Genomic DNA, 115,343 nt, shown 5'->3' with positions numbered 1-115,343 from the left:
CAAATATTCCCTTTATCGGTGAAGTACCCTTTTACATTAACTTATCTAAATTAAAAAATAAACTGACAATAGGGTTAACAATAGATGTAAATATGCTAGTAGAAATACGCAAAAATAGGCTTACTTCAATTAATAACGAAGATAATAATATGTATGCTGATCCCAAGAAAGTAGAAAAGGAAATTAAAAAAGCAGAGGAACTCTTTAAAAAAAATAACTGGCCAATTATTGATGTAACACAAAAGTCGATCGAGGAAGTATCAGCAACAATTATACAATATTTTAATAGGATGTAGATAATTTATTAATTGACTCTCTTTTTATAGATGGCCATAATATAGATAATTTAATGCTGAAATACATATGAAAATCAAAGGGTCATTGAAGTCTCACCGCAACAGAGATAAAAATTGTAAAGTTGTGAAAAGGGGCGGTAAGATTTACATTATAAATAAAATAAAGCCGAGATGCAAAACTCGTCAGGGCTCTTAAGATTAATTGTCTTAAAAGTGTGGGGAAAAAGTACAACACTATATGTGAGTATTAGTGTGCTTTCTGGTGTAAGTACTTAATTTGGGAATATTGTTTACAAGAAAGTCCTGAAGGAGGCTTGATTTTTTGCTTACTTTTTCATGTTATACATTTCTTAATTTCGTATGTGTGGAAGTATGTCTCAAAAAAAAGGAAAGGTTACTGTATTCAAGTGTAGCTTTGCTCATTTCTTCTCTTAAGGCTATATTTTAGTATCAGTGCAATCACAGGTAGATGTGGCTTATTGGTATTAATAAATTTAAAGAAAGAAATAGAGTGCAATAAGGTTTTGCTGGAGAATATCTTTTGAAAAAGAGAAGTTAAGTAATAAAGCACTTGGTTTATAAAAAAAGCTTAGATTTAGCCTTGCTTGATGAATAGGCAAAAGATGCTTTAGATTATGTAGTCTTGTGAACTCATGGTTATTTTTGATGTGGAGTGGTAAACATCTTTTTAATGTTTTTGCTATAAGCTGTGCTCAATTTACCGTTGTTTGTAGCTGACCTGTTTTGCTCAACTGTATTAAAACTCCGAAAATATATGATTTTGATGTGTGGCTAAAAAGTTTTGACTCTAATTTCTCTGATATGGCACACGAATTCACGTGACGTAAGCCATTATAGTGGGGATATAAAAGGTAATCAACTTGATCCAAATTTTGCTAGATCAGGCAGATTTATAGTGAGTAACCTTCTGATAGCGCTATTTTCTTATAATAATCAGCCTATTAAAGGCTACACGTTTAACATTATCTAGATAGATATAATAAATTTTCCGGTAAAAAATAAAACTTGTATTTTTCGGCTATTCTGGTAAATATTACCCTTGTTAAGTATGGAGCTATGGATAATGAAAATAACAATTTCTAAAGTTTTACCTAATTTTAAAACACTAGTGATAGGTTTGTTTGAAGATGATGAGTCCATAAATAATAGCATGGCTCTGCAGGATAAGCAGATTATGAATAACATCAAGAAGTTTAGTAGCTTCAATGGCAGCTTTGGTGAATTTTTTTCCGTTACTTCATCAGATGGTAAGAATGTTATAGTTGTTGGGCTTGGTAAGAGAGATGAATTAGATGAAAATAAGGAATTAAGTATTGGTGGTAAAATATATTGTGAATTAGGTAGATTAAGGATTAAACAGGCAACAATTTCAATTGAAGGAAGTGCAGAAAATATTGCATACGGTGCATTTCTGCGTAGTTTTAAGTTTTATAAGTATAAAACTAAGAAAGATGAAAAAATTACAGAAGTAGAGGAGATTATTGTACTAGCAAAGGATGAACAGTTAAAAAATGTTGAGAAATTATTTGAGCATTTAAGACAAGAAGGTGAAGGTGTATTTCTTGCACGTACTTTCATTACTGAACCACCTAACGTTTTGTATCCAGAGTCCTATGCTGACCGTATAAAAAGTGAACTTGCTAAATTTGACCTTGAAGTTGAAGTACTTGGTAAAAAGCAAATGGAAAAGAAAAAAATGGGAGCTTTGCTTGGAGTAGCACAAGGAAGTAATAAAGAGCCGAAATTGGTAGTGATAAAATGGAATGGGGCTTCTAAGGAACAAAAGTCGATAGCTTTTGTGGGTAAAGGTATAACATTTGATACTGGTGGAGTATCGCTTAAACCTTCACGTGGTATGGAGTCAATGAAATATGATATGGCAGGCTCTGCTGCTGTGGTTGGAGTGATGCGCACTCTAGCTGGGCGAGAAGCAAAAGTAAATGCAATTGGCGTGGTTGCACTTGCAGAAAATGCAGTGGATGGTAATGCTCAAAGACCTAGTGATATAGTAACTTCAATGTCTGGACAGACAATAGAAGTGTTAAACACTGATGCAGAAGGAAGACTTATACTTGCAGACGCTTTGTGGTATACACAAGACAGATTTGCGCCTAAATTTATGATTGATCTTGCAACTTTAACTGGTGCTATAGTAGTTGCGCTTGGGAATAACGAATATGCTGGTCTTTTTTCCAATAACGATGAATTAGCAAATCGTCTCATTGAAGCAGGGAGCGAGGTAAATGAGAAGTTATGGCGTTTTCCTATGAATGAAACTTACGATAAAATTATCGATTCACCGATTGCTGATGTGCAAAACATAGCTCCTTCAGGTTTTGGTGGAGATAGCATAATGGCTGCGCAGTTTTTACAGCGTTTTGTAAATGATACTTGCTGGGCACATTTAGATATTGCAGGCACAGCTTGGCATGAAAAAGGTACTGATATTTCGCCCAAAGGGGCAGTGGGCTTCGGTGTAAGATTACTCAATAAATTAGTTAAGAAGTACTACGAAACAAGTAATTAAGGATTTTTATGTTAGATTTTAAATTTTTTGCTATATTTGGTAAAATAGAGAAACTTATATTTATTCTAGTATTAGCGAGTCAAATAAGTGATATTGTAGAGTTGTTTTATTGCTGAGTGATACTAGTTTCCACTATATTAAAGAACAGATAGACAATAATAGAAAAGGGACCATACTGAAGTATGGTAAAATAACGAAATTAAAGTGATATTGAAATTGAGATTATTGGATGAAAAAGTCATGAAATCAGCAAAAGAAATGCTGAAAGAAGTATAAAATAGCGTATATGCTACAAAAAAACTAAATGCTGTAATTGAAGAAAAAAACACTGTATAACAGCTGTAGCAAAAATATGTTTAAGAACAGCTTAACTGCATGGATAAAGCACCTAAACTTGAAAGAGAAGTAAAATTGTTTGTTCCTCTTCAATATTGTAAAAAATTAGATTAAACCAGAGTCAACTTGAATGAGTTGAAGTATAATTCAAAAGAATTCTAATATTGCTATAAAAGAAATGAGAATTTAAGAAAATTTGGCTTAAATATCAGCGAGTCTACAATATACTCATTAATGGGCAAAACATGAAGTTTTACGTATATTACGCTAAGTCCTATTCATAATGAACAGAATAAAAAGTGGGTAAGAGGAGTTTAAAAAATTAATAAAACTATTGATCAATACCCCAAATAAGAGTTATTCATTTTTAATGAATGCAGTTTGGTGCACATTTGAAAATTGGATACTGGTAGTTTTAAAAGGACGTTAGAACACAGGTTAAAGTGAAGTTAAGTAGATAAAATTTTTATCTCTACAGTGCAGTTAATTCTAGAAATGAAGACAGTTTTAGCTTATTTGCAGCAAATATTCAACACTGATTATATGAATATATTTCTTAAATAAATATCATAATATTTAAAAGCATGAGAAGCCTTTTTTGTTATGGATTGTGCTAATTTACATAAGTCAAAAAATTTAAAAGTGCTTTAAAATATCTAGGCTGTGTATCTACCACTATACTCATTCTGATCTCAATCAGTTGGGAGATTTTGATTGTATATAAAACAAAATATTTTACGCAGTAAAGTCTATAATATGATTACTTTGCTTGAGAGAGTTTTATGTAAAATTTCTTACCTCTCTCTTCGTAACTTTAACAATTCTTTAGATGTCACTTATTTAATTAAATTAACACTGGTAATTAATATTACTATTGCTATGTGCTAGAAATTGACGCTTGTTAATGGAAAAGTAACGTGGTTCACTGATTATGGTTAAGATCTTAATATCGATAGTATGCTCTATAAATCTTCAAATAGATTCACGATTAGTATTATATAGTAAAAGGCGACTTAAAAGACTATAACATGGAAACTGAGGAAATGTAAAATGTTGATGATATTAAAGAAGAAGGTGTTTTATTGAGAAATTGCAATAAGATTAGAGAATTCTCAGCAAAGCTTGAGAAGAATATAATAGAATTATATTTCCTTGCGTGCAAAGCGCAGTTTTGTGATTACAAATGTAAAGCTGATGTTAGAAGATTTAGTAGAGTAAGTTTAGTTACTAAAGTGATAGATAAAAAAGACTTAAAAACACTAAGTTTAACTGAGAGCAGTGGGTATTATAAGTGCGAAATAGTAATTTGGCTACCCAGCCCACAGCATTTGAAGGTACGGTGAAGAGTTATAGAAATAAAGTAGTTACTGTTTTTATTATTCTTCCATACCAAATTAAGGTTGTGATAAAACTTTTTCAGTGCAGAAACAAATTTTACAATACTGTAAATTTTTGCAATGAACCTTATATATTTGATTTCTATAGCTGAACTTGTTTAGCAGCATAATTTTCACTATTATAAGTAGTGTGGAAAGGTGGCTGAGTGGTCTAAAGCACACGTTTGGAAGGCGTGCACATATGAAAATATGTCGGGGGTTCGAATCCCCCCTTTTCCATTGGCTTTTGTCATATTCTTTTACATACATGTTATGTAAGAGAAGTATGGACTGGAAAAATTTGAGTTTTATACTAGTTTCTACTGTATAAGGAACGGATAGGCAATAATAGAAAAGAAGCCGTAATATTAGTAAGTCTACAGTACACCGTAATATGTAGAAAATGAAGTTTTCATATATTGCATCAAGACCAACTCACAATGAACAAGATAAAAATAAACAGGAAAAATAAAAAACTTAATGAGAATATTAAGAATTATCCTGAACAAGAGTTATTCATCTTTGATGAATCATGGTTGCATATATTCAAAAATTGGATGTGGGTTAATTTAAAAAGGGCTTTAGAGCACTGGTTAAGGTAAGATTAGGTAGACAAAATTTTTATTTTTTTACAGTATAAGTTAATCTTAGAAATGGAGAGAATTCTAGCTTATTTACACCGAGTGTCAATATTGATTATATAAATATGTTTCTTGAACAGATGCTACAATTGCGGGATTTAAGATTTGGAAAATATCAATACAGAAAATAGGTAATAACTATAGATGATTCTTTTTGTTAGTGATATTGAGAAATACCACGAATGGATTGCGGTATAATAAACTGCACCCAGCAATGTGAAGCTGAAGTCTAGACTTTCTGCGATCTGGTCAAAAACTTTATTTAAACATAAAATTAGCTTATGTTGTAAAAAAAGTATCTAATGCTTTAAGCGTGAACATTAGATAAAGATATAGTTGAAATTTGGAATAAGCTACTGTGAACTTTGCATGTTGAGGTGGAAAAAAAAAGAGATGGAGAAGAGTACCCTACTCCACCTCCTGATTCCATTTAACTTATGCGCCTGTTTTTGCTTGAAGCTTACTTTCAAATATTTCAATAACTTCAGGGTCTTGTAAGAGGGTGGGTAACACTTCTTTAACTTTTTTTTGAAGGTCACATGAATTAATTTTTGTATTCAATTCAGCGTCAACGTAATTCTTATCAACTTTTGTAGCTAGTACAGCTGCATCAGCCTTTTTACCTAGCTCAGTTTTAGTAGCTAAATCTCTAGTTTTTTCTTCAACTACTTTTTGAGCTGCTATTTCAGCTTGACTTGCTATATTAATTTTATTTACGGCCTGAGTGACTTGATTTGCTATATTAGCACTAGCTACAGCATTATTTATAGCTTGAGTAACTTGATCTGCTATTTTTGCATTAGCTACAGCTTGTTTAACTGCTTTTTCGGCTTCTTCATTTCTATACATTTGCTGATATGAAGAATAAGCTTTTGCAGCAAAATATATAGCTACAATGAATAGAACTGCAATTCCAACAGGGCTAGCAACAGACACTAAAAATGCAGGTCCAACAACTACACTAGTAGCAACTAATATTGTTGTTATTGTTGCCGCTAAAGATGTAAGTGCAACTGTACCTTCAATACTCATTTTTATTATAGGTGCTATGTTTTCCTTTTTCCATATGTTTAGTCCTGCAGTCATAGTAACTTCCTCCTATATTAAAGTTGATAAAAATTTAATTATATGTTAAAACACATACTGGTCAAGCTTTATTTTATAATAATTTAATATAATTATATCTCTAGTACTTTCTAAATTATTATGAATTGAATATATGTTGATGTATGATACATGGTTGGCTGAATCTTGATAAATCGATAAGAGTTAGTTCTGCGCAAGCTATAGCCCAGGTTAAAAAGACTTTTGAAGTTAAAAAAGCTGGTCATTTGGGAACACTTGATCCTTTAGCTTCTGGTATATTACTAATTGCTCTTTGTGAAGCGACGAAAACTATACCGTATCATTAAGGTTAGTAACATAAAACTAAAATTCAATCAAATAAATAGTGCAATCAAGAATTTTGTTGGTGAGGTAATACAGAGTTCTCCTCAATTTTAGCAATAAAGGTCAACGGAACAAGGGCATATAGACTAGCAAGAAGTGGACAAAAAGTGAATATAAAAAAACACGTTTAGTGCAAATATATGAACTAAAATTGATTTCTACTGACACTATAAATAATAGTGCTGATTTTTTTATGACGTGTAGTAGTGGTGTATATGTAAGATCAATTGCTTGTGATCTTGGAATTGCATTAAATTGTTTTGGACACATTAGGAAACTTAAGAGAATTATGGTAGGTCATTTTAGAGAAATGAAATCAGTAACAATTAAGTAACTTGTTGAAAAAGTTCGCTTTTCTGCGTCTATTGAGATGACAGAAGGTGAAGGAGTAATAGAGAATAATGCAAAAGGTTTTGTCATTTCCATTGAATTGGCTTTAAAAGCAATGTTTAAAATTGAAATTTCTGTAGAAGAGGCAAAGAAAATTAGAAAATGGGTTAGGAAATCATATTAAATAACTTGCGTAATTTAAAGAGTTATGATACTTGTTATACGATAGTGGGTAGCATACCCATTGCAATCTATAGTTTTATTTATGGTTGTGTAAAGCCTATTCGGGTTTTCATATTTTAAAATGAGGTCTAGATGTCAATAACGTCTGAAAAGAAAAAAAAATTAATAAGTACTTACGCAATTAAAGAAGGTGATACAGGTTCATCTTTTGTACAGTGCGCAATTTTAACTGAAAGGATCAGTAACTTAACTGAGCACTTTAAAGTGCATAAGCATGACTGTCACTCTAAGCGTGGTTTACTTATATTAATAGGTAGAAGACGCAAACACTTAAATTATATAAAACGTAAATTTGGTAATGAAGCTTACCAACAATTAGTAGAGAAGTTAGGCATCAGAAAATAATCGAGGAATTTTATATGTTTAAAATTATAAAAAAATCTATAGAATGGGGTGGACGTACTTTATCTTTAGAAACAGGAAAAATAGCACGTCAAGCTGATAGTTCAGTTGTTGTAAATTATGGTGACACTTCTATTTTAGTAACTGTTGTACGTAAAAAGAAGGAAGAAATTGTTGATTTTTTACCTTTAAATGTGCAGTTTATCGCGAAAAGCTATGCTATGGGTAGGATCCCTGGTGGCTTTTTCAAAAGGGAAGGTAAGCCATCTGATAGAGAAACCTTAATTTCAAGAGTAATAGATAGAAGTATAAGACCGCTGTTTCCAGAAGGTTTTCATGATGAAATCAGTGTAGTATGTAATTTATTAACTTATGATATGGTCAATCCTCCTGAGGTACCGGCATTAATTGGTGCTGTTGCGGCTCTTGCAACCTCTGGTGTTCCTTTTCATGTTATTATAGCTGGAGTTTTAGTTGGCTGCGATGAAAATGATAATTATATACTCAATCCTTCTGTTCAAGAGATGAAAATCAGCAATTTAGATCTGTTTTTATCTGGTGATGAGCATTCAATTTTAATGATTGAGTCAGAAGCAAAAGAGCTTTCTGAAGAAAATGTTCTGAGTGCGATGAAATTTGGCCATGAACACCTTCAGCCTGTTATTAAGCTCATAAAAGAGTTTGTTGACGCAATTGGCAATAAGCCAGAGAGTTTTGCTCCTATCGATGTATCAGATATAATGCAAGATCTTGAAAGGCATAGTAAAGATTTTGAAAAAGCATATTCACAAACAGTAAAACAAGAGCGAGATCAAACTTTAGAAACGATTAGAAATAACATATTGAATTCTCTTAAGGAAGCTGGGAAAGATGAGAAATTAATTATACAAGCAATAAAAAACTTTGAAAAGTCTTTGTTGCGTAAAATAATTAAAGAGAAAGGCATAAGAATAGATGGTCGCAAATATGATGAAATACGTCAAATAGAAATTGAAGTGGATATTCTATCTAGAACTCATGGTTCTGCACTCTTTACAAGAGGTGATACTCAGGCATTGGTTGTTACTGCTCTTGGTACTACGCAAGATGAGCAAATTGTAGATGACATTGAAGGGGATAGACGTGAGCATTTTATGTTGCATTATAATTTTCCTTCATTTGCCGTTGGAGAAGTTTCTGCTATACGTGCACCAGGAAGAAGAGAAATTGGTCATGGTAAACTTGCTTGGAAAGCAATTCATCCTGTTTTGCCTGATAAATCTAAATTTCCTTATACAATAAGAGTAGTATCTGAAATCATGGAATCAGACGGTTCTTCTTCTATGGCAACAGTTTGTGGAACTTCCCTTGCGTTAATGGATACAGGTGTACCAATAAAGGCTCCTGTCGCTGGAATTGCTATGGGCCTCATCAAAGATAAAAAAGAATATGTAATACTCTCTGATATATTAGGTAATGAAGATTATCTTGGTGATATGGATTTTAAAGTAGCAGGAACCAGTGAAGGAATTACGGCGCTACAAATGGATATGAAAATTTCCGGTATAAATTTTGAAATCGTTAAAGAATCTTTAGAACAAGCAAAAGCTGGGAGATTACATATCTTAGAAAAAATGAATTCAGTAATTTCAGAACATAGTGATGACGTGAAAGGTCATGCGCCAAGGATGGTGTCATTTTATATAGACAAAGATAAAATTTCTGCAGCTATAGGTGCTAAGGGAAAAAATATACGCAGTGTATGTGAAAGAAGTAATGCTAAAATTGAAATAGGAGACGATGGTAAAGTTTCTGTATTTGCCATGAGTAGTATTGATGCTGAAATTGCAAAAAATATGATGATTAACTCAATTACAGAATTAGAGCAAGGTGCTATAATTGATGTTAAGGTTGTAAAAATAGATAAGTCTATTGTAGAACTTGAGCTTCCTAATGGAAGAAAAGGAAAAATGCACATAAGTGAAGTGGCTAATCAGCATATAGAGTCTATTGAGAGTATACTTAAACAGGGTGATGCTTTTAAAGCATTGGTGATTGATTTTGAAAAAGGTGGATGCCCGAAATTGTCAAGACGCCGCGTTAATCAAGAAACAGGCGAGTTTTTTGAAGGAGAACTTTACAATGAAGAAAAGAAAGATGGTTTAAACGACAGGGATTATTATAATAGTCTGTTTAACAGAAAATCTGGACATCGTAAAAGGCCTGTTCGTCCTCGTTCTAGCTTCAGTAATAGGCATAATAGGCTAAAATTCGGTAATGATGATTCGTCATCAAGTTTTTATTAAGACTAGACTTTTTGCGCTATTTCCTATTTTACAGTGCTCTATCGTTAAGATCCCGGGGCATTAAAGAATGTTATTGCTTTTCGGTCAATCAATATGATTGCAAAAGAAGTAATAAATTTACAAAAATTGTAAGCTTTATTACGCAAAATATTCTATTTTATATACAACTAGAGTCTCTCAATAAGATTGAGTTTAGGTAAGTAGGTGATAGGTATATGATCTCAATATTTTTTTAGGGCCTTGAAATTAAGATTGTTTGGTAAAAAAGCTGTGAAATTAGCGAAAGAAATACTGAAAGAAGCGCGAAATAACATATATATTGTAAAGAACTAAATGCTGTGTATAATTGTAGCAAAAAAGTGCAGTGTAACAGCAGTGGCAAAGCTGCATTATCAACGTTGTAGAAAAACTAGATTTGAATCAGAGTTAATTTGAGTAAATTGAGGTATGGATGCAAGAAAACCCTAGTACACCGTAATATGCAGAAAATGAAGTTTTCGTATATTATATCAAGACTAATTCACAATGAACAAGATAAAAATAAAGTAGACAAAATTTTTATTTCTACAGTCTAATTAATCCTAGAAATGGAGAAAATTCTAGCTTATTTATACCGAGAGCGTCAATGCTGAATTTAAGCACACAAGAAGCCTTTCTTGTCATGGATTGTGCTAATTTACATAAGTTAAAAAATTTGAAGATGTCTGAAAATATCGAGATTATATATCTATTGAGAGGCTTTGATTGTATGTAAAATAGAGCATTTTACGTAATAAAATCTATAATACGATTGCCTTGCTTAAAAGAGTTTTATGCAAATTTATTACTTTTTTTTACTCTGCAATTAAATAACTCTATAATGTCACTTATTTTACTCATTAACAATGAGTATTGATATACCCTTTAGGAATAAGTAGTGTTTAAGAAATTTACTGCACAAAAAAGGCAAAAGATATTACGTGTTAGATAGTGTTCTCTAATCCTGGAAGTTAGCGTCTATGCTATCTTAAACGCTTTGTGCAAAAAATTTGAACGTAAGAAGCCAGCTATGTTAATACGCTTGTTGTTTAATCTACATGATTTGCAAGAGGTTTAATCTAAATTTAGTAAAAATGCTGTATTTACATACCAATTTCTTTACAGTGAGCTATATATTAAGATGTTATCTATAATAAACTGCTAGGTTTTAATTTTTTTTAATAATTGTGTACTACTAATTGTATATAAATTTCCATTTGTAAAGAGGGAAGAAGATGATTTCTAAGAATTTGGAGGCAAGTTTAAATAGAGCATTATTGATTGCCTCTAATTTAAATCTTAAATATGCAAGATTAGAGCATTTGTTGCTTGCGTTAATTAAAGATGTGGATGTGAATTACGTTTTATCAAGGTGTAATATTAAGACAGATGAAGTCATCAATGTGGATAGCCTTTTATCAAGGTGTAATGTTAAGGTTAACGATTATAGTGATGATATAAAAGGTTTTTTACAAGTCAATTCTAAATTGATTATCAATGGAGTTGAGCCTAATTCACTATTTCGGTGCCTAATACATAAAGCTATAATACATGCTCATAGCTTAGGAAAAAAGGAGATAAATGGAGCAAATGTCCTAGCGGAAATTTTATCTGAGCAAAATTTCTACATTGAAGGTTTATTGCAGAAACAAAATGTGAAAGATTCTAATTTAGTTTATCATATATCTAATATAAAATACTCAGGTGATATAGGTGAACACACTACTAATTGTATGGTAAAACTCAATAAAAATAATGCAGTTTCTACTGCAGTAAATAAAGGTGGGTTATTTAAAGATGAAGAAATTCTGCAAAGTTATTGCAAAAATTTAAATGATTATGCAAGGAGTAAAAGAATAGATTATGTTGTTGGTCGTGTTTATGAATTAAACCGCACTATGGAAATATTACTAAGGCGCAGAAAAAATAACCCTTTGTATGTTGGTGACCCAGGTGTTGGTAAAACAACAATAGTTGAAGGTTTAGTATTGAAAATTGTCGAAGGCAGTGTTCCAAATGCGCTTAAGTCAAGCATAATTTATGCTTTGGACTTAGGATCACTTCTTGCAGGAACACGTTATAGAGGTGATTTTGAAGAGAGAATAAAGTCTATAATAAAGGCAATTGAGGCAAAGCCTGGTGCTATTCTTTTTATTGATGAGATACACACTATTATTGGAGCTGGTTCAACAAGCGGTAGCTTTCTTGATGCTGGTAATCTGCTGAAGCCTGCACTTGCAAGAGGTACATTGCGTTGTATAGGTGCAACCACGTATAGAGAGTACAGCAGTAGTTTTGAAAAAGATAAGGCCTTGGCAAGGAGATTTCAAAAGATTAATGTGAAAGAGTCTTCTGTTAATGAAACAATAAAGATATTAAATGGCATAAAGTGCTACTATGAAGGATATCATGGGGTGTATTATACGAAACATGCTATTAAGTCTGCAGCTGAACTTTCACATAAGTATATTACTGGGCAAATATTACCTGATAAAGCAGTTGATGTTATAGATGAAGCAGGAGCATATTGTAAGTTACTGAAAAATAGACGTAAAATTGTGAACAGTAGAGATATTAAAAACACTATAGCTAAAATTACAAATATATCTTGTAGATCTGAGTTTGAAGATATTCAAAAGGTGAAGAATTTAAGAAAAAATCTTGAGAAAGTTATTTTTGGCCAGGAGCAAGCAATAGAATCCCTTGTCAATTCTATTAAAATAGCTAAATCTGGGTTAAGAAATTATAATAAACCTTTAGCAAATTATCTTTTTGCAGGACCAACAGGTGTTGGCAAAACTGAACTTGCAAAACAGTTAGCAAAGGGTATGGACATGAATTTCATACGTTTTGATATGTCTGAATATATGGAATCTCATTCTATATCTAGAATGATTGGTTCTCCTCCTGGGTATGTGGGTTACGACCAGGGTGGATTACTTACAGAATCTGTGTCTAATAATCAATATAGTGTTGTTCTTTTTGATGAAATTGAAAAAGCTCACGGTGATATTTACAATATATTGCTGCAAGTTATGGACTATGGTTGTATTACAGATACTTATGGACGTAAAATTAACTTTTCTAATATAGTTTTAATTATGACAACCAATGTAGGGACATTTGAACGCAGTAAGAACTCTATTGGCTTTGTACATAAAAATTTCGCTATTAGTGATAGCGAAAGAGCAATACAACAAGTTTTTAATCCTGAATTCCGTAATCGTCTTGATGCGGTTATTTCTTTTTCTAGCTTAAATATGGATGTGATTTTGCATGTTGTGGATAAATTTGTTCAAGAATTGAAAAAACAACTTGTACAAAAAGGCATAAGTTGCTTAATAGAGAAGGAAGTAAAGTTCTATCTTGCGCAAGTGGGTTACAGCAAGGAAATGGGGGCACGTCCAATAGAGAAATTGATTGAAAAGGAAATAAAGGGTTACTTAGCTGAAGAAATACTGAGCCGTCGGCTAATTAAAGGGAAAAATTTGAGAATTTATATGAATAAGCAGAGAGATAAAATTTCTTTTGATATAACTTAAAATTATTGTGTTAAGTTTCATCTTTGCTATAATTTATAACTTAAATTTAATTTAAATTATAGTGATAATAAGCAATGAAATAAGACAAATCCTAAGCTACTATGAGAGTGAAAATCCTGGAGTGAGAGCGAGCCTTGCTCGTATTCTTATGCATGGAAAACTTGGTGGTACTGGCAAATTAGTAATTCTCCCTGTAGATCAAGGGTTTGAGCATGGGCCAATAAAGAGTTTTGAAGTTAATCCACATGCTTATGATCCGCATTATCATTTTCAGCTTGCAGTTGACTCAGGAGTAAGTGCGTACGCTGCTCCGCTTGGTATGATTGAAGCTGGTGCTTCAACTTATGCTGGAATGCTCCCATACATTTTGAAACTTAATAGTTCTAACTCTTTGCATTTGAAAAGTTTGACTTCTGATCAAGCAGTCACTGCTTCTGTAAAAGATGCACTGCGTTTGGGCTGTACAGCTATTGGGTTTACTATATATCCTGGTTCTGCTAAGTGCTTTGATATGATAGAAGAAGCTCGTGAAATTATTGCTGAAGCTAAATCTTGTGGGCTTGCAGTTGTACTATGGTCTTACCCACGTGGTGAAGGCATTTCCAAAGAGAGTGAAACGGCAGTTGATATTATTGCTTATGCTGCACACATAGCAGCTTTGCTTGGTGCTAATATAATAAAAGTAAAACTTCCAACTGAACGCTTGGAAAAAGAAAAAATAGAAGCTGAAAGTATTAAGTCATTATCTAAAAGAATTGAATATGTTAGAAAGTCTTGCTTTGCAGGAAAAAGAATAGTAGTTTTTTCTGGTGGTGAATCGAAGTCAGTGAATGATATATGTAATGAGGCAAAAGAAATAAAAAGAGGTGGCGGTAATGGTTCAATTATTGGGCGTAACACTTTTCAACGAAAAAGAGAAGAGGCTTTATCTATGCTAAAAGATATAATGGGTATCTACACATAAAAACGGCTGGGTGGCAGAGTGGTTTATGCGAAGGACTGCAAATCCTTTTATACCGGTTCAATTCCGGTCCCGGCCTCTTCTATAGCTTGTAAAGACTGCTTAATTTGGCAGTAGCTTTACTAGAATTTAAGCTGAAATGTACTTATAGTAATTCTCAAAAAAAAGTCGTGGAATCAGCAAAAAAATGCTAAGGGAAGTTGAAATAATGCATATGTTGCAAAAAAACTAAATACTGTAATTGTAGCAAAAGAGAAAGTATAACAGCCTTAGCAAGGATGTTGTATTTCAAGAATAGCACTAACTGCGTGAATAAAGCGCTAAAATTTATAAGAGAAAAAAGATTATTTGCTCCCTCTCAACCTTATAGGAAAGCTAGATTGAATCATAGTCAGTTTGAATAAGTTGAAGTATGATACAAGAAAATCTTAATCTTATATTAAAAGAATGAGAAGAAGAATTCAGAAAAAGTTTGGCTTAGATGTCAATAGGTCTACAGTACACTTCAGTATGTAAAAAATGAAGTTTTCATATAGAGAGTTATTCATCTTTGATGAGTTGTGATTTAGAACACGCATTCGAAAGTTTTAGATATGGATGATTTTAAAAAGGAGTTGGAACACAGGTTAAAGTAAAATTAGGTAGACAAAATTTTTATACCTACAGAAAGGTCTACCTTATTAACTAAGTCAAGAAATTTAAAGGTATCTAAAGATATCAAGATTGTATACCTGTGTCATATTTACACCCAAGCTCAATCCTATTATGCAAATTTATTATCTCTCTTTTCGCTTCACAATTAAATAACTCTGCAATGTCATTTTGTTTGCTTATTAACAGTAAGGATTGGTGTTAATAATTAGCAGATACCATGTTTCACAAACTTGAAAGAATTAATAAAATAGAAATTATTTCAATTGCAAATATTTTGACTCACTTCATTTAAGGAGAAAAGGATACAGGTTTGGTCAGCAGAATGGATATTTTGTAATGCCAAAGGTTATTAATGATTTTAATGAGGTAGTTTTTCAAGGAAAGATTTAGATAATGAAATTGATATAAGTTTAGAATTTATACAAAAGAACAGGTCTATAAGAACGTAGGGTTGCTGCTTGTTATGGTTAAGACGCTTAGTGACTTTACCTGAGTATCTGATATAATAATTAAATTGTAAAGTATATTGAAGCCTTACATGAATGAAGTAGTGACATTTGGTTGCCGCCTAAATTTTTATGAAAGTGAGTTAATTAAAGAAGCGTTAAAGAAAGCAAAGAGAGAAAATGTTGTAGTGGTACATAGCTGTGCAGTGACAAATGAAGCGGAACGCCAGGTAAAACAAAAAATACGTCAGATTTATAAAAATGATCCAAGTAGAGAAATTATCGTGGTTGGCTGTGCCGTTCAATTAGACCCTGAATCTTATAGTAATATTCCTGGTGTAAGTAAAGTATTGGGCAATCAAGATAAATTAAGGACCGAAAATTACTTATTAAGTGACGATAAAATACTAATTAATGATAATCATCAGGTAAGTGAGTTAGAATTTGCTCTAATTGATAAATTTAAAAACAGATCAAGAGCCTTCATCAAGGTTCAAAATGGCTGTAATCATAGCTGCACATTTTGCTCGATTACTAAAGCAAGGGGAAATAACAAATCAGTACCAATAAATAATATTATTGAGCAAATCAAGATTTTTGTAGCAAATGGCTATCAAGAAGTAGTGTTTACAGGAGTGGATATTACTGATTTTGGTACTGATTTATTCAGCAAACCTTCACTTGGTTCAATGGTTAGAAGAGTTTTAAAAGATGTGCCAGAATTAAAGAGACTCAGACTTTCTTCTATTGATGTTGCTGAAGTTGATGATGAATTAATGGATTTAATAATTAATGAGTCAAGATTTATGCCATATTTGCATTTAAGTTTACAATCTGGTAATAATTTGATTCTAAAAAGGATGAAACGTCGTCACAGCAAGGAACAGGTAATAGAATTTTGTCATAAAGTGAAGAGTTTAAGGTATAATGTGGCATACGGTGCTGATATTATTGCTGGATTTCCTACAGAAACTGATGAAATGTTTCAGGATACAGTTAATCTACTTAAAGAGATAAATGCAGTTTATTTACATGCTTTTCCATATTCAAAGCGGAAGAGTACACCTGCTGCACGAATGCCGCAAGTGCCAGAAAATGTACGTAAAGAAAGAGTAAAAAGCTTAAGAGAAATAAATAAAACGATGATGAATAATTTTTATCAGTCTTTGATAGGCACTAAACAAAGTGTTTTAGTTGAGCAAAATAATATTGGTAGAGCAGAAAATTTTGCATTGGTAAAGCTTACATCAAAGACTCAAGCTAAAAGTATTGTAAAAGCTATCATTATGGGAATGGAAAATGATTACTTAATTGGAAATGTTCTTTCCTAATTTTTTGATATGAGAAAAGCACTATAAATTGTAAACTTGCTTATGATAAAAAAGTCTATTGTTTTTAATACTATGATTATAGTGAATGCATATACTATAAATCCAAGAAAATATGATGAAAGCGCTAATAGCGGTAAGTTATGCTCTGATAACTAAGAAACATTAATGAAAAATATAGTTACGAGACGAAATTGAAAGCATAAAAAAAATTTGATACAGCATATCTTTAAGTTAATATATTGGAAAATGGTAATTCTTCTTCAATTTTTGATAAATCAGCTAGCATATTTGTATTTTTAAAACTTTTACTATGATCTCAGTACTCAGGATATGCGATTTCCTTATATTTCTACCTGAGTATAGGATCAATGATTTTTAGATTAGGAAAGATCAATGAATCACCTCAAAATTCAATTCTACTGAACATTTCCTGGTTAGCTTAATGTTAAATTTTTATACTAATTCTCACTATGCAAGAAACGGATAGACAAGAATAGAAAAGAAGTCTTACTGAAGTAAGTAAAATAGTAAGATTTAGATGGCATTAAAATCAAAATTATTGGATGAAAAAGTTATGAAATTAGCAAAAGAAATGCTGAAGGAAGTGCAAAATAACGCATATATTACAAAAAAACTAAATGCTATAATTGCAGCAAGGAAGCACAATATAATAGCCGAGCAAAAGTATGTTTTATTTCAAGAATAGCATTAATTGTATGGATAAATCACCTAAATCTTGGAAGAGAAAAAATTGTCTATTGCCATCAACGTCGTAGAAAAACTAGATTAAATCAAAGTTAATTTGAATAAGCTGAGATATGAATACAAGAGAATTCTAATATTACCATTAAAGAAATGATAATAAAGAATCCAAGAAAGATTTGACTTAAATGTTAGCAAGACTACAGTCACCTTAAATATATAAAAATGAAATTTTTGCATATTATGCCAAAACCAATTCACAATGAACAAGATAAAAGTAGATAGAAAGAGTTAAAAAAAAACTTAATGAAACTATTGATAAGTATCCTAAAAAAAGGTTATTCATCTTTAATGAATTGCAGTTTGGCATACATTAGAAAATTGGATATGTATAATTAAAAAAAGGCGTTGGAATGCAAGTTAAAGTAAAATTAGATGACAAAATTTTTATCTCTACAGTACAGTTAATTCTAGAAATTAAGAGTATCTGTGCAAATCTATTACTTCTTTCTTTACTCACTCCGCAATTAAACAACTTTGCAACTTTAATTATTTAACTTATAAACAATGAGCATTAATATTACCATTGACATAATATACAAAAACTTCATTTTTTATATATTTAAGGTGACTGTAGTCTTGCTAACATTTAAGTCAAATCTTTCTTGGATTCTTTATTATCATTTCTTTAATGGTAATATTAGAATTTTCTTGTATTCATATCTCAGCTTATTCAAATTAACTTTGATTTAATCTAGTTTTTCTACGACGTTGATGGCAATAGACAATTTTTTCTCTTCCAAGATTTAGGTGATTTATCTATACAATTAATGCTGTTCTTGAAATAAAACATACTTTTGCTCGGCTATTATATTGTGCTTCCTTGCTGCAATTATAGCATTTAGTTTTTTTGTAATATATGCGTTATTTTGCACTTCCTTCAACATTTCTTTTGCTAATTCCATAACTTTTTCATCCAATAATTTTGATTTTAATGCCATTGCCAAATGGAAACAAAATTAAATGTATTTTTAATACTTTTATAGAAATCTATTAGAATGGTTTTGTATGCTTTTTCTAATGGCTATTTTAAAATGCTTGATGCTTCTTTTTATCATTTTTTGTGTATGCCTGCTTACTCAAGGGTATGATAAAAACCTTACTAAAATAGAGAGTGAAGATTGTTATAATATAAATGAACACAGTTATTTGTTACAGCGATGTAAAAATGGACTCTCCATTTTAGAAGGCAATGAGCCAGCAATACCAGAAATTGTGCCTTTGCCTGTAAAATTTCCTGATCTTACAGCCAGCAGTCAACTTATTTCCATTAATATTGGTGAAGAAGTGCAAGTAAAGGATTTACTGATTGAGATAGGAAAGCTTTCTGATATTAATTTAGATATAGACCCCAAAATATCAGGTAATATTATTTTAAAGCTAAAAGATAAAAATATAAACGAAGTAATCCAGAGTATAGCTGATAGTGCTAAACTGCGTTATTCAACAAATAATGGTGTGATTAGAATTGAGAAAGACTTGCCATACGCACAAAATTATTACGTAGATTTCATTAATGTTCAACATTTTGCTCAGAGTAGTTTTGTTATTAATAACACTATTACTAGTGGTGATGAAAGCAACGTTGATAAAGATTACAATAGCGTTATGAAGTCTCAATATAGCAGTGATTTATGGAATTCATTGGAAAAAGGTCTTAATGCAATAATGGACGTTAATGGGGTAGATGATGGAGAATTTCTTCTATTAAACAGAGAGACAGGTGTCATTGTTTTAAATGCTAGAAAAGACACCCATAAAGCTGTTAAAGAGTATATTAATAAGGTTAGACAATTGGCGTCCTCTCAAGTGATAATAGAGGCAAAAATAGTTGAAGTTATGTTAGACGACAAATACCTTTCTGGTATTAACTTAAGTGATGTACGTAGTGGAAATAAGCTTGTGGTGAATCAAGATAATTCTATTATTAATCTTACGGCAAATTTTGGTGTAAGTGATCTAGAGAATTTAGTGAAAAGTTTAGATAAATTTGGTACTTCAACTGTAATTTCAAGTCCCAGAGTACATGCCATAAATAATCAGCAGGCAATGATTTCATTCACTAAAAATCACGTTTATTTTACTTCTGACACACAAAAAAATATTAAAAATTCAAATCAGGTCTTAGTGACAAGAATGAATAGCGTGCCAATAGGTGTCGTGTTAGTAATTCATCCAAGTATCAATGTTGATACTAGTGAGATATTCATGAATATACATCCAACTTTATCAAGAATTAACGGTTACACTAAAGATCCGAACATAGAGTACATTGCGCAGCAGAGTAAAACGAAATTGAATAGCGATATTCCAATTATTGAAATTAGAGAAATGAACTCTATGTTAAAGGTTAAGAGTGGTGAAGTTATGGTGATTGGCGGGCTTATAGAGCATAGAGAAGGTAAGCAGAGCTTTAAAGCTACGTTAAATAAGAAGTCAAAAAGGCTAGTAAACAACATGAGAACAGTAGAAACTGTCATCTTTTTAAAAGCAACAATTGTACCAACATTTAGTTTGTTAGATAAAAAAGATAAGAATTTGTATATACACTAAGTCGTTACTTGTACTAATTCTTATTATTAGTGAGTTAATAAGCGATATTACAGAATTGTTTAATTGCGGAGTGAGAAAGAGAAAAGTAATAAATTTGCAGAAAGCGCTTTCAAGCAAAATAATTTTATTATAAATTTTATATTTTTAGTTACCTAAATTTCATGACTCGTTCCAATTAGCACAATTTATGATAAGAAAAGCTTCTCTTATTTTAAAATATTGCAACATTTGTTAAAAAATATATTTGTTTGTTCAATCAGTATGAACATTCAGTGCAAACAAACTAGAATTCTCTTGATTTTTATGATTAACAACTGTACTGTAGAGATAAAAATTTTGTCTACCTGATTTTACTTTGGCCTGTGTTCTAACGCTCTTTTTAAATTACTAATATCCAACTTTCTAATGAAAGAAAAATAACTCTTGTTCATGATACTTACTAATATTCTCATAAGTCTGTTTTAAACTTTTCTTACCTACTTTCATCTTGTTCAAATTAGTTCTGGTTCAATCTAGTTTTTCTATGGCATTGAAAATGCAACATATTTTTGCTAAGACTTGTTATACTGTACTTTTTAAAAGTGAAATGAGGTAGACAAAATTTTTATTTCTCTGATTGTATAAATGAATATATTTTTTGAATAAATGTTGCAATATTTAAGAGAAGCTTTGCTTGCCTAAGCTCCAATTCTATTGAGAAATTTTGGTTGTATATAAAACAGAGCATTTTGCGTAATAAAGTCTATAATAAAATTACTTTACTTGAAAGCGCTTTCTGCAAGTTTATTACTTTTCTCTTTCTCACTCCGCAATTAAATAATTCTGTGATATCGCTTATTGACTCATTAATAATAAGAATTGGTATAAGTTGCCTTTTCACTATTGTTAATCTTTTCTAACATTAATTCAGCAGCTTTTTGTTCAGCAACCTTTTTACTAGAAGCACATGCAAAAACTTCACCATAATTTTTTATGCAAATTGATATAGTAAATTCAGGACTGTGTGCTGGTCCAGTTTGTTTTATAAGCTCATACTCTGGTAAGGGTAATTTGTTTTTTTGAGTCCACTCTTGCAATGAGGTTTTAGGATCTTGAGGGGGATTGAGCATGCCTTTAGCTAGTTCTTCCCAATGTTTGATAACAAATTTTTCAACATTTGCAAATCCGCCATCAATATAAATTGCACCTATTAGTGCTTCAAGTGCATTTTCTGAATTTTTTAGGTTGCATCTTCCTCCATTGCAACGTTCACTATTATTCATGATGATAAAGTTGTCCAATCTTATTGCTTTAGCAACATTAGCAATGGTATTACCACAAACTAGATCCGTTTTTCTTCTTGCCAATGCCCCTTCTTTTTCTTCAGGAAATAGTCTGAATAGTATAGCAGATACAATCATATTCAAGATACTATCGCCCAAAAATTCTAGCCTTTCATAATTTTTAATTTGATTTTTGCTGTTTCTTTTATTTAAGCTTGGATGAGTTAATGCTTCCTCTAATATAGCGTCATTTTTAAATCTATAATTAATGATCTTAGATATATTGTTGTTTAAGTCTTCCATGCTTGTCATTTAAAAAGGAAATATCGCTATCATATCTTTATACCAAAAAAATTAGTTTTATTCTATTAAGACAAGCTTGTAAAAACTGCAATTACAACCCACTGCCTCAACAAATAATATTACTCTGTCCATCTTTTTTGTTAGCTTTGCAAGTTCCTGGTTGATTTTGTTTACAACTCGAGGCCACGTAATATGTGAGAGCATGTATAGTTGCGTTACACTAAAGATGCTCCTGCCTTTATTTTTTTTATATGCATCAATACCGCTTGAAATATCTCTACGTCTTATCAGCAATGTCTTGCTTTGAGTGAGTTTGTGCATGTTCTCAATCACTCTGTGAAAGCTTGAACAGATGGTCTATTGCTCTTAACTTACCATTTTTATTATGGTGAGAATGTAAGTTATCTCGACTGACTGTATGGATTTTAACAACTCTGATAATTCTTGCTTATTATGTAAATTAGAGGTGTTCAGAGATGGGATGTTTAACACTATATTTATGCCTAAAAGCTTGATTTTACTTATTTACAATAATCTATTCCCTTGTTATTAAATTCCAATCTGTTTATTACTCCTTGATTTTCGGTTAATTAAAAAATTCTAGATTTTACGTTTTCACATATTAAGGATACTTAATTAAGTAATGGCTTCATAAATTATGAAGCAAATGAAAGCATGGACGTGATAACTTTTACATTCTTGTTAAAGACCTGTAGCAGGGCTAACATGGCTCATAAATTTATTGCTAAAACAGTTCACACTTAAAGATTCTGATAGCTCTTGTAAAAAACACAGGACTTACCTTTAGCTTACTTTCTACCATGAAATGCAGAGTATGACCATAATTTAAAGAGGAGACGTTTTCAGTGATTATACTTACAAAATTTTACTCAATAAGTAGGCCATATTGAATTGTTCATGGCATGATCAAGAAAATAGAAAAGGAGTATGTCTGGCCAGTTAATCAAGAAACTCTTGTTAAAGATACAATAGAAGATATTTTAGATAAATTAATACCAATTTTTACTATTACAAAGAACAGATAGACAATAATAGGAAAGAAGCTATACTGAAGTAAGCAAAATAGTGAACTTTAAGTGGCATTGAAATCGAAGTTATTTAATGAAAAAGTCTTGAAATTAGCAAAAGAAATGCTGAAGAGAGTGTGAAATAACGCATATGTTATAAAAAACTAAATGCTGTAATTGTAATAAAAAAAGCACAGTATAACGGCCGTGGCAAAAACATGTTACATTGTGGATAAATCACTAATACCAATTCTTACTGTTGATAAGTCAAATAAGCAAGACTTACTGATATTCAAGCCAAATTTTTCCTTGATTCTTGCTTTCATTTCTTTAATGTTAATATTAGTATTTTCTTGTATCTATACTTCAACTTGTTTGAATTGACTCTGATTCTAGTTTTTCTATGACCTTGAGAGGGAGTATACAGTTTTTTTAAAATTTTAGGTACTTTATTCATACGGTTGTTGCTATTCTTAAAATGAAACATATTTTTGCTACGGCCGTTATGCTGTGCTTTTTTGTTATAATTACACAAAAGCTTACTATTTTATACTTACTTCAATGTAGCTTCTTTCTTATTATTATCTATCCGTTCCTTGTACAGTGGAAATTGGTATTGTTTGTACCAAATATTAACACTGATTGTATGAATATGTTTCTTGAAAAAATATCTTAATATTTAAGAACACAAGGAGCCTTTCTTGTCACGGATTGTACTATTCAGTATAAGTCGAGAAATTTAAAGACATCTAAAAATATCGAGATTGTACACCTACTACCATACTACCAGAGCTCAACTCTACTTGAAAAATCTTAGTTTTATATAAAACAGAACATTTTGTGCAGTAAAGTCTACAACACAATTGCTTTACTTAAGAGCGCTTCATGCAAATTTATTACCTCTTTTTCACTCTCTGCAATGTTGCTTATAAAGCTTGTACCACACTTTACTAGTAATAGTTCTGCAACTTTGATATTGCTCACCAAATTGTAGTATACAAAGGAATGTCCTCATCTTGGTTATGTTATATCAAGATTTACTTTTAAACTAACTAATTTCTTAGTTAATTCTTCAGTTACTCTAATTGTGTGATTTTATTTAGTTTTGCCTATTCTTTCTCTCTTCTTATAATATTAGAAAAAATCTGTCATATGATTATGATTTCTAAATTTCTCTGAACTTGGCTTTATTTCTTGTGTTCATATTTCGAGTCAGATATAATAAAGTGTTGTTTAAATTATATAAAACGACCTTGTAGTATTATATAATTGAGTTGATAAAAGCTGTATTGTCTCTTTGTAGAGTTAAGTGTATGTTTTGTGCTATTTTTTCTACTAAGGGAATGACATTATTAAAATTAGAAAATTTTGATAATACGTAATCTGATAGATTACTTTGATCATCGGGTCTGCCTACCCCAAATCTCAAACGCCAATAATCATTACCAATAGAGCTATCTATAGATTTAAGTCCATTATGTCCAGCAGAATTACCACCTTTCTTTATTTTTATTCTGCCAAGTTCTAGATCAACGTCATCATGTATAACAGTAATGTCACTTAGCGAAAACGTGTAAAAGTTTCGTATCCTTGCAACAGGAATGCCAGAATTATTCATAAACGAATAGGGCTTCACTAGCATAATTTTATTATCATTAATTACGCCAGAGGTTATCAGGCAATCTGCTCTCTTGGAGAATAACGGGAAATTCCAATATTTACAAATTGTATTAACAACGATAAAGCCAATGTTGTGATAAGTCAGCTCATATTGGCTACCTGGATTACCAAGCCCAACTATCAGATGCACTACTATTCCTCTATTGTTTCTACTTGAGACTTCTCAATGCCGCTATTGGCAGCAGAAATTGTGACAACGGTAAAGTTTTCTTCTTCGTGCGCTGCAAGTTTAACACCTTCTGGCAATTTTATATCACTTATGTGTACAGATTGACCAATCATTTTACCAGATAAATCTACTTCTATAGCCCGAGGTATTTTGCCAGGAGAGCATTTAATAGTGATAGAGCGGTATAAAATATTGAGCACTCCACCCAGTTTTATTCCTGGAGATTTGCTTTCATTCACAAACGATAGAGGTATGTCTATTTTAATTTCACTACCTTTATCAACGAATTGAAAATCAACATGTTGTATAGTATCTTTCACTACATGCCATTGAATATCACGAATAAGGGCATATTCTTTTTTGCCTGAGATATTAAGTTCTATCACATGTGCGGAAAGGGAACCTAATTTATATTGCTTGGTTAATTCCTTTGCAGATAATGTTAAATTTATATTATTATGTCCTTTACCATATATAACTGCAGGTATGTCACCTTTTTTTCTTAGAGAATGCATTGCTTTTGTTTTTGTTACATTACGTAATTCTGCATTAATTGTTATCATTTCTTGTTGTGTCATTGATTACTCCTATTTTAGTTAATCCTTTTTATAGTGTGGTTTAGTAATAACGTAACACAAAAATATCTATTTTAAAACTTCATTCTTCTGTATTGAGCAAGAGAACAAACTAGAATTCTTTTAAAATTTGTTTCTGTAAGCAAGTATGGAAGCATACAATACTGCATCCCAAAGGCTTATGTTTTATTATTTTTCTGAAATTCAATAATTATTAATAATCTTAATATATTATGGAAAGCAAAGATTTTACCTAATACCAATTACCACTGTATAAGGGATTGATAGACAATAATGGAAAAAAGCCATGCTAAAGTAATACAAATTCTCATTGTTAGTGGGTGAGATAAGTGACATTTGAGCTTAGGTGAGTATGGTAATAAGTATATAGTCTCGATATTTTTAGGTAACTTAAAATTTTTTTGACTTATGTCAATTAGCACAATCTATTCTAAAAAAAGCTTCTTATGTTTTTAATTGTGACATTTATTTTAAAAATATATTTATATAATTAGTACTAATACTCGGGGCAAAATAGATAAAAATTTTTATTGCTTAATTTTACTTTAATCTGTGTTCTAACGCCCTTTATTAAATTGTCAGTATCCAATTTTCTAATGAAAGAAAAGTAACTCTTGTTTATGATACTTACTAATATTCTCATTTGTTGTATTACAGCATTTAGTTTTTGCAACGTATGTGTTATTTTGCTATTTTACTTACTTCAGTATGGCTTCTTTCTCATTATTATTTATCTGTTATTAATTTAGTCATTACTGCTGTGCATATTTTCTCATTAATTTTTTAATATAAAATAAAAAGCATAATTAGTCAATAGACTAATAATAAATGTAGAGTAGTTCTTCGGATTATTGATGATATTTAAAATTTTACTATAATATAAAATTCAAGCTAGCGTTTCTAAAATGAATAAAGATTTACTAAACAAAATACCTTTAATTGAAGGTAAGGCTGTTTATGAAATTGAGAGTGCTTTTTCTTTGCAAGATTTGAAAAAAATTAGATTATCATATTTGGGAAAAAGTGGCGTAATTAAAGCTTGCTTTAATGACTTAAAAAAGGTGAAAGATGCAGAAAAGAAGCATGATTTAGGTGCAGCTATCAATATTTTGCGTAATAAGCTAGATCAGCTTATAATGAATAAAGAAAATATACTAAAGGCTGAAGAGATTAACTTTAAGTTGCAAAATGAAGCAGTTGATATTACGTTGCCTATTAGACCAGAAAAAATTGGTAAAGTTCATCCATTAAGTAAAGTTATAAATGAAGTGAAGCTTATTTTTGCACATATGGGTTTCAGAGCAGTCGATGGTCCTGACATTGAAGATGAGTTTTATGTATTTGATGCGCTAAATACTCCTAGTTATCATCCTGCGCGAGAGGAGCAAGATACTTTCTACTTAAAGAACAAAATAAACAACAAAAGGATGGTGCTGCGCACTCATACCTCATCTATGCAGATTAGAACCATGAAAAAAGCAAAAACTCTCCCAATTAAGATAATTGCTGCAGGCAGGGTATATAGAAAAGACTTTGATGCAACTCATACTCCTATGTTCCATCAGATGGAAGGATTATATGTTAATGAAAATGTTAATATGGGCCAGTTAAAATTTACTATTCATCGCTTCCTTAGTAAGTTTTTTGGAGATAAAGGACTAAAGATACGTTTTCGTAATAGTTTTTTTCCTTTTACTGAGCCTTCTGCAGAAGTGGACATAAGTTACAAAGGGAGTAAATGGATAGAAGTACTTGGATGTGGTATAGTACACCCAAATGTTTTTCAAAATGTTGGAATAGATCATACTAAATACAGTGGTTTTGCATTTGGTATTGGCATAGAAAGGATTGCAATGCTGAAATATCAAATTAGTGACTTAAGGAGCTTTTACGGTAATAAAATCAGCTGGCTTAATCATTATGGCTTTCATTTTTTATCTTTAAGATAAGTGATAAATAAAGCTTACACGTTCATTATACTCGCTGCTGGGCATGGCAAGCGAATGAATTCTGGTTTGCCTAAAGTTCTGCACAAAATAGGCAACTTTCCCATGCTTCAGCATATCATTTACAATGCGAGGCAATTAAATCCTGAAAATATAGCTGTTGTAGTAGATTTGCCTTTAATTGAAAGATTGGAGTGTCTTGAAGGTATACAATTAGTTATACAAGAATCAATACTTGGCACAGGAGATGCGGTTAAAACTGTGGTAAGAAGCCTGAAAGCATTGCCAGATTCAAATATAGTTATTGTACAATATGGAGATACTCCACTTATAAAAAGCAGCACGATAACCAAAATGGTTAATTGCTTAGAAAATAATGCTCTGGTTTGTCTTGGTTTTAAAACCAACAATAAAGAATATGGTAAATTAATTATTGAAAATGATTCCTTGAGAGAAATTGTAGAGGCACAAAATGGTGAAAATAGTGATGAAGAGTTTCTTGCTAACGCTGGAATAATGGTTACATATGCAAAGAATCTACATGAATTAGTGGGGAAAATAGAGTGTAATAGCTCAACTTATGAGTATTATTTAACTGATATAGTTTCCATTGCAGTAAAGAGTGACTTAAGTGTTGGCTACGTTACTACTGATGAAGAAGAGGCAATCGGCGTAAATAGTAGAGATGATCTTACAAAAGCTGAATTTTACTTTCAGAAAAATAAGAGAAAATTTTTTATTGATTCTGGAGTAACACTTGTCGCTCCAGAGACTGTTTTTTTTTCTTTTGATACACAAATTGATATAGATACGATTATTTACCCATATGTTTTCTTTGGCCCTGGGGTAAAGATAGGGCTTGGTGCTAGGATCGGTCCATTTACCAAATGTGAGGATACAACAATTGGTAATGGTGCAATTGTGGGAAATTTTGTCGAAGCAAAAGCAAGTGATATAGGTATAAATACTAAAATAAAGCACTTAAGTTACATAGGAAATACCAAAGTAGGGCCTGGGAGCAACATAGGTGCAGGTACTGTTGTTTGTAATTATGATGGGAAAAGGAAACATAGAACGAATATAGGAAGTAATTGCTTTGTTGGTGCTAATAGCTCATTGATTGCACCACTTAATGTTCATAATGAATCTGTCATTGCAGCTGGTAGTATTATAGCAAAGGATGTGCCAAAAAAAAGACTTGTAATCACAAGGAGAAAGCAAATGGTTAAGAAAATAAAGTAATTTAATTTTGCTTGGAAATGTTCAATAAAGTGTGCTTCACTGGGAAGTGAAAGGATGATAGAAACGAAAAATGAAGATTTGGCAAATTGAATTGAAAAATATATAAATTACAGTAAAAAAGCATAGTATAATAGCCTTAGGCAGAAATGTGTTGCATTTCAAGAATAGCACTACCTGTATGGATAAAGCACCTAAAATTTGGAAGATGAAGAAAAAAAATTGTTTCTTTCCTTCAATGTTGTAAAAGGACTCTCTTGAATAAGAGTCAATTTGAACAAATTGAAGTATGAGTATAAGAAAATCCTAACATCGTAATATGCAAAAAATGAAGTTTTCGTATATTATGCCAAGACTAATTCACAATAAGCAAGACAAAGTAGATAGGAAAAATTAAAAAAAACTTAACGGACTATGATAAGTCAAGATTGAGCATATAATTTAAAAGTTGGACAAGGATAATTTAAAAAGGGCATTTGAACATAGATTAAAGTAAAATTAAGCAACAAAGTTTTTATCTATTTTGTACTGAATATCAATACTGATTATATAAATATATTTCTTGAATGAATGTATACAATTAAGAATACAAGAAGCCTTTCTTGGCATGGATTGTACTAATTAATATAAGTCGAAAAATTTAAAGGTGCCTAGAAATATCAAGATTGTATGCTTAATACCATCAATATTCTATTGAGGTTATGTCTGAAACAGAAAATTTTGCATAATTGAAGTCTATACTATAATTAGTCTGAATTATAAACATTGGAGAACTTATTAAACAGAAAAGGGCAGAAGAAGCCTAGCTTCAGCTAGTTGTTCGCTAACATTTTATCAGGAGGCACCAAATAGGTTAAACCCTTTTACCATATTAATCTATATAGGGAAGATAAGTAATTAATTTTAGTATGAAGACGGAAAAGACACTAAAAATTTCCATATTTGTGGCAATTTTTTACCTGCGCTTAAATAATTTTTCTATGTCACTTAGTTTTACCTCTATATAAGTTGGTCTTCCGTGGTTACATTGCCCAGAATATGGCGTTTTCTCCATTTGCCTCAGCAACACATTCATCTCCTCCATTTTTATTCTTCTGCCTGCTCTAATTGATCCACAACAAGCAATAGTGGCCAGTATTTTATTTACTTTATCTTCTATTGGCAACGTATCTTCTATTTCTGTTAACCTATCAACTATATCAATTAGCATCTCTTTTACATCTATTGCTCCTAAAATTGCAGGAATTTCTTTTACTAGAATCTTGTTTTCTGATTTGATTTCAATGTCAAAACCCATTTCGAAAAGCTTACTCTTATAAACTTCAACCATCTCCATTCCAACCTGGTTTTTGATTTCAACTATCTCAGAAAGAAGTAATTTTTGTCTTTTTATACTTGCTTTTTGTTTTAAGCATTCATACACTAATCTTTCATGAGCTGCATGCTGATCAACTATAATCAATTTGCCTTTAGCCTCAGCAATAATATAAGTGTTGTAGATCTGACAGCGTGCAAACCCTAGAGGATGATTCTCTATCAAATCAACTTGCTCTCTCTTCAGAATCACAGTTTCTACTTGTAACGAGGACTTCTGTACACCTGTACAATCAAACAATATTGATCGTTCTGACAAGCTTTTCTCTCTTATATTTGGTAAATTGAATTCTTTCATTAATTGATTTTTAAAAGGACTTGGCCTCCTTTCATACAATTCTCTTTTACTTTTTGTTTCTCTGTTTTTTCTATTATTAATATGCTTATTCTCTTGACTTTTACTAACATCAAAAGGTAAATTACTCAGTTCTTCCCTAACACCTTGAGACCAAGGTCTATCAATATCATTTACTGTAGAGGTGCCTATTTTCATTGATAATGCGTTAATTAACCCTCTCTTCACTATTTTATATATCAACTTCTTATTTTGAAATCTCACTTCCGATTTATTTGGGTGCACATTCACATCTATTTGATCGTATGGTATTTTTAAGTGCAATGCTGCAAAAGGGTACCTACCTTTTGGAATAAAGTCGTGATATACGTAACGAATTGCACTAATAAGTAGATTATTTTTTATTGGCCTACCATTCACAAATGTATAGATCATATCAGGCTTACCTCGATTAATCGTTGGTTTACAGATGTATCCAGTTAGTTTTACGCCATCCTCTTCTTCATTAATTTCTAGGGAATTATCTTGAAATTCTTCTTCTATTTCACATAATCTACTAAATAACGAAGTCTGCTTAACATATTTTAGGAGTTTCTTACTGTTAGAAGTGAGAGTAAATCCAATACTATAATTGATCATAGCTAAGGTGTTCACAATGTCAACAATGCTTTGAGTTTCTGCCCTTTCAGTTTTTAGAAATTTAAGTCTATTGGGAGTGGCAAAAAACAAATCACGGACTTCAATATATGTGCCTTGTGATAAAGAGTAAGGAATAAGTTCACCTATTTTCTCTCCACCTTCATAGCAAATAGACCACGCTTCATTTGCTCTATTTGCCTTAGATGACAGCTTGATTCTACTCACTGCTGCAATTGAAGGAAGAGCTTCTCCTCTGAAGCCAAGATATTTGATTTCTATTAATTTACTATCGCTCAGTTTTGAAGTAGCATGGCGCATAAAAGCGAGCTCTAAATCGCTCTTTTCTATTCCATTTCCATTATCCGTAATAGTAATAAGGTTACGCCCACCACTTTCTATTTTTATTTCTATTTTCGAGCTTTCAGCATCTATTGCATTTTCTACTAGTTCCTTGATTACACTAGCTGGCCTTTCTATAACTTCTCCTACAGCTATACGATTTATGATTTTTGTATCTAAAAGAATTATCGCCATAAGTTTACTATGATGTTGGTTTTTCTTTTACTGCTTCAATCTGTTTTTCTCTCCATTTTTTTAACCTATCAGCAATTTCACTATTAAAAATTGACAGAACAGATGCAGCAGCAATTGCTGCATTATAAGCTCCGCTTTCTCCTATAGACATAGTTGCAACTGGTACACCCTTTGGCATTTGCACTATAGATAATAAACTATCCAGCCCATTTAACTGTTTACTGTGCACAGGAACACCAATAACAGGCAAATAAGTGAGTGATGCAACCATACCAGGTAAATGAGCTGCTCCTCCTGCACCAGCTATAATAACTCTAAAGCCTTTTTTTTGTGCAGACTTAGCAAAATTGAAAAGCCTTTCTGGTGTCCTATGTGCAGATATTATAAATACGTCATGTGAAATTCCTAATTCTATTAACATGTCAACAGCATGAATCATAGTGCTATAATCTGATTCACTTCCCATAATTACAGCAACATCTTTTTTCATTTCTGCTATATTCAATATAACTTTACTTACTAACTAAATAGTGTTTTAGCTAAAAAGCAACAAATATTTAAATCATACTGTAAATATAATATATTTATAAAACTCTCTCTTTAAAATAGATAAAAACTTCAAATAAGTATCCATATTAGAGCACATAATTGTACGAACATTAATCTGTGCAGATTGAACGAAAAAGTATATTATGTAGTGGGCTAAAGTGTGCTTATAAAGTGTTTAAGACAGTATAAAGTGTCCAATTTATAGGATTGTGAAATGATCAACTTCTACTAAGGTTTTCTTTTGCCTTTTTAAAATATTTATGACTAAAGATTAGTTGCATTTAAAAAGCAGCTAAGTTGCACTTATTAAGTATTTGAACGTAAAAGAATTCTAACATTTTTAAATAGGTATTAATTGTGGATTCTTCTGCTCTTTTTCCTATTTAGTAAGTTTCTTAATGTTTGTAGCTACTGTCATCCAGCTATTTATTAGCGTAATCTAGAGACACCTTAAGTAAGTTTGCGATTACGGCGATGGCGAACTGCTCATAGCGTCATGTACTGGATGATACTATATTAGTATATTAAGATTACAATGCTTGCGCAGATATATTAGAGCACGGAGATACAAAATGTTTTATGCAAAATCAATCTATAAATTTATATTTAAAACTTTGCAGTTATTTTTTCTTTTTTTGCTATGAATGATCTTTCTAAAGCCTTAATATATTAGTACCATATAATTATTTAGTACAACTTATATGATATTAATACTTTGAGATGTCAGATTTATGTTGTAATGTTTTACAAAGCTTTTGATAGGTGAGTGTATATGGAAATAATATCATTAAACAATAACTCGTGCAGTGTAGAGATAAAAAAGAAGTTGCTTGATATAATAACTAAAGTTATAGAGAAAAACACTTGGACTCAAGCTCATGCAGCTGAGAGACTTGGTGTTGATCAGCCAAAAATATCGCAAATTAAAAATGGTAAAACAGATGGTTTTTCTTTAGAACGATTGTTGGGGTTTCTCAAAAAATTCGATTATGAAATAACAATTACAATAACAGAGAGTCGAGCAGCAAAACCTGAAGCAGAAGAAGCAAAACGTGAAATTAGGTCTCCGTAAGAGGCATAAAGTTGACACTTCGTTTCTTTATGTTATAATGTAAAGTTTATTAATGTAGTATTTTATGGCTAAATCTATTATAGAAAAATGTACAGAGCAGGTAGATAATCGTTTTAAATTAGCCCTATTGGCAAGTCAGAGGACACATGATTTAAATACGGGAGCCAGTAATCCCATTCAAACAGCTAGATTTAAAGGCCATAAAAACGCCATCATTTCTCTATATGAAATAGCAGAAAGGCAGGTGGGTACTCATGAGCTATTTAGCCTTTTGGTAAATAGGTGCAAAGAGTATATGAAAGGAAATCTGAGTAATATCTACAGTAGCAATACAAGTAAGCTGGAAAAACTACTAAATTTTTCTAATGATCAGTTTAACGCAGATGCTGATGTAGATCAAGAAAGTACTGATATTCCGGATGATGAGGTGAAAAGTGAAATGGGCGACCAAAATAGTGAGAATATAGGTAATAAAATAGATGATGAAGAATAAGCTAAGTTGGCCTATTAAAGTTTTGTATAACTTATAAGTGATTTACGCTGCTGTTTGTATATTACTGCTTTGTATGAGTGCAATGTTGTATCGTATAGCAAAGTCAAATGGTATTTATAATAAGGTTCTAGCATTGAATAGTTTTTCAACACAAGTAGTTTTACTCATAACAGCAATGTCAATCATTTTGGATAGTTTTTTTTTGGTTGATATAGCATTATTATATTCTAGTGTTAGTTTTATATCAACTGTAGCACTAATGAGGTTAATGTTGCTTTGATAATTTATGATGGGGTCCATTTTCATATTTTTAGGCATTTGTTTAGTAGCTATTTCAACCATCGGAATAATCAGATTTACCGATTTCTACACCAAGTTACATGCGGCAGGTATTACAGACTCTAGTGGTGCAATGTTATTGTTAATTGGCCTCACTTTGCTGAATGAATTTTCAGTCAACACTGTTAAAATAATACTATTAATTTTTATAATATGGGTAGCTAACTCAACTAATAGTTATATTTTAGCGCATGCTCATTACAAAAGTAAGAAAAAAGCTATTAAAGGGAATTAAGATGTTAGAAATACTGAATGTAACATTAATTTTACTGCTGCTTATAGTTACTATTCTTATAGTTCTTTCAAAGCATTTAGTCACAAGTGGTGTTCTAATGTGTGCATTTAGCTCGCTCATTGCACTTATATACCTAATTATGAACGCACCTGATGTTGCAATTACTGAAGCTTCTGTTGGTGCAGGGCTCAGTACAGTTTTTACGTTTGCTGCACTATCTTTAATAAAGAATCATGAAGTAAATTTGTCTCATAACCCTATAATACTTTTTTTTATGTTATTTCTAGCTATATGTTTATCACACTTTATGATCCAATTACCAGAGTTTGGTAGCTATAATGCTCCCATTCACTCACATGTTGCTCCTTACTATATAGAAAATACTAAAAAAGATGTTGGCATTTCCAATATAGTAACGGCTGTTTTAGCAGCCTTCCGTGGCTATGACACATTTGGAGAAACTATAGTAATTTTCACAGCTGCACTTTGTATAACATTGATATTAAAAGAAGAAAAGGAAAATGATTAAAGATCCAGTATTAAATGCAGTAACGTTTTTGATGGTACCTTTTATCATCTTATTTGCTTTATATATACAATTTCATGGTGACTATACTCCAGGTGGAGGCTTTCAAGCAGGAATAATTATTGCCTCTAGTATAATATTGTACTCGATGCTATTTGGTGTATCTGCAACTCTAAGAGCAATACCTTACTTTGCAATTAAATTCACTAGCATGCTAGGCATTTTAATTTATGGAGGAACGGGTATTGCAACAATTTTACTTGGTCAAAATTTTTTATCTTATGATATATTATTAGCTAGCAACGTTGCAGGCCAAAAATTGGGTATTTTTTTTGTAGAATTAGGTGTAGTACTTACTGTTTATTCTTCCATGTTAACTATATATATAGATTTTGCTTGCAAAAAAAAATAATGACTTTGTACAACTATACAATTATTATTATATTAATGATGCTGGGTTTATATACCGTCATAAATGACAGAAATTTAATTAAGAAAATGATAGGGGTAAGCGTTTTTCAAGCATCAGTTCTGTTGTTTTATATATCTCTTGGGTATATAAAAAGCTCCTTACCTCCTATATTGGTTTCGAATTCTCATTCATATAGCAATCCTATACCGCACGTTCTAATGCTTACTGCCATAGTGGTAGGAATTGCAACATTTTCAGTTGGATTATCTATGGCAGTAAGAATAGAAGAAAAATATGGAGTGATTGATCAAGACGAGTGTATGTAAGTTAACAGTATATTAAACTATATGAAGTAACAAGTAGCTGCAAGCTAAAAGTAAAATTGTAGGCTTATTTACTGTAAGCCTATTTACTAATAAGGGGTATATTCTAAACTATATAAGGTAATGATGTCAACTATTAATAACTCAGAAGGTAAGAAAAAAATCATCAGGGATCTTGTAACCAAAAGTATTAAAAAGGGTGGCTTTATCACTTTTGATGACATAAATAATAAACTATCAGACGAAAATTTATCATCTGACTTTATAGATGATACTATATCTCTATTACAAGACTCAGGAATTAACATACTTGAAAGTAGCGAAGACGAAGAAGATGCTCCTTCTAATAGTGGTGATAGCAAACTTGATGATGATGATACACTGTCGAATACTACTACGACCTTAATACAAAATGACGATCCAGTAAGAATTTACTTACAAGATATGAGCTCCGTAAAGCTTTTATCGAGGACGGATGAAATCGAGATAGCAAAAAAAATTGAATCTGAAAAACATAACATGTTGCGTGCAATAGTTGAAACATCAGTAGCACTAAAAATGATAAAGGCATGGCGCGATGATTTAAGCAGTGGAGCTCTCTTACTGAGAGAAATTATAGATCTTGATGCAATTTATAACTCAGATTTTAATATGATATCCAAAGAAGAAAGTGATGAAAATTCTGAGAACTTTCCTGAATCTACTAAAGATGACGAATATTGTGAAGATGATGAGATGGATAGTAAGAAAGTTAATGATGAGAAAGAAAATAGCAATGAAGATATAAATTCAGCAAATTTAAATGTTTCTATTCTTGAAATGGAAACTGACTTATTGCCTAAGGTCATAGTTGTACTAGATGAGCTAATTACTTTAGCAGATGAAGCATTAACATTAAGAAAAGATCTCTCTAACGGATTGAAGTATCAAGATTTATATAATAAAATATGGTCTATAGTGTTGCAAATTAAGTTAAGTGACGCTGCTGTCGCTAAAATTACACAGAGGCTTTATAATATAAATAGGTCTATTATGTTTGAAGAAGCTAGTCTTATTTCCGAAGCTAAAAAATACAATATTGATAGAGAAAGTTTCCTTAAGGTTTATGTTGATGTACTTTTGAGATATAAGTTAGAAGAAATTTTTTCTTTAAAATCCAATGGAAATCAATTTTATTTTACAGGTGAACTAAAAGACAAGTTTGTAAAGTTTATAGATGACAATTTTGAACATATAGCTAATACCTTGAACAATATTAAGCAACATATACAAGAAGATAATGTGCAAAAATTTAAAGAGCTGGTAAAAAGAACGCAAAAACACGAACGAGAAGTCTCCGAAGCAAAGCAGGAGATGATTAAAGCAAATTTGAGGTTAGTAGTTTCTATAGCTAAAAAGTATTCAAACAGAGGTCTCGCTCTGCTTGATTTGATACAAGAAGGTAATATTGGCCTTATGAAGGCTGTGGATAAATTTGATTACAAACGTGGGTACAAATTTTCAACCTATGGTACTTGGTGGGTAAGGCAATCAATTACTAGAGCAATACCTGAGCAGTCTAAAGTAGTCAGAATACCAGTTCACATGGTAGAAATTATTGGTAAGCTTAACAGAACACTAAGGAAGTTAACTCACGAAATGGGAAGAGAACCTACATTAGAGGAGTTAAGTGTGGAACTTGGAATGCCGCTGGAAAGAATACGTAAAGTTATGAAAATAGCAAGGGATCCAGTAAGTCTTGACGCTCCAACAGGAAAAGACGATAGTAGTACTTTTGGTGACTGTATAGAAGATAAGCGAGTTTCAAAGCCAGAAGATGCTGCAATACTTACTGACTTGCGCTGTATTACAACTAATCTTCTTGCAACTTTAACACCAAAGGAAGAGAGAATTATCAGAATGCGCTTTGGCCTTGGTAAAGATTGCAAGGAGCATACCTTAGAAGAAATAGGATGTATTTTTAAAGTAACACGTGAGAGAATTAGGCAAGTTGAATCAAAAGCATTACGCAAACTAAAACATCCATGCCGCGCTAGAAAATTGAGAGGTTTTTTTTAGAAAGATGCTCGTATAATATAATGCGATCACTTTGACACAAGTAAAGAATAGATGTATGGACTAGAAAACAATAGATGGAAGATTTTAACCAGATATATTATTTATCTTATACCAATTCTCATTGGTAATGGGTTAGGTAATTAACATTGTAGAGTTGTTTAATTGTAAAATGAGAAAGAGAGGTAATAATTTGCACAAAAAGCACTCTCAAGCAAAACAATTATATTATAGACTTTATTACGCAAAATGTTCTGGTTTATATACAAACAAAGTCTTTCAATAGAATCTAGATTAAGTAAGCATGGTGGTAGGTATATAATCTCAATATTTTTAGATACCTTTAATTTAAAGACTTCTCATATTCTTAAATATTGTGATATTTATTCAAGAAATATATTAATATAATTAGTATTGATGTTCAGGTATAAAGATAAAAATTTTATCTATCTAATTTTACTTTAACTATGTTCTAAAGTCTTTTTTTAATCATGCGTATCCAACTTTTGAATGCATGCAAACTGCGATTCATTAAGGGAAAATAATTTTTTAAGTTCTTTAAAACTCTTCCTGTCTATCTTTATCTTATTCATTGTGAGTTGATCTTGGCGTAATATATGTGAGAAAACTTTATTTTTGCATATTACAGTATGCTGTAGCCTTGCTGGCATTCAAGACAAATTTTTCCTGCATTTCTCCGTTCTTATTTCTTTAGTGGTAATATTTTGGAAAAGTAAACAGTTTTTCTTCTCTTCTAAATTTTAGGTGCTTTCTTGAAATGAAACATATTTTTGCTATGTCTGTTACACTTTTTCCATATATTATCTATCTTCTCTTTATAAAGTAGAAATTGGTATCAGATAAGCTCTTGGTGTTGATCTTACTCTTTCTTCCAGAGTAGGGCCTTGCTGATTACAGATTGTAAAGATTTTACCCAAATTCTCTCGTGTGATAAGATTTAACCTGTAAGAAGGTGTTACATAATTTGTAACACCTTACTTAAAAAGAGTGTTGTTTGATTCACTGCATTAACATCCCATTCATGAATTTTGCAGTACTGCTAATATCTGCATAAAGTTTTGTACCTGGTACGTTTAGTTCATCAAATTTTGTGCTTGATCTATCTGACGGACTTTTTTGTTTTTCCTTTTCACTTTTAACTCCCTGGTAAATGCAAAATGCAATAAAACTAATCGTCGCTAATGTAACAACACTGACTACAATACAGCAAGTCAGCATTATTTTTTCTTTTTCTTCCACTGTCTCTGTAAGAGTTCCAACTTTTTCCTCCAAACTTATGCATTTTTTCTGTAAGCCATTTAAGTACTTCTGTATACTTTGCAACTGCTCAGTGTCAACCTTTTGAACTTCTTGCCATTCTTTTAATGCGCTAGATACCGCTTGAAACTGTTCAGCATCTATTTTTTGACTTTTCTGCAATTCTGTTATACCCAACCAGTTGCGTAAAATTCTTTTTACCATTTTTACCCCCTAGATAATTAATATATTATAATTTTACATTTAAAATGCTTAAGTTATTATTAAATCAACTATTTAAAAAATATAAAGATCTTTACGCTGAGAAACATCATAGAGACTTACCTCTATTTTAAATAAAATAGACATTACATGATTAAAACTATATCTTTTTATTCACGGTTGAAAATAAGTTAAGCTACGTTCTGTTTTTAAAATAAGATTTATCAGACTTATATTACCACTGTACAAAGAACTGATAGGTAGTAATAAAAAGGAACCCATGCTAAAGTAAGTAAAATAGCAAGATTTAAATGACGTTTAAGAATCAAAATCATTAGATGAAAAAGTCGTAGAATCAGCAAAAAAATGCTGAAGGAAGTGCGAAATATGGATAAAGCACCTAAAATTTAGGAGAGAAGAAAAACTATTTACTTTTCCAAAATATTACCATTAAAGAAATGAGAACGGAGAAATGCAGGAAAAATTTGTCTTGAATGCCAGTAAGTCTACTGTACGCTGTAATATGTAAAAATAAAGTTTCATATATTACGCCAAGATCAACTCTTAATGAATAAGATAAAGGTAAGCAGGAAGGGGTTTTTAAAAACTTAAAAAGTTATTTATCTTTGATGAATCGCAGTTTAGCACACATTCGAGAGTTGGATATGGATAGTTAAAAAAAGCGTTAGAACAACATAGGTTAAAGTAGAGTTCTAGCTTTTACTTGTACCGTATTTAAAAATACGATAGAACTATTTGCGTTAGAGTCTATAAATACAATTCCTTTACTTAGGAGAGCTTTCTTACTTCGTAATTAAACAACTCTACAATGTTGCTTATTTTAATCTATTAACAATGGTAATTGGTATTTTACTTGACGTTATGCAAGTAGTTGAGAAGTTAGAGGAAAATATCAATAGCTTATTGTTTTGGCATTTAAACAGAAACGGTTGATAATACCTAAATTTGATAAAAGAAATTTCACTACCATTCAGCTAAAATTCAATCATCTTATTTAGATAGCGTATCCTTCTCTTCTAGTGGAAATTATTCTCAAGTTTAATGCTCATAAGGGCCAGAGCTTTATTCCTGACCCTAATTGAGTAATTCTAGTAAAGAAATTAACCAAAGCTAATGTTTACATCACACCACACCAGCCCTTTGAAGCTTGCTTTTTGCGACTTTTTTGAACATCTTCAGTATATTTTCCCTTAGTAGGTGTTTCTTGTATCGACCATCTTTCTTTACAACGTCTGCCACCTCGATGTGTTTTATCATTAGGTCCAGGCATATCTGAAACATGTCTATTATCACTAAGTAAACCTGTAGAATATACAGGGGAAGGCAATGGTGAACGTCGATCATTATAGGTAACAAACTCACCACAAGCTCCTTTCATATTTTCATTCATATCTACCGCAGCAGCGTCTATAGTCTGCCTTGATCGACTAGATTGCTGTGGCTCAACATGACTAATTTTAGAAAGGTCCACTTGTGAGTGCGGCTGCTCATATTGCTGTTGAAGCGAATGCCCTATTAACTCTAGTCGTCTGCTCTGCTCAGGAGAAAGACCTAACCTCAATGATAAGCCTGACCTTTTTTCAGAAGAAGAAAGTATTGAGCATAGCTCCTCTATTCCCTCAGGCGAAAGAAAAAGTGATAATAATGGTTCCCACTTTTTCTTTTCTTCATTAGGTAAATTATTTAAAGAATGTGCTATCTTTTCTACCATTTTATCACTAATCATTACTTTATCAACATCATGACTTCCACGCATTACGATACTTAAATCTTCCGCACATCTTTTATCAGTCACTACCTTAGTGCTAACATGTTCTATAACTGAAGAAGCACTTCCAGGAGCAATAAGAGCAGATAGTTTTACTATATTAAGAAGCCCATCAAGAATTTCTTTTATACTTTCTCTAATATATGCCGGATCAGTTGGAAAATTCTTAGATTGTTGCGCTTTTACTTCTTTTTGAGGCAGAAATTCTTCTGAAATTTCAAAAATCGAATGCTGTTGTGGTTCATGAGATGGTGATGATAATAGTGATGGCGATCTTGGCGGTGATGGTGTGTATAACTGTCGAGGAAGATCTGGATTAATTTCTAGTTGACCATCTTTATTAAGTACAGAGTTTTCTACAATTAAAGGAATTAAAAGAGCAACTTGACCATCAGAAAAAGCATACACATTGCCAAACTTACCTAATTTTGTGGCTTCAGTTTGACCTCTAACATCAGTTAAAAGGCTGTAAGAAAATTTAGCATTAATCTTATCTGCATTCATATAAGTTAGATATCTTAAATTACTACCCTCTTTTGTCATAGGTATAAAGGCAAAATTATCTCCATTATTTATTCTTCCTTTGTCAATAAAATTATCGCGATAGTACCCACAAATTGGTATTCCAGTTAAGCGAAAAATTAGCTCACCTATAGCACCTTTATAGCACTCAGACTTCACTTTCAATTTACCAACTCCTTGAACGTTAAAATTATACGCTGTCTTCTTTTTAGAAACTTCTGTTACACTTTTTACAAAATCAACATTTTCAACATCTTTAAAATACATCTTATTATCGTCAATATGATAGAAATCTAAATAATTATAACCATATTCCTTCATTTGCGCTTTAAGTGTCTGTTTAAAATGCTCTTGTATATCTGGATCATCAAAAGATAGACATACTACGCAATGAGATGATGCATCCATTTTTGCTTGCTTTATATTTTCGTTTAAAGTACCTTCAATATGTTTTTTATCAAGATGAGGGAATTCTTTATTAATTTCCCTAATCATTTGTGCTTCTACAACACCTATAAACTCTTCAACAAAGTGCATTTTAAGATTAAAAATTGCTCCAGAATCTATAGGAACTGTAAGCTTGGTCATTTTTTCACTATATGTCCACTTTCCTCCATCGAAATTAAATGGCAAAGACCCAAGATCAAAAACGTGGCGAGCTAAATTTTCACTGGAAAAATATTCCCTTACCAAATCTCTTGCCATCTGTGATAAGCACTTCTCTGCAGAGCGCTGATCACAACTAAACTTAACTACGATATTGTCGCCTTCAACAACAAAATTAGTGTTGGTTCTAGAGCCATAATTATTAATGTTAAATGCATTAACCAACTCCTTAACAAAATTTAAATTATGTACAGCCATAACTTCCTCTTACCTAAAATATTATGAATCCTTTTGACAACTATTTTGAGCCTTCTCAGTTTTAGTGTCACTCATTCCTGTATAAGGATAGTTATAACACCTATCAAACTTACTAGGATCTTTATGCATGTCTAATCCTCCACCCTTACCGTAATTATCCCGCCTCCAGGCAGCAGCATCATATGTACCTATATGGAAACGAGAGTCCCCTTGTGAACTAGAACTTGCTTGTGATTTTTTATCCATAATCCCCTCCATTATAAATATATTATGTAATCTACATATTACAAATAAATCATAAGTGCAAGAACTTTTTTTATATTTCACAAATCTTTTTCATTATCGGCTTTTCCCTACATTGTCAAGCTTAACACTTATGAAATTAAGTTCTGATTCTGGTGAAATTTCCTGTCCGGCAAAAAATTTACTGTAAGCTTTACCTACATTAATTAATTTCACTGTTTCTACATCAGAATTGCTAACACTTCTTACATCTTGCTTATCAGTTGACTTTACCGCTCGCATCCCTTGTCTGTCGATATCATTATATTGACCTTTTTCATTAGAATAACCTGTTACTCCAACAAATATTCGTTCCTCCACTATAAGCTGCTCTGAAGTAGAAGAACATACTGCTCTCAATACCTCTGATGCTTGTATACTTTCTTTTTTGTTTATTTCTTTTACTTTTAATTTTTCTTCTACTTCACGATCTTCTTTATTAATATCATATTTAGTCTCAGAGAGCATCAGATTTTTTAGAGGCTCGCGTAAAAGATTTCTTTCTTCTGGTTCGAGTAAAGGAGTAATTAGTCCGTTTGACTGATCACGCACTGAGGTGATAAAAAGAGATATTGGCAAGATTCGCAATTTTCCATTTTCACCTACTTTTATTTCTATTTCTTTACAAACTTCTACTTCTTTTTTCGACGACTTTTTTTCTACTTTTTTGTCTTCTTTTTTAGTTGTCACTGTTCCTTCTTCTGCAGCTACTAGATCAGCTGTAAAAATCTTAGCAATCATTGCTACAATCCACCCAGCTACTGCCATTTGAAGTTTTAATTTAAGCTTACGCAGGGCCTCTAGCCTCTCTAGTATTGTTACTTCCCCTTCTTTAGATAAACTGCCACTTAGTAATTTTTCTTCTAATTCTTTTATTCCTTTATCAATTTTTTCACCGAAACTTAAATCGCGAGAAAAGACTTTCTTGACTAATTCCTTAAGTTTATCATGCATAAATTTTATTATTGAAAGAAGCAAGTTGTTTTCCCTCTTTTCTTTGATTATCTCGTAGGTTTTTGGATCCACCTCTATTTCAAATTCGCTGAATAAGGATTGAAAAAATTTCCCAAGTTCAGCTAATGTCTCTTTTACTATATCACTATCCGTTAGATCATCATTACAAAGCATTACTGGAGTTAACATTCCTTGTATTTCACTGCCTGCTTTTTCCCTTAACTCTTCATATTCCTGCTTTTGAAGCTCAATTTTCTTAAAAAGATCCTCCGTCGTTCCTTTGAATTTGTTTGCTTCCTGAGTTTTATTTAAATCTTCTGGACGAATTTTCCCCTGGAAGATTGAACTGTCGCTTGAATTACTGTTATTAGTGAAATCGCTCATAGTGTCAATCCCTTCTACTATCAAACCTAATAATTTAATTTTATAGTGCTGAATATTTAATATGTATTAACTTTAAATTAATCAATAAAATTACCTAATTTTTTTAAAAAACATATTATGTCACGGATTATTTATCTTTTCAATAATATTCTTGATTTTCTCTGCTTCCTCAAATTCTAAATTCTTGGCATGTGCTAACATCTGCTTTCTCAAACTGCTTACATCATCCTTGTTCATACCGATTGTTGTTACCTTCATCACCACTTTTTCTTTTAAAGAATTTGATATAGGTTTTATTATAGTCTTGGGTAAAACATTATGCAAGGCGCTATATTTCTCTTGTTTTTTTCTTCTTCTTTCAGTCTCTTTTAATGCACGATTCATGGAACCAGTGATTTTGTCTGCATATAGAATTGCCCTACCTTCAGCATTACGTGCAGCACGACCAATCGTTTGAACGAGTGAAGTCTCTGATCGCAAAAATCCTTCTTTATCAGCATCCAAAATTGCAACTAAACCACACTCTGGAATATCGAGACCCTCCCGCAGTAAGTTAACACCAACTAGAACATCAATTTCTTTTGATCTTAACTTGCATATAATGTCAATTCTCTCTAGTGCACCAATATCTGAATGTAAATAACTCACTTTCATATTTAACTCGTTCATATGTTCAGCTAGCTTTTCTGCCATTTTTTTGGTTAGCGTAGTAATTAGAACACAAAATCCTTTCTTTATTGTCATTTGCGCTTCGTGAATTACATCGTAAACTTGAATCTCTGTTGGCTTCACAATACAAATTGGATCTGCAAGTCCTGTTGGACGAATAACTTGCTCTACAAACAAGTTATTCGTCCTTGCTAACTCATATTTTCCTGGAGTGGCTGAGATATAAATAGTCTGTGGCCGTACTGCTTCCCACTCCTTAAATTTTAATGGACGATTATCGAAAGCAGAAGGAAGACGGAAGCCGTGGTCGATTAGTTTTTTTTTACGCGACTCATTACTGCTATACATTGCGCTAATCTGAGGAACGGTGACATGACTTTCGTCAACAAATAAAATTACATTTTCAGGTAAATATTCAAATAACGTAGGCGGAGCCTCTCCAGCTTTTGTTTCACAGAGATAACGCGTATAATTTTCAATACCTTTACACGTTCCTGTTGCTATCATCATTTCGATATCAAAGCTGGTACGCTGTTCAAGGCGTTGTGCTTCGGCAATTTTGTTTTGTGAGTAATAGTAATTTAAGCGTTCATTCAGCTCTTCTCTAATTAACTGAACTGTACGCGACAGAGTTTTACGTGACGTAATATGATAACTATTAGGAAAGATGGTGATTTTATCTATGTGTTTGATAATATTGCCCGTTATAGCATCAATTTCAGAAATTTCTTCTATTTCATTGCCAATCAGAGATAAACGCCAAGCTTTATCTTCGTAATGGGCAGGAAATATATTGATAACATCGCCGCACACTCTGAAATATCCTCTCTCAAATCTGATATCAGAGCGCTTATACTGGAGATTAGCTAAATTATTCAAGAGAGTATTAACACAAATTTTATCTCCAGCACTTAAAGTTATGGTCATACTGAGGTAGCTTTTGGGTGAACCAAGACCATATATGCAGGAAACACTAGCAATTACAATTGTGTCCTTGCGCTCCAAAAGGGAGCAAATGGCAGAATAACGTAGCATATTAATTCTTTCATTGATTACAGAATTTTTTTCAATATAAGTGTCAGTTTGTGGTAAATAAGCTTCAGGCTGATAGTAGTCATAATAGGAAATGAAGTACTCAACGGCATTATGGGGAAAAAAACCTTTCATTTCTTCATAAAGCTGCGCTGCTAAAGTTTTATTATGAGCAATAATGAGAGCAGGTCTATTAGTTCTTGCAATAACATTTGCCATAGTGAAAGTCTTTCCAGAACCAGTAACTCCAAGTAAAACTTGATCTCTTTTGTTGTCATTTAACCCTGTAATTAAGCTATCTATTGCCTGCGGTTGATCCCCAGCAGGTTGAAAATGTGTAACTAGTTGAAATTTCATAATTCCTATATTTTCATAATATATTTACTATCTTACTAGAGTAAATAAGATATGAAAGTGAACGTCAAAGGACATCAAAAGAACTCTATTTTTTCTTTTTATAGAGCTTGCTCCAAATCCTTTTGTTGGTTAATACAACAAATACTGTTAAGATTACAAAATACGCCACTACCTTAAACCCAAGCTTATGTCGGCGCTCTAGTTCTGGCTCTGCTGTCCACTGTAAAAAATTTACTATATCATACGCCATATTCTCAACTGTAGCTTGTTTTATATCATCATATTTCACTATTCCTTCAGATAGTGGTGGTGCCATAGCTAACTTACCTGTTGGGAAATATGGATTAAAATATAAACCACTCTCATCTTGTTCGCCGTTTCGATAGCCTGTTAAAAGAGAATAGACATAATTAGCACCATCGTGCCTTGCTTTAATAATGAGTGATAAGTCCGGTGGAACTACACCATTATTACTTGCTATAGCTGCCTCTTTTGTATCAAAAGGTGCAATAAAATAATCTGAAGGTATTCCAGGTCTATTAAACATTTTACCCAGATCATTTGGACCATCTTTAACTTGATAAGAAGCTGCAATTTGTTTTACATCCTCTTCAGAAAACCCAACATCTTGCAAATTACGAAACGCTACTCTATTCATTGAGTGACAAGTAGCACAGACTTCCTTATATACTTTATAACCGCGCTGGATTGACTCCCTATCAAAGGATCCAGTAACTCCATTGAAGCTCCAGTCTATTTTTTTATTTGATAAAGGTACAAATTCTTCTGCGTACACAGGATTAGCAAGAAAGAATACATAAAATACAGTTAATATATTCTTAATCAGCATTATTTCATCTCCGGTACAGAATCACTTATGGTTTTTGGAGGTTCCTCTGGCTTCTCATACTTGCTAAGCAGTGGTAAAACTATTACAAAATATACAAAGTAATAAAGAGTAGAAAGTCTACTTAGAGTAATGTAAGGTTCTTTAACTTCCTGCTTACCAAGCCAAGCAAGAAATACAAAATTTACTGCAAAGGCCCAAAAAAACTTTTTGAATAATGGGCGATAAGTACCACTTTTAACTTTTGCTTTATCAAGCCAAGGCAATAGAAACCATACTAAAATAGACAAAAACATAGTAAGTACACCAGTAAGTTTATCTGGAATTGAACGCAACATTGCATAAAAAGGCAAAAAGTACCACTCTGGCACTATATGAATAGGAGTGACCATAGAATCAGCCTCTATGTAATTATCTGGATGACCAAGATAATTGGGAGCATAGAAAACAAATGCAAATAAAACTATAAAAAATAGGCAAAAAGTTATGCAATCCTTTACTATATAATAAGGATATAGTGGGATGGTATCCTTACCTGATTTTATTTCTACTCCACTTGGATTGCCAGAACCAAACCTATGTAAAGCAATAATATGTAGCATAGCTAAGGCAATAATAATAAAAGGTAAAAAATAATGCAGAGCAAAAAAACGATTAAGTGTAGGGTTATCAACGGAAAAACCACCCCATAACCATACAACTATTTTTTTACCAACTAAAGGTATCGCTGAAAATAAGTTGGTTATAACTGTTGCACCCCAAAAACTCATTTGTCCCCAAGGAAGAACATATCCCATAAAGGCTGTTGCCATCATTGCAAAAAATATAAATATACCTATAAACCACACTATTTCTCGTGGGCCTCTATAAGACCCGTAATATAACCCGCGCATTATATGAACATAGACTACCAAAAAGAAGAGCGACGCTCCAACAGCATGAGTGTAACGTATTAGCCATCCATAATTCACATCACGCATTATGCGTTCCACGCTATTAAACGCATGATCAACATGTGGAGTGTAATGCATAGCAAGAAATATACCAGTTATTATTTGTAAAATTAGCGCTATACCGGCTAAAGAACCGAAGTTCCAAGCATAATTTAGATTTTTTGGCACTTGATAAGAAGCAGTATGTTTTAGAAAAGAAAATATAGGTAGCCTATACTCTATCCAATCTAATACGCCATTTTCTTTTTCTATTGTTGTTTTTTTATCATCTTGCATAACTTAAAGCTTTCTCTACTTTTAACTCATTTATTGTAGCAGCTTATCCTCTATAAACAATAGAAACTTTAAATTAAGAAATCAGATCTCCATTGAATCAAAAGATGTAACATAGAGAGTTATACTAATCACTATTAGCAGGTTAAATAAGTGATATTGCGGAGTTGTTTAATTATTAAGTAAGAATAAAGAGATAATGAATTTGTACAAACCGCTCTCAAGTAAAGTAATTGTATTATAGACTTTGTTATGCAAAATATTCTGTTTTATATATAATCAAAATATCTTAATAGGGCTGAGCCTTGGTGAGTACAGTGATAGGTATATAATCTCAATATTTTTAGGTACCTTTAAATTTTTTGACCTATGTCAATTAGCATGATCCATGACAAGGAAGGCTTCTCATGTTCTTAAATGTTGCAACATTTATTCAAGAAATACATTCATATAATCAGTGTTAACATTCGGTGCAAATAAGCTAGAACTTTCTCCATTTTTTAGATTAATTGCACTATAGAGGTAAAAATTTTGTTTACCTGATTTTACTTTAACCTGTGTTCTGATGCCTTTTAAAACATCAATGTCTAACTTTCAAATATGTGCCAAACTGCAATTCATCAAAAATGAATAACTCTTATTTTAGAGTGCTTACCAATAATTTAATTAAGTTTTTTTAAGCTCTTCCTGTCTATTTTTATCTTTTTCATTATGAATTAGTCTTGGCGTAATATATGAAAACTTCATCTTTTGTATACTTAAGATAAGATTTTCTTATATCTATGTTTCAACTTATTCAAATTGACTCTAATTTAAAGAGAATTTTTCTACTATGTTGATGAAGAGTAAACATTTTTTTTCTCTTCTAAATTTTAGGTGCTTTATCCATGCAGTTAGTGCTGTTCTTGAAATGCAACATATTTTTGCTATAGCAGTTATACTATGCTTTTTTGTTACAATTGCAGCATTTAGTTTTTTTAAACATATACATTATTTTGCGTTTTCTTCTGTATTTCTTTTCTGATTTCACAACTTTTTTATCCAATAATTTTGATTTTAATGCTACTAGAAAATGAACTGAGGTGTGTATGAAAGAGTTTTTTAGCTATTTAAAATTTCTGATCTATTTATATAGCTATGCAAATAAAGCTTCACCAATCAACTTTTTTATCTTCGATTTTAATTTGCAACACAGATATTAAGCTAATTAATGCGCACATGGTAAGGTAAAGACCTGCTGCAAATTCTGTTTTAGTTTTCTCTATAAGCCACATGCATATAGATGGAGAAATTCCACCAAAAATTCCTGCAGATATATTATGTGCTAGGCTAAAACCTGTGCACCTGACTTTCGTTGGAAGTAACTCGCAAACAAGGGAATTATATATTCCAAAGGATGCACCTATCGGTATACTTATTAATAGGAAAGTGAGCGTTACAATATAGTGATTATCATATGATAATAGCGAAAATGCTGATAAGCTTATACAGGCTAAAGCTATTAATATAGGAATCATCACATTTTTTCTTCCTGCTTTATCAGATAATATTGCGAACAGCACTGCAGACGTTCCAAATGTAATTTCAACTGTAATCCTTACTACATTTTTAGTATCAATGCCTGAAAGAATAAGTTCTTTTACAGATATATTGTAAAACATGATTATTGAGTAGACAATTGCATTTTGGGCAATACCAAGCCCAATTGCTATTATAAATGCCTTTTTATAGCTCCTAATTAATTCTAAAAATGGAGAATTAGATAAGCTTTTATTTTGATTGTGACTCTTGTATGCTAGGCTTTCTTCCATTATGTACCTTGTTAAAAAACCTATTACACCCATGATGGAGCAGAAATAGAAGAGCAACCTCCATCCCCAAATTTCATAATTTTCATCTGTAAATTTTTTAACAATGACTATCATTATAAAGCATGCGATAGAACCAAGAGCACCGCTGAAAGCTTTCATGCTACCTAAAAATCCTAAATTTTTTTTGTCACTTGAATGTTCTATCAAAAAAGTTGAGTTAATGCTTGTTTCTCCACCTGCTGCTATTCCTTGTATTATTCTACAAAGAAGATATAATATAGGGGAGAATATTCCTATTTCTTTAAAACCTGGTATGACTGCAATTGCAGTAGATGATATTGAAACTAATATTACAGAAGCTAGCAAAACTTTCCTTCTGCCATACTTATCTCCAATGCAACCAAAAATAAATGCGCCGAGTGGCCTAAATCCAAATCCAATTGTAAAACTACCAAGAAATTTGATTGTGCTTAAATAAGTACTTTCCGAAGGAAAGAAAATATTGCTTATTATGTGTGTTAAAACTCCGAATAGGGTTAATTCATACCATACAATCATGTTGCAGATTATACCTGATAATATTGCTTTTTGGATATTATTCATGACTTTTAATTTGTTATAATATGTTGTTGATTAGTATGCTTTGCCATAATATTTTATTATTCAATAACCTTTAAAGACAACTCGCGTAAGTATTTGTTATTCACCTTAGAAGGGGCCCCCATTAGAACATCTTCGCCCTGCTGATTCATAGGGAAACAGATTATCTCACGAATGTTTGATACATCAGCAAGCAACATAATTATTCTGTCAATTCCTGGTGCTATTCCACCGTGAGGTGGTACTCCAAATCTGAATGCACGCACGAGTGCACCAAATTTTGTATTTACTTCTTCTTTACTATAACCTGCAATGGCAAACGCTTTATACATGATATCTAGTTTGTTATTGCGAATTGCTCCGCTTGATAATTCTATTCCATTACAAATAAGATCATATTGGTAAGCAAGGATATCCAGTGGATTTTTTTTTTCTAGATCTTTCAAGCCGCCATGCGGCATGGAAAATGGATTATGAAAGAAGTCTATTTTTTTACTTTTATCGTTATATATAAAGTATGGAAAATCAACAACCCAACAGAACTTGAAGATATTGTTGTCTATAAGACCTAATTCTGACCCTAGAAGAGTGCGTACTTTTCCTGCAATTATTGCTGCTTCTTTTTCTTTGTCAGAAGTGAAAAATACGCTGTCTCCAGGCTTTATGTTTGTTATTTCTCTTATGTGATTTAGCCTATTCTTGTCAAGAAATTTAGCAATTGGTCCTTTTGCGGTGCCATCTTTATCAAACGTTATATATCCAAGACCTTTAGCACCAAATTCTTTTTGAGTATGTTCTATCTTTTTGTCAAAAAAACTACGAGATTCCTCTGCTGTTTTAGGAGCAGGGACAGCTTTCACTACCATGCCATGTTCAATATTTCTCTTAAAAATATTGAATTCTGACTCACGAAAAATTTCTGTAACATCGCTAATCAATAGTGGATTACGCAAATCTGGCTTGTCAGAGCCGTATTTAAGCATTGCCTCTTTATAGGTAATGCGTGGAAAATCTTTATCAACAGATTTGTGAGAAAATTTAGCAAACACTTTATATAAGGCAGATTCGGTAACTTGAAATATGTCCTCTTGTGTTACACAAGACATTTCAAGATCTAGCTGATAAAACTCTCCTGGAGAACGGTCAGCCCTTGCGTCTTCATCGCGAAAACATGGTGCAATTTGAAAGTATTTGTCAAATCCTGAAATCATTAATAACTGCTTAAAAATTTGCGGAGCTTGTGGCAATGCATAGAATTTACCAGGATTTAGTCTACTTGGCACTAAATAGTCACGTGCTCCTTCAGGAGACGAAGCAGTAAGTATTGGAGTTTGAATTTCCAAAAATCCTTGTTCTATCATGAATTTGCGGAGCTCTGCAATGATTTGTGAGCGTAGAACGATATTGTTACGGATTTTTTCACGCCTTAAATCAAGAAACCGGTATTTAAATCTCATGTTTTCTGGGTATTCTTGATTACCTGCAATACTTGCTAATATACTCCTTTCTTCTTTTGCTATTTCTTCATTGTGATGAAATTCAACTTCTGACTCGATGTGCAAGTTATTGACTATAACCTCAATCTCTCCTGTCGAAATAGAATTATTTATCGTGTCTTCAGTTCTAGCTTTGACTATTCCTGTAATAGTAATTACGCTCTCCAGTTTTAGATCTGATATCTTACAAAAAAAGTCTTTGTCATTATTGAATACTAGCTGAGTAATTCCATAGAAGTCTCTTAAGTCAACAAAGATTAGATTTCCATGATCACGTTTACGGAACATCCATCCAAAAAGGGTAACTTCCTTTTCTACGTCGTTCTTTTTTAATTCATTGCACGTGTGAGTTTTATAGTACTTCATGTTAGCGCATCCTCCGCTACAAATTCTTTAAAAAGTATAGAAATAAACCTTATTGTATACAAGTTTATTCATCTTACGTTTATACAATTTGCGAGAGAGAAACATTGCTTTGATTGTCTTTTGCTTACACAAGAATTTGCGTAATTTTATAATTACAGTATAATAATAAGGGTATTTCTAATAAATTTAGATACAGAAAATGTCGTTTATACAGACCATAGTATATAGTGTAACATTACTTGCTATAGCTGCAGTATTTCTCTTTTTTAGAAAAATATACAAGGATTTGATTAAGAAAATCATTTTTTTTAAAAAAGTCCTTGAAGAAGAGTGTAAAAAAGATAGAAAATTCGATAAATTATATCAAAAAGATAAGCAAAGAGAGCTAATAAAACGTCAGAGAATATTATGTGATAGTCGAAAAGATATACAGACTTACAAAGAAGATTCAGAAATAGTTGATATTGCAAAGCCAATAGGTAAGTGGACGCAAATGGTTATGTGTGGTGGTAGATTGATGATGCAGCGTTTTGCACAGTTAATGAAAAGAGAAGGTGGTAGAAAAGGATTTTGGGAACTATTTATAAAAGTCCAAGCTTCAACTCAGGGTAAGTATAAAGGGAAGGGTAGATAGTTTATGCTCGAATGTGAAAATTTATCTTGTGTTCGTAATAATAAGGTATTGTTTGAAAAACTTAGTTTTAAAGCTGAACCAAAATCAAAGATCTTAATCACAGGTCCAAATGGTAGTGGTAAAACCAGCTTAATTAGAAGTTTATCTGGACTGTTACCACCTGTATCAGGTAATATAAGACATTGTGAAAAAGATATATATGATGACCTAAAATCTTATATACCTTCTATGGTTTATATAGGACATAAAAACGCCTGTAGGGATAGTCTAACTGTTGCTCAAAACATAGAATTCTGGGCAAGAATACGAAATACTAAGGAATTGATTATAGCTGCTGTTTACTGTTTACAGTTACAGTCTGTACTTAATATTAGATATGGTGAACTTTCTACAGGGTGGAAGAAGAGAGTTGCGTTTGCTCGTCTCTTGATTTCTAACGCAGGTATTTGGCTAATAGATGAACCATTTTGTAATCTTGATAGCGCAACGTGTGAATTAGTGCTAAATTTAATCTCAATACGCTCTAAGCAAAATGGTATAATAATTATTACAGAACACTGTTCTACGGAGCGATTGTGTAGTTTTACAACAATAGATTTATGTAATTTTAATAGTCATAACTGATATTCTCTATTACTGGCAAGAGTCGAATAAAGAACATAAAGTTTTAAGTACCATAATGGGTGTTTGAGAAGGCTTTTCATGTTCTTAAATATTATGATATTTATTCGAGAAATATATTCATATAATCGATATTGACATTCTCAGTGTAAATAAGCTAGAACTTTCTCCATATCTAGGAATAACTACACTGAGAGATAAAAGTTCTCTGTATACTTAATTTTACTTTTTACGGTATACTGTAGACTTGATGATTAATTTTTCTATGACGTTACGGGAGAGTAAACAATTTTTCTTCTCTTCTAAGTTTTAGTGTTTTACCCATACAGTTAGTGCTGTTCTTGAAATGAAACATATTTTTTGCTATGGCTGTTATACTGTGCTTTTTCTCATTTGCACTTTCTTCAGGATTTCTTTTACTGATTCACGACTTTTTATTTAATAATTTTGATCTCAGCGTTGTTTAAACTTTGCTATTTTACTTGCTTCAGTAAGGCTTTTTCCTCGTTACTATCTACTCGTTCCTTGTACAGGGTTGGGATTAGTCAGAAAAAGAATTTATAGCTTGTGAGTAAGAGATAAAGGTATAAAAATTGGTGAGAAAAATTGTAGGAATAAGGAAAAATTTAAGGTAGCAAAGAATCTACTTAAAGCGGGTATCAATTGATATTACATCTCAAACTATGGGCCTTTCTATAGATGCAATCTTAAAACTTAGTTAAAGTCCTTTATAGAAGCTACAGAGCTGAGTAATAACCCTATACATATTAAGCTTGCAGCAGTTGTACTTCCTCCATAAGATAAGAATGGCAATGGGTCTCCTATTACAGGCAAAAGTCCTATTGTCATCCCGATGTTTATAAAGAAGTGAGCACCGAAAAAAGTAAAAATTCCAATAGATACTAACTTGGAAGAATAGTTTTTTGACCTATAGGCAATAGAGAATATTATAGCAAGTAATGTAGTATATAGTATAATCAAAGCCATACTACCTAAAAAACCCCATTCCTCGCTAAGCACTGCAAAAGCGAAATCTGTGTGTTTTTCTGGCAAAAATCCGAGTTGAGTTTGACTTCCGCTAACAAAGCTCTTACCAAATAGACCTCCTGAACCAATAGCTATTTGAGATTGCTGTGCATTATAACCTATTCCAAGCGGGTCTACTGATGAATCTAAAAATGATAATATCCTTTGCTTATGGTAAGAGCGCAAAGAAGGCCAAATAGCTGGTATTACAAGAATGCTAATTATTCCACAGATTATTAAATGAGCTCTTTTTATTATTGCTGTGAATATAATTGATGCCCCTATGAGTAATATTATTACAGCTGTGCCTAAGTTAGGTTGTTTTAATACCAAGAATACGGGTAAGAAAATAATTATCACTGCTTTAAGCAGTCTTTGGAATTCCATCATTTTATACACACTTTGCTTATCAAAGTAACGAGCAAGAGCAAGTATTAAACTTACTTTTGTAAATTCTGATGGTTGTAAACTAATTGGTCCAATTCTTATCCATCTTGTCACACCCATTGTGTGCAAGCCTGAAAAATTTACTACTAGTAGCGAAATCACTGCTGCAATAAAAAAAAAATAAGCGTGCTTCAAATAGAAATCTAACTCCATGAGTGACATAGCTATGGCTAGTAAGAAAAAGAAGAAAAATATGACTAGCTGATGAATTGCAAATGGCTCCCACTTTCCTCCAGCAGAGGAATATTGAATAACTATACCAATGCAAAACAGAGCTATTACGTTAATGACTAATAACCAGTAATTTTTTTTTAGTCTATTCACAACACAAATCTTATGACTTTGAAGTATAGTAAAATATAAAAAATGGAGATTTAAAAACTCAACTTTTCAATTAATAGACGAATTGGATTACTGTATACTCCAATTATTAACGTTAAAGCTGCCATAAATAGTGGGCAGAAAAGCATAGAGAATGGTACATCATTGATTTTGCCAGATGTCATCTCAGTGTGTGACACTGCATTGCTTTCAAAATACATTTTCTCAACTGCCTTCCACATATATATCAATGCAAGAAAAGAACTGACAGCAAAAACTATAAGAGAAATCTGTGCATGAGATTCAATAATTACATTTATTATATACCACTTGCTTATAAAACCGTTTGTTAAAGGTACACCTACTAGTGCTAAGCTGAGTAGAGTAAACGCAAACGCTGTATAAGGCATTGATTTCTTAAGTCCTGATAAGTTCTCTATTTTTGTCGTATCAAATTTATAAGAAATACATCCTGCAACCATGAATAAGGATGTTTTTATTATACTGTGGTTTATTATGTGGAGAATTGCTGCAGATAAACCTATTTTTGAGTTTAAGCTCAGCACTAAAATTATATAACCAATCTGGCTAACACTAGAGTGAGCAAATAGTCTTCTCATGTCTTTTGCAGTTATTGCAAAAATTGACCCAGATATAATAGCGCAAAGTGCAAGAATAATTATCACGTTGCTTAATGGTAATTTGAGCAAGAAGAAGTTTTGGTGAAAGACGGTGTAAAAGATTCTGATAAAAACATATATCATTACTTTAGTCACTGTACCTGAAAAGAATATGCTGATGAAACTTGGTGCCTCACTGCATGAATTAACTAACCATCTGCTTAATGGAAATAGTGCCATCTTGGTTGAGAGACCAACAAAAATAAACAATGTGCCAAGTTTTATGATGCCGTTATCATATAACGGCACTATTCTTTCAGCCATGTCAGACATATTGAGCGTTCCTGTCATAGAATATAAAAGTCCGATACCAAATAAGTAAAATGTTACACCTATTGTTCCACTAATCAGATATTCAAATGCTGCAACCAGGGCTTTTTTATCCTTTCCCGTTGAAACTAACACGTAAGACGAAAGAGATGAAATTTCCAGAAAAACATAGAGATTGAATATATCGTTTGTTACTAAAATCCCAAGTAATCCGCTTAAGCACAATAGAAATAAAGAATAAAAATTTGTGATTTTGTTTTTGCTAATCTCTTTTTCGTTAATGTAAAAGCTATAGAACACACTTATCAAAGCTACAAAGTTTACAAGGGTTAGAATTAAGGAATTTAATACATCAATTCTTAACTCTATTCCGTATGGAGGAGCCCAATTTCCAAGGTGATAAGTTATGGCTTCACCGTTGTATGTTTTTATGAGTAATACCGATGAAATAAAGAGGGTGATTATTGTTGTAGTAAAAGAAATAAACCAGGATACTTTGTGTTTTCTAGTAAGAAAACAAAGCATCGATGCAATTATTGGTATAATAACTTGTAAAATTGGTAATTGCATTGGGTTATTGTTAATAAGCTGTTAAAGTATTAGTATATATAATACTTTTTGTTTTAACACCCTTATGTTATTTAAAATTTGTAATGCAATAAAACGCCTGCTACGAAAGGAAGGTAAATTTGTAGGAAAAGATGAGAATGGGAATTCTTACTATGAATCAAGTGAAGGGAAAAGGTGGGTTATATATAGTAGTGTCTCTGAACCCACGACAGTGCCACCTGAATGGCATATATGGCTTCACTACACTGATGATGCAGTGCCAATTAATAGTAAAAAAAGAAAATTAAAGCATATTCCCAATTTAACTGGTACAAAGGATGCATATTACCCAAACCAAAAAGTCAAGAATTATTATGAAAGATGGAATCCTAATAACTAAGGATGTGAAGATCAAATATACTTGAAATAGTTACTGGATTATTTGTATTAATTTTCACTATTTTGCTGGCTTTCTTTGTTATCAATAAACTATCTAACATAAAAAAACTATAAGGATTATTATAAGATATACAGCTTTGCCCTGATCACTGGCAGTGGAGTTATCGTTAGTAAGTTTGTTAATATATTACCTAGGTCAGGCATCAAATTAATTTCAAATAGTGGTAAAATATAATATATTCAATCTGAAATAAATGTACGTGGAATAATAGATAAAATCCTTGGTATGTTTTCAAAATAAAATATGTCTATGTGCATTGCTTTAGTTAAATAGTCTGAATAACTGCCCGGTGTTGTTTAGTGTTTGGATTGCCAAGATTGCTGTACAATATAGTATTTTCATTGAAGAATGTGATGTAAAGCTTTATTATTAGATGAAAGGTCGTAAGCTTAGTAAAACAAGTGCTGAAGGAGTGTAAAATAACGCCATATGTTACAAAAAAACTAAATGCTGTAATTGCGAAAAAAAGTACAATGGATATAAGCACGTAGAATTTGTGAGAGAAGTAAAATTATTTACTCTACCTTAATGTCATAGAAAAACTAGATTGAATCAGAGTAAATCTGGACAAGTTAAAGCATGGATTAAGAGAGCCCCTGATATTGTTGTTATTAATGAGAATAAGAATTTAGGAAAAATTTAGTTAAATATCAGCAAGCCTATAGTACATTGTAAATATGTAAAAATGAAGTTCACGTGTATTACGTGAAGACTAATTCATAATGAGACTATATTAGGTGAGTATTCTGAATAAGAGTCATTTTTTTAATGAATTACAGGTTGGCATACATTGTATAAAAATATATTTCTGGAATAAATATCACAATATTTTAAGAACAAGAGAAGCCTTTTTGACTCACTAATAGTGAGAGTTGGTATAAGATATTAACTGCATTAACAGCTATGGTATTCTTAAGGCTAGCAAGCTAATTTTCGTTAAAATGTTTTCCCTTAATAGTCTATTTTGCTTGCATTTCGCTTTCCTGCATCTTGCATATCAGCTGCTTATTAAAGCTTTTTGCAATACAGATTGAGTTAAGGTCTGCTCCAGAGAAAAAAATCACAGTACATTATCCAGTATTCATTACTGAATCTATTATAGAGTTTGAGCAGTTGCAAAAACTACTTAATTTTAACTTTTTATAAGCAATGGGTAACCATTAGCCTATTCTTTGATTTATATTTTCTTTACTTCTTCCAAGACTTCATTAACATGCCCACTAACTTTTACGCCCTTCCAGATTCTCACTATTTTATTTTTTTTATCCATTAAAAAAGTAGTGCGTTCTATTCCCATATACTTTTTGCCAAAGATACTCTTTTCTACCAAAACACCATATTTCTCCGAAATTTCAGCATTTTCGTCAGAAACTAAGTAAAATGGTAGAGAATATTTTGCTTTAAAGTTAGTGTGGCACTTAATGCTGTCTCTTGATACACCAATTATTGCTGTATCAAGAGAAGAAAAATCGTTTATTTTATCTCTAAAGCCTTTTGCTTCCAGCGTACAACCTGGAGTATCGTCTTTAGGATAAAAATAAAGAACGACATTTTTTTTATCGAGAAAATCACTCAATGATAAATTTTCACCAGAATCTGTTAAAAAATTAAAGTTTGGTGCACTATTTCCTACTACCAATTCCATATTTTCCTCCGTTAATTATACTTATAATAAGTTGTAGTTAAAATTTTCAAGAATTCTAGTTAAAAATCAATCAGGTCTTCACATGTTTGCTCTTCATAAAAGAAGTTTAACGTTATCGTAGTACCAAGTTTTGCTTCGCTTTTGATATTGAAAGTGCCACCCATTAACTCTACTAATTTTTTGCTAAGTGGTAGTCCAATACCAGTACCTTCGTTTCTATATCCTGAATCTGCTTGGCCAAAAACAGACATAACTTTATATATGTCTTGTTGCATTATTCCTATTCCATTGTCATGAAATTCAACAGTTAATAAGTTTTTTTCTATATTTTCTTTAATCACCATTCTTATTAAACCATCCTTGGGGGTAAATTTGATCGAATTTGATAGTAAATTTATTATAACTTGTTTCATTCTCTTGGGATCTGCAATAATTAATAATTGTTTATTAGGTACCTCTTTCTCTAGACTAATCCCGGTTTCTTTTAATCTTGGTGACAGCATATTTAAGCACGAGTCTATAATCCTGTTCAGGTTGAATTTCACCTTTTCTACTGTTAAACTACTTGATTCAGCTTTTGAAAAATCTAACACGTCATTAATTAAAGTAAGTAAGTGTGTTCCTGCATTATATATATCGTTCACGTATTCCTTATATTGAGAGTTGTTCATCGATCCTAAGGTTTCATTTTTAATCAGTTCCGCAAATCCAATAATAGCGTTAAGAGGTGTGCGTAGCTCATGTGTGACACTTGCAAAAAACTTTAGCTTATTTGCATTCTCTTGCTCTAGTGCTTCTTTCATTTGCTGTAATTCAATATTAGTTTTGTGTTGCTTGACTAGCATTTGAGTATTAAAAAAATGTAAGTAAAACATTATTGATATTAAGATTACTAATAATAATCCTAAAAACGTTAAAAACAGGCTATACACCATAACGTAAAAATTGTCGTAATTTTGAATAATCTTCAAAAAAAAAGATGGCTTAGTATCATTTTCGTGAAGTATTGGGAAAATAGAAATTAGTGTATGTCCTATAGTGTAAAATATCTCTTGACTATTTAGTAATTTATCGATTTCATCGTTTGTAAGTAACTGTTCATAATTATGACTTTGAGTATTAAAGTTACTGAATATTATTCTGCTATTTTGATCATATAGTATTAAGCTTAGATCCTTCACTTCGCTAACTGACTGTAACAATTCAGCACGTAGTTTTACTAATTGGTTTATATAATCAAAGCTTTTGTGTTTTGTGTGGTGTTTTTCTATTAGTAAGTAATGGTACTTTTTTAGTATGCTATTTTCTAGTATGCTTTTTAAGCTTACACTTGAATCACGATAAGAAGAAAAAAAATTATCCTTTAGCAAATAATTACAATATATTACGCTGCATAAAATCACAAAGATTAATGAGAGTAATATAATAACTTTTGTATATTTATTTTTCCTTAGTGTAGAAAGTATTAATTTACTTATCTTATACATATCCTTCTCATTGTGGAATGACGGCTTTTATGCTATTAATTAAAATTTAGCATACCATACTTTTATGATAATTTCTCCTACCTTGCCAGTTTATTCTTGTATTAATATAAATTTTTCTTGTGGAAGAGGTATTTACTTATATGATAATGAGGGTAAGCGCTACGTAGATTTTCATTCTGGGATAGCTGTCAGTAGCTTAGGTCACACTAATTTGCAGTTAATTAGCGCTCTTAATTCGCAAGGAAAAAAGCTATGGCATATATCAAATACCTATAATATACCTGTTGCTGATAATTTTGCGAAAAAATTAATAGATAACAGTTTCGCTGATACTGTATTTTTTGTAAATTCTGGATCAGAAGCAGTGGAATGCGGGCTGAAGATTGCTAGGGTCTACCAGAATGGAAAAGGTAATAAAAACCGCTATAGAATTTTAACATTTCATGGCGCATTTCATGGGAGAACATTCTTAACTTGTGCTACAAACGATAAACGGAAATTTTCTGAATTGCTGAATCCATATATTGACTGGTGTGACAACATCGAGCCCAATATCGAAAGCGTAAAGAAAGCAATTTCTAATGATATAGGAGTAATGCTAATAGAACCAATACAAGGGCAAGGTGGTGTCAAAGTAATGAATGATGCCTTTATGAAAGGACTAAGAAAGCTGTGTGATGAAAATGACATATTGCTATTTTTTGATTGTATACAATGTGGTACTGGCAGAACAGGGAAATTATTTGCATACGAACATGTAGGAGTGGAACCTGATATATGTGCTCTTGCAAAAGGGATAGGAGGTGGTTTTCCGCTAGGAGTTTGTCTTGCAACTGAAAAGGCTGCGCGATATATGCCAATTGGCATTCATGGTTCCACTTTTGGTGGTAATCCACTTGCCACTTCAGTAGGCAATGCTGTGCTTGATAAAGTACTCAGCCCTGGTTTTCTAGAAAATGTTGATCTTAGTGGTAGGTATTTAAAAGATGAACTAGAAAACCTGGCAAATAGGTTTTCAATGATAGAAGAAGTAAGAGGGAAAGGGCTAATGCTTGGAATAAAAGTGAAAATGGATAATCAAAAGTTTGCAAGCGAGCTAAGCCATCGTGGCTTGCTTACTGTTGGAGTAACATCAGATAATGTTGTAAGGATTTTGCCTCCACTCATTATCACCAAAAAAGAAATTGATGAGGGCATTAAGATTCTGACTCAATATTTGTCTGAGCAATCTTCCAATCCATATTAATATGAACGAAGATTTAGTATGCATGGGAATTATTACTTCTCCTCATGGGATTAAAGGTGCTGTTAAAGTCAAAACTTTTACTGAAAAACCTGAAAATATTTCATTGTATGGTAAATTAATAATTGGTGGTGAGAATTATGACATGGACTCAGTCTCTGTCATAGGTAACAATTTAGTAATCGCTACAATAAGTGGAGTAAATTCTCGTAATAAAGCAGAGCTTTTAAGAAATAAGAAATTATACGTAGAAAGAAATAAACTACCAAAATTAAGTGATGAGAATGAGTTTTATCAAAGTGACCTTGTAAACATGGAAGTAAGGTTGAGAAATGATGAATTGTATGGCTACATAAAATCTGTATATAATTTCGGTTCAGGAGACATATTGGAAATTTTAGTTATCAATACAAAAGAGAATGTTATGCTCTCCTTTACTGAAGAGATATTTCCATATGTAAATATAAAAGAGAGGTATATTATGCTCAATATGCCGGAATTTATTGATTAATAAAGGCTTTTTATTTATATAAAAGTTACTTATAATCGTTAAATCAAATTAAAAATGTAATTATGGCAGAAAGAGCTAATGATATCAGGCCAGGTCAAGTATTGGAACATAATGGTGGATTATTTTTGGTTGTAAGTATCATGCATACTCAACCAGGTAAAGGTGGTGCATACATACAAGCTGAAATAAAAAACATCAAAACCGGAGCGAAACTTTATGAAAGATTCCGTTCTAATGCAATAATTAGAAGAGCAATTTTAAATGAGGAGGAATATATTTATCTCTTTACTGAAGGAAATATTGTAAATCTTATGCATCTAAGTAATTACGAGCAAATCACTGTAAATTTGGACTTATTGGGAGAAAAAAAAATTTATTTACAGGATAATATGAAAATTAAGGTAGTAACTTACCAAGATAAAATGATCTTTGCGCATGTGCCAGATTATGTAAGATTAACTGTAAAAGAAACAGAGTCTTTTATTAAAGGGCAAACTATTACTTCCTCTTATAAACCAGCAATTTTAGAAAATGGAATGCGTGTTAACGTTCCTCAATTTATAAAAGAAGAGGACAAAGTTGTAATATATACTCCTGATGATAGCTATTATGAAAGAGTGAAAGAGTGAGAGGAAAAATGTCTATCTCATCACCAAGGATTAATGTGATGCTTGATTCTGTACGCAGTGCTTCTAAGCAGCTTATGCGTGATTTCAATGAATTGCAAATTTCCAATGTTAAATCAGCAGACTTTGTCAATAAAACTTACTCAAGATCCAAGCAAACTATATACAACTGCTTGCACGATTATAAACAAGATTATAGGTTCCTCTTTGAGGATGATGCTGATCAAGAAATAAAGGAGAAGGATTGTACTTGGTTTATCATGCCTATAGAGGGTAGAGAGAATTTTTCTAGTTGTATGGTTTATTTTGCAATATCAGTTTGTCTTATTCACAAAAATAAAGTTGTAGCAGCTGTAATTGATACTCCTGCTCTTAGAGAAACTTTTTGGGCAGAAGAAAAGAAAGGAGCTTTTCTTGAAGACTTTAAATCTCGTCATATAAAAATGCGAATGAGGAATCGTGAAGGTGGTTTAATAGATGTAAGTGGTAATTTATTAAATAAATTACTACCAGGTAACAGTAATATACGCTCTGTCGGCTCGACAGTTTTAGGTTTTACATACCTTGCTGCAGGAAGATACAGTGGAATAGTTTACTCTGGAGTTAACAAATATAAGGCTTTGCTAGGTAAATTTCTTCTTCAAGAAAGCGCTGGCAGATTAACGGAAGACAATGGATTCATTATTGCTGGGGATATTAAGCTAACATGAACAAGCTATAGAAATAGACAATTTTACAAAAACTTTTACAAGCGATTCTGTTAAATGTTCTATCATTTCATCGGTATGATAAGGTGTAGGGGTAATGCGAAAACGCTCAGTTCCTTTTGGGACTGTCGGATAATTTATATGTTGAACATATATTCCATGCTCATCAAATAATAATTTTGATGCTCTTTTAGATAATTCTGGATCGCCAATTATTATTGGAATTATATGAGTTTCTGTTGGAATAAAATTAATTCCCATATTGCTCAGCGAGTTTTTTACTTTTTTAACAACTTGTTTTTGTTTTTCTCTTTCAAAGTTGCTTGACTTTAGATGCTCAACGCTTGCTTTTGCTGCTGCTGCTAAAACAGGCGACATAGCAGTGGTGAAGATGAATCCTGGAGCAGAACTTCTTATTACGTCAACTAAGCTCTTTGAAGACGCTATATACCCACCCATTACTCCAAACGCTTTTGATAATGTACCTTGAATAACAGTCACTCTGTCTATTAGGCCTTCTTTTTCCGCAATTCCACCACCGTGTAGACCATACATGCCAACTGCATGTACCTCATCCAAGTAGGTAATTGCATTATATTGATCTGCTAGATCACATATTTCTCTCAGCGGTGCTATATCGCCATCCATTGAATATATGGACTCAAACGCTATTATTTTTGGTATTTTTTTGTCTACAGACTTTAACAACTGTTTTAGATGGTCAACATTATTATGCTTAAATATATGTTTCGGTCTTTTTCCTGACTTTATGCCTTCTATCATAGAAGAGTGATTTTTCTCATCTGAAAAGATTACTACATCAGGAATAATAGACGATAAAGTGCTAAGTGTAGTTTGATTAGCAAGGTAGCCACAAGCAAAAGTTAGAGCAGCTTCCTTGTTATGCAAACAAGCTAGTGATTGCTCGAGTTCAACCACTTCTTTCGTTGTACCTGATATGTTTCTTGTTCCTCCTGCACCAATTGACGAATTTTGAATAGCGGCAACAACATTCTCATTTTGTGACATCCCCAAATAGTTATTACTGCACCAAACGATAACTTCCCTGCTTTTTTCACAGTCCATAATATATGGAAGCCTGCCAGGCAATGATGCGAAATGCGTAAATTCACGATAGCGCCCTTCTTCTTTTATATTCTTGATTTTGTTTAAGAATATTTCTTCGTAATCTACCAAGTTTTTATCTATTAATAACTAATACAATTATAATAAGTTATTCAATGATAGACTACTATATTTATTCTCTAGCTTACTGTTGTACAGTAACCTTCTCTTTAACAAGTTGATAAGCTACAACTAATATTCCACAGCCACACTCTTAGAACAATTTCAGCTGTTATTACCATTAAAGAAATGGAAATTGGCTTAAATATTAGAAATCTATAGCACACTTAATATGTAAAAATGAAGTTTTCGTATATTAATGATGTTGATGAATATCCTAAATAAAAGTCATTTTATCTTTGATAATCTAATTCAATCTAGTTCTTCCACGACTTTGAGAAAAGTAAATAATTTTACTTCTCTTCCAAATTTTAGATGCTTTGCCCATGCAGTTTTTGCTTTCACACTTTCTTCAGCATTTCTTTATACTAAATTACACAACTTTTTTATCTAATAATTTTGATTTCAATACCATTTAAACTTCGCTATTTTACTTACTTCAGTAAGGCTTCTTTTTCATTATTGTCTATCCATTCTTTGTAAAGTGAGAATAGGTATGAGCAAGTAATTGTAAATTCATATCTTGCTTGCAATTAGTAATTAATTCCTCCAATATACAGTCATTAGAACTTCTGCTTTAGTATATTTAAACATTCTTGTAAGAACTCTCTTGGCAAATAGACGTTAGTCTTTGCTTTCACTTAGAAGCAAGTAATTATTTTCACTGTACAACCTGAGAACATGCTCTTTATCTATTATTTGCCCAGCTAAACCTTGATTAGATTGATCGTTCATATATTAAGAAAATCTGTTTGATTAGCCATATTTATCATTCACTAAATTATAACTTTGCCAAGCAAGTTATTTAACTTTTTAGCAAATAGGCTTGCATCATCCATCTCTTCTCCTTCCATTATGCAAGCTTGATAGAATAATAGATGGACCATATCTTCTAATGTTTGGTTCTCACCACTCTCAGTGTAAGATTTTATTATGCTTTTTATTACAGGATGCTTAGTGTTAATCTCAAACACCTTTGGCGTGCGGTAATTTAGCTGCTTTTGTTCACGTAAAAGACGCTCCATTCTAAGATCCATAGCACCTTCATCAACTGCTAGACATACAGGACTATCAGTCAATTTTTTAGAAATTTTTACGCTTTTCACTGTATTGCCAAGAACTTTAGTGAAATATTGCACTATAGAATCCGTATTCTCCTCAGCCCTTTCTTCATCTGACTTATTCTCTTCATCCTTTTTCCCTGAAGAGAATTTTTCTAAGTCAACATCTGAGCGAGTCACAGACTTAAATTTTTGACCTTTATATTCATAAATTACACTAGTCCAAAAGTCGTCTACTGGATCGACGAACAGAAGAACCTCTAATCCTTTGGTAATAAATCCTTCAAGTTGTGGACTATTTTTTACTGAATCTAGGCTATTTCCAGTTAGATAATAGACATACTCTTGCTCAGGCTTCATTCTGCTTATGTAGTCGTCAATACTAACTAGTTTCTCATCATCAGTACTATAAAATCTGCAAATTGAGAGCAGCGCTTCTCTTTCGTCAGTTGGCATAGCTTCACAGAGACCTTCTTTTAGTACCGCGCCAAAATTAATCCAGAATTTCGTGTATTCCTCTAAATTCTCTTTTGCCTTTTTGCTAAGCTCTGATATTACCCGCTTAGTAAGGGATTTTCTAATTTGCTCAACAACACGGTTATTCTGCAGCGTTTCTCTACTGATATTAAGAGGCAAGTCTGGTGAATCAACAACACCTTTCAGAAAACGCAAGTACTGTGGTATGATTTGTACATTATCTTCAGTAATAAACACCTTGTTTACATATAATTTTACAGAGCAACGTCTATCTGGGTGAAACAAATCGAAGGGTTTAATAGAGGGAACATAGAGCAAATTTATATATTCTATTGCTCCTTCATTTTTATTATGCAATATCATCCAAGGTTCTCCGCCAACATGTGCAACGCCACGGAAAAAATTATTATGTTCTTCTTGAGTAATATCATTTTTCGGCTTAGTCCAAATTGCAGGCTTGTTGTTTAATTTTTCACATTTTCCTTCTTCATCTATAAATTCAACAGGAAAATTTATGTGATCTGAATAGGTAGTAACAATGTTTTCAATGCGAAACTTGTCTAGAAACTCATTTTCTTCAGGACGTATAACCAAGGTAATTTTCGTTCCGCAAGAAATTTGATGATCCAATTTACTGATCGAGTATTCTCCATTTCCTGTAGATCTCCAGACCCAAGATTCCTCTTCTCCTGCTTTTCGAGATTCAACTATCACCTCCGAGGCGACCATGAAGCTTGAGTAAAAACCGACACCAAATTTTCCGATCAGCTCTAAAGTTTGACTTGAATCTTTACTATTTTTAATTGCATCCAAGAATTTTTGTGTACCAGAGCTTGCAATTGTACCGAGATTATCTATTAAATCCTGTCTGTTCATTCCGATTCCATTGTCAATTATGTACAGCTCATTCTCGTCTTTATTAGAACTAATAGTGATTTTTAATTTACTACTTGAATCTAGTAAATTGGGGTTTAGTTGAGATTCATAGCGCAATTTGTCGCATGCATCTGATGCATTTGACACCAATTCACGTAGAAAAATATCTTTATTAGTATAGAGTGAGTGAATTACTATGTTCAGTACTTTTCCTACTTCAGCATCAAATTTTAAATTTTCAGTTCCTTTTATGTTATGCATTTCAAGCTCCATTATTTTTGCCTACTATCCTAATGATTTAAGTATTGGACTATGATCTTTCAAGGTCATGTACACCAAAATTAATGTAGATATAATTATTAGGGTACCAGATTTATAGGGTTTCTTGCATAACAAGCTTTTGGCAGCACGTTAAAAAAACTACTTGATAAACTTCTTAGATTACCTAAAAAGTATAAAAATGAAAGCATTTAATTACCTTCAGTTTGTGCAGGCAAATGACAAAGTATTAAGTAGTTAATGTCTTATGTTTTATTTTGTGCATTATGTATATCCTTATATGTTTGCAATATTTAAAACTCTGTAAAAGTCTAGATGGAGAATAGCAGAGTTATCTTAATGCTTATTTATATATAAGCAAAGTCTCTTACTTGTACAATCTATGGTAAAAAAGGCTTTTCTTGTTCTTAAATATTGTGATATTTGTTCAAGAAATATATTTACACAATTAATGTGTGCCAAATTGCGTTCATCAAAGATGAATAACTCCTGTATGAAGGATAGAGAGACAATAGATGAAAAGAAGCTCCATACTGAAGTAAGTAAAATAGCAAGGTTTAAGTGGCGTTGAAATCAAAATTAAGGAATTACAAAATAATATATGTGTTGCAAAAGAAAACTAAGGCTCTAATTGCATCAGAGAGTACAGTATAACACGGCTATAGTAAAAATATGTTCTATTTTAAGAATAGCCTAATTGCATGGATAAAATAGCCAGTTAATCCTGAAAATGGAGAGAGTTCTAGCTTAGAATAAATGTTACAACATTTAAGGACATGGGAAGCCTTTTTCTTAAGGGAGATTCGTACAAGTTTTATTACCTCCCTTTCTCAACTCCGCAATGTCACTTGTTTGACTCACTAATAATGAGAATTGGTATAAATAGAAAAAAGATGTAAAGAAACTACACAATAGCTAATTATTCATTACCACTTTATATTAGTTGGCGTTTTTAAAAATATTTTTAAGCGTCTAATATGGTGTGGTTTACAGCACTAGTTGGTAATGTAGACAATAATACAAAAAACATGAGGTATACGTAGTACAAGAATTAAACATGAGAAGCCAGATATATTATGAATTTTTTTGTCGTTTAATCTGTACAAAGAAGACAAATAATTAGCTCTAGTACCTCTCCTCTTAGTAAGAGGGATGACGAAATTTGTCAAGTGATTTTTGTATCTTTAGTGTTGTACTGCTAGGTAGCTTGTTCTAAAAAGAAAAAAGGTATCTGTGTGAATCAGTCTAAGCACATAAGTTTAGTATTACCGCCAAATGCTGCAGTGTTTATACTTACAACCTTTTCTGTAGAGAAACGTTGCAAATAATGAGGACCTCCAGCTTTTGGTCCAGTGCCGGATAGTCCTCTACCACCAAATGGTTGCACTCCAACTGTTGCACCTATTTGATTGCGATTGATGTATACATTTCCAACTGATATTTTTTTGCTTATTGAATCGATTTGATTTTGTATGCGACTCTGCAAAGAAAAAGTAAGCCCATACCCTGTGTTATTTATATCACTTACAACTTCATTTAATTGAAACTTATTAAAACGTATGATGTGCAAAATAGGGCCAAACGCCTCTTGTTTTAATTGCGAAATTTTTTGTATCTCATAAATATATGGAGAAAAGAAATGACCGTTATAAGAATTTGTATCCATAGGTACTTTGGATAAAAGGCTTGAATCTCTATCCTCTGACATTTTTTCCGTATATTTAGTCAGTGCATCAATAGATGTTTTGTCGATTATTGGACCAATATCAGTGCTAAGTTGTATTGGATCGCCAACCTTTAGTTCTTGAGCTGCATCACATATCATTTTTATCTGTTTTTCTGCTATCTCTTCTTGAATAAATAGCACTCTAAGCGCAGAACAACGTTGGCCAGCGCTGCGAAATGCAGAAAATAGAACATCTATAGTTACTTGCCCCAAGAGAGCAGAGCTGTCAATAATCATAGCATTTAATCCGCTAGTTTCAGCAATAAATGGCACAATAGGCCCATTCCTGCTAGCAAGCATTCTATTAATTATTTGAGCAGTTTGTGTTGAACCAGTAAAAGCTACACCAGAGATTCTATTATCTGGCACTAGTATTTTACCTAAGTATTGACCATCTCCTGGGATAAGATGCAGTATATCTTTTGGTATTCCAGCTTCGTGTAATACTTTAACAGCTTCATAAGCAATAATTGGCGTTTGCTCTGCTGGTTTTGCCAGTACTGCATTACCTGCTACAAGTGCAGCCGAAACTTGCCCAATGAAGATAGCAAGTGGAAAATTCCACGGTGATATGCATAAAAAAACCCCTCTACCCTCAAAAAAGATGAAGTTATCTTCGCCTGTTGTGCCAGGCAGCTTTTTCCAATTATTCAGTTCATTTTTTGCTATTATTGCATAATAACGCAAAAAATCTACCGCTTTTCTTACTTCTGCTATTGCGTCAGATAGAACTTTCCCTGCCTCCACGATCAGAATGTAAATCAATTCTTTCATCTTTTTTTCAAGTAAATCTGCAGCTTTTTCAAGATGCTCAGCACGCTTTTCTGCTGAAACATTCTGCCATTTAATAAAGGCACTATGAGCTACTTCAAGAGCATTTAAAGCCTGATCGCTCATTGTATTTGACACTTCCCCAATTACGTTTTCCAAGTGTGCTGGGTTAACCACTTCGGTAAACTTAGCACTATCAAATAGTGATTTTCCATTAATTATTGGTCCAACTTGCCATTTCTTTTCACTCAATTCTTTTATATCATTTGCAAATTGTGAAACTGTAACTGAATCGCCAATATCCATTCCTAAGGAATTCTTTCTTTCTTCTCCAAAAATATCTTGTGGCAATGGGATATTTGAGTGAGGTTCATACTCTAAGCTTTTAGCCTTTTCTAATGGATCTGAAACTAATTCCTCAATTTTAACATCAGAATCATTTGTTTGGTTAACAAGTGAGCTATTAGCTCCGTTTTCAAGAAGGCGTCTGATAAGGTATGGCAATAAATCACTATATTTACCAACCGGCGCGTATATACGACAATTGATACTTGTTACAAGTTCTGACATTGCATAACTATATAAATTCTTACCCATTCCGTGTAAGCGTTGGAACTCAAATCCAGGATGATTTTTATCAGCGAGCTCTACTATAGTAGCAAAAGTATAAGCATTATGAGTTCCAAAACATGGATAAAAGTGGCTTGCTTTGCTCAAAAGTTTCTGGGCACAGGCAAGGTAGCATACGTCAGTATAGCTTTTTCTAGTAAACACTGGGTAACTACTTAACCCTAATTCTTGTGTGCGTTTGATCTCTGAGTCCCAATATGCTCCTTTCACAAGTCTTACCATAATTTTATGCTTTGATCGAATAGCAATATCCTCAACAAAGTCAAGGACAGATAAAGCACGTTTTTGATATGCTTGAACAGCCAAGCCAAGTCCTTCCCACTGTGAAAGTGATTCATCAAGGCGCAATTGCTCAAATAAAACTAATGACATCTCAAGTCTTTCTGACTCTTCTGCATCTATACACAATGAAATATTGTACTTTTTTGCTTCATGACAAAGTTCTAATACTTTATTCCTCAGCTCTTCGGCTATATTACCGAATTGACAGAATTCATAACGCGGATGCAATGAAGACAACTTGATTGAAATTCCATGTGACTTAAAGCAATCACTTGTGTCAGTGGATTCACCTATAGCTTTTATTGCATGCATATATGAATTAAAATATTCTTCTGCATTCTCAGCTGTGTGGGTGGTTTCACCAAGTATACTGAAAGAGTATAAAAATTTGCTATGGCTATCCGAACTTATGCTTTCTAATGCTTCTTCTATAGTTTCTCCAACAATAAAATGCTTACCAAGCATTAGCATTGCTTGCTTCACTGCTTTGCGAATTATTGGCTCTCCCAAGTTTTTAAGTAATCTGGAAATTACGTGATAGAATTTTGGATCTTCTTCATTGGCTCTTAATATACTACTTCCTATCATTAAGCTCCATGTTGAAGCATTAACAAATAATGAAGAAGAACGCCCTAAGTATTTACCCCATTCTTGATTAGTAATTTTATCTTTGATTAGTTCATCTATTGTATAATCATCTGGTATTCTAAGTAGTGACTCAGCAAGGCACATTAACGCTATTCCTTCGTCATTAGAAAGCGAGTACTGCTGCATAAAAGAATCTACGACATCCAATTTGCTGCCTTTGATTTTTTCAACAACTTGTTTTGCAACATTGTAAATCCTGTTTTTCGAATCAGCAGAAAGCTCTATTTTTTCTACAAGATAACGTGCATAGCTTTTTTCATCAGTACGATAAAACCCCTGTAAACGTTTTCTTAATTCATTAGGTTCTTGTATAGAGCTGATCATATATAATTATCTACAAAACACCCTTTACTATGTGTAAGGTAAAATTATACCATAACTTCGTGTAGAATAAATTATTATTTATATTAAGAAGTAGTATATTAAGAGCCAATAAAGAGCCAGAACTTACTAAAAAAAGCCTAGTATTTATTGTGATAATTTAACTAAGTTAATATGGACTGTGCAAGTATGTAACTTAATACTCCACCGCTCATTAAATATTTTACCTCAGTTGTAGTTTGTACACAGCACTTTAATTGAATTGATTGACTTACATTATCTTTTCTTTTAATGATACACTCTAGATTTCCGTTTGGCACTATTTTACCCTTTATACTTATGATTTCACTGCTATTAAATATCTTTCTAGTTACTCCGCTTTGAAATATAAGCGGAAGAACACCCATGCCGATCAAATTTGATCTGTGTATGCGTTCGAAGCTCTCTGCAATCACAGCTTTAATTCCTAGTAATAAAGTGCCCTTTGCTGCCCAATCTCTGCTTGAGCCTGTGCCATATTCTTTTCCTGCAATAACAACTAATAGAACGGATTCTTCCTTGTAGCGTATTGCTGCGTCAAAAATTGACATAGTCTCTTGAGAAGGGATATGTTTTGTATATCCTCCTTCATTACTAATCATTTCGTTTTTTATTCTGATATTAGCAAAGGTTCCACGTATCATTACATTGTGATTGCCACGACGAGACCCATATGAGTTGAAATCTTGTGATTCAATTCCAAGATTTTTTAAATATATACCTGCAGGACTATTTGAGGCAATATTTCCAGCAGGGGAGATGTGGTCTGTGGTTATACCATCACCAAATATTGCTAATACTCGTGCATTTTTTATGTTAATTATATTATCTTCATTATTTTTAGTTAATAAATCATTAAAATAAGGAGGATTCTGTATGTAAGTACTTTTCGTATCCCAGTTGTAAGTTTCACTCTTCTCGCACTTTATCTTTTGCCAATGTTCGTTACCAGAAAAAACATCCTTATACTTTTGTATAAATATTTCACGGGTTACAGTACTTTTAACGTAATCCTCGATTTCATTGTTCGTTGGCCATATGTCTTTGAGATAAATGTTATTTCCATTTTTGTCTTTGCATATAGAATCTTTTGTTAGATCAATTCGTACAGTACCTGCAAGTGCATACACAACAACAAGTGGAGGAGATGCTAAGTAATTAGCTTTAACTAAAGGATGGATTCTTCCTTCAAAATTACGATTACCAGATAAAACCGCAGCAACAGTTAAATTTTTGCTTTTAATATCATCCTCTATATCTTTATTAAGTGGACCAGTATTTCCAATACAAGTTGTGCAACCATATCCTACCAAGTTAAAGCCTAGAGTATTTAGATCTTTCTGTAATCCTGATTTTTCTAAATATTCTGTTACAACTTGTGATCCAGGAGCAAGAGAGGTTTTAACCCAAGGTTTTGATTTTATTCCAAGTTTTGTTGCATTACGTGCTATAAGACCAGCAGCAATCATTAAACTTGGATTTGAAGTATTGGTACAGCTTGTTATCGCAGCGATAACTACGCTTTCATCTTGAAGCTTATCATTTTTTTCCTTCGATTCATTAACTGAAAATGATGTAGGTAAAGACTTTACTACTTGTGAGAGAGAAATCTTGTCTTGTGGTCTCTTGGGACCTGCTATTACTGGCTCCACACTTGATAAGTCAAGCTCCAATGTGTTAAAAAACGCTAATTCTTCGCTGCTGCGCCACAGTCCTTGCTCTTTTGCATAAGCTTCAACTAACCTGATTAACTCTTCTGGTCTTCCTGTTAAACTTAAATAATTTAGTGTTTCCTGATCGATGGGGAAAAATCCACAGGTTGCTCCATATTCTGGAGCCATGTTGGCTATAGTTGCTCTATCTGCCAAGGTTAAGCAATCTAAACCATCACCATAAAATTCTACAAACTTGCCAACAACGCCCTTTACTCTTAAGATATTTGTAATTGTTAGCACTAAGTCAGTTGCAGTTGTTCCCTCTGGGAGCTTTCCTATTAATTTAAACCCTATTACCTCTGGAATTACCATGCTAATCGCTTGTCCAAGCATTACGGACTCAGCTTCTATTCCACCAACACCCCAACCAAGAACCGATAAACCATTAACCATTGTAGTGTGGCTATCTGTACCTACCAAAGTATCAGGGTAAGCAACTCCACTTTCGTTACATACAACTTGCGCTAAATATTCTAGGTTCACTTGGTGACAAATTCCTGTACCTGGTGGCACTACTCTAAAATTTTTGAACGATAATTCTCCCCACTTTAAAAATTGATATCTCTCTAAATTTCTTTTTATTTCCAATTTAATGTTTTCACCAAATGCGGAAGTATTTCCATAACTATCTACTTGAACGGAATGATCTATTACAAGATCAACAGGTACAGATGGATTGATTTTACTTGGATCGCCCCCATTTTTCTTGACGTAACTGCGCATTGAAGCTAAATCAACAATGGCAGGAATTCCTGTGAAATCTTGCATCAATACTCTTGCTGGTTTATAGCTAATTTCGTAGTCCACGTGTTTCTTGACACAATTTGCTAGTGTTTTTATGTCATCTAACTTTACGTTCACTCCATCTTCATTACGCAATAAATTTTCAAGCAATACTTTAAGTGAACAAGGCAATTTGGTTAGGTCTATCCCTAAAAATTTACTAGCAGCGTTAAGACTAAAATAGCTATACGACTTTCCGCTGATGTTTAAAGTTGTTTTTGAATTTAAAGAATTGCTCATCTTACATAACCATTATTTAAGTAAAAAGTGTACATTCCATACAATAATATCATTCTGATATTATATGTATGATTGTATAAATCCTCTGTATTACAGTAAAATAGTGAGCCTGCAGTATTAACCACCTTACACTAGAATGACAAAAATAGTGTTGTATCAGCTGTAATTTTCATTACTAGCATTATTTTCTTGTCGTCGACTTTGCTGTTCATACATGGCTTCAAAATCTATAGGATCTAGCATAAGTGGGGGAAATCCACCGCTGCTTGTAACTCTTGCAATTATTTCTCGTGCAAAAGGGAAAAGAAAAGTAGGCCCGCCAATAAATAAGGCTCGATTTACCTCTTCTGCGCTCAACTCTGCAAAGTCTTCTATTGAAAAAATACCACAATATTTTGTTTCACAGATGAAAGCAATACCATCTTTTATGTTTTCATCTTTTACTATTGCTTTAGCTTCTATATGCAAAGTAATTTCATGAAAAGATTTTTCTTCACTTTCTCCTTTTTTGCCTTCAGATCCTTCTAGTTTTACTGAATTGATATTGACCATTACATTAATATTAGGAACTTCTTTTGGAGAAAGAAATGGTAAATTTGGGTTTTCTAGTGATAGATCCTTAATATATTGACTGTGAATTCTCATTTTTTGTTGTGACATTTCTTACATCTCCTTATAATTAAGTTGAAGCATTTAATGCTTTCTTGTACAATAGAACATTTGCAAGTTAATAGCAAACGTAATTATAGAGTCGTACAGGATAGGCACATCTTTAATTAACAATTAATAATGTTAAAGTATTTTATATACTAAGGAATTGAGTTACTATGATAGAACTCGTAATATATGCTTTACTAGCTGCATTCGTTTTTTCACGTTTATACAATTCTTTCGGGAGATCAACAAGCCTCAACCTAAAGAAACTGACTAATGTACTGGATATAAGCCAAATTAAGGAAGATGTAGTAGAGAATATTGAAGATTATATTGATAGCAACGATAAAGATCCGATAAAAGCTATTTATGAGCAAGTATTACAAAAAAACAAAGATTTCTCCATTTCCCATTTTATGGAAGGTTCAGGTTTAGCTTTTGAATTAATAATAAAGTATTTTAACCAAGGGAATTTATCTCAGTTAAAGCCTCTCTTAGATAAAGACTTGTATGCTAGCCTTGCAGGGAAGATTAAACAACGTAAAGAAGTATATGAGTCTATAATTGTTTCTATCATTTCACAAAAGATTTTAGAAATAAAACTAGTAAAAAACGTAGTATTTATTGCGGTATATTTCCTTTCGGAGCAAATTAATTTTGCTAAGAATGACAAGGGAGATATTATATCAGGTAGCACATCCATTATTAATAAAGTTGAAGATGTGTGGCAATTTAAAAAGAATGTTACTTCATCAAACCCAAGCTGGTTGCTTACTTCCATAAATTATAAAAAAGCAGATGATGATAAAATTAACGAAAAGTATGATTAACTTTGTTTAATGTGAAAAATAAATTACGTGAAATAGTACTTGATACTGAAACAACTGGCCTTGATATTGAATCAGGTCACCGCATTATTGAAATAGGATGTGTAGAATTAATTAATCGTATTCTGACAGGCAAAATATTTCATAAATATCTTAACCCAGAAAGAAATATACCTTATCACTCTTTTAAAATTCATGGCCTCAGTGAGGAATTTTTAAAAGATAAACCGTTATTTTCAGATGTTGCATTTGAATTTCTTGACTTCATATCTGGTGATATTTTGATAATTCACAACGCTGAATTTGATGTTAAGTTCCTTAACATGGAGTTAAGCAAGTTGAATGCTGGGTTAATTTCTTCGGATAGAGTGCTAGATACATTGCCGCTTGCAAGAAAAAAGTTTATAGGGTCACCTGCTTCTTTAAGTGCATTATGTAAGCGTTTTGACATATCGTTGGAGGATAGACAATTGCATGGAGCGCTCACTGATGCTAAATTGCTTGCAAAAGTGTATGTTGAGCTTACAGGGGGACTACAAACTTTTCTGTTTGACAATGAATGCAAGCAAGATCATAACTCTGCATTAATTCAGCATAAAGCATGTAACTTAACTCGCAGAGAACATTTGCCAAGTAATGAAGAAATTAATGAACATAGGAAATTGTTAGATAAAATTGACAATCCACTTTGGAAAGAATTTATTGAATAATTTAACTAATAAAAATATAATCTTATTTTATTCAGGATGTTCTAATGATAAAGTTTGTAAGGTTGCTATCTAGTATAATAGTAGCATTATCAGTAGTTTTTCTCGGTTATTGTTATTTCACTAAAAAAGGCATATTTGCTCCAGCAGTGATTCACAACGTGGGAGTTAAAGTAGGAGGAGATTTTTCTTTAGTTAATCAAGATGGACAAGTTATACACAGTAGTGATTTTAAAGATAAGTATATGATGATTTTCTTTGGATTTTCTTCATGTAAAAAGGTTTGTCCTATGAATCTTGGGATAATTTCAGAAATACTTTCAAAATTAGATAAGAAAATTAATAACAAGCTACAAACATTTTTCATAACAATTGACCCTGAACGCGATAGCATAGAAAGACTCAAGGAATTTCAGCAGCAATTTGACCATAGGATACAGATGTTAACTGGTGAAAGAAAAAAAATAGATGAGGTAATTGCAAATTATAAAGTATACACCAGCAAAGTTGGTGAAGAAGAAATTAATCATTCTTCAATAATATACCTAATTGGTCCTGGTGGAAAGTATGTTGCACACTTTGCAGCTGATCTAAATTCAGATGAAAGTCAATCTGATAAAATTGCAGCTGAGATTAAAAAATATATAAATGAATTATAGATTCCTTCTGCCTGGAATGTTGCTATCTACAAATCGTAGTATTTTTGTAGGTCAATTAGTGGATTTTTTTTTGAGTTATGCAATTTTAGCTTGAAGAAAACAAGTAGATTCAAGCTATTAATACCAATTCTCATTAATGAATATCTCAAATAAGTGATATTGGTGAGTGTGGTGGGTAGGTATATAATACTGATGTTTTAGGTACATCTAAATTTTTGAAATATACTAATTAGTAAAATCTATTCCAAAAAGTGCTTTTCGTGTTCTTAAATATTGCAACATTTATTCAAAAAAATATATTCATACAATCAGTGTTAACATTTGGTGTAAAAAAATTTTGCCTACCTAATTTTACTTTAATCTGTGTTCTAACGCCTTTTTTAAACCACCGGTATCTAGCTTTCGAATGTATAAAACTATAGTTCATCAAAGATGAATAACTCTTGTTATTGATCAAGATACTTATCAATAGTCCAATTAAGTTTTTTAAAACTCTTTTCCTGTATACATTTATCTTGTTCATCATACGTTGGTCTTGATGTAATATAAAGTGCACTGTAGACTTGCTAACATTTAAGTCAAATTTTTCCTATGTCTTATATTCTCATTTTTTTAATGGTAATATTATGGTTTTCTTGTATCTATACTAAACTTGTTTAAATTGACTCTGATTCAGTTTAATTTTTCTACAATGTTAAGGTAGCTAGTACTGTCTTTTTGAAATGCAACATATTTTTGCTACAGCTGTTATACTGTGTTTTTTTGCTGCATTACAGCATTTAGTTTTTTGTATATATAAGTTACTTCGCACTTTCTTTTGCTGATTCCAGGACTTTTTTATCTAACCAAACTTCGCTCGCATGTAGTGTTTTTTTCTACTACATTGTTGAATAGATACAACTTTAAGAAACTTGTTAAAATGGAAAAAAAAGCAAAAAAACTCCTTATTAATATCTATTTAAAAACATTAGCATTTTTTGTGTTTGAAACACTTGATAACTGCAGCTCATTTGCTTTTTAAAGTATATCGTAGTAAAAAAAGCTTAAGCTACTGCACTAATAGAACTTATTTCAGTGTGAAATTACTCGCGTAAGATTTTGGACGTCTCTTAACATCTTTTGGCATTTCAACTATATATTTAACACTGCACTTTTTTGCATATAGCACTGCTTTTTCAAGGGTATTAAACTTTATTACAATCTGTTTTTTTGGGTTTCTTGAGCCAACCCATCCCATCAGAGGTTCAATATAGTAAGACTCAGGCTCAATTTTTAGGTACCAAAAACGCATATTGCCCAAACCAGACTGTGTTACAGTTTTTGTTGGTTTATAAATTCTAAAAATTATTTTATCATCAACGTTCATAATTCTTAATTAAGTAAGCTCAAATATATCTCTAAATAAATCCTTGTACAAGCGATTAGTGTGATTTACCTTTCTCTTTAATAATTGCATCAATATAGTTTTTGCAAATTAAAAAATTAGTGTTAAATAGGAGTATGAATATAAAAAAAAAAGAAATGATTGAACTTAAAGGTCCAGAGATTTGCACAGATGAAAACAAGAAAAATTTGGTTATTTGCTTACACGGCTGGGGCTCAAGTGGAGATAACTTCATTCATCTTGCTAAAGTTATGAGCAAGTCTTTACCTAATTCATGTTTTGTAGCACCCAATGCTCCTTCTGAGAGAGAAATAGGTGGAGGTTATCAATGGTTTAGCTTAGAAGACCGCAGTGAGGAAGTGTTATATAATGGAGTAAAGAACGCTGCATCGATAGTAAATCATTTTATTGACAAGAAGTTAAAAGAGTTTAGCATGAAAGATGCACAACTTTCTTTAGTTGGATTTTCTCAAGGAGCAATGCTTGCAATACACGCAGCTCTTACCCGCTCTCAATGTTGTGCATCAGTTGTTGCATATTCTGGTAGGTTTCTTTCACCTTTAAGAGTTGCGCCTAAAATTAAATCAAGACCTAGCATGTGTATCATCCACGGTGACACTGATGACGTAGTACCTTTCTCTTCTCTTGACTTGGCGGTAAAAGCCCTAAAGGAAAATGGGGTAAGTGTTGAAGGACACCCAATTCGCGCACTGGGACATATTATTAATGAAGAAGGGCTAAAATTAGGTGTAGAATTCATTAAGAGAAATTTCAAAAAATAGTTTCTATTTTTTCAATTGCGATAAAGTAAATAAGGGTATATTTTAAAACGTAACGTACGTTTTAGTTTTTCATCACGCCAAATAGTGATGTGCTGGAGAGATATGATTATTACTCTCATTAGGCCCTATTTTGTCTGCGTTAATGTTTATGTGATTATACTGGTAATTGGTCTACAACAAAACCTATAAAAAACAAGAAGTTGCCTTAGAGCAGAAAAAAAAAGTGTCTGAATAGACCTTGTACACATTTTTTGCCTTTTATCTGAAAATATATAGCTCTCTAGTAGAACGTGCTAGTTGATTTATAGCTTAATAAAGCAAGAAATGTACAAAAAGAAAGACATCCTACGCAACCTGAAGTGATAGCATATGCAGATGAGCTTTTGAATGTTAGTCTCCAAAGATTCTTGGTATTTCTTTGTTCTTTAATCAATAAACTATCGTAAGAAGAGGAGAGTAAAGGCTTTCTTTCATCAACATCTTAACATTTTTATTGTCTTCTATAGTTAGTAGTGGGCAAATAGTACTAATTCTCAAATATACTATTAAAGAAATGAGTATAAGAATATTAGCAAGTCTAAAGTACACCTTAACATGCGAAAAATGAAGTTTTCGTATATTACGTCAAGACCAACTTACAATGAACAAGATAAAGGTAGATAGGAAGAGTTTTAAAAAATTAATGAAATTATTGGTAAGTATTAGGAATAAAAGTTGTTTATCTTTGATGAATTGTGGTTTGGCATACATTAGAACATAGGTTAAAGTAAAAATTAGGTAGATAAAAAAATATCTCTATCAGAACAGTTAATCATAGAAATAGGGAAAGCCCTAGCTTAACTGATTATACAAATATATTTCTTAAATAAATGTTATAATATTTAAAAGAGCAAGAAAAGCTCAATCCTATTAAGAGACTTTAGTTACATATATAAAATAAAATATTTTGTGTAATAAAAGTCTATAATACAATATTTTACCCTTTATGCTTATGATTTCACTACTATTAAATATCTTTCTAGTTATTCCACTTTAAAATGTAAGCGGAAGAACGGCCATGCCGATACTTATATTCTTATTCTCATTTCTTTAATAGTATATTGTGGTTTTCTTGTATCCATACTCAACTTGTTTAAATTGACTCTAATTTAATTTAGTTTTTCTACAATGTTGAGAGTAAGTAAGCAATTTTTCTTTTCTTCTAAGTTTGAGATTACTTCTTTAACTTTATTGAAGTAAAAAATTGATTTCCATTGCGGTAAATAAGCAACATTATTGAATCTTTATTGCTTTTCTTTATTGCTAAATCAACTTGTTTTTGAAAATCTTCAGTATTTTCTATATCCACTCCATCTAATTGAATAATGATATCTCCTTTTTTGATACCACGTAGTGTAGCGTTACTGTTACTATCTACATTGGTAACTATTACACCTTTTGTGGGCGTATCATTTTTGCTTTCTTTTGGTTCTTTTGGTAGATTGGAAACAGTTAAACCAGTTATATAGTCAGATGTTGACCTATTTTCTTCTATGTTACTACCTTGGCTATCATTTACAGATTCTTTGATAATAACTTTGACATTAACTTCTTTGCCTTTTCTCAATAACTTAATCTGCACTTTTTTTTCAGGTTCAGTCCTTGAAACCATTTGAGGTAGTTGTGTCATTCTATCAATTTTTTTGCCATCAAATTCTAATAATATGTCACCTACTTTAATACCACCTTTTTCTGCAGGACTATCCTTTACTATGTTTGCAACTAGTGCACCTTTTACGTCTTTTAAACCTAAGGACTCAGCAAATTCTCTTGTTATAGGCTGAACTTGTACACCGAGCCAACCATGTTTTATTTTTTTACCACTTTTTAATGTATCAATAATAGATATAGCTAGATTAGATGGTATAGCAAAACCTATACCTACATTGCCACCAGACTCAGATGGGGAATAAATAGCAGTGTTAATGCCTATAACTTTTCCATTTAAATCAAATAATGGCCCTCCAGAGTTGCCCCTATTGATTGCAGCGTCAGTTTGAATAAACTCACTTGTGGTGCCAATACTAATGTCTCTGGACCTTGCGGATATAATTCCTGTGCTCACAGAACCACCTAAACCAAATGGATTACCTATTGCCATAACCGTATCACCAACTCTTGCTTTGTCGGAATTACCAAACGTTACAAAAGAAAAGTCTTTGTCAGCTTTGATCTTAAGCACAGCTAAGTCAGTTCTTGCGTCGTAACCCAAAACTTCTGTCTTGAAATAAGTATTATCATTCATAGTAACTGTGATATCTTGAGCATTTTTAATAACGTGATAATTGGTTACTATAGTTCCACTTTTATCTATAATAAATCCTGATCCAAGCAACACCACCTCTCTGTTGATATTAGGGTTTCTATCTGTAAAAAATTGATCAAAATGCTCAAAAAATTCTCTAAAATCATCAAAGAAATTGTTTCTTGGTGTAAAAGGGGGCTTAGTTCTATTGTTATTTTCTTGCTTAATTATTTGCTCACTTGAGATATTTACGACTGCAGGAATAAGTTCTTCCACTAAATCAGCAAGTCCTTGATTGCAATTACATACATGAGTGTTAGTGTCTTGGATATTTTTTGCACCCCAATCAAACATATCAGCATACGAAGAAAACGAAATCAGGAAATATGTAAATATAGATAAAACCTTACTTTTCATAGACTATTTCCATCCTTTATTTAAAATACTTAAGAAATTATTATTTGGTGAAAGTACAAATTTAGTATTGTTTTTAGCAAATGATTTACTGTAAGCTTTCATAGAACGATAAAAGTTAAAAAACTCTTCATCAGCTTTAAATGCACTATTATAAATTCTGGTTGCCTCAGCATAACCACGACCTCTTATTTCATAGGATTCTCTTACTGCACTAGCAATAATTTCCCTTTTTAGTTTATCAGCTTTTGATCTAATTTCCTGTCCTGCTTGTTCTCCTTCTGCTCTGATTTCTTTTGCTTCTTTTTCTCTTTCAGTTTGCATGCGTCGAAATATTGCAGAGCTATTTTCTTCTGGTAAATCTGCTCTCTTAATCCTAACGTCTATTATTTCTATACCAAATTTTCCAGCTTCAGAATAAACTCCACGTTGAATTAGCTGCATGACTTCTGATCTTTTTTCGTTTAATAAACTAATTAATGAAAACCTCCCTATATTTTCTCTTATATGAGCTTCCATGATTGGATATAGTCTTCTGACCAACCCTGATTCATTTTTCACAGTTTGGTAAAAAATGACAGGATCTGCTATTCTATATTTTGCATAAGCATCTACTATAACACGTTTTTGATCTGCAGTTATCACTTCTCTTGGAGTTTTATCAGGGCTTAAATCTAAAACTCTCTTATCAAGAAATTCTACATTATTTATAAGTGGTAACTTAAAATATAAGCCACTTTTTCTAATGTCTCGTACAACTTTACCCAGTTGTATAACTATTGCTTGCTTTGTTTCTTGCACAACAAATATTGAATTGGACAAAATGATCAATAAGGTAGCAAATATAGAAATAAAAGCAATTTTAATATTACTACGCATGATTATTTTCCCAAATTTATAAGAGGTAAATAAGAAAACATACCTTTCAAATCGTCAGTGACAACAACTTTATCTACTTTATTAAAGATATTTTCCATAGTTTCAAGATAAATACGGCTCTTAACAAGAGAAGGATTTTTTTTATATTCCTCATAAAGAGATAGAAAGCGATTTGCATTACCTTTTGCTTCATTTATTATTTCATTTTCATATGCTTCTGCATCTAGTTTTATCTTTATTGCCTCACCCTTTGCTCGAGGTACAATATCATTGCTGTAAGCATATGCCTCGTTTATAGTGCGCTCTTTATCTGCACGAGCACTTTGTACATCTCTAAATGAACTAATTACTTTTTCTGGTGGATCGATTTTTTTCATTTGGACAGACAAAATTTCTATGCCCATTTGATATCCGTCAAGAATTTGTTGCAATAAAATTCTAGTATCTCTGGAAATTTCAGCTCTACCTTGACCTTCAAGTGCAAAAGAAATTGTATTTTTGCCTATTATCTCTCTCATAGCACTCTCAGCGGCATTTTTAACACTGAAACCAGGTTTATAGTCTCGCACTTTGAATAAATAATCCTTAGCATCTCTAACACGCCATTGAACCTCAAAATTAACGTTGACTATATTCTCATCTCCAGTGAGCATCACACCTTCGCCGCGATCTGCATCTCGCCCATAAGAGCTACTTATTCCAATTTCTTCATGATTTACTTCCTTAACATTCACTTTAAAAACCTTGCCGATAGGATATGGGAGGTGATAACGCAAGCCAGGTGTTTCTGTGTTAGAATATTTACCAAATATAAGTTCTATGCCTTCTTCACTTGGATGGACGATATAGAAACCAGTACAGGCGTAAAATAACAAAATAATAAAAATAATGAGATAAGGTTTTTTGCTGCTATTTCTTGTTAAGTTGATAAAAGAGTACCTTATTTTAGATATAGCTTTACTTAAAATATCTTCATTATTAGAAGTTTTATTTTCTACAGTTTTTTTTCCAAGGTTCCAAGGATTATGCTCATCAAACATAGTGATTAATTCTATAACTAATACGCTAGTATTACTTCTTTAATAAGAAAATGCAAACATAAATTACTTTTATTTACGAATTAATCATCAGAATGAAAGATGTAGTCATACACTCTCTTTTCTCCATGTAATATAATTGATTCTGTGGACCTTTCTGGCCTTATTTTAATCCTTATTAATTATTCTTTAAATGGACTGCGTTTTCATACAGGCAAGAATAATGATTAGATAATAAAACTGTTATTAAAACTGCAATGATTGAGAAAAAGAATGCCTTTTATTATATAAAATACTGCATAAGTACTTTAGTCTGAAGAGCATTTAACCTAATTTTTTATGCTATAGAAAACATTTCAAGCAAAACTATTTAAAGGTGAATAAGTACTAACGGTCTAGTTAATACTAACTTAAGAATCGAAAGTGTACAATAAATATGCTTAATTAATAGTGAGGTTCAAAGTGTTACTTAGTCAAGAAATAAATTCAAATTCTATTGAAGTACAGAAACTTCAGCAAGTAGATAGTATTACACCTTCAGAGGATTTGTTACAACAAGTGCAATTATTAGAAAAAAGGATAAAGTTATTAGAAGTAACGAACAGAGTAATCCTTGGTTTATTTATAGGCACGTTAACGTCAACCGTGACAATAGGAGCTGGTTTTGCAATTGCAGCAGCTCCAATAGTTGCAGGCAGCATAGTAGGTGGAATACTTGCAATTTTAGCATTTGCAGCGCTTGGTGCAACTGTGTATAAATACAGGGTACAAATAGAAAATGGCTTCAGATATGCTACGGAAAAAACAATTGAAGGAGCAAAATATATTGGAGGAAGAATTAAAGATAGTGCTGTGCGTACTAAAGACTCAATAAAAGAAGCTGCGGATTCTGTAGAACAAGCAGCAAGGGAGGGAATTAGTTCTGCATTGAAAACAATGGGGTACAAGCTAGATAACTTGGGTGCGAGTATATCTAATTTAGATAGCATCCCCTATTCAATAGGGCTGCAAAATTCAATGGTTATTTTGAAAACCAAAGAAAAAACGAAAAGTTTCAATAGTATAAAAGAAATGTTTGTTAAGGAGGTTTTTGAAGATAAAGCTATTGATAGCTCTGTTTTAGTTAAAAAAATATTCTCTGAATTAAAGGGAGAAATATTGAAGAAAGCTTACTCTCTTAATGATCAACAAGGTTTCAAAGAAAAACAATTAATTAGTCAATTAGGGCAGCAAGCAGATTTTATTAGTAAATTAAACTCTAGAAAATTGCAAAATCTGTTGACTCAAGGTAACAATAATCTTTATGAAATTTTCTCTGAACACCATAATGAGATTAAGAGAATTGTTGAAAAGAACAAAATAAAGTTCAAACTTTTAGAAAGTCTTAATGGAATGGCAAGAGGGTGTGGTGAAAGTAGAAAAGATTCAACGCAGTCTAATTTATCAAGAAGCAATTTATTTAGTTCTGTAGAAACTGACGATACTGTTAGCAGTACAGCAGAATTATTAAATTCTAAAAAGAATAAAAAAGTGCTATTTTCTAATAGATCTTTAAAATGGTTATGGAATAAAGGAAATAAGGCACCAGAAGAAGCTGCTAACGCTAAGTATCAAATACTTTCTGAAGATGATACTCCTGTTTCAGCTAAAAAAGGTGCTGATAAGACTGTAACAGTTAATCACAACCTTTTTAGAAGCAACTCATCTAATAGCTTAAATGGTTCTTTTGTACTTGCTCCAATAGCTCTACCACAAGTATCAAAAGGGCCTTGTCTGAGCCCATTAAGTTCTGATAGTGTAGTGGATTCTGGTCCTTTCATGCTGGAGAAACAAAGTCTTTTTCCAGAAAATTTAGCTAAGGCTCGTGCAAGCTTAAAAAGTACAGGATTTTTGGATAAATTGGTGAGACAGCAGCCTTCTAATTCTACCCTAGTAGGGTGGGGAAGTGCAGGTGAAGGCTTCAAAAAAGATAAACCTGCTACAAAGTTTAATCAACCTAAAGCTGAAAAACTAGATGTAGAAGTGTTATATCTCTAAAAAAATACTGCTTTCTGCAAAGGATGTTACTTGGTGAGTAACATCCTTATTTCTCTTGATAAATTAATCTAAGTGAAGTATATTAACAATGCATTTATGTAAATTCTGATGAATAGTTTGGTTTTAGTTTATATAACTTTTTCAAGTGTGAAGGAGGCTGAAACTATTTCTAAAGAATTATTAAGCAAGAAATTAATTGTATGTGCAAATATATTTCCTAAAGTGAATTCTTTTTATTTATGGAAAGGTAAAATTAACAGTAGTCGTGAAGTAATAACAATTATGAAAAGCAGAGGAGATCAAGTTGAGAAAATTATAGAAAAAATAGAGGCAATGAATTCTTATGATCAGCCAGCTATTGTGATAATACCTATAGAAAAAGTGAATAAATCTTTTGCTAATTGGATTAATAGTATTATTGATGTGAGTAGTATTGGGGTGTAGCCAAGTGGTAAGGCAGCGGTTTTTGATACCGCCATTCGAAGGTTCGAATCCTTCCATCCCAGCCATATTAAGGATGGTATAAAATGATATCACTTCTCTATAAATTAAGTTTATTAAATTATATATTAGGCAGCTTAAAGGGTATAGTTGTAAAGCTATTTTTCCTTATAGTGTATCTTTATGTATCCAGCATTATGCTTATGTTTCTCAGCAATGGCTTTTGGTATGCTGTAGAATTTAGCCCTCCAAAAAATGCATTTTACTATCTGTTTCAATATTGTAAGTGGTATTATGGTAGCAGAGAAAATCTGAGTTATGGAGTTTCTTTTAGAATGTTAGTAGCACTTCTTGCTCCGCATTTTTTCTATAAGTTATTTTTAAATACAGGCTGGAAGTCTTTTTTAAAGGAGATGATGATACGAATGCTTAAATTTATAATTACAGGCAAAAGTGGTAGTAGAGTAAGTCATAGTAATAAACCAAGTGCTAATAATTATGGTTGTAGTAGCAAGAGCAGTTACAGTAATAACAGTCATTATAGTTGTAATGATGAACATCATTCTCAAGATATAAAACTGAAAGTAAATATGATAAAGCAGCTGTTGGTTAAAGATATAGAGGAAGCTATAGATAAAAGACTGTATGATATTTTTTTTAGCGAAAAAGGCAAATCTCGTTAAGTGCATATGGGAGCTTTATCTGATTTTAGTAAGGCCTTTCAAGAACAGTATTGGTTACATGAATAAAGTACCTAGAACTTGAAAGGGAAGAAAAATTGCTTATAAAGAAATAAAGATGAAGTTTTTGCATATTATGCCAAGACTAATTCACAAACAAAAGTTATTTTTCTTCGGTGAATCATTAAGGTTTGTCACGCATTTGAAAGTTGTACACTGGTAATTTTAAAAGGATGCTAGAATATATAAAGTAAAATTAGGTAGACAGAATTTTTACCTCTGCAATATTAACAACGATTATATGAATATATTTTTTGAATATAAATCTTATAATGTTTAAGAATCAAGAAGCCTTTCCTGTTTGTACAAATTTATTACCTTTCTTTATAAGGTCACTTATTTGACTTACTGATATATAAAAATTTGCATTAATACAAACCTACGTATACCTTTGGTGACGTACTCTATTTTCAAAGAAATTCTTATGTTTAACACCATTTAGTATTCTACCAAGCTCAGTAAGGGCTATCATATATAGCCTTCCAGGCCTAATTGCGTTAATCTTCTATTCAACATCTCTTAAGCTAAAGGTAAGCTTTATGAACTCATTTTCAAGTTCAACGACAGTGTGACATGCAGAATATAGTTTCTCTTGGAAAAGCTTGCAAGCACCATGCATATTTCCGTTGATTTAAATATATTTGAATAATGCCTCATATAGCATATTTACCTCAGTATCTGCTTGAGTGAAGAACCTAAAAATCTGAATCAGTAAATTTTTTTCACACTAGAAAATTTGGCTTTCTAATTTATTACATCATCAGTAAAAGAAACTTCTTCTGGTATTCAATGTATTCTTTGGTGCTGTAATCAAGTATCGTATACTCAAGAGCAATTGAAAGGTTTATATATTAGATCTACTCTAGTAATAACATAGAGTATCTAATTATTTTCTGAAGTAAATATTATATTAAGCGATATAAAAAATCAGTCAATTTAACTTTTGCAAAATTTGACGGCAGATATTTTATTAGTATATTGTAGCTTTAAGTGATTTATCAACAGAGATGCGAGTACTAGTATTTTTTATTTTGTTGTTGTTTTTAGTAAGCTGTCACACTATTTACAATCATGGAGTTCCAGACGTTAATATTGAATTGCATAGTAAGATAAAAGTAGGTGATGATAAAGAAAAAGTGATTCACACTTTAGGATCACCAACATTGATATCTAAATTCGACGAAAATGTTTGGTACTATATCTCATATAAAGTTAAACAGATTAATTTCTTAGGAAAGAGAAAATATAGCAGCAAATCTCTGCAAATTTCATTTGATTATGGTGACAAAGTTATAAGTGTAGAAGAAATCGACGTTTTAGAGAGGTCTTTGGTTGCTGTTGATTGTAAACTTGCTGACCTGTAAAGGTTCTCTGTAAAAATAAAATTTTACTGTGCTGTTGTAAAGAAAACTAAATGCTGTAATTGCAGCAAAAACACAGTGTAACAGCAGTAACAAAAATGTATTTCATTTCAAGAACAGCATTCCTTAACGCAGTAGAAAAACTAGATTAAATCAGAGTTAATTTGACGAATTGAAGTATAGATACAAGAAGACCCTAATATTATTTCTATATAAGAATAGAGTTGTTTAGTTATGGAGTTAAAAGAAAAGGTAATAAATTTGCACAAAGCGCTTTAATATTTTGTTTTATATACAACCTAAGTCTCTCAATAAGATTTAGCTCTGGTGGTAGGTATACAATCTTGACATTTTTAGGTAATTTTAATTTTTTTAATTTATATTAACTAGCATAATCCGTAACAAGAAAAGCTTTTTGTATTCTTAAATATTGTGACATTTGTTTAAAAATATATTCATATGATCGTTGTTAACCTTGTAAAGGTAAAAATTCTATCTACCTAAATTTTACTTTAAAGCCGTGTCCTAACATTCTTTTAAATTACCATGTATAACTTTCATAAGATACGAAAACTTCATTTTTTGTATAGTAAGTAATATTAGGGTCTTCTTGTATCTATACTTCAATTCGTCAAATTAACTCTGATTTAATCTAGTTTTTCTACTGCGTTAAGGAATGCTGTTCCTGAAATGCAACACATTTTTGTTACTGCTGTTAACACTGTATTTTTGCTGCAATTACAGCATTTAGTTTTTCTTTACAACATATGCACTGTTTTACACCACCTTTAGCGTTTCTTTTGCTGATTATACGACTTTTTCATCCAATAATTTGATTTTAGTATTATTTAAATCTTGCTATTTTACTTACTTCAGTAAGGCTTCTTTTTCGTCATTGCCTATAACGTTTCTTATACAGTGAGAATTAGTATTAAAACAAAGAGAAAACGCATATGTTAAAGTCTGGTTTACTATTATAGCTGATTTGAGCTTTACAATAGCTAATATCTTGCTAATACAAACTATTCAACTTTAGAAACGTAAAAAGTTACTGTCAGAAAATAGGTTAAGCATAAAGCTTAATATATTTTCTTTTTGCTAGATAAAATAAATATGCTACTACAAATAAGCATAAGCACTTATCTGTAGAAAATTTTATATAATTGCCAAAATGCGCAAAGGTACTATCAATGACTGATACTATGACTAAAGCAATGAAATTTGTTATATAGAACCAGAGCTTAGATTCCAATTTTTCAAAAATGATTCTGCTTGAGAAGAAAGACACTAAAATTGCAGTTTAAGAATACAACATAATACTGTGCACGTTATAAAGCAGTGCATATTATTAATTTATTTGAATTGTTGAGCAAAGCAAGACTAATATTCTAAGTAAATATTCACATAGTGAAAGAAAATTATTTAGCATATAGAACTTTCTCTTCTGTCACTTTACCAATACAGAATAGATTATACCTAAAAGGTCTTTGAAACTCTTCTAGTTTTGTGGTGCAATCTGTATTTTCTGTTTTTTCTACTGGCATTAGTGAAAAATCAATTTCTGCATTAAGATTTCCTGCAATTAGCGCTTTTACTAAAACAATAGTCAGGCCATCCTAATACTTTCTCTTAATTTCCGCCTAGTTAAAACACTTATATCAAGTCTCCAGGCATTTTCAATATTTTCTATAATCTTAGCTATTTCCATTGTATCCTTGACAGATCTCTTTAAGTTGTCATAGCTACTTTTTTTGGAGTATAAGCATTACATTAGTCAGCATCACTAGATGACTATATTTCTTCTTACGGCTATATGATTACGTATGGTAGTATTAATTACATATGCTGCCATATGATAAGTTAAGACAATAGTTTCGCTGCACAATCCTCGCAGAAACTTAGTTTCGATATTCATTATTAGAAGGGTGGAAGAAATTCCGTCGACATACCTGTACTATTAAACTATCCGATTACGCTGACTTCCATATTATGTCTTTTTAGATTTACTCAAATATAGGCAGATTTTCTTCTGGCAAGTGCTAAGGTCATTCTCTAGTATATGCTCTTCATCTTTAAAAAGATATAATTAAAAAATTAAATGCACTATTCAGATTTTTTATGTAACTATATTTACTATTTTATTTGGGACAACATATACAGCGCAAACTTTGCTTTGATTGATCTTATCAGATACAGAATTTATTGCTATTTGCTTTAATTCTTCTTGAGGCAAGTTAATTTCCACCTCAATTGTTGCATGCAATTTTCCATTAATTTGCACTGCCACAGTTACCATATCATCAATCAATAGTGACTTGTCAACCTTTGGCCAAGGTTGCAGATATAGCATACCTTCACCCCCTATTTCCTGCCATAAATTCTCAGCCAGATGTGGTATAAATGGTTCAACTACTCTAATTAATATACATATACCTTCGTCAATGAGAGATTTTCCACTTTCTACATCTATTTCAGCTATTAAATTTGTCGTCTCACGAAATTTTGCCACTGCACAATTTAACCTGCAGTTTTCTAAGTCATCTGTAAGTCCGTGTAAGAGTTTATGTATTTTTTTTCTATATTCTAGAAGTTTACCTGTAACGTTTTTATTTGATGTTGTTCTAGCATGTAACAACATGTGTTCTTTCTGGATCTCAGTATCAGCTACTCGGTTAACAAGGGATTGATTTGGGATGACAATGGGTTTGAATTGCATTACCATGCGCCATAATTTATTTACATAGCGAGAACAACCTTCTACGCCGTCATCAGACCATTCCATATCTTTCTCTGGAGGGGTATTAGATAATACAAACAAGCGAGCAGTATCAGCACCGTACTTCTCTATGATAAAATTTGGGTCAACTGTATTCTTTTTTGATTTACTCATTTTCTCAACTTTCCCGATTTGAATCTTAGCACCTTGTGCTATCAATTTTTTTGCTTCTTCAGGAAACAGCCATTTATCATTCTCGTCTTTGTAAGTTACATGGCAGACCATTCCTTGAGTGATTAAAGTAGAGAAAGGTTCCTTAATATCAAAATATCCACATTTGGTCAAAGCTCGACAAAAAAATCGTGAGTAAAGCAGATGCAAGATTGCATGCTCTACCCCACCTATATAATAATCAACAGGCATAAAACGATTACATGCATTCTCATTGATAGATTTATTTTCACTACAAAATGCAGCAAAATACCACGAAGATTCAAAAAAGGTGTCAAATGTATCAGTTTCACGCTCTGCTTGCTCTTTGCATTTTGGACAATTAACAAACTTCCAAGTTGGATGTTTATCCAGCGGATTACCTCCACTTGTAAAGTCTATATCTGTTGGTAGAGTTACAGGAAGATCTTCTTCTGGTGCTGGAACAGTACCACAATTTTTACAATATATAATAGGTATAGGACATCCCCAATAACGCTGTCTTGAAATTCCCCAATCATGCAAGCGATAATTTGTTGTTTTTTTACCTATTCCTTTTTTTTCAAGCTTTTTAACTATTACTTCTTTCGCTTCACTAACTGTTAGTCCGTTTAAGAATTCAGAATTAAACATTATCCCATTATTAGAAGTAGCTTGACATTGGAATCCAGTATTATGAGAACCATAATTACCCACTGAAATGGGACTAAAATGGGCTGAAAAAATGACCGGAATAATTGGCAAATCATATTCCTGTGCAAATTCAAAATCACGCTGATCATGTGCAGGGCATCCGAAAATTGCTCCTTCTCCATATTCCATCAATACAAAATTCGCTACGTAAAGAGGTAATTCCTTACCAAGAAAAGGATGTTTGACGTTCAATCCTGTGTAAATTCCTATTTTTTTATTATTTTTCTTCTGTGTTCTTATGCTACTGATAGTGTTCTGTATTTCTTTGCTCTTAAGATCTTGCACAATGGAATGCTCTGCCGCCACTGCGCAAAAAGAAGCTCCAAATAAAGTATGGGGGTAAGTTGTAAAAATCTTTAATTTCTTGTTCAGGCCAACTATTTCTAACTCTATAGTTACTCCTTCAGATTTTCCTATCCAGCGCTCTTGCATTATTTTAACCTTTTCTGGCCAATTCTTTAAGCCTTGTAAGCACTCAAGTAAATCTTTGGCAAAATCAGTAATCTTTAAAAACCATTGTGACAACTTACGCTTTTCAATAATTGCACCTGATCTCCACCCTCTTCCATCAATTACTTGTTCATTTGCAAGCACTGTCTGGTCTACTGGATCCCAATTAACCCAAGACTCTTTTCGATAGACAAGTCCTTGCTTTAAAAAATCTAGGAAAAATTTCTGTTCATGTTTGTAATAGTCAGGTTCGCATGTAGAGAGTTCACGTTCCCAATTATAAGAAAGACCTATAGATCTCAATTGTTTACGCATGTTATCTATATTCTCTTTTGTCCACACTGCAGGGTTAATATTATTATCTCTTGCTGCATTTTCAGCTGGTAATCCAAATGCGTCCCAACCAATTGGGTGTAAAACCTCAAATCCATGAGCTCTCTTGTAACGCGCTATCACATCTCCTATTACGTAGTTGCGCAGATGTCCCATATGAATTTTACCAGATGGATATGGAAACATTTCCAACACGTAACATTTCCCTTGTTTATTATTTTTGCTAACAGAAAAATCCCACCTGTCTTGATAAAATTTTTCTACGTTTTTAAAGTTGTATTTCATACAAATCCAAACCTAATTATAGTTCATATACATCAAAGGATCTACTACCTGGCCATTATGGCGTATTGTAAAGCACATCTGTAAGTCTTTATCTTGTGCACTTGACTTACCTGCAGACCCAATCACTTGACCTTGCTTTACTTTATCACCAATTTTAATTTGTATATTCTTTAAGTAGGAGTATGCAGTTGTGTAATTATCTTTGTGTTCCACTATAATTAAATTTCCATATCGTCTCAGTCCTTTGCCTACGTATATCACTTCGCCAGGGGCAGATGCAACCACATTTGTTCCACCTTGAGCAGCGATTTTCACTCCATCTTTGCACTCTTCATCAGAAGAGGCAGCTGAAATGATAGTACCTTTTACTGGCATTACAAATTTATAACTTGCCTTGTTAATCGCTATATCTTGCGGGTTGTTGTTATATGCTTCACTTATGGCAACTTTTCTACTTTCTTTTTGCATTGAAAAATCGATATCTTCTCTAATTAAATGGTATTCTCTTGTACGTTCTAGGTGTCTCTTTCCATAAAATTCCTCACCTTTAAGTAACACAAGTACAGGTTTTTGTATGCCACAGCTTACTAGTATTGCTGATAACACAAAGAACGAGGCTATATGCCACATAGATTTATTTAGATAGCTCAGACTATATTAAATAGCATACTTTTTGGGTAATGAAATTTTTTTTTATTCACTGATTTTGGGCTAAATTTTCATAAATTGGGCTACAAAGTAAGCTTGGTGCTTTTTTGTAGATAAAACACAAATAATGCTGCTTGAGCTTTTTCTTACCTGTTTTAATTCACTTTTTAAGAAAATCACTTTGTTTTGGGTATTGCTAATCACTAAACGATCTATTGCCCTTATACGAACAAAGAAATTTTTAATATCTTTCTATTAATGTTCATAGATCAAGGGTAAATATTTAATTTCAGCTATAACAAAGAGGCTATACATTAAATTGATAGATAATGATGTGAAAAAGGAAGACTTGCTGAAATAAGTAAAATAACAAGGTTTAAATGGTGTTAAAATCAAGATTATTGAATGAAAGAGTCGTGAAACTAGCAAGAAAAATGCCTGAAGAAAGTGCTTACTAATACGAATTACTCCAGCTTTCAAAACGTGAAATCACCGTCAAAAAACAGATTAGGCATAAAGCTTAGTGCCCTATATTGATGTGTAGGAAAGTTTAAGAGCTAAGTCTCTGACATGTATTAATAAATAAGCACTTTCTTACAGAAAACTTATATAATAGCCAAAGTACTTAACGGTACTATCAATTACTGATGCTGTGACAAAAGTAATGAAATTTGTTATATGGAACTGGAGCTTGGATTTTAATTTTTCAAAAATGATTACACATGAGAAAATTGGCACTAAAATTGCAGTGTATGAAGTCAATATTATCAAGCTTAAATCTTATCATTTAAAGACATAATATAACACTGTGTGCGTTATTAGACTATATAGCTTTTCTCCTTTATCATAAAATTTAACTATTAAATTTGTAACTAAAAGCAGCTTCTGTAACTAAGGCAGCGCACGTTATTAATTTATTAAAATAATTGAATAAAGCAAGTCTAATAGATAAAAGAATTGGTAAAATAAACATAATTACCTACCTAGATTTAGCTAATTATAGTACGCAATCCTATTAAAAGACTTTAAGTTATATGTAAAATGGAACGTTTCACGTGATAAAGGTCTATAATAATTATAACCCATACAGATTAAAGATAACTTAATCCTTTATTACTCATAATTAAGTGAGGGTAGAGTTTGTCAAGTAATTTTTTAATCGTGTTTTCTCCCTCTTTTTAAATCACACTGCTAGTGTAGTTATACACTAAGTACTAGGTAATTAAAGGATAATTTAGAAGAACTCAATAATAATTAGCTACTTTTAATATCATTTAGCAAATTTCTTATTTTTTTTTTACTTTACTAAAGAATCCTTCAGATTGCTGATGTATACTTGCATTTTCCTCTTCTTCAAGTGCTTTTAATAGCTCAATTTGCTTTTTAGTTAAATTATTCGGATTTAAAGTCTCAACTATTACTTGTACATACAAATCACCACGAGTATGTGAGTTCATATAAGGCATACCCTTTTCCTTACAGCGTAGTTTAGTACTAGTCTGAGTACCTTCTGGAACTTTTACTTTTATTTTAGTTCCATCAATAGACTGAACATCAATTTCACCACCAAGTACTGCTAGTGTCATTTTTATAGGAACTTTACAATGTAAATCTGCTTTATTTCTGGTAAAGATTTTATGTGGAGTAATTTTAACATATACATATAAATCTCCGTTTTTTCCATCTCTTACTCCAGCTTCTCCTTTACCGCTTACCCTTACCTTAGCACCTTCCTCTATGCCCTTTGGAATTGAAACTGATATATTTACTCCATCTCTTCTACGTCCACTTCCACCGCATTTCTTACATTTATTCTGTACTATTTCTCCTTCTCCATAACATGTAGTACATGTTCTTTCAATTGTAAAAAAGCCTTGCTGTGTTCTAATTCTACCACTTCCTTGGCATGTATGGCACTGAACTGGTTTAATTGCCCCTTCACTACCCGTACCTTGACACGTGTCACATTTTACGTTCGTGACGTAATGTATAGGTGCTTGTATTCCTTTAAATGCATCTTCTAAGGTAATTTCAAGATCATAGCGCAAATCTGCTCCAGGTGCTCCTGTTGTGCTTCTTTTTGCTTTTGATTTACTTGAGCTACCAAATCCTCCACCAAAAAAATCATTGAATATGTCACTAAAATCTCCTGCAGAGCCAAAACTTTGGCTGAAGTCAAATCCACTGGAAGCACCTTCGCGACCATAACGATCATAGCCTGCTCTTTTCTCAGAATCAGACAGGACTTCATATGCAGCTGTTATTTCTTTGAATTTTTCCTCTGCTTCTTTATTGCCAGGATTCCTATCTGGATGATACTTTAACGCTAATTTCTTATATGCTTTTTTTATTTCATCAATACTAGCATTTCTACCTACTCCCAGCAGCTCATAGTAGTCTTTTTTACTCATATGTAACAGTTCAGTATTTAACTTTTAAAGATAGGTATTGTATACATCAATTTCAAGTGTGGCCTCTATTTCCTATGTAGACAAGAACATAATGTGCTAATAATGCCAAAGCTTGTCAAAGCTGATGGGGTGTGGGTACAGCATAATATTAATATGATAACAAATAAAAATACGGTATTATGCATAATATAGCCAAAATTTTGTTTATAAAAAAAGAAGATATTGGGTAATTCACTTAACAAGGCTAACGCATTTTAGCTTGTAGCTAAGTTCTTTGGGTACTCTTATATTACTTGCATCTATAATATTTGCTACATTTTCTAATGTGCCTATACCTCTAGCTTTAAAGTAAAACAATTTTAGAGAACGCAGATAATATTAATATCATTGTTAGCGAGTCAAATAAGTAAAATTGCAGAATTGTTTAATTGTGTAGTAAGGAAGTAATAAATTGTATAAAGCACTCTTAAGCAAAGTAACTGTATTATAGCCTTTATTATGCAAAATCCTCTGTTAAATTTTTTAATTTACACCAACTAGTGCCATTCCATGCCAAGAAAGGCTTCTCATATTCTTAAGTATTAGAACATTTATTCAAGAAATATATTCATACAGTCAGTGTTGATATTTAGTGCAAATAAGCTAGAACTCTCTCCATTTCTAGCATCTACTGCACTGTAACGCCATTTTAAAAATCACTCGTGCTCAACTTTCAAATGTGTGACAAACTGCAATTCATCAAAGATGAATAACTCTTGTACGGGATATTTACTAATAGTCTCATTAAGTTTTTTAAAACTCTTCCTGTCTATCTTTATCTTGTTCATTATGGATTGGTCTTGACGTAATATGTGAAACTTCATTTTTGAGGTATATTATAGACTTGCTGACATTCAAGCCAAATTTTCCTAGATTCTTATTCTCATTTCTCTAATGTTAATATTAGAATTTTCTTATATCCATACTTCAACTTATTTAAATTGGCTCTGATTTAATCTAGTTCTTCTATGGCGTTGAAACTGTGCTTTTTGCTGATTATAGCAGCTAGTTTTTTTTGTAACATATGCGTTACTTCATACTTTTTTAGCATTTCTTTTGCTGATTTCGCGAGACTTTTTTTATTTAAAAATTTTGATTCTAGTGATTTCTTTATTTTTTTTTAATTACTGCTTTGCAAGCTTCTCTAGTATTTGTCTCTTGAAAGAGAGTGTGTAGCGTCTCAATGGACTTTATGATATGCTCAGGGGGAGGTGCAGTAATAGTGATTTTTTTACCATTTGGTAGTTTTAAAGATAAAGAATATGAGTGAAGGTGGATTTTACTTGCTATGCCATCGACAAAAGCTTTTTTGCCACCATATTTGCCGTCACCAAGAACAGGACAGTTTATATAAGCTAAATGTGCACGCAACTGATGTGTTCTGCCAGTGATTGGTTGTAATTTTAAATAAGCAACAGATCTAGTTTCATTCCAGCGTTTAGCACTAGAATCTGACTTTTTGATTGAGAATGTTGTGTAATGCGCTTGTTTACAATCAATTTTGCCAGGTCTCAATGTCATGGCGCTGAGATGACAAAAAAAGGTACTTGGATAACAAAAGGGAGCACTGAAATCACAGGAAGAAAGGCCGCTTAAGTGATGCACTTTTGGTAAACTTGAATTACAATGTTCGTATAACTGTGCATTAGCTACTTGAATGATAGGACGTTGCATGAAAGGTTTATTAAATTTGAATTTTGCTATAATCGAGAAACGTGTAGTAGCATTCTTGGATGAATTTTCGTCAATGACCACTTTTTCTTGACCTGAAACATATTTCTTCACCAATGGATAGTCTATTACTCCTCTATTCTTGCTTGGTATGCCAGAGGTTAATGCTAAGTAAGTTTTTTTTACTCTCCTTCCTTTAAATTCCTCTATAAGATATCTGGCAACATTAACATTGCGTGCGAATATTATTACTCCGCTTGTGTCTTTATCTAGTCTATGGACAATTTTAAATATTTTCCCCTCTCTAATTTGATCAAGCAAGTCACTAATACTAATCTTTACTTTTATTCCACCTTGAACAATTACTCCTGCAGGTTTGTTAATGGCTAATATATATTCGTCCTCGTATAATATGTTACTTCTTAATAGCTCTATCAATTTTTCATTATATTTGAAATCAGAATTAGTATTTTTAATACAATCTAAGTATTTTATCATTATAATTTGTCCGTAATTTACTCTGTCATTAGACTGGGCTTTGCAGTCATTAACTTTGATTAATCCTCTCCTTAAAGACCTCTCAATTGTAGATTGCTTTAAATTGGGAAAGATCCTTCTAATGTATCTGTCTAGCCTAACATTGTTATCTTCTACTGATATGGTTTTTATATTTTCCATCTACTTTATCTGAATAAATACCAGTGTCAGTTATTTGTATGGCATAGATTAAAGTGTAGCACAAAATATACTCTGCAAAATCGTTTATTATACCAATTTTCACTGTTTAAATGGCATTAGAATCAAAATTTTTAAATAAAAAAAATCTCGCGAAATCAGCAAAAGAAATGCTAAAAAAGTGTGAAGCAACGCATATGTTACAAAAAAACTAGCTGCTATAATCAGCAAAAAGCACAGTTTCAACGCTATAGAAGAACTAGATTAAATCAGAGCCAATTTAAATAAGTTGAAGTATGGATATAAGAAAATTCTAATATTAACATTAGAGAAATGAAAATAAGAATCTAGGAAAATTTGGCTTGAATGTCAGCAAGTCTATAATATACCTCAAAAATGAAGTTTTACATATTACATCAAGACCAATTCATAATGAACAAGATAAAGATAGACAGGAAGATTTTAAAAAACTTAATGAGACTATTAGTAAATATTTCGTACAAGAGTTATTCATCTTTGATGAATTGCAGTTTGTCACACATTTGAAAGTTGAGCACGAGTGATTTTAAAATGGCGTTACAGTGCAGTAGATGCTGGAAATGGAGAGAGTTCTAGCTTATTTGCACTAAATATCAACACTGATTGTATGAATATATTTCTTGATAAATGTTCTAATACTTAAGAATATGAGAAGCCTTTCTTGGCATGGATTGGCACTAGTTGGTGTAAATTAAAAAATTTAACAAGAAGATTTTGCATAATAAAGGTTATAATACAGTTACTTTGCTTAAGAGTGCTTTGTACAACTTATTACCTCCTTATTACATAATTAAACAATTCTGCAATTTTACTTATTTGACTCGCTAACAATGAGAATTGGTATCAGCAAATGTGATTTATAGTATTGGTTGATAATGTGGACATATAAAAGACGTGAGGTACGCACAGTGCAAAAAATTAAACATAAGGCGTTAGATACATTAAGTTTTTTTATTGTTCAATCTGTACAGGGAAGATAAATAATTAAGCTTCAGTGTTATGAGCTAGCAAGGTTTGTAAGGGAATTATTTTTATCTTTAATTTACAAATAACGTCTAGTAGACTTATAAACGTCAGTATATAGCTCATTAATGTTTGGCTCTTCACTGTTTTTAGAAAAATCTTCTGACTTTTTCACTAAATCTCGTACTTCCTTGTCAATTGCTTTACATTCTTCCTCTGAAGCGATTTTATTATCTATTATGCACTTCTTTAAAGTGCTTATAGGATCATGATTTTGCTTCATGTCTTCAACTTCTTCTTTCGAACGATAAGTAGCAGGGTCTGACATCGAATGGCCGCGATATCGATATGTCTTCATTTCAAGTAAAATAGGTCCTTTTCCGCTACGTGCGTGCTCAGCTGCTTCACTTGTGGCCACATAAACAGGGAAGAAATTCATTCCATCAACTTGCTTTCCAAGAATACCAAAGCTTTCCCCTCTTTTATATAGCTCAGTTACTAAAGTTGATCTTTGTACGGAGGTTCCCATCGCATACTTGTTATTTTCTATGATATAAACCACAGGTAACTTCCACAAGGAAGCCATATTAAATGACTCATATACTTGCCCTTGACTTGCTGCACCGTCACCAAAATACGTGAACACTACGTTATCTTTTTTCTTATATCTATTAGCAAATGCTATTCCCGTGCCAATTGGAACTTGTGCACCAACTATTCCATGTCCACCAAAGAATTGCTTTTCGACATCAAATATATGCATTGAGCCACCTTTACCTTTTGAGCACCCCGTTTCTTTGCCAGTCAGCTCTGCCATCACAATCTCTGGATTGGAATTACATGCAAGCATTAAACCATGGTCCCTATAACTTGTGACGAAAGCATCACCAGGTCTTGATGCAGCATAAGTCCCAACTGCAACTGCCTCCTGTCCTATTGATAGATGACAAAATCCACCTATTAGTCCTATTCCATATAATTGCCCTGCCTTTTCCTCAAATCTGCGTATAAGCAACATTTTCCTGTAAAATTCAATCATACGCTCTTTAGTGAAATTTTCTGCTTTCATCTTGTTTTTTTTTTATTAAACTAAAATAATATCAGAAATTTTAACATCTTGTAACAATATCTACATGGATTATTACCGCTGGTTCAAGGCTTTTCATATTATTTTCATCATTGTATGGATGGCAGGTATGCTTTATTTACCTAGGCTATACGTTTACCACGTAACTGTAAAGCCAAGATCGGAAAGTGATAGCTTACTTCAAACAATGGAAAGGAGGCTTTTAAGGTATATTATAAATCCTGCAATGCTTTTGTCGCTCAGCTTTGGAGTTATATTAATGATTATTAAGGAAACATATCGCGAAGGGTGGTTTCATATAAAAGCACTGGCATTATTCTTTATGTTTAGTATTCATAAGCTACTTGCAATGCACAGGAAGAAGTTTGTAATGGGTTCAAATAAGAAAACTCACATTTATTTTCGCGTTTTAAATGAGGCGGTCACGGTATTGATAATAATCATAGTTATTATGGTTGTTATGAAACCTTTTTAGTAGATACTGTTTTTATAAAATATGTTTATCAAGAAAAAGCAAGAAATGATAAAAGAAAAGTTAATATACTACTTTAGTCAGAACAAGTGTGAAGGCAATGCAAAAATGAAAAATTTGCTTGGAGGAAAGGGAGCAAATTTAGCAGAAATGTGCAACATTGGCATTCCAGTTCCACCTGGCTTTACAATCTCTACTTCTGCTTATAAAAATTATTACCAAGGTAATGGACTACCTGCTAACTTATGTAGCACAATTAAAGAATATATGACAATGCTTGAAAATGATACAGGTTGTAAATTCGGAGATTTAAATAATCCTTTGTTGATTTCAATCCGTTCTGGTAGTGTTAGTTCAATGCCTGGTATGCTCGATACAATTTTAAATGTTGGCTTAAATGATACAACTGTCATTGGTCTTGCAAGAAGAAGTGGAGAACGTTTTGCTTACGATAGCTACTGCCGTTTTATTATGATGTATTCCAATATTGTATTACAACTCGACCACCATTTGTTCCAAAGCGTTATTGATAAAGAACAACAAAAAAATGGAGCAAAAAGTTTAGCTGATCTTAATGTTGATGTTTTAAAGAAGATTGTTCTCTCTTTCAAAAATATAGTGCATAAAAAAGCAGAGAAATATTTTCCGCAGAACGTTGAAGAGCAGTTGCTAAGCTCAGTAAATGCGGTATTTGCTTCTTGGCAAAATGATAGAGCTGTTTCCTATAGAAAAATTCATAATATCCCTGAAGATCTTGGAACTGCAGTTAATGTACAAGCAATGGTTTTTGGTAATCTGAATAATAATTCAGCAACTGGCGTGATATTTACACGCAATCCTTCAACTGGGGAAAAAAAATGTTTTGGCGAATTTTTGGTCAATGCTCAAGGTGAAGATGTGGTTTCTGGCTCTTATACTCCTATACCGATTAATGGAGAACAAGAAAACACTATGGAAAAGCTGATGTCAAACGTTTATCAAGAATTATGTGAGATATGTAAAAAACTTGAGACGCACCATAAAGACATGCAAGATATTGAATTTACTGTACAGAATGGCAAGTTATGGATTTTACAAACTAGGTCTGGTAAGCGTACAGCTGAAGCTACTATTCACATAATAGTTGATATGGTGAAAGAAGGAACGATTACAAAAGAGGAGGGAATACTAAAAATTGATCCAAAAATTTTTGATAATTTATTGCATCCAGTTCTTGAAGCTAAAGGCGATCAAAAAGTAATAGGTAAGGGACTGCCAGCTTCTCCAGGCGTTGCTTCAGGATATGTAGCTTTCAGTGCAAATGATGCAGAAAAAACTGCAGAACAGGGCAAAAAAGTAATTTTAGTAAGATCAGAAACGAGCCCAGAAGATATCAATGGAATAAATGCTGCAAGTGGTATGATAACAGCACGAGGAGGGATGACTTCACATGCTGCAGTTATAACTCGCGGGATGGGTAAGCCATGCATTTGTAGTGTAAGTGGACTTTATATCGATAAAAACGGAAGTTTCTTTTCTGTAGGAGATACAATAGTAGATAAAGGTGATCCGATAACCATCAATGGAGGAACAGGTGAGATTATGCTTGGCATCCTTCCTACAATTTTACCTGAGTTATCGCAAGAATTTAAGACGATAATTAACTGGATAGATGAAACTAAAACAATTAAAGTAAGAGCAAATGCTGATACTCCAAAAGATGCAAAAATTGCTAAAGAATTCGGTGCTGAAGGTATAGGTTTATGCCGTACAGAGCATATGTTTTTTGCTAATGACAGGATTGAGTTTATTCGAAGATTGATAATAGCTGATGACAAAGCTGAAAGAGCAAGTGCATTAAGCAAGTTAGAGGAGATGCAAAAGTCTGATTTCAAAGAGATATTTTCCATCATGCTAGGTATGAAGGTTACTATACGTTTACTTGATCCGCCTCTACATGAATTTCTACCTAGTAATCAATCGACTATAGAAAAAATGGCTAAATCACTAAATAAGTCAGTTGAATCAGTAAAAAATAAAATAGCACAGTTATCAGAAAAAAACCCAATGCTTGGCCACCGAGGCTGCAGGCTGGCTATTTCTTATCCTGAAATATATAGTATGCAAGCTAGGGCAATATTCAGTGGCGTAGATGAGTTAAAGAAGGAAAAAAAGGTAGAAATTAAGCCAGAAATTATGATTCCTTTTATCATGAATGAGAAAGAGTTTATTTTAATATGTAAGTTGTTAAAGAAAGAGGCCGAAAATTTCGATGTGAACTATTCAATTGGAACGATGATAGAGCTACCGCGTGCAGCAATGATTGCTGGTAATTTAGCAAAACACGCAGAGTTTTTTAGTTTTGGCACTAATGATTTAACGCAAACAACTATGGGGCTCTCAAGGGATGATTCAGTCAATTTTCTCAATTCTTATAAAGGAAACAATATATTTGAAAACGATCCGTTTGAAGTACTAGATATTGAAGGGGTAGGGGAGTTAATTAAAATAGCTATCGAAAAAGGCAAAAAAACCAGAAAAGAACTTAAACTTGGCATATGTGGAGAGCACGGAGCAGATCCAGAATCAATAGAGTTTTTCATTAAGTTAGGGGTGGATTATATCTCATGTTCACCTTATAGAATACCAATTGCAAAGCTAGTAGCAGCGCAGAGATCTAAGTGTGCTAAGCAAAGCAGAAAACAGTAACAAGTGGTACTTTCCAGCATATATCTAAAATAATTTTCTCTCTTAGGTGTTTTCTAAGCTACTTTAATAAGAAATTAGATTTTAAAGTAAAATATTTAATAAATTTATTGAATAATAGGTCTGTATAAGAACTTGACTTATATACTTTGTGCTCCTAGAATTTTTATTTTCAATTCTACTTATTATGTCAATAACGATATTAAGCGTGTTCCAAATAGTATTGGTTGTTATGTTAGTAATTTTGGTACTCTTGCGGCCACCAGGAAGTAGCTCACTAAGTGGCTTTAGTAGTTCGCAGCAAGGACTTAATTCGATAATGCCGATAAAGGCTTCTGCAGATCCGCTTAGCGGAATAACAGCCATAGTTGTTGGGTTGTTTATTATGAACACATTACTATTGTCAGGGTTATGTTCAAAAGATGTACATAAAAAATCGATAGCAGAGAAAATTATATTGGAAAAACAACAAAAAAATGAATCTACTTCTGTTCCCTTTGAAAATTAATGAAAGACGCTAAATTTATTTTTGTAACAGGTGGAGTTGTTTCATCACTCGGTAAAGGTTTGGTTGCTTCCAGTATAGGTGCACTTCTTCAATCTCACAACTTTAAAGTTCGCATCAGAAAACTTGATCCATATCTAAATATTGATCCTGGAATGATGAGCCCAACCCAGCATGGAGAAGTATTTGTTACTGAAGACGGTGCTGAAACTGATTTGGATCTTGGGCACTATGAGCGTTTTACTGGAATTAGAGCAACTAAAGATGACAACATAACAACTGGTAAGATATATTATGAATTATTGAAAAAAGAAAGGTGTGGGGATTATCTTGGCAAAACTGTGCAAGTCATTCCTCATGTAACGGATCTGATCAAGTCATTTATTTTTAATGGTACAGAAGGCTTAGATTTTGTAATATGTGAAATTGGTGGGACTGTAGGTGATATTGAAAGCCAACCTTTTTTAGAAGCCATACGTCAAATTGACTATAAGCTAGGAAAACAAAGAGTTATTCTTGTTCACTTAACTTTAGTACCATATCTTGCTGCAGCACAAGAACTAAAGACAAAGCCAACACAGCATTCAGTCCGAGAGCTAAATTTTGCAGGGCTGCAACCAGATATTATATTATGCCGTAGTGAAAAAGAAATTTCTTGTAATCAGAGAGGGAAAATAGCCAACCTTTGTAATGTTTCTTTATCTAATGTAATACCAGCTCCTGATGTAAGCCATATATATGAACTGCCTGTATTATATAGTCAATATGGACTTGGTACACAAATTTTGGAACATTTTTATTTAACTAAACCAAAACCAAATCTGACTGAGTGGAATCAAATAGTGCATTCTATGATGCATCCAATACAGGAAGTTACTGTGTCTATAGTGGGAAAATATACTGAATTTCCTGATACATATAAGTCACTAATTGAGGCATTAAGTCATGGTGCAATTAGTAATGGAGTGGGAGTGAAGATAAATTGGGTTAATTCAAGAGAGGAGAGCGAAAGTTCTGTAAATAAAGAGCTTATAGAGGATAAATTAAAAAATTCTCATGCAGTTCTTGTTCCAGGTGGTTTTGGTGATAATGGAATAGAAGGTAAAATGTTAGCGATAAATTACGCTCGCATAAATAATATCCCGTTTTTTGGAATATGCCTTGGTATGCAGCTTGCAGTTATTGAATTTGCTCGCAATGTTATTAAGTTTGAAGATGTACACTCTGAAGAGTTTTATACTTGTAGACACCCAATCGTTAAGCTAGTTGGTAATAAAAATGCTAATCTTGGTGGAATTATGAGACTTGGGGCATACAAATGTAATATAAGACCAAACTCCAAAATGGCAGGTGCATATAGCAGTGCTATTGTTTCGGAAAGACACAGACATAGATACATAATTAATTTAGATTATAAAGATGATTTAGAAAAAAATGGACTAATATGTAGTAGCATGTCAGAAGATGAAACATGTATAGAAGCAGTAGAGTTAGAAAATCACCCATGGTTTATCGGTGTTCAATTTCATCCAGAATTCCAATCGAAGCCGTTTTCTCCTCATCCTCTTTTTATATCCTTTGTTAAGGCAGCGGTTAATAGAATTTAAGAAGAGGATAAACAAAGAAAAGTGTTTAAATGCCAATATATGAAGCTTGCCATAGAGCAAGCTGAGCTTGCCAAAAAAAAGTATGAAGTTCCTATAGGAGCTGTGATAGTTAATGGAGATGACATTATTTCCTTTGCACATAATATGTCCAGTGATCCAACTGCACATGCAGAGATATTAGTGATCAGGCAAGCATGTAAATTACTTTCGACACCAGTACTTTGTGATGCTGACATGTACGTAACATTAGAACCATGTCCGATGTGTGCTCAAGCTGTCTCCTTTGCAAAAATTAAGAGGTTGTATTTTGGAGCTTATAATTCAAAAGGTGGAGGAATTGAAAATGGTGCTAAAATATTTCAATTTTGCAGCTACGTACCTGAAATTTATGGTGGAATATTAGAGACAGAGTGCTCTTTTTTGTTAAAAGATTTTTTTGAGAAACTGAGAGGCCCTAACAATTGTCATTAGATTCTTATATAACCATGCACATAGTAGTATTTTACCCGCTTATTAGTAAGTTACATAAGTGATGTTATAAAGTTGTTTAACTGCCACAGAGTGGAAAGGAGGAGAGGTAATAAATTTACATAAGCGCTCTCAAGCAAAGTGATTATGTTACTGATTTTATTGATCTTCGGTAAGTTTTGACTTATGTCAACTAATACATAATCTATGTAAGCTTCACTTAACGTATGTAATTTATATAGAATTTTTACCAATCAAAATTTTTATCTTGTGATTTTATTTGTAGTATTGCTATCAGACTGATTAATAAGCAGAAAATTATATAAAGTCCAGCAACAAAATTTATTCGAGGGAACGTTATGGTAAACCAAGTGCATATCATTGGGGTAAATCCACCATGCAAGGCAAAAGAGATATTGCGTGATAAACTCACTCCACTAAACCTAACGTTGGTAGGGAAGAGTTCAGATGCAACTATTCCTATGGGATTGATACCCCTTTCTATTATAGAGAGGGCCATTACACTCAACATAATTATAAGGTAACTTTTATAGTAATATGCAATAGATAACATAGGACAACATAGTATCATCGTAATTACTATAAATAAAATTGCAGTGCGCTCTTTTCCTACTCTATCCACTAACATTCCTAGTGCTATTGAAGATATTGGTATTAATACACTGGTTATAATCAATACAATTTCGTTAACATATGTTGTTACATAAGTCTCAACTGGTACTATTTCTTTTGCAATTGTTCGAAGAAATATAGTAAATCCAACAGCAACATTAACAGGTACAGATATTAAAACGGCAAGTATCATGGCTCTCTTATAGCGCTTTATAAGCTCTATTATTGGTAAATTAGGCAAATTTCTTTGTTCTCTATTTTTTTTATATGCTGGGGTTTCTCCTAATGTGTATATACTATATGCACTCATTAATCCCAAAATTGCTGAAAAAGTAAACGGCATTCTCCAGCCCCAGGCGTTAAAATCAGTAGTTTTTTTGCATATAATCACTATCACGACAGAAAGCAGGACAGCAATGGAGCGACCAAAACTTATTATTCCAAAAAACATTCCTAGTTTTTTTTTGTTGGATAAATGCTCTATGAGATAAACAGAACTGCCTCCTTGTTCAGCGCCTAGCGCAATCCCTTGTGTTACATGGATTGCAAGAAGTAATATAGTAGAGGTTATACCTATTCGATTATAACCTGGAATAAACGCGACAAGACTAGATGAGATCGATATTAGCAAGATAGCAATCGTTAGTGCCATCCTTCTTCCATGCCTATCACCAATGTGACCAAATGCAGATGCACCAAGTGGCCTGACCATAGCACCCAGCCCTGCAATTCCAAATAATTGCAGTATATTGTAGTAGACGTCTTTTGCAGAACAAAACTCTCTACTGATTATATTGACCAAATCAATAAAGAGCATGTGATCATACCATATTGCAATTCTACAGAGTATTGTTGATATCAACGCTCTTGTTTGCTGATTGCACACTAAATTTAACTTGTAAATATTTGCTTACTTCATTGTGACTGCTTTTTGGGGTTTAGTAAAGCTACAACCTGATATGGATTTGACTTTTAAGTTTAGTGATAAAGCTACTATGAATATAGCCTAAAGCAGTATCTTGTTGCTATAAATGTAAAAGATGATTGGTTACAGGTGAAACTCACTAGAAAGACAACTCTTTTAATGTCACTCCAGTACTTCTTCCTTCGCGTAGCGCGCTGAGAGCACAATTTGTCATATTGCAATTCTCACATTTAAGGTGTCTCTAGATCCACGCTCATAATATGATTCTCACTATTATATAGAACAAATAAATGATATTATAGAGTTGTTTTATTGCGTAGTGAGAATAAAGAGAAGTTGTAAATTTACACACAGACTTTGCTACGCAAAATGTTCTGTTTATATACAGCAAAAGTCTCTTGGTATGATTGAACTCAATGGCTTCTTGTATTTTAAAAATTGCACATTTATTCAAGAGATACGTTCATACAATTAGTGTTAATACACGGTATAAAAGAGATAAAATTTTTGTCTATCTAATTTTACTTGTGTTTTAATGCCATTTTAAACCACCCTTATCCAACTTTCGAATGCGTACCAACCGCGATTCGTCAAAGGCTTCTTTTTTTTCATTATTGTCTATCTGTTTCTTGCACAGTGGAAATTGGTCTGGTGTAATCCAGATATGTGCTTGACACTTAGATTCAGGAAATTTAGTTATACATAGGGAAACCGCTTATGTTAGGCTATTGATTTGAAATTAAGGAATACTTTAAGTGATCATGTTAGAAAAAAAATACAGCTTCAAAGAAGTTGAAAATAAGTATAATATGTTATGGGAAGGTAGAGGGATTTATAAATGGAATGGTAAAAAGGAGAATACTTTTACTATAGATACACCTCCGCCAACGATATCAGGTAAATTGCATATTGGTCACATATTCAGCTATTGTCACACAGACTTTATTGCAAGATTTCAACGCATGCTTGGAAAAGATGTCTTTTATCCAATTGGATTTGATAACAATGGCCTTCCTACTGAAAGATTGGTAGAACAAACTTATAAAACCCGTGCAAGAGAAGTTGGCAGAGAAAAATTTATAGAGATGTGCTATAACGTTATCGAAAAATCAAAGCAAGAATTTAAGGAACTATTCAGATCAGTTGGTATTAGTTATGACTGGGGTTTGGTATACCATACAATCAGCAAAGAAACTGTAACGCTTTCTCAAATGTCGTTCATTGATCTATATAATAAGGGATATGCATATAAAAAGATGCAGCCTATTCTTTGGGATCCGATTGATAAAACAGCAATTGCACAAGCAGAAATAGAAGAAAAAGTCTGTGAGTCATCTTTAAACACAATAACTTTTTCCACTGAAGAAAATGAGCAAATCGATATTGCAACGACGCGGCCTGAGTTACTTCCAGCATGTGTTGCAGTTTTTTGCCACCCAGAGGATGCACGTTATGCTCATCTGATCGGAAAAACATCTGTAGTACCAATAATAGGAGCAAAAGTTCCAATAATAGCTGATGATAAGGTTAAGGTAGATAAAGGTACTGGGCTTGTTATGTGTTGTACATTCGGTGATGAACTTGACATATATTGGCAACAAAAACATAATTTGCCGATAAAGATTATTATAGATCAGGATGGAAGAATAAACCTAAATTATTCAGTGTACGATAGTAATAGATCCCATTGTCAAGGTAATGGAATGACAGAAGAAAGAAGTACTAAGATTATAAAGGAAGGTGCAATTTCACTACATCATAGCGTCATTCCAGTGTGTAATACTGAAGTCTACAATGAAATCAATGGACTAAGGATTAGAGAAGCAAGAAAGAGGATAATTGAAATTTTAACTAAAAGAGGACTTCTAACAGAAAGCATCAACATTTCTCATTCTGTCAAATATGCAGAGAGGTCTGGTGCGCCACTTGAAATATTGCCTACTTATCAATGGTTTATTAAGACTTTAGATCAAAAAGCTCAGATATTAGATAAAGTAAAAGAATGTAACTGGCACCCAAGCACCATGCGCAAGCGTATAGAAGTGTGGATAGAAGGACTAAATTGGAACTGGTGTATCTCAAGGCAACGTTATTTTGGTGTACCATTTCCAGTGTGGTATTCAAAACGTAAAGGGGAAGAAGGTAAAATCATCATAGCTGAAGTAAATAACTTGCCTATAGATCCATTGAAGGATTTGCCTAAGGGGTATAGTAAGAATGAGGTGATTCCAGATCAAGATGTAATGGATACCTGGGCTACAAGTGCAATTACTCCTCAACTGAATGCATTAGCAATAAATAGTGAGTTTAGCTTGCTAAATCACCGTTATAACAAGATATTTCCTGCGGATCTACGTAGCCAAAGCCATGAAATAATAAGAACTTGGGCTTTTTATACGATTTTGAAAGCGTACTACCATGCAAATTCTTTACCATGGAAAAATATCATGATCAGTGGCTGGTGCTTAGCTGATGATAAGAAAAAGATGAGTAAATCAAAAGGTAACATAATAACTCCAAAGTCGATACTTGATATATACGGTGCAGATGTAGTGCGTTATTGGGCAGCAAACTCAAATCTTGGGGTTGATACAGTATATTCTGAAAATACATTAAAAATTGGCAAGCGCCTTGTTACAAAACTTTGGAATGCCAGCAAGTTTGTTTCTATGTTCATAGAAAAGCATCAAGCTATAAATATAAATTCTGTCAGTGAGACAATGGATCAGTGGATATTGTCTAAATTATACAAGGTTATAGAAAAAGCAACGGATAACTTATTACAATTTGAATACTGTGTAGCTTTGAGTACAGTAGAAGAATTTTTTTGGAAAGATTTTTGTAACAATTATTTGGAATTAGCAAAGAAACGTGCATACGGAAATAAAGTAAGCAGTAAGGAAAATTTAAGTGCGAAACAAAGCTTGACGTGTGTATTAAATATTATTTTGCGGTTATTTGCACCTTTTCTACCATATATTACGGAAGAAATATACCATCAACTATATAGCTATAATTCTGTGCATAATAGAGGTAATTGGCCGAATAAGGAAGAGCTTATCTATGATAAGCATTCTGAAGAAATGGGAGATAATTTCATGCAGATATTAAATATCGTGAGAAAAATAAAAGCGGACAATAATGTCTCAGTTAAGCATTTGATAAAAAAATTAATAATAAAAGCAAATGTACAAGAGGATAAGTTGAATCAGTCTGCGCAAAATGATTTACAGACGATCTGCAATGCTGAAATGATAGAATGGAGTGATGAAAATACACAAGAAGGACTTACAACTAAAAGTAGAAAGTTTATTGTAAGCATAGATTCATATTAATTACTATATGAAACTAACTTGATCCATTTAGCATTCATGCTACTTTGGCAGTTATTTTACTTGCGGAGAGTAGTAATAGGGAATTTACACAATAAACTAGCACTCGCACTTTCATACAAAATGATTAGTAGTAATACCATAATTCTCATTATTATACTAATTATCACTATACAAGAAATAGCATTATAGATAAAGTACTTAAAATTTGGAAGAAATGAGAATCAAGGAAAAATTTGGCTTAAATGTCAGTAAGTTTACAGTAATAAGCAGAATTCTGTTTTTTTATTCAACCAAATTAATTGAATTAAGCTATAAATCTGTTAAAGTTCATTTTATGAATGCACCCTTAGCTCAGTTGGATTAGAGCATTTGACTACGGATCAAAAGGTCGGGCGTTCAAGTCGCTCAGGGTGCACAAGGTATAGAAAACATGAGTAAGATCTAATCCATCTGCAATTTTTCAGCATGTAAACTGCAAAGACTTTAGGTTCCTTTGCTAAAGTTCAATCTTTCGTTTTTTACATATGTATACATAGCGCTCTTTAAACTCCTACGCAAATTATCGGTAATGGGATCAAAGTGATTGATGTTTTACAATAATCAATTTTTTTACTCTAATCTCTATCAAAATTGATTTTAATATTCCAGACCATTATGTGCTTTATTTTTTTAGGTAGTATTTTAATTGTTAAATTAGGACGCAGTGAATTGCCCCCTTATTTTTATCAATTTTCCTTAGCTATACTTTATCAAATTTCTTTATAATATGAGCTTTCCCTAAAGCATCAGCGAAAAGCTAGAAGTTTAGTTTATTAATGGCTCCAATTTGCTCTATGCCAAATTCAAAAAATTATTGTTAAGAGAACGAGAATGAGAATCCAAGAAAAATTTAGCTTTAATGTCAGCAAATTTGCAGTACACCTAACAAGATAAAGGAAGGTAGGGAAAAGTTTGAAAAAGCTTAATAAAACTATTGGTAAGTATCCTGACAAGAGTTATTCATCTTTGATGAATCATGATTTATTACATACTAGAAAGTTATATACATGAGTGGTTAAAAAGGGGCGTTAGAACATAGATTAAAGTAAAAGTAGGTAGACAAAATTTTTATTTCTACAGTACAATTAATCATAGAAGTGAAGAAAGTTTTAGCTTATTTGTATTGAATGCCACAATATTTAAGAACGCGAGAAGCCTTATGTACCTAAAAATATTGTGAAATTATATACTTACGACTATACTCACCAATCTTAAATACAAATGCCACTTATTTTTTACCCATTAACAACAAGAATTGGTATTACAGAAAATAAAAGATAGACATGACGACGTAAAACTTAAACAATTTGTTAATTAATTTTCTCAAAGCTACTTAATATATGTTAATCAGAATGGGTACCAGAGGAAGCAGTCTTGCAATTGCTCAAGTTTTGGAAGCAAAACAAAAGTTGTTGGATTTTTTTCCTAATTTATCTATTGAGATCATTAAAATAAAAACTTCCGGTGATAAATATGCAAATGCTAACCTTGCCGAAATAGGAGGTAAAGGACTGTTCATTAAAGAAATTGAGACTGAATTGATTGAGAGCAACATAGATATGGCAGTTCATTCACTAAAAGATGTTCCTGCATTTTTTTCAAAAGACTTAATAATTCCTTGTATTCTAGAGAGGTTAAGCCCATACGATACATTTATTTCTAATAAGTATGATAGTCTTAAATCTTTGCCACAACGAGCTATAATTGCAACTTCCTCAATAAGAAGAAGAGTTCAGTTGCTAAATTTTAGACCAGATTTAAATATAGTGCCACTGCGTGGAAATGTGACAACTAGACTGCAGAATCAAAATTTTGATGGAATAATTCTAGCTGAAGCAGGATTAATAAGGTTAAAAAAGGACTACTTGATTACGGAGGTATTGTCACCGAAAACTATGTTAAGTGCAGTAGGACAGGGGGCAATTTGCATTCAATGTAGAAAAAATGACGTAAAAATTATAGATCTTTTAGAGAAAATCAATAACAATAAGTCTTTTATAAGAGTGAGATCAGAACGCAGCTTTATGAAAACAGTAAATGGGTCATGCTTTACACCACTTGCAGCTTTGGCAAAATATGTGGGTAAAAATGTGCTACATCTTTATTGTATGTTGGCAGATAAAAAAAATATATACTTTACTGAGCGCACTTCATTTATAGAAGATGCAGAAAAAATTGGTATGGATGCAGGACTGGAATTAAAATCAAAATGCCTATAAGCTTACCTGAAGTATGTGGAATCTATCGTTATAGTGTCCTAATGTCTAAAATAACATGGTTAAATGTTGGTGGACAAGCTGATGTATTGTTTAAACCACGTGACATTGAAGATTTAATATTTTTAATCAAGAATACTGAATTACCAATTAGTGTTATTGGTGCAACATCCAATATAATAGTGCGTGATAGTGGCATTCGAGGAATAACAATAAAATTAGGTAAGGAGTTTTCATATATTAAATGCAAAAGTAACAACTCTATCGTTGCAGGTGGTGCTGTTTCACTCAGCAATCTTGCTTACTTTGCAGGAGAGCAACAAATTAGTGGGCTTGAGTTTCTAGTTGGAATTCCAGGAACAATTGGTGGTGGAATAGAAATGAATGCAGGTGCATATTGTAGTGATATTGCAAGCGTTGTTCAATCTATAAAGGCGGTGAATCTAAGTGATGGAAATCTATATGAATTCTCCAGCAAAGAAATGGGTTATATTTATCGTGGGCACAGCTTAAAAGGGCAGTGGATTTTTATCGAAGCTGAGTTTAAAGGGGTAAGTTCAAGGCATGAGGTTATATTATATAAATTAAAAGAAATTATTGATAAAAAAAACAAGAGCCAGCTAGTGAGAGGAAAAACTGCCGGGTGTATATTCAAAAATCCCAGAGCTTACCAAGCATGGAAACTGATTGATGGATCTGGTTGTCGAGGATTAAATAATGGTGGAGCTAAAATTTCTAAGAAGCACTGCAATTTCTTACTTAATTACAATAATGCAACTGCATCTGATTTGGAAAACCTTGGCAACAAGGTAAGAGATGCAGTAAAAAACAAATTTAACATTGAACTTGAATGGGAAATAAGGGTCTTGGGTGCCCATTAAGCAGTTTTATAGCCTACGTAAATTTATTAGCCCCTGGTATTTATTGTGTTCAATCTTTTCCATAGGAAACTGATAGGTAATGTATAATAGTTTTAGCACAAAAAATATGTTGCATTTCAAGATACATACACTAACTGTATAGATAAAGCTCCATACAACTATTGTCTATCTATTCTTTATGCCCAGTTGGGAATGATATTAGATTAGATGATGTATATAGAAGGTTATGAAATCTAAGATTATATGAATCTTTAAAATATAATGTTTAACCAGAAATAATGTCCATTGCCTTTGAAATTACCATAGCTATTCGCTATTTGCAGGCAAAGAGTGGCAAATTTTGCTCCGTAATGACTTTGTTCTCTATTATTGGTATTGCTCTTGGAGTTGCAACGTTAATAGTGGTAATGTCTGTAATGAACGGATTTAGAATAAAGTTACTTGACTCAATACTTGGCATTGATGGCCATATCAATGTTTATTTTGATAGAAACATAAATTCAGATTACCATGCAGTATTAGAATCTATTGGGAAAATTCCAGGTGTATTAAAAGCGACTCCAATGACCAATGATCAGGTTATTATTACAGCAAATGGCGGAATTGTTGGTGCTGTAGTGCGAGGTATATCAGCTAAAGACTTACTTGATAATACTACTGTTAAAAATAGTGTAATTATAGGTGATGTAAAAAAATTCGATAAAGGAGTAATAATAGGGGCACGCTTAGCGGAAGTATTGAACGTTGATTATGGAGGCAAAATTGTTCTTATATCACCTGATGGGTTTGATGCATTGCTTGGTGAAATGCTGAGAATGAAAGAATATGAAGTCGTAGCCATATTTGACATGGGTATGTTTGAGTATGATAATACTTTGATATACATGCCCATAAAACCAGCGCAGGCTTTTTTTAACTACAGAGATAGTATAAGAAACATAGAGATATTTGTGGACGACGTTACTAAAGCT

The 115,343-nt window shown here is 32.3% G+C and carries 85 protein-coding genes, 4 tRNA genes and 3 pseudogenes (2 of these 92 only partly in view); 54 read left to right on the top strand and 38 right to left on the bottom strand.

What is annotated here, in order from left to right; genetic code table 11:
* From GOY07_RS02615 to GOY07_RS02600, 5 genes are all read left to right on the top strand, one after another.
* On the top strand, positions 1–296 hold the final stretch of the coding sequence (locus GOY07_RS02615; RefSeq protein WP_175838013.1) for a pyruvate, water dikinase regulatory protein. The gene continues 523 nt to the left of window position 1, outside the view; 296 of the gene's 819 nt are visible here — the last part of the coding sequence; its start codon lies off the left edge, out of view; the stop codon is at positions 294–296.
* A gap of 67 nt (positions 297–363) precedes the next feature.
* Positions 364–492, top strand: a complete 129-nt coding sequence (gene ykgO, locus GOY07_RS02610) for a type B 50S ribosomal protein L36 (RefSeq protein WP_175838011.1) — start codon at positions 364–366, stop codon at positions 490–492.
* A gap of 606 nt (positions 493–1,098) precedes the next feature.
* Entirely contained in the window at positions 1,099–1,287 is a 189-nt protein-coding gene (locus GOY07_RS04365) for a peptidase associated/transthyretin-like domain-containing protein (protein ID WP_246224354.1), read from the top strand.
* 93 nt (positions 1,288–1,380) lie between these two features.
* The gene (locus GOY07_RS02605; RefSeq protein ID WP_246224353.1) at positions 1,381–2,844 is read left to right on the top strand and encodes a leucyl aminopeptidase; all 1,464 of its coding nucleotides are present in this window, start codon (positions 1,381–1,383) and stop codon (positions 2,842–2,844) included.
* 1,865 nt (positions 2,845–4,709) lie between these two features.
* Positions 4,710–4,796 (top strand) — tRNA-Ser (locus GOY07_RS02600).
* A gap of 836 nt (positions 4,797–5,632) precedes the next feature.
* On the opposite strand, the gene GOY07_RS04360 is transcribed toward GOY07_RS02600, so the two are convergent.
* Entirely contained in the window at positions 5,633–6,283 is a 651-nt protein-coding gene (locus GOY07_RS04360; RefSeq protein ID WP_246224352.1) for a hypothetical protein, read from the bottom strand.
* 143 nt (positions 6,284–6,426) lie between these two features.
* Here GOY07_RS04360 and GOY07_RS04355 point away from each other — a divergent pair, with 143 nt between their 5' ends.
* The 10 genes from GOY07_RS04355 to GOY07_RS02550 all read left to right on the top strand — a co-directional run bounded on the left by GOY07_RS04355 (position 6,427) and on the right by GOY07_RS02550 (position 17,504).
* Positions 6,427–6,609 (top strand): pseudouridine synthase family protein, encoded by a 183-nt coding sequence (locus GOY07_RS04355; RefSeq protein ID WP_246224348.1) that lies wholly within the window; start codon positions 6,427–6,429, stop codon positions 6,607–6,609.
* 230 nt (positions 6,610–6,839) lie between these two features.
* On the top strand, positions 6,840–6,980 hold the full coding sequence (locus GOY07_RS04350; RefSeq protein WP_246224346.1) for a pseudouridine synthase family protein: 141 nt from the start codon (positions 6,840–6,842) through the stop codon (positions 6,978–6,980).
* A gap of 36 nt (positions 6,981–7,016) precedes the next feature.
* On the top strand, positions 7,017–7,160 hold the full coding sequence (locus tag GOY07_RS04345) for a hypothetical protein (protein WP_246224344.1): 144 nt from the start codon (positions 7,017–7,019) through the stop codon (positions 7,158–7,160).
* A 131-nt stretch (positions 7,161–7,291) separates the two neighbouring features.
* On the top strand, positions 7,292–7,564 hold the full coding sequence (rpsO, locus tag GOY07_RS02585) for a 30S ribosomal protein S15 (protein WP_175838007.1): 273 nt from the start codon (positions 7,292–7,294) through the stop codon (positions 7,562–7,564).
* A 14-nt stretch (positions 7,565–7,578) separates the two neighbouring features.
* Positions 7,579–9,846, top strand: a complete 2,268-nt coding sequence (pnp, locus tag GOY07_RS02580; RefSeq protein WP_175838005.1) for a polyribonucleotide nucleotidyltransferase — start codon at positions 7,579–7,581, stop codon at positions 9,844–9,846.
* 1,253 nt (positions 9,847–11,099) lie between these two features.
* Positions 11,100–13,406, top strand: coding sequence for an AAA family ATPase (locus GOY07_RS02570; RefSeq protein ID WP_175838003.1), 2,307 nt, complete (start codon positions 11,100–11,102; stop codon positions 13,404–13,406).
* Positions 13,407–13,473: 67 nt separating this feature from the next.
* Positions 13,474–14,370 (top strand): class I fructose-bisphosphate aldolase, encoded by an 897-nt coding sequence (locus GOY07_RS02565; RefSeq protein ID WP_175838527.1) that lies wholly within the window; start codon positions 13,474–13,476, stop codon positions 14,368–14,370.
* Positions 14,371–14,374: 4 nt separating this feature from the next.
* A tRNA-Cys gene (locus tag GOY07_RS02560) sits at positions 14,375–14,446 on the top strand.
* 1,113 nt (positions 14,447–15,559) lie between these two features.
* Positions 15,560–16,798: a tRNA (N(6)-L-threonylcarbamoyladenosine(37)-C(2))-methylthiotransferase MtaB gene (mtaB, locus tag GOY07_RS02555; RefSeq protein WP_175838001.1), complete on the top strand. Its 1,239-nt coding sequence runs from the start codon at positions 15,560–15,562 to the stop codon at positions 16,796–16,798.
* A 538-nt stretch (positions 16,799–17,336) separates the two neighbouring features.
* Entirely contained in the window at positions 17,337–17,504 is a 168-nt protein-coding gene (locus GOY07_RS02550; RefSeq protein WP_175838000.1) for a hypothetical protein, read from the top strand.
* An 823-nt stretch (positions 17,505–18,327) separates the two neighbouring features.
* Here GOY07_RS02550 and GOY07_RS02545 read toward each other — a convergent pair.
* The gene (locus tag GOY07_RS02545) at positions 18,328–18,501 is read right to left on the bottom strand and encodes a hypothetical protein (RefSeq protein WP_175837998.1); all 174 of its coding nucleotides are present in this window, start codon (positions 18,499–18,501) and stop codon (positions 18,328–18,330) included.
* Positions 18,502–18,580: 79 nt separating this feature from the next.
* Between GOY07_RS02545 and GOY07_RS02540 the strand changes: the two genes are divergently transcribed.
* Positions 18,581–20,113, top strand: a complete 1,533-nt coding sequence (locus GOY07_RS02540; RefSeq protein WP_175837996.1) for a secretion system protein — start codon at positions 18,581–18,583, stop codon at positions 20,111–20,113.
* Between the two features lie 845 nt (positions 20,114–20,958).
* Here GOY07_RS02540 and rnc read toward each other — a convergent pair.
* Positions 20,959–21,678, bottom strand: a complete 720-nt coding sequence (gene rnc / locus GOY07_RS02535; RefSeq protein WP_175838525.1) for a ribonuclease III — start codon at positions 21,676–21,678, stop codon at positions 20,959–20,961.
* Positions 21,679–21,735: 57 nt separating this feature from the next.
* Positions 21,736–21,999: a hypothetical protein gene (locus GOY07_RS04200; RefSeq protein WP_218938960.1), complete on the bottom strand. Its 264-nt coding sequence runs from the start codon at positions 21,997–21,999 to the stop codon at positions 21,736–21,738.
* Between the two features lie 602 nt (positions 22,000–22,601).
* Between GOY07_RS04200 and GOY07_RS04530 the strand changes: the two genes are divergently transcribed.
* Entirely contained in the window at positions 22,602–22,724 is a 123-nt protein-coding gene (locus tag GOY07_RS04530) for a hypothetical protein (RefSeq protein WP_256359448.1), read from the top strand.
* 51 nt (positions 22,725–22,775) lie between these two features.
* Positions 22,776–22,934: pseudogene (locus GOY07_RS04675) on the top strand (IS630-like element ISWpi10 family transposase); the annotation flags it as partial.
* 1,033 nt (positions 22,935–23,967) lie between these two features.
* Here GOY07_RS04675 and pth read toward each other — a convergent pair.
* Positions 23,968–24,516: an aminoacyl-tRNA hydrolase gene (gene pth, locus GOY07_RS02530; protein ID WP_175837994.1), complete on the bottom strand. Its 549-nt coding sequence runs from the start codon at positions 24,514–24,516 to the stop codon at positions 23,968–23,970.
* A 2-nt stretch (positions 24,517–24,518) separates the two neighbouring features.
* Positions 24,519–25,133: a 50S ribosomal protein L25/general stress protein Ctc gene (locus tag GOY07_RS02525; RefSeq protein WP_175837993.1), complete on the bottom strand. Its 615-nt coding sequence runs from the start codon at positions 25,131–25,133 to the stop codon at positions 24,519–24,521.
* Positions 25,134–26,056: 923 nt separating this feature from the next.
* On the opposite strand from GOY07_RS02525, the gene pheS reads away from it, so the two are divergent.
* Both pheS and GOY07_RS02515 read left to right on the top strand, forming a co-directional pair.
* A complete protein-coding gene (gene pheS / locus GOY07_RS02520) occupies positions 26,057–27,100 on the top strand; it encodes a phenylalanine--tRNA ligase subunit alpha (protein WP_175837991.1) in 1,044 nt (347 codons plus the stop codon).
* On the top strand, positions 27,101–28,339 hold the full coding sequence (locus tag GOY07_RS02515; RefSeq protein ID WP_175837989.1) for an NTP transferase domain-containing protein: 1,239 nt from the start codon (positions 27,101–27,103) through the stop codon (positions 28,337–28,339).
* A gap of 952 nt (positions 28,340–29,291) precedes the next feature.
* Here GOY07_RS02515 and mutL read toward each other — a convergent pair.
* A complete protein-coding gene (mutL, locus tag GOY07_RS02510) occupies positions 29,292–31,178 on the bottom strand; it encodes a DNA mismatch repair endonuclease MutL (RefSeq protein ID WP_175837987.1) in 1,887 nt (628 codons plus the stop codon).
* Positions 31,179–31,185: 7 nt separating this feature from the next.
* The gene (gene purE / locus GOY07_RS02505) at positions 31,186–31,668 is read right to left on the bottom strand and encodes a 5-(carboxyamino)imidazole ribonucleotide mutase (RefSeq protein ID WP_369800439.1); all 483 of its coding nucleotides are present in this window, start codon (positions 31,666–31,668) and stop codon (positions 31,186–31,188) included.
* A gap of 831 nt (positions 31,669–32,499) precedes the next feature.
* Here purE and GOY07_RS02500 point away from each other — a divergent pair.
* From GOY07_RS02500 to rpoD, 8 genes are all read left to right on the top strand, one after another.
* On the top strand, positions 32,500–32,799 hold the full coding sequence (locus GOY07_RS02500; RefSeq protein WP_175837985.1) for a helix-turn-helix domain-containing protein: 300 nt from the start codon (positions 32,500–32,502) through the stop codon (positions 32,797–32,799).
* A 64-nt stretch (positions 32,800–32,863) separates the two neighbouring features.
* Complete coding sequence (gene rpoZ, locus GOY07_RS02495; protein ID WP_175837983.1) at positions 32,864–33,292, top strand: DNA-directed RNA polymerase subunit omega; 429 nt, start codon at positions 32,864–32,866, stop codon at positions 33,290–33,292.
* 73 nt (positions 33,293–33,365) lie between these two features.
* Complete coding sequence (locus GOY07_RS04670) at positions 33,366–33,572, top strand: monovalent cation/H+ antiporter complex subunit F (protein ID WP_367618198.1); 207 nt, start codon at positions 33,366–33,368, stop codon at positions 33,570–33,572.
* Positions 33,573–33,578: 6 nt separating this feature from the next.
* Positions 33,579–33,866 carry a monovalent cation/H(+) antiporter subunit G gene (locus GOY07_RS02485; protein ID WP_175837980.1) on the top strand — a complete coding sequence of 96 codons (288 nt, stop codon included), beginning with the start codon at positions 33,579–33,581 and terminating at the stop codon, positions 33,864–33,866.
* Position 33,867: 1 nt separating this feature from the next.
* Entirely contained in the window at positions 33,868–34,395 is a 528-nt protein-coding gene (locus tag GOY07_RS02480; RefSeq protein ID WP_175837978.1) for a DUF4040 domain-containing protein, read from the top strand.
* Positions 34,388–34,804, top strand: a complete 417-nt coding sequence (locus GOY07_RS02475; protein WP_175837976.1) for a Na(+)/H(+) antiporter subunit B — start codon at positions 34,388–34,390, stop codon at positions 34,802–34,804. The genes GOY07_RS02480 and GOY07_RS02475 overlap by 8 nt, the downstream gene beginning before the upstream one ends.
* Positions 34,804–35,130, top strand: coding sequence for a cation:proton antiporter subunit C (locus GOY07_RS02470; protein WP_175837975.1), 327 nt, complete (start codon positions 34,804–34,806; stop codon positions 35,128–35,130). Before GOY07_RS02475 ends, GOY07_RS02470 begins: the two co-directional genes overlap by 1 nt.
* Positions 35,131–35,253: 123 nt before the next feature.
* Positions 35,254–37,185: an RNA polymerase sigma factor RpoD gene (gene rpoD, locus GOY07_RS02465; protein WP_175838521.1), complete on the top strand. Its 1,932-nt coding sequence runs from the start codon at positions 35,254–35,256 to the stop codon at positions 37,183–37,185.
* A 1,017-nt stretch (positions 37,186–38,202) separates the two neighbouring features.
* Here the strand turns inward: rpoD and GOY07_RS02460 are convergent.
* The 10 genes and pseudogenes from GOY07_RS02460 to aspS form a co-directional block, all read right to left on the bottom strand.
* Entirely contained in the window at positions 38,203–38,664 is a 462-nt protein-coding gene (locus tag GOY07_RS02460; RefSeq protein WP_175837973.1) for a hypothetical protein, read from the bottom strand.
* Between the two features lie 1,135 nt (positions 38,665–39,799).
* Positions 39,800–41,836, bottom strand: coding sequence for a hypothetical protein (locus tag GOY07_RS02455; protein WP_175837971.1), 2,037 nt, complete (start codon positions 41,834–41,836; stop codon positions 39,800–39,802).
* Between the two features lie 21 nt (positions 41,837–41,857).
* Positions 41,858–42,082, bottom strand: a complete 225-nt coding sequence (locus GOY07_RS02450) for a hypothetical protein (RefSeq protein ID WP_175837970.1) — start codon at positions 42,080–42,082, stop codon at positions 41,858–41,860.
* 93 nt (positions 42,083–42,175) lie between these two features.
* Complete coding sequence (locus tag GOY07_RS02445; protein WP_175837968.1) at positions 42,176–43,456, bottom strand: hypothetical protein; 1,281 nt, start codon at positions 43,454–43,456, stop codon at positions 42,176–42,178.
* Positions 43,457–43,576: 120 nt separating this feature from the next.
* Positions 43,577–45,514, bottom strand: coding sequence for an excinuclease ABC subunit UvrB (gene uvrB, locus GOY07_RS02440; protein ID WP_175837966.1), 1,938 nt, complete (start codon positions 45,512–45,514; stop codon positions 43,577–43,579).
* A gap of 85 nt (positions 45,515–45,599) precedes the next feature.
* Positions 45,600–46,364 (bottom strand): cytochrome c1, encoded by a 765-nt coding sequence (locus GOY07_RS02435; RefSeq protein WP_175837964.1) that lies wholly within the window; start codon positions 46,362–46,364, stop codon positions 45,600–45,602.
* Complete coding sequence (locus GOY07_RS02430; protein ID WP_175837962.1) at positions 46,364–47,590, bottom strand: cytochrome b; 1,227 nt, start codon at positions 47,588–47,590, stop codon at positions 46,364–46,366. Before GOY07_RS02430 ends, GOY07_RS02435 begins: the two co-directional genes overlap by 1 nt.
* 134 nt (positions 47,591–47,724) lie before the next feature.
* Positions 47,725–48,677, bottom strand: a pseudogene (locus GOY07_RS02425) (IS630 family transposase).
* A gap of 61 nt (positions 48,678–48,738) precedes the next feature.
* Positions 48,739–50,001, bottom strand: coding sequence for an MFS transporter (locus GOY07_RS02420; protein ID WP_175837960.1), 1,263 nt, complete (start codon positions 49,999–50,001; stop codon positions 48,739–48,741).
* Between the two features lie 56 nt (positions 50,002–50,057).
* A complete protein-coding gene (gene aspS / locus GOY07_RS02415) occupies positions 50,058–51,860 on the bottom strand; it encodes an aspartate--tRNA ligase (RefSeq protein WP_175837958.1) in 1,803 nt (600 codons plus the stop codon).
* A 199-nt stretch (positions 51,861–52,059) separates the two neighbouring features.
* Here aspS and GOY07_RS02410 point away from each other — a divergent pair, with 199 nt between their 5' ends.
* Together GOY07_RS02410 and ccmA are read left to right on the top strand one after the other, a co-directional pair.
* Positions 52,060–52,494: a hypothetical protein gene (locus GOY07_RS02410; RefSeq protein ID WP_175837957.1), complete on the top strand. Its 435-nt coding sequence runs from the start codon at positions 52,060–52,062 to the stop codon at positions 52,492–52,494.
* A 3-nt stretch (positions 52,495–52,497) separates the two neighbouring features.
* Positions 52,498–53,118, top strand: coding sequence for a heme ABC exporter ATP-binding protein CcmA (gene ccmA, locus GOY07_RS02405; protein WP_175837955.1), 621 nt, complete (start codon positions 52,498–52,500; stop codon positions 53,116–53,118).
* Positions 53,119–53,829: 711 nt separating this feature from the next.
* On the opposite strand, the gene rodA is transcribed toward ccmA, so the two are convergent.
* Positions 53,830–54,912 (bottom strand): rod shape-determining protein RodA, encoded by a 1,083-nt coding sequence (gene rodA, locus GOY07_RS02400; protein WP_175837953.1) that lies wholly within the window; start codon positions 54,910–54,912, stop codon positions 53,830–53,832.
* Positions 54,913–54,962: 50 nt separating this feature from the next.
* On the bottom strand, positions 54,963–56,429 hold the full coding sequence (locus tag GOY07_RS02395; protein WP_175837951.1) for a proton-conducting transporter transmembrane domain-containing protein: 1,467 nt from the start codon (positions 56,427–56,429) through the stop codon (positions 54,963–54,965).
* A gap of 64 nt (positions 56,430–56,493) precedes the next feature.
* Here GOY07_RS02395 and GOY07_RS02390 point away from each other — a divergent pair, with 64 nt between their 5' ends.
* Positions 56,494–56,808: an NADH-ubiquinone oxidoreductase subunit NDUFA12 family protein gene (locus GOY07_RS02390; RefSeq protein ID WP_175837949.1), complete on the top strand. Its 315-nt coding sequence runs from the start codon at positions 56,494–56,496 to the stop codon at positions 56,806–56,808.
* 1,237 nt (positions 56,809–58,045) lie between these two features.
* Here the strand turns inward: GOY07_RS02390 and bcp are convergent.
* Together bcp and GOY07_RS02380 are read right to left on the bottom strand one after the other, a co-directional pair.
* Entirely contained in the window at positions 58,046–58,513 is a 468-nt protein-coding gene (bcp, locus tag GOY07_RS02385; RefSeq protein WP_175837948.1) for a thioredoxin-dependent thiol peroxidase, read from the bottom strand.
* A gap of 59 nt (positions 58,514–58,572) precedes the next feature.
* Complete coding sequence (locus GOY07_RS02380) at positions 58,573–60,000, bottom strand: sensor histidine kinase (RefSeq protein WP_175837946.1); 1,428 nt, start codon at positions 59,998–60,000, stop codon at positions 58,573–58,575.
* Between the two features lie 64 nt (positions 60,001–60,064).
* On the opposite strand from GOY07_RS02380, the gene GOY07_RS02375 reads away from it, so the two are divergent.
* The 4 genes from GOY07_RS02375 (at position 60,065) to GOY07_RS02360 (ending at position 63,090) form a co-directional block, all read left to right on the top strand.
* On the top strand, positions 60,065–61,246 hold the full coding sequence (locus GOY07_RS02375) for an aspartate aminotransferase family protein (RefSeq protein WP_175837944.1): 1,182 nt from the start codon (positions 60,065–60,067) through the stop codon (positions 61,244–61,246).
* Between the two features lies 1 nt (position 61,247).
* Complete coding sequence (gene rimM, locus GOY07_RS02370) at positions 61,248–61,754, top strand: ribosome maturation factor RimM (RefSeq protein ID WP_175837942.1); 507 nt, start codon at positions 61,248–61,250, stop codon at positions 61,752–61,754.
* 62 nt (positions 61,755–61,816) lie between these two features.
* Positions 61,817–62,383, top strand: a complete 567-nt coding sequence (gene efp, locus GOY07_RS02365) for an elongation factor P (RefSeq protein WP_175837940.1) — start codon at positions 61,817–61,819, stop codon at positions 62,381–62,383.
* Positions 62,384–62,391: 8 nt separating this feature from the next.
* On the top strand, positions 62,392–63,090 hold the full coding sequence (locus GOY07_RS02360) for an inositol monophosphatase family protein (RefSeq protein WP_175837939.1): 699 nt from the start codon (positions 62,392–62,394) through the stop codon (positions 63,088–63,090).
* On the opposite strand, the gene hemA is transcribed toward GOY07_RS02360, so the two are convergent.
* The 5 genes from hemA to secB all read right to left on the bottom strand — a co-directional run bounded on the left by hemA (position 63,082) and on the right by secB (position 74,840).
* Complete coding sequence (gene hemA / locus GOY07_RS02355) at positions 63,082–64,284, bottom strand: 5-aminolevulinate synthase (RefSeq protein ID WP_175837938.1); 1,203 nt, start codon at positions 64,282–64,284, stop codon at positions 63,082–63,084. The two genes, GOY07_RS02360 and hemA, sit on opposite strands and share 9 nt — an antisense overlap.
* Positions 64,285–65,108: 824 nt before the next feature.
* Positions 65,109–67,007, bottom strand: a complete 1,899-nt coding sequence (gene htpG, locus GOY07_RS02350) for a molecular chaperone HtpG (protein ID WP_175837936.1) — start codon at positions 67,005–67,007, stop codon at positions 65,109–65,111.
* Positions 67,008–68,265: 1,258 nt separating this feature from the next.
* Positions 68,266–71,406, bottom strand: coding sequence for a bifunctional proline dehydrogenase/L-glutamate gamma-semialdehyde dehydrogenase PutA (gene putA, locus GOY07_RS02345; RefSeq protein ID WP_175837934.1), 3,141 nt, complete (start codon positions 71,404–71,406; stop codon positions 68,266–68,268).
* A 161-nt stretch (positions 71,407–71,567) separates the two neighbouring features.
* On the bottom strand, positions 71,568–74,180 hold the full coding sequence (gene acnA, locus GOY07_RS02340) for an aconitate hydratase AcnA (protein WP_175837933.1): 2,613 nt from the start codon (positions 74,178–74,180) through the stop codon (positions 71,568–71,570).
* A 156-nt stretch (positions 74,181–74,336) separates the two neighbouring features.
* Positions 74,337–74,840, bottom strand: a complete 504-nt coding sequence (secB, locus tag GOY07_RS02335) for a protein-export chaperone SecB (RefSeq protein ID WP_175837931.1) — start codon at positions 74,838–74,840, stop codon at positions 74,337–74,339.
* A gap of 167 nt (positions 74,841–75,007) precedes the next feature.
* Between secB and GOY07_RS02330 the strand changes: the two genes are divergently transcribed.
* Genes GOY07_RS02330 through GOY07_RS02320 form a run of 3 tightly spaced genes read left to right on the top strand, consistent with a single transcriptional unit; the run spans position 75,008 to position 77,027 of the window.
* Positions 75,008–75,664, top strand: coding sequence for a Tim44/TimA family putative adaptor protein (locus GOY07_RS02330; protein ID WP_175837929.1), 657 nt, complete (start codon positions 75,008–75,010; stop codon positions 75,662–75,664).
* A gap of 11 nt (positions 75,665–75,675) precedes the next feature.
* Complete coding sequence (gene dnaQ, locus GOY07_RS02325; RefSeq protein WP_175837927.1) at positions 75,676–76,371, top strand: DNA polymerase III subunit epsilon; 696 nt, start codon at positions 75,676–75,678, stop codon at positions 76,369–76,371.
* A gap of 44 nt (positions 76,372–76,415) precedes the next feature.
* Positions 76,416–77,027, top strand: a complete 612-nt coding sequence (locus tag GOY07_RS02320) for an SCO family protein (protein WP_175837926.1) — start codon at positions 76,416–76,418, stop codon at positions 77,025–77,027.
* A gap of 1,066 nt (positions 77,028–78,093) precedes the next feature.
* Here GOY07_RS02320 and GOY07_RS02315 read toward each other — a convergent pair.
* Positions 78,094–78,393 carry an NADH dehydrogenase ubiquinone Fe-S protein 4 gene (locus tag GOY07_RS02315; protein ID WP_175837924.1) on the bottom strand — a complete coding sequence of 100 codons (300 nt, stop codon included), beginning with the start codon at positions 78,391–78,393 and terminating at the stop codon, positions 78,094–78,096.
* A gap of 155 nt (positions 78,394–78,548) precedes the next feature.
* Here GOY07_RS02315 and GOY07_RS02310 point away from each other — a divergent pair, with 155 nt between their 5' ends.
* Positions 78,549–79,193: an alpha/beta hydrolase gene (locus GOY07_RS02310; protein WP_175838520.1), complete on the top strand. Its 645-nt coding sequence runs from the start codon at positions 78,549–78,551 to the stop codon at positions 79,191–79,193.
* A gap of 1,213 nt (positions 79,194–80,406) precedes the next feature.
* Here GOY07_RS02310 and GOY07_RS02305 read toward each other — a convergent pair.
* Genes GOY07_RS02305 through hflK form a run of 3 tightly spaced genes read right to left on the bottom strand, consistent with a single transcriptional unit; the run spans position 80,407 to position 83,810 of the window.
* Positions 80,407–81,894 carry a DegQ family serine endoprotease gene (locus tag GOY07_RS02305; protein WP_175837922.1) on the bottom strand — a complete coding sequence of 496 codons (1,488 nt, stop codon included), beginning with the start codon at positions 81,892–81,894 and terminating at the stop codon, positions 80,407–80,409.
* Positions 81,895–81,897: 3 nt separating this feature from the next.
* On the bottom strand, positions 81,898–82,770 hold the full coding sequence (gene hflC / locus GOY07_RS02300; protein ID WP_175837920.1) for a protease modulator HflC: 873 nt from the start codon (positions 82,768–82,770) through the stop codon (positions 81,898–81,900).
* A gap of 2 nt (positions 82,771–82,772) precedes the next feature.
* Entirely contained in the window at positions 82,773–83,810 is a 1,038-nt protein-coding gene (hflK, locus tag GOY07_RS02295; RefSeq protein ID WP_175837918.1) for an FtsH protease activity modulator HflK, read from the bottom strand.
* Between the two features lie 459 nt (positions 83,811–84,269).
* Here hflK and GOY07_RS02290 point away from each other — a divergent pair, with 459 nt between their 5' ends.
* The 4 genes from GOY07_RS02290 to GOY07_RS02275 all read left to right on the top strand — a co-directional run bounded on the left by GOY07_RS02290 (position 84,270) and on the right by GOY07_RS02275 (position 86,968).
* Complete coding sequence (locus GOY07_RS02290; RefSeq protein ID WP_175837917.1) at positions 84,270–85,844, top strand: actin-bundling T4SS effector WalE1 family protein; 1,575 nt, start codon at positions 84,270–84,272, stop codon at positions 85,842–85,844.
* Positions 85,845–85,952: 108 nt separating this feature from the next.
* A complete protein-coding gene (cutA, locus tag GOY07_RS02285; RefSeq protein WP_175837915.1) occupies positions 85,953–86,288 on the top strand; it encodes a divalent-cation tolerance protein CutA in 336 nt (111 codons plus the stop codon).
* Positions 86,279–86,353 (top strand) — tRNA-Gln (locus tag GOY07_RS02280). The genes cutA and GOY07_RS02280 overlap by 10 nt, the downstream gene beginning before the upstream one ends.
* Before the next feature lie 18 nt (positions 86,354–86,371).
* Positions 86,372–86,968, top strand: coding sequence for a hypothetical protein (locus GOY07_RS02275; protein WP_175837914.1), 597 nt, complete (start codon positions 86,372–86,374; stop codon positions 86,966–86,968).
* A gap of 636 nt (positions 86,969–87,604) precedes the next feature.
* Here the strand turns inward: GOY07_RS02275 and GOY07_RS04665 are convergent.
* Positions 87,605–87,895, bottom strand: a pseudogene (locus GOY07_RS04665) (ribonucleotide-diphosphate reductase subunit beta); the annotation flags it as partial.
* A gap of 137 nt (positions 87,896–88,032) precedes the next feature.
* On the opposite strand from GOY07_RS04665, the gene GOY07_RS02270 reads away from it, so the two are divergent.
* A complete protein-coding gene (locus GOY07_RS02270; protein ID WP_175837912.1) occupies positions 88,033–88,389 on the top strand; it encodes an outer membrane protein assembly factor BamE in 357 nt (118 codons plus the stop codon).
* Between the two features lie 2,113 nt (positions 88,390–90,502).
* Here GOY07_RS02270 and leuS read toward each other — a convergent pair.
* From leuS to pdhA, 5 genes are all read right to left on the bottom strand, one after another.
* Positions 90,503–93,073 carry a leucine--tRNA ligase gene (gene leuS / locus GOY07_RS02265; protein WP_175837910.1) on the bottom strand — a complete coding sequence of 857 codons (2,571 nt, stop codon included), beginning with the start codon at positions 93,071–93,073 and terminating at the stop codon, positions 90,503–90,505.
* A gap of 12 nt (positions 93,074–93,085) precedes the next feature.
* Complete coding sequence (locus GOY07_RS02260) at positions 93,086–93,703, bottom strand: murein hydrolase activator EnvC family protein (protein WP_175837909.1); 618 nt, start codon at positions 93,701–93,703, stop codon at positions 93,086–93,088.
* Between the two features lie 1,304 nt (positions 93,704–95,007).
* Entirely contained in the window at positions 95,008–96,132 is a 1,125-nt protein-coding gene (dnaJ, locus tag GOY07_RS02255; protein WP_175837907.1) for a molecular chaperone DnaJ, read from the bottom strand.
* A gap of 1,149 nt (positions 96,133–97,281) precedes the next feature.
* On the bottom strand, positions 97,282–98,520 hold the full coding sequence (locus tag GOY07_RS02250; protein ID WP_175837905.1) for an RluA family pseudouridine synthase: 1,239 nt from the start codon (positions 98,518–98,520) through the stop codon (positions 97,282–97,284).
* Positions 98,521–99,598: 1,078 nt separating this feature from the next.
* Positions 99,599–100,588, bottom strand: a complete 990-nt coding sequence (gene pdhA / locus GOY07_RS02245; protein ID WP_175837903.1) for a pyruvate dehydrogenase (acetyl-transferring) E1 component subunit alpha — start codon at positions 100,586–100,588, stop codon at positions 99,599–99,601.
* 64 nt (positions 100,589–100,652) lie between these two features.
* Between pdhA and hemJ the strand changes: the two genes are divergently transcribed.
* From hemJ to GOY07_RS02220, 5 genes are all read left to right on the top strand, one after another.
* Positions 100,653–101,081: a protoporphyrinogen oxidase HemJ gene (gene hemJ, locus GOY07_RS02240; RefSeq protein WP_175837901.1), complete on the top strand. Its 429-nt coding sequence runs from the start codon at positions 100,653–100,655 to the stop codon at positions 101,079–101,081.
* A 21-nt stretch (positions 101,082–101,102) separates the two neighbouring features.
* The gene (gene ppdK / locus GOY07_RS02235) at positions 101,103–103,766 is read left to right on the top strand and encodes a pyruvate, phosphate dikinase (protein WP_175837899.1); all 2,664 of its coding nucleotides are present in this window, start codon (positions 101,103–101,105) and stop codon (positions 103,764–103,766) included.
* Positions 103,767–103,995: 229 nt separating this feature from the next.
* Positions 103,996–104,271 carry a preprotein translocase subunit SecG gene (secG, locus tag GOY07_RS02230; RefSeq protein WP_246224337.1) on the top strand — a complete coding sequence of 92 codons (276 nt, stop codon included), beginning with the start codon at positions 103,996–103,998 and terminating at the stop codon, positions 104,269–104,271.
* Positions 104,271–105,875 (top strand): CTP synthase, encoded by a 1,605-nt coding sequence (locus GOY07_RS02225; RefSeq protein ID WP_175837897.1) that lies wholly within the window; start codon positions 104,271–104,273, stop codon positions 105,873–105,875. Before secG ends, GOY07_RS02225 begins: the two co-directional genes overlap by 1 nt.
* Positions 105,876–105,914: 39 nt before the next feature.
* Positions 105,915–106,346 carry a nucleoside deaminase gene (locus GOY07_RS02220; RefSeq protein WP_175837896.1) on the top strand — a complete coding sequence of 144 codons (432 nt, stop codon included), beginning with the start codon at positions 105,915–105,917 and terminating at the stop codon, positions 106,344–106,346.
* 244 nt (positions 106,347–106,590) lie between these two features.
* Here GOY07_RS02220 and GOY07_RS02215 read toward each other — a convergent pair whose 3' ends face one another.
* Positions 106,591–107,793, bottom strand: coding sequence for an MFS transporter (locus tag GOY07_RS02215; protein ID WP_246224334.1), 1,203 nt, complete (start codon positions 107,791–107,793; stop codon positions 106,591–106,593).
* A gap of 869 nt (positions 107,794–108,662) precedes the next feature.
* Here GOY07_RS02215 and GOY07_RS02210 point away from each other — a divergent pair.
* The 5 genes from GOY07_RS02210 to GOY07_RS02190 form a co-directional block, all read left to right on the top strand.
* The gene (locus GOY07_RS02210) at positions 108,663–111,236 is read left to right on the top strand and encodes a valine--tRNA ligase (protein WP_175837892.1); all 2,574 of its coding nucleotides are present in this window, start codon (positions 108,663–108,665) and stop codon (positions 111,234–111,236) included.
* A gap of 340 nt (positions 111,237–111,576) precedes the next feature.
* A tRNA-Arg gene (locus GOY07_RS02205) sits at positions 111,577–111,651 on the top strand.
* A 964-nt stretch (positions 111,652–112,615) separates the two neighbouring features.
* Complete coding sequence (gene hemC, locus GOY07_RS02200) at positions 112,616–113,494, top strand: hydroxymethylbilane synthase (protein ID WP_175837891.1); 879 nt, start codon at positions 112,616–112,618, stop codon at positions 113,492–113,494.
* Complete coding sequence (gene murB, locus GOY07_RS02195; RefSeq protein WP_175837889.1) at positions 113,485–114,372, top strand: UDP-N-acetylmuramate dehydrogenase; 888 nt, start codon at positions 113,485–113,487, stop codon at positions 114,370–114,372. Before hemC ends, murB begins: the two co-directional genes overlap by 10 nt.
* A gap of 278 nt (positions 114,373–114,650) precedes the next feature.
* A protein-coding gene (locus tag GOY07_RS02190; RefSeq protein WP_175837887.1) for a lipoprotein-releasing ABC transporter permease subunit crosses the window boundary here: on the top strand, positions 114,651–115,343 show its 5' portion. The gene runs 537 nt beyond the window's last position; only the first 693 of its 1,230 coding nucleotides appear in the window; its start codon is at positions 114,651–114,653; its stop codon lies beyond the right edge, outside the window.

The sequence above is a fragment of the Wolbachia endosymbiont of Litomosoides sigmodontis genome (assembly GCF_013365435.1).
Classification (GTDB): Bacteria; Pseudomonadota; Alphaproteobacteria; order Rickettsiales; family Anaplasmataceae; genus Wolbachia.
Note: the sequence above shows the minus strand (reverse complement) of the source record. Positions and strands in the feature narration are given on the sequence as shown.

Bases quoted from the DNA above. Each gene is read 5' to 3' on its own strand.
- ykgO (WP_175838011.1), top strand. From the start codon at position 364: ATGAAAATCAAAGGGTCATTGAAGTCTCACCGCAACAGAGATAAAAAT.
- GOY07_RS02605 (WP_246224353.1), top strand. From the start codon at position 1,381: ATGAAAATAACAATTTCTAAAGTTTTACCTAATTTTAAAACACTAGTG.
- GOY07_RS04360 (WP_246224352.1), bottom strand. From the start codon at position 6,283: ATGACTGCAGGACTAAACATATGGAAAAAGGAAAACATAGCACCTATA.
- GOY07_RS04355 (WP_246224348.1), top strand. From the start codon at position 6,427: ATGATACATGGTTGGCTGAATCTTGATAAATCGATAAGAGTTAGTTCT.
- GOY07_RS04350 (WP_246224346.1), top strand. From the start codon at position 6,840: ATGACGTGTAGTAGTGGTGTATATGTAAGATCAATTGCTTGTGATCTT.
- GOY07_RS04345 (WP_246224344.1), top strand. From the start codon at position 7,017: ATGACAGAAGGTGAAGGAGTAATAGAGAATAATGCAAAAGGTTTTGTC.
- rpsO (WP_175838007.1), top strand. From the start codon at position 7,292: ATGTCAATAACGTCTGAAAAGAAAAAAAAATTAATAAGTACTTACGCA.
- pnp (WP_175838005.1), top strand. From the start codon at position 7,579: ATGTTTAAAATTATAAAAAAATCTATAGAATGGGGTGGACGTACTTTA.
- GOY07_RS02570 (WP_175838003.1), top strand. From the start codon at position 11,100: ATGATTTCTAAGAATTTGGAGGCAAGTTTAAATAGAGCATTATTGATT.
- mtaB (WP_175838001.1), top strand. From the start codon at position 15,560: ATGAATGAAGTAGTGACATTTGGTTGCCGCCTAAATTTTTATGAAAGT.
- GOY07_RS02550 (WP_175838000.1), top strand. From the start codon at position 17,337: ATGGCATTAAAATCAAAATTATTGGATGAAAAAGTTATGAAATTAGCA.
- GOY07_RS02545 (WP_175837998.1), bottom strand. From the start codon at position 18,501: ATGGCATTAAAATCAAAATTATTGGATGAAAAAGTTATGGAATTAGCA.
- GOY07_RS02540 (WP_175837996.1), top strand. From the start codon at position 18,581: ATGGCTATTTTAAAATGCTTGATGCTTCTTTTTATCATTTTTTGTGTA.
- rnc (WP_175838525.1), bottom strand. From the start codon at position 21,678: ATGGAAGACTTAAACAACAATATATCTAAGATCATTAATTATAGATTT.
- GOY07_RS04200 (WP_218938960.1), bottom strand. From the start codon at position 21,999: ATGCACAAACTCACTCAAAGCAAGACATTGCTGATAAGACGTAGAGAT.
- GOY07_RS04530 (WP_256359448.1), top strand. From the start codon at position 22,602: ATGATCAAGAAAATAGAAAAGGAGTATGTCTGGCCAGTTAATCAAGAA.
- GOY07_RS02525 (WP_175837993.1), bottom strand. From the start codon at position 25,133: ATGACACAACAAGAAATGATAACAATTAATGCAGAATTACGTAATGTA.
- pheS (WP_175837991.1), top strand. From the start codon at position 26,057: ATGAATAAAGATTTACTAAACAAAATACCTTTAATTGAAGGTAAGGCT.
- mutL (WP_175837987.1), bottom strand. From the start codon at position 31,178: ATGGCGATAATTCTTTTAGATACAAAAATCATAAATCGTATAGCTGTA.
- purE (WP_369800439.1), bottom strand. From the start codon at position 31,668: ATGAAAAAAGATGTTGCTGTAATTATGGGAAGTGAATCAGATTATAGC.
- GOY07_RS02500 (WP_175837985.1), top strand. From the start codon at position 32,500: ATGGAAATAATATCATTAAACAATAACTCGTGCAGTGTAGAGATAAAA.
- rpoZ (WP_175837983.1), top strand. From the start codon at position 32,864: ATGGCTAAATCTATTATAGAAAAATGTACAGAGCAGGTAGATAATCGT.
- GOY07_RS04670 (WP_367618198.1), top strand. From the start codon at position 33,366: ATGAGTGCAATGTTGTATCGTATAGCAAAGTCAAATGGTATTTATAAT.
- GOY07_RS02485 (WP_175837980.1), top strand. From the start codon at position 33,579: ATGATGGGGTCCATTTTCATATTTTTAGGCATTTGTTTAGTAGCTATT.
- GOY07_RS02480 (WP_175837978.1), top strand. From the start codon at position 33,868: ATGTTAGAAATACTGAATGTAACATTAATTTTACTGCTGCTTATAGTT.
- GOY07_RS02475 (WP_175837976.1), top strand. From the start codon at position 34,388: ATGATTAAAGATCCAGTATTAAATGCAGTAACGTTTTTGATGGTACCT.
- GOY07_RS02470 (WP_175837975.1), top strand. From the start codon at position 34,804: ATGACTTTGTACAACTATACAATTATTATTATATTAATGATGCTGGGT.
- rpoD (WP_175838521.1), top strand. From the start codon at position 35,254: ATGTCAACTATTAATAACTCAGAAGGTAAGAAAAAAATCATCAGGGAT.
- GOY07_RS02460 (WP_175837973.1), bottom strand. From the start codon at position 38,664: ATGGTAAAAAGAATTTTACGCAACTGGTTGGGTATAACAGAATTGCAG.
- GOY07_RS02455 (WP_175837971.1), bottom strand. From the start codon at position 41,836: ATGGCTGTACATAATTTAAATTTTGTTAAGGAGTTGGTTAATGCATTT.
- GOY07_RS02450 (WP_175837970.1), bottom strand. From the start codon at position 42,082: ATGGATAAAAAATCACAAGCAAGTTCTAGTTCACAAGGGGACTCTCGT.
- GOY07_RS02445 (WP_175837968.1), bottom strand. From the start codon at position 43,456: ATGAGCGATTTCACTAATAACAGTAATTCAAGCGACAGTTCAATCTTC.
- uvrB (WP_175837966.1), bottom strand. From the start codon at position 45,514: ATGAAATTTCAACTAGTTACACATTTTCAACCTGCTGGGGATCAACCG.
- GOY07_RS02435 (WP_175837964.1), bottom strand. From the start codon at position 46,364: ATGCTGATTAAGAATATATTAACTGTATTTTATGTATTCTTTCTTGCT.
- GOY07_RS02430 (WP_175837962.1), bottom strand. From the start codon at position 47,590: ATGCAAGATGATAAAAAAACAACAATAGAAAAAGAAAATGGCGTATTA.
- GOY07_RS02420 (WP_175837960.1), bottom strand. From the start codon at position 50,001: ATGAATAATATCCAAAAAGCAATATTATCAGGTATAATCTGCAACATG.
- aspS (WP_175837958.1), bottom strand. From the start codon at position 51,860: ATGAAGTACTATAAAACTCACACGTGCAATGAATTAAAAAAGAACGAC.
- GOY07_RS02410 (WP_175837957.1), top strand. From the start codon at position 52,060: ATGTCGTTTATACAGACCATAGTATATAGTGTAACATTACTTGCTATA.
- ccmA (WP_175837955.1), top strand. From the start codon at position 52,498: ATGCTCGAATGTGAAAATTTATCTTGTGTTCGTAATAATAAGGTATTG.
- GOY07_RS02395 (WP_175837951.1), bottom strand. From the start codon at position 56,429: ATGCAATTACCAATTTTACAAGTTATTATACCAATAATTGCATCGATG.
- GOY07_RS02390 (WP_175837949.1), top strand. From the start codon at position 56,494: ATGTTATTTAAAATTTGTAATGCAATAAAACGCCTGCTACGAAAGGAA.
- bcp (WP_175837948.1), bottom strand. From the start codon at position 58,513: ATGGAATTGGTAGTAGGAAATAGTGCACCAAACTTTAATTTTTTAACA.
- GOY07_RS02380 (WP_175837946.1), bottom strand. From the start codon at position 60,000: ATGTATAAGATAAGTAAATTAATACTTTCTACACTAAGGAAAAATAAA.
- GOY07_RS02375 (WP_175837944.1), top strand. From the start codon at position 60,065: ATGATAATTTCTCCTACCTTGCCAGTTTATTCTTGTATTAATATAAAT.
- rimM (WP_175837942.1), top strand. From the start codon at position 61,248: ATGAACGAAGATTTAGTATGCATGGGAATTATTACTTCTCCTCATGGG.
- efp (WP_175837940.1), top strand. From the start codon at position 61,817: ATGGCAGAAAGAGCTAATGATATCAGGCCAGGTCAAGTATTGGAACAT.
- GOY07_RS02360 (WP_175837939.1), top strand. From the start codon at position 62,392: ATGTCTATCTCATCACCAAGGATTAATGTGATGCTTGATTCTGTACGC.
- htpG (WP_175837936.1), bottom strand. From the start codon at position 67,007: ATGCATAACATAAAAGGAACTGAAAATTTAAAATTTGATGCTGAAGTA.
- putA (WP_175837934.1), bottom strand. From the start codon at position 71,406: ATGATCAGCTCTATACAAGAACCTAATGAATTAAGAAAACGTTTACAG.
- acnA (WP_175837933.1), bottom strand. From the start codon at position 74,180: ATGAGCAATTCTTTAAATTCAAAAACAACTTTAAACATCAGCGGAAAG.
- secB (WP_175837931.1), bottom strand. From the start codon at position 74,840: ATGTCACAACAAAAAATGAGAATTCACAGTCAATATATTAAGGATCTA.
- GOY07_RS02330 (WP_175837929.1), top strand. From the start codon at position 75,008: ATGATAGAACTCGTAATATATGCTTTACTAGCTGCATTCGTTTTTTCA.
- GOY07_RS02320 (WP_175837926.1), top strand. From the start codon at position 76,416: ATGATAAAGTTTGTAAGGTTGCTATCTAGTATAATAGTAGCATTATCA.
- GOY07_RS02315 (WP_175837924.1), bottom strand. From the start codon at position 78,393: ATGAACGTTGATGATAAAATAATTTTTAGAATTTATAAACCAACAAAA.
- GOY07_RS02310 (WP_175838520.1), top strand. From the start codon at position 78,549: ATGATTGAACTTAAAGGTCCAGAGATTTGCACAGATGAAAACAAGAAA.
- GOY07_RS02305 (WP_175837922.1), bottom strand. From the start codon at position 81,894: ATGAAAAGTAAGGTTTTATCTATATTTACATATTTCCTGATTTCGTTT.
- hflC (WP_175837920.1), bottom strand. From the start codon at position 82,770: ATGCGTAGTAATATTAAAATTGCTTTTATTTCTATATTTGCTACCTTA.
- hflK (WP_175837918.1), bottom strand. From the start codon at position 83,810: ATGTTTGATGAGCATAATCCTTGGAACCTTGGAAAAAAAACTGTAGAA.
- cutA (WP_175837915.1), top strand. From the start codon at position 85,953: ATGAATAGTTTGGTTTTAGTTTATATAACTTTTTCAAGTGTGAAGGAG.
- GOY07_RS02275 (WP_175837914.1), top strand. From the start codon at position 86,372: ATGATATCACTTCTCTATAAATTAAGTTTATTAAATTATATATTAGGC.
- GOY07_RS02270 (WP_175837912.1), top strand. From the start codon at position 88,033: ATGCGAGTACTAGTATTTTTTATTTTGTTGTTGTTTTTAGTAAGCTGT.
- leuS (WP_175837910.1), bottom strand. From the start codon at position 93,073: ATGAAATACAACTTTAAAAACGTAGAAAAATTTTATCAAGACAGGTGG.
- GOY07_RS02260 (WP_175837909.1), bottom strand. From the start codon at position 93,703: ATGTGGCATATAGCCTCGTTCTTTGTGTTATCAGCAATACTAGTAAGC.
- dnaJ (WP_175837907.1), bottom strand. From the start codon at position 96,132: ATGAGTAAAAAAGACTACTATGAGCTGCTGGGAGTAGGTAGAAATGCT.
- GOY07_RS02250 (WP_175837905.1), bottom strand. From the start codon at position 98,520: ATGGAAAATATAAAAACCATATCAGTAGAAGATAACAATGTTAGGCTA.
- pdhA (WP_175837903.1), bottom strand. From the start codon at position 100,588: ATGAAAGCAGAAAATTTCACTAAAGAGCGTATGATTGAATTTTACAGG.
- hemJ (WP_175837901.1), top strand. From the start codon at position 100,653: ATGGATTATTACCGCTGGTTCAAGGCTTTTCATATTATTTTCATCATT.
- ppdK (WP_175837899.1), top strand. From the start codon at position 101,103: ATGTTTATCAAGAAAAAGCAAGAAATGATAAAAGAAAAGTTAATATAC.
- secG (WP_246224337.1), top strand. From the start codon at position 103,996: ATGTTAGTAATTTTGGTACTCTTGCGGCCACCAGGAAGTAGCTCACTA.
- GOY07_RS02225 (WP_175837897.1), top strand. From the start codon at position 104,271: ATGAAAGACGCTAAATTTATTTTTGTAACAGGTGGAGTTGTTTCATCA.
- GOY07_RS02220 (WP_175837896.1), top strand. From the start codon at position 105,915: ATGAAGCTTGCCATAGAGCAAGCTGAGCTTGCCAAAAAAAAGTATGAA.
- GOY07_RS02215 (WP_246224334.1), bottom strand. From the start codon at position 107,793: ATGCTCTTTATTGATTTGGTCAATATAATCAGTAGAGAGTTTTGTTCT.
- GOY07_RS02210 (WP_175837892.1), top strand. From the start codon at position 108,663: ATGTTAGAAAAAAAATACAGCTTCAAAGAAGTTGAAAATAAGTATAAT.
- hemC (WP_175837891.1), top strand. From the start codon at position 112,616: ATGTTAATCAGAATGGGTACCAGAGGAAGCAGTCTTGCAATTGCTCAA.
- murB (WP_175837889.1), top strand. From the start codon at position 113,485: ATGCCTATAAGCTTACCTGAAGTATGTGGAATCTATCGTTATAGTGTC.